The 88,420-nt window shown below is 55.6% G+C and carries 84 protein-coding genes, 2 tRNA genes, 4 other RNA genes and 1 other annotated feature (1 of these 91 running past the window's edge); of the genes, 31 read left to right on the top strand and 59 right to left on the bottom strand.

Translation table 11 applies throughout. The annotated features are described in order from the left end of the window. Window positions 1-91: 91 nt before the first annotated feature. The 9 genes from F8562_RS18890 to F8562_RS18850 all read right to left on the bottom strand — a co-directional run bounded on the left by F8562_RS18890 (window position 92) and on the right by F8562_RS18850 (window position 9,993). Window positions 92-1,495, bottom strand: a complete 1,404-nt coding sequence (locus tag F8562_RS18890; RefSeq protein WP_014229692.1) for a DUF1996 domain-containing protein — start codon at window positions 1,493-1,495, stop codon at window positions 92-94. Window positions 1,496-1,575: 80 nt separating this feature from the next. Continuing rightward, window positions 1,576-2,313 (bottom strand): polyphenol oxidase family protein, encoded by a 738-nt coding sequence (locus F8562_RS18885; protein ID WP_014229693.1) that lies wholly within the window; start codon window positions 2,311-2,313, stop codon window positions 1,576-1,578. A 142-nt stretch (window positions 2,314-2,455) separates the two neighbouring features. Further along, window positions 2,456-3,652: a 3-(3-hydroxy-phenyl)propionate transporter MhpT gene (gene mhpT / locus F8562_RS18880; RefSeq protein WP_014229694.1), complete on the bottom strand. Its 1,197-nt coding sequence runs from the start codon at window positions 3,650-3,652 to the stop codon at window positions 2,456-2,458. Between the two features lie 74 nt (window positions 3,653-3,726). Then, window positions 3,727-4,743, bottom strand: coding sequence for a 4-hydroxy-2-oxovalerate aldolase (mhpE, locus tag F8562_RS18875; protein ID WP_014229695.1), 1,017 nt, complete (start codon window positions 4,741-4,743; stop codon window positions 3,727-3,729). Beyond that, window positions 4,740-5,690 carry an acetaldehyde dehydrogenase gene (gene mhpF / locus F8562_RS18870; RefSeq protein ID WP_014229696.1) on the bottom strand — a complete coding sequence of 317 codons (951 nt, stop codon included), beginning with the start codon at window positions 5,688-5,690 and terminating at the stop codon, window positions 4,740-4,742. The genes mhpE and mhpF overlap by 4 nt, the downstream gene beginning before the upstream one ends. After that, window positions 5,683-6,489: a 2-keto-4-pentenoate hydratase gene (mhpD, locus tag F8562_RS18865; RefSeq protein ID WP_014229697.1), complete on the bottom strand. Its 807-nt coding sequence runs from the start codon at window positions 6,487-6,489 to the stop codon at window positions 5,683-5,685. The genes mhpF and mhpD overlap by 8 nt, the downstream gene beginning before the upstream one ends. 9 nt (window positions 6,490-6,498) lie before the next feature. Further along, window positions 6,499-7,365: a 2-hydroxy-6-oxonona-2,4-dienedioate hydrolase gene (mhpC, locus tag F8562_RS18860; RefSeq protein WP_014229698.1), complete on the bottom strand. Its 867-nt coding sequence runs from the start codon at window positions 7,363-7,365 to the stop codon at window positions 6,499-6,501. A gap of 17 nt (window positions 7,366-7,382) precedes the next feature. After that, entirely contained in the window at window positions 7,383-8,327 is a 945-nt protein-coding gene (gene mhpB, locus F8562_RS18855; RefSeq protein ID WP_004851708.1) for a 2,3-dihydroxyphenylpropionate/2,3-dihydroxicinnamic acid 1,2-dioxygenase, read from the bottom strand. 1 nt (window position 8,328) lies between these two features. Continuing rightward, on the bottom strand, window positions 8,329-9,993 hold the full coding sequence (locus F8562_RS18850; protein ID WP_014229699.1) for a bifunctional 3-(3-hydroxy-phenyl)propionate/3-hydroxycinnamic acid hydroxylase: 1,665 nt from the start codon (window positions 9,991-9,993) through the stop codon (window positions 8,329-8,331). A gap of 190 nt (window positions 9,994-10,183) precedes the next feature. Here F8562_RS18850 and F8562_RS18845 point away from each other — a divergent pair, with 190 nt between their 5' ends. From F8562_RS18845 to F8562_RS18830, 4 genes are all read left to right on the top strand, one after another. Then, on the top strand, window positions 10,184-10,990 hold the full coding sequence (locus tag F8562_RS18845; RefSeq protein ID WP_004851713.1) for a DNA-binding transcriptional regulator: 807 nt from the start codon (window positions 10,184-10,186) through the stop codon (window positions 10,988-10,990). A 97-nt stretch (window positions 10,991-11,087) separates the two neighbouring features. Next, the gene (locus F8562_RS18840; protein WP_014229701.1) at window positions 11,088-12,146 is read left to right on the top strand and encodes an ABC transporter substrate-binding protein; all 1,059 of its coding nucleotides are present in this window, start codon (window positions 11,088-11,090) and stop codon (window positions 12,144-12,146) included. Continuing rightward, window positions 12,139-13,143, top strand: coding sequence for a FecCD family ABC transporter permease (locus tag F8562_RS18835; RefSeq protein ID WP_014229702.1), 1,005 nt, complete (start codon window positions 12,139-12,141; stop codon window positions 13,141-13,143). Before F8562_RS18840 ends, F8562_RS18835 begins: the two co-directional genes overlap by 8 nt. Beyond that, complete coding sequence (locus F8562_RS18830; protein WP_014229703.1) at window positions 13,143-13,892, top strand: ABC transporter ATP-binding protein; 750 nt, start codon at window positions 13,143-13,145, stop codon at window positions 13,890-13,892. The genes F8562_RS18835 and F8562_RS18830 overlap by 1 nt, the downstream gene beginning before the upstream one ends. Here the strand turns inward: F8562_RS18830 and F8562_RS18825 are convergent. From F8562_RS18825 to F8562_RS18810, 4 genes are all read right to left on the bottom strand, one after another. After that, window positions 13,876-14,616, bottom strand: coding sequence for a substrate-binding domain-containing protein (locus F8562_RS18825; RefSeq protein ID WP_014229704.1), 741 nt, complete (start codon window positions 14,614-14,616; stop codon window positions 13,876-13,878). The genes F8562_RS18830 and F8562_RS18825 overlap by 17 nt on opposite strands. A 59-nt stretch (window positions 14,617-14,675) precedes the next feature. Next, entirely contained in the window at window positions 14,676-15,512 is an 837-nt protein-coding gene (locus F8562_RS18820; protein WP_014229705.1) for a shikimate dehydrogenase family protein, read from the bottom strand. 31 nt (window positions 15,513-15,543) lie between these two features. Continuing rightward, entirely contained in the window at window positions 15,544-16,863 is a 1,320-nt protein-coding gene (locus tag F8562_RS18815; protein ID WP_014229706.1) for an MFS transporter, read from the bottom strand. A 79-nt stretch (window positions 16,864-16,942) separates the two neighbouring features. Continuing rightward, window positions 16,943-18,796 carry a bifunctional sugar phosphate isomerase/epimerase/4-hydroxyphenylpyruvate dioxygenase family protein gene (locus F8562_RS18810; RefSeq protein ID WP_094909327.1) on the bottom strand — a complete coding sequence of 618 codons (1,854 nt, stop codon included), beginning with the start codon at window positions 18,794-18,796 and terminating at the stop codon, window positions 16,943-16,945. 126 nt (window positions 18,797-18,922) lie between these two features. Between F8562_RS18810 and F8562_RS18805 the strand changes: the two genes are divergently transcribed. Then, window positions 18,923-19,561: a TetR/AcrR family transcriptional regulator gene (locus tag F8562_RS18805; RefSeq protein ID WP_014229708.1), complete on the top strand. Its 639-nt coding sequence runs from the start codon at window positions 18,923-18,925 to the stop codon at window positions 19,559-19,561. Window positions 19,562-19,587: 26 nt separating this feature from the next. Here the strand turns inward: F8562_RS18805 and fumD are convergent, their stop codons facing one another. Further along, window positions 19,588-19,800: a fumarate hydratase FumD gene (gene fumD, locus F8562_RS18800; RefSeq protein ID WP_004851729.1), complete on the bottom strand. Its 213-nt coding sequence runs from the start codon at window positions 19,798-19,800 to the stop codon at window positions 19,588-19,590. A gap of 509 nt (window positions 19,801-20,309) precedes the next feature. On the opposite strand from fumD, the gene pykF reads away from it, so the two are divergent. After that, window positions 20,310-21,722, top strand: a complete 1,413-nt coding sequence (pykF, locus tag F8562_RS18790; RefSeq protein WP_004119183.1) for a pyruvate kinase PykF — start codon at window positions 20,310-20,312, stop codon at window positions 21,720-21,722. A gap of 312 nt (window positions 21,723-22,034) precedes the next feature. Then, window positions 22,035-22,271, top strand: coding sequence for a murein lipoprotein Lpp (gene lpp, locus F8562_RS18785; protein WP_003029373.1), 237 nt, complete (start codon window positions 22,035-22,037; stop codon window positions 22,269-22,271). 64 nt (window positions 22,272-22,335) lie between these two features. Here lpp and ldtE read toward each other — a convergent pair whose 3' ends face one another. The 12 genes from ldtE to F8562_RS18720 form a co-directional block, all read right to left on the bottom strand. After that, a complete protein-coding gene (ldtE, locus tag F8562_RS18780) occupies window positions 22,336-23,322 on the bottom strand; it encodes a L,D-transpeptidase LdtE (protein ID WP_004851735.1) in 987 nt (328 codons plus the stop codon). Between the two features lie 101 nt (window positions 23,323-23,423). Next, the gene (gene sufE / locus F8562_RS18775; RefSeq protein WP_004851737.1) at window positions 23,424-23,840 is read right to left on the bottom strand and encodes a cysteine desulfuration protein SufE; all 417 of its coding nucleotides are present in this window, start codon (window positions 23,838-23,840) and stop codon (window positions 23,424-23,426) included. 11 nt (window positions 23,841-23,851) lie between these two features. Further along, window positions 23,852-25,072: a cysteine desulfurase SufS gene (gene sufS / locus F8562_RS18770; RefSeq protein WP_014229709.1), complete on the bottom strand. Its 1,221-nt coding sequence runs from the start codon at window positions 25,070-25,072 to the stop codon at window positions 23,852-23,854. Beyond that, window positions 25,069-26,343: a Fe-S cluster assembly protein SufD gene (sufD, locus tag F8562_RS18765; protein ID WP_014229710.1), complete on the bottom strand. Its 1,275-nt coding sequence runs from the start codon at window positions 26,341-26,343 to the stop codon at window positions 25,069-25,071. The genes sufS and sufD overlap by 4 nt, the downstream gene beginning before the upstream one ends. Beyond that, window positions 26,318-27,064, bottom strand: a complete 747-nt coding sequence (sufC, locus tag F8562_RS18760; protein WP_004851743.1) for a Fe-S cluster assembly ATPase SufC — start codon at window positions 27,062-27,064, stop codon at window positions 26,318-26,320. Before sufC ends, sufD begins: the two co-directional genes overlap by 26 nt. A gap of 16 nt (window positions 27,065-27,080) precedes the next feature. Beyond that, window positions 27,081-28,568 (bottom strand): Fe-S cluster assembly protein SufB, encoded by a 1,488-nt coding sequence (gene sufB / locus F8562_RS18755; protein ID WP_014229711.1) that lies wholly within the window; start codon window positions 28,566-28,568, stop codon window positions 27,081-27,083. 2 nt (window positions 28,569-28,570) lie between these two features. Next, window positions 28,571-28,948: a Fe-S cluster assembly scaffold SufA gene (gene sufA, locus F8562_RS18750; RefSeq protein ID WP_004119171.1), complete on the bottom strand. Its 378-nt coding sequence runs from the start codon at window positions 28,946-28,948 to the stop codon at window positions 28,571-28,573. Window positions 28,949-29,392: 444 nt separating this feature from the next. Further along, on the bottom strand, window positions 29,393-29,905 hold the full coding sequence (locus F8562_RS18740; RefSeq protein ID WP_014229712.1) for a fimbrial protein: 513 nt from the start codon (window positions 29,903-29,905) through the stop codon (window positions 29,393-29,395). Between the two features lie 11 nt (window positions 29,906-29,916). Then, a complete protein-coding gene (locus F8562_RS18735) occupies window positions 29,917-30,864 on the bottom strand; it encodes a fimbrial protein (RefSeq protein ID WP_014229713.1) in 948 nt (315 codons plus the stop codon). A gap of 2 nt (window positions 30,865-30,866) precedes the next feature. Then, window positions 30,867-33,404, bottom strand: coding sequence for a fimbria/pilus outer membrane usher protein (locus F8562_RS18730; protein WP_014229714.1), 2,538 nt, complete (start codon window positions 33,402-33,404; stop codon window positions 30,867-30,869). A gap of 43 nt (window positions 33,405-33,447) precedes the next feature. Then, window positions 33,448-34,125, bottom strand: a complete 678-nt coding sequence (locus F8562_RS18725) for a molecular chaperone (RefSeq protein ID WP_014229715.1) — start codon at window positions 34,123-34,125, stop codon at window positions 33,448-33,450. A 57-nt stretch (window positions 34,126-34,182) separates the two neighbouring features. Further along, window positions 34,183-34,713 (bottom strand): fimbrial protein, encoded by a 531-nt coding sequence (locus tag F8562_RS18720; RefSeq protein ID WP_014229716.1) that lies wholly within the window; start codon window positions 34,711-34,713, stop codon window positions 34,183-34,185. A gap of 433 nt (window positions 34,714-35,146) precedes the next feature. On the opposite strand from F8562_RS18720, the gene F8562_RS18715 reads away from it, so the two are divergent. Next, on the top strand, window positions 35,147-35,806 hold the full coding sequence (locus F8562_RS18715; protein ID WP_014229717.1) for a winged helix-turn-helix transcriptional regulator: 660 nt from the start codon (window positions 35,147-35,149) through the stop codon (window positions 35,804-35,806). A 78-nt stretch (window positions 35,807-35,884) separates the two neighbouring features. After that, window positions 35,885-36,514, top strand: a complete 630-nt coding sequence (locus F8562_RS18710) for a helix-turn-helix domain-containing protein (RefSeq protein WP_032720589.1) — start codon at window positions 35,885-35,887, stop codon at window positions 36,512-36,514. Window positions 36,515-37,048: 534 nt separating this feature from the next. Here the strand turns inward: F8562_RS18710 and F8562_RS18705 are convergent. The 3 genes from F8562_RS18705 to F8562_RS18695 form a co-directional block, all read right to left on the bottom strand. Beyond that, on the bottom strand, window positions 37,049-37,297 hold the full coding sequence (locus tag F8562_RS18705) for a GlsB/YeaQ/YmgE family stress response membrane protein (protein WP_004102935.1): 249 nt from the start codon (window positions 37,295-37,297) through the stop codon (window positions 37,049-37,051). 289 nt (window positions 37,298-37,586) lie between these two features. Further along, on the bottom strand, window positions 37,587-37,997 hold the full coding sequence (gene menI / locus F8562_RS18700; RefSeq protein ID WP_014229719.1) for a 1,4-dihydroxy-2-naphthoyl-CoA hydrolase: 411 nt from the start codon (window positions 37,995-37,997) through the stop codon (window positions 37,587-37,589). Then, on the bottom strand, window positions 37,994-41,050 hold the full coding sequence (locus tag F8562_RS18695; protein WP_151891933.1) for an FAD-binding and (Fe-S)-binding domain-containing protein: 3,057 nt from the start codon (window positions 41,048-41,050) through the stop codon (window positions 37,994-37,996). Before F8562_RS18695 ends, menI begins: the two co-directional genes overlap by 4 nt. 203 nt (window positions 41,051-41,253) lie before the next feature. On the opposite strand from F8562_RS18695, the gene ydiK reads away from it, so the two are divergent. Beyond that, window positions 41,254-42,375 (top strand): AI-2E family transporter YdiK, encoded by a 1,122-nt coding sequence (gene ydiK / locus F8562_RS18690; RefSeq protein ID WP_014229721.1) that lies wholly within the window; start codon window positions 41,254-41,256, stop codon window positions 42,373-42,375. 212 nt (window positions 42,376-42,587) lie between these two features. Continuing rightward, window positions 42,588-42,695, top strand: an RNA gene (gene rprA / locus F8562_RS18685) — antisense sRNA RprA. Between the two features lie 83 nt (window positions 42,696-42,778). On the opposite strand, the gene ppsA is transcribed toward rprA, so the two are convergent. Continuing rightward, complete coding sequence (gene ppsA, locus F8562_RS18680; protein WP_014229722.1) at window positions 42,779-45,157, bottom strand: phosphoenolpyruvate synthase; 2,379 nt, start codon at window positions 45,155-45,157, stop codon at window positions 42,779-42,781. Window positions 45,158-45,499: 342 nt separating this feature from the next. Between ppsA and F8562_RS18675 the strand changes: the two genes are divergently transcribed. The 3 genes from F8562_RS18675 (at window position 45,500) to hemP (ending at window position 47,878) form a co-directional block, all read left to right on the top strand. Further along, on the top strand, window positions 45,500-46,333 hold the full coding sequence (locus F8562_RS18675) for a pyruvate, water dikinase regulatory protein (protein ID WP_004851771.1): 834 nt from the start codon (window positions 45,500-45,502) through the stop codon (window positions 46,331-46,333). 153 nt (window positions 46,334-46,486) lie between these two features. Beyond that, window positions 46,487-47,533, top strand: a complete 1,047-nt coding sequence (gene aroH, locus F8562_RS18670) for a 3-deoxy-7-phosphoheptulonate synthase AroH (protein ID WP_014229723.1) — start codon at window positions 46,487-46,489, stop codon at window positions 47,531-47,533. A 165-nt stretch (window positions 47,534-47,698) separates the two neighbouring features. Continuing rightward, a complete protein-coding gene (gene hemP, locus F8562_RS18665; RefSeq protein WP_160741222.1) occupies window positions 47,699-47,878 on the top strand; it encodes a hemin uptake protein HemP in 180 nt (59 codons plus the stop codon). Window positions 47,879-47,912: 34 nt separating this feature from the next. Here the strand turns inward: hemP and selO are convergent, their stop codons facing one another. The 4 genes from selO to F8562_RS18645 form a co-directional block, all read right to left on the bottom strand. Beyond that, a complete protein-coding gene (selO, locus tag F8562_RS18660; RefSeq protein WP_094909329.1) occupies window positions 47,913-49,355 on the bottom strand; it encodes a protein adenylyltransferase SelO in 1,443 nt (480 codons plus the stop codon). Between the two features lie 161 nt (window positions 49,356-49,516). Beyond that, window positions 49,517-49,981 (bottom strand): NlpC/P60 family protein, encoded by a 465-nt coding sequence (locus F8562_RS18655; RefSeq protein ID WP_014229726.1) that lies wholly within the window; start codon window positions 49,979-49,981, stop codon window positions 49,517-49,519. An 81-nt stretch (window positions 49,982-50,062) separates the two neighbouring features. Next, complete coding sequence (gene btuD / locus F8562_RS18650; protein ID WP_014229727.1) at window positions 50,063-50,812, bottom strand: vitamin B12 ABC transporter ATP-binding protein BtuD; 750 nt, start codon at window positions 50,810-50,812, stop codon at window positions 50,063-50,065. Further along, window positions 50,812-51,363 (bottom strand): glutathione peroxidase, encoded by a 552-nt coding sequence (locus tag F8562_RS18645; RefSeq protein ID WP_014229728.1) that lies wholly within the window; start codon window positions 51,361-51,363, stop codon window positions 50,812-50,814. The genes btuD and F8562_RS18645 overlap by 1 nt, the downstream gene beginning before the upstream one ends. Before the next feature lie 224 nt (window positions 51,364-51,587). Between F8562_RS18645 and F8562_RS18640 the strand changes: the two genes are divergently transcribed. Further along, a complete protein-coding gene (locus tag F8562_RS18640; RefSeq protein WP_014229729.1) occupies window positions 51,588-52,388 on the top strand; it encodes a MetQ/NlpA family ABC transporter substrate-binding protein in 801 nt (266 codons plus the stop codon). 26 nt (window positions 52,389-52,414) lie between these two features. On the opposite strand, the gene btuC is transcribed toward F8562_RS18640, so the two are convergent. From btuC to thrS, 9 genes are all read right to left on the bottom strand, one after another. Continuing rightward, the gene (gene btuC / locus F8562_RS18635; protein ID WP_009653750.1) at window positions 52,415-53,401 is read right to left on the bottom strand and encodes a vitamin B12 ABC transporter permease BtuC; all 987 of its coding nucleotides are present in this window, start codon (window positions 53,399-53,401) and stop codon (window positions 52,415-52,417) included. 100 nt (window positions 53,402-53,501) lie between these two features. Next, a complete protein-coding gene (gene ihfA, locus F8562_RS18630) occupies window positions 53,502-53,801 on the bottom strand; it encodes an integration host factor subunit alpha (RefSeq protein WP_004851790.1) in 300 nt (99 codons plus the stop codon). Window positions 53,802-53,805: 4 nt separating this feature from the next. Next, entirely contained in the window at window positions 53,806-56,193 is a 2,388-nt protein-coding gene (gene pheT / locus F8562_RS18625; RefSeq protein ID WP_014229730.1) for a phenylalanine--tRNA ligase subunit beta, read from the bottom strand. Between the two features lie 15 nt (window positions 56,194-56,208). Next, window positions 56,209-57,192 (bottom strand): phenylalanine--tRNA ligase subunit alpha, encoded by a 984-nt coding sequence (gene pheS, locus F8562_RS18620; protein WP_004851795.1) that lies wholly within the window; start codon window positions 57,190-57,192, stop codon window positions 56,209-56,211. Window positions 57,193-57,345: 153 nt separating this feature from the next. Continuing rightward, window positions 57,346-57,471 (bottom strand) — a sequence feature (Phe leader region). Further along, complete coding sequence (pheM, locus tag F8562_RS29315; protein ID WP_001386830.1) at window positions 57,422-57,466, bottom strand: pheST operon leader peptide PheM; 45 nt, start codon at window positions 57,464-57,466, stop codon at window positions 57,422-57,424. (Overlaps the previous feature by 45 nt.) 118 nt (window positions 57,472-57,589) lie before the next feature. Next, complete coding sequence (gene rplT / locus F8562_RS18610; RefSeq protein WP_004102963.1) at window positions 57,590-57,946, bottom strand: 50S ribosomal protein L20; 357 nt, start codon at window positions 57,944-57,946, stop codon at window positions 57,590-57,592. Between the two features lie 50 nt (window positions 57,947-57,996). After that, on the bottom strand, window positions 57,997-58,194 hold the full coding sequence (gene rpmI / locus F8562_RS18605; protein WP_001124225.1) for a 50S ribosomal protein L35: 198 nt from the start codon (window positions 58,192-58,194) through the stop codon (window positions 57,997-57,999). Between the two features lie 96 nt (window positions 58,195-58,290). Next, on the bottom strand, window positions 58,291-58,833 hold the full coding sequence (gene infC, locus F8562_RS18600; protein WP_052746887.1) for a translation initiation factor IF-3: 543 nt from the start codon (window positions 58,831-58,833) through the stop codon (window positions 58,291-58,293). A 3-nt stretch (window positions 58,834-58,836) separates the two neighbouring features. Beyond that, a complete protein-coding gene (thrS, locus tag F8562_RS18595; RefSeq protein ID WP_004102966.1) occupies window positions 58,837-60,765 on the bottom strand; it encodes a threonine--tRNA ligase in 1,929 nt (642 codons plus the stop codon). A 216-nt stretch (window positions 60,766-60,981) separates the two neighbouring features. Between thrS and F8562_RS18590 the strand changes: the two genes are divergently transcribed. Next, the gene (locus F8562_RS18590) at window positions 60,982-61,194 is read left to right on the top strand and encodes a hypothetical protein (protein ID WP_071881738.1); all 213 of its coding nucleotides are present in this window, start codon (window positions 60,982-60,984) and stop codon (window positions 61,192-61,194) included. Between the two features lie 20 nt (window positions 61,195-61,214). Here F8562_RS18590 and F8562_RS18585 read toward each other — a convergent pair whose 3' ends face one another. Further along, window positions 61,215-61,448: a hypothetical protein gene (locus F8562_RS18585; protein WP_004851800.1), complete on the bottom strand. Its 234-nt coding sequence runs from the start codon at window positions 61,446-61,448 to the stop codon at window positions 61,215-61,217. A gap of 270 nt (window positions 61,449-61,718) precedes the next feature. Beyond that, entirely contained in the window at window positions 61,719-62,477 is a 759-nt protein-coding gene (locus tag F8562_RS18580; protein ID WP_004851801.1) for a YdiY family protein, read from the bottom strand. A 289-nt stretch (window positions 62,478-62,766) separates the two neighbouring features. On the opposite strand from F8562_RS18580, the gene pfkB reads away from it, so the two are divergent. From pfkB to F8562_RS18565, 3 genes are all read left to right on the top strand, one after another. Next, window positions 62,767-63,696, top strand: a complete 930-nt coding sequence (gene pfkB, locus F8562_RS18575) for a 6-phosphofructokinase II (protein ID WP_014229733.1) — start codon at window positions 62,767-62,769, stop codon at window positions 63,694-63,696. A 94-nt stretch (window positions 63,697-63,790) separates the two neighbouring features. Continuing rightward, the gene (gene ghoS, locus F8562_RS18570; RefSeq protein ID WP_151891932.1) at window positions 63,791-64,075 is read left to right on the top strand and encodes a type V toxin-antitoxin system endoribonuclease antitoxin GhoS; all 285 of its coding nucleotides are present in this window, start codon (window positions 63,791-63,793) and stop codon (window positions 64,073-64,075) included. Window positions 64,076-64,181: 106 nt separating this feature from the next. After that, window positions 64,182-65,054 (top strand): fructosamine kinase family protein, encoded by an 873-nt coding sequence (locus F8562_RS18565; RefSeq protein ID WP_004851808.1) that lies wholly within the window; start codon window positions 64,182-64,184, stop codon window positions 65,052-65,054. Window positions 65,055-65,073: 19 nt separating this feature from the next. Here F8562_RS18565 and tonB read toward each other — a convergent pair whose 3' ends face one another. Continuing rightward, entirely contained in the window at window positions 65,074-65,811 is a 738-nt protein-coding gene (gene tonB, locus F8562_RS18560) for a TonB system transport protein TonB (protein ID WP_014229734.1), read from the bottom strand. Between the two features lie 211 nt (window positions 65,812-66,022). Between tonB and F8562_RS18555 the strand changes: the two genes are divergently transcribed. Continuing rightward, a complete protein-coding gene (locus F8562_RS18555) occupies window positions 66,023-66,319 on the top strand; it encodes a YciI family protein (RefSeq protein WP_004103089.1) in 297 nt (98 codons plus the stop codon). A 211-nt stretch (window positions 66,320-66,530) separates the two neighbouring features. Here F8562_RS18555 and F8562_RS18550 read toward each other — a convergent pair whose 3' ends face one another. Continuing rightward, window positions 66,531-67,631: an NADH:flavin oxidoreductase/NADH oxidase gene (locus F8562_RS18550; RefSeq protein WP_014838747.1), complete on the bottom strand. Its 1,101-nt coding sequence runs from the start codon at window positions 67,629-67,631 to the stop codon at window positions 66,531-66,533. Window positions 67,632-67,913: 282 nt separating this feature from the next. Further along, on the bottom strand, window positions 67,914-68,087 hold the full coding sequence (locus tag F8562_RS18545) for a YciY family protein (protein ID WP_004851815.1): 174 nt from the start codon (window positions 68,085-68,087) through the stop codon (window positions 67,914-67,916). A gap of 143 nt (window positions 68,088-68,230) precedes the next feature. Between F8562_RS18545 and cls the strand changes: the two genes are divergently transcribed. Continuing rightward, window positions 68,231-69,691, top strand: a complete 1,461-nt coding sequence (gene cls, locus F8562_RS18540) for a cardiolipin synthase (protein ID WP_009653730.1) — start codon at window positions 68,231-68,233, stop codon at window positions 69,689-69,691. A 34-nt stretch (window positions 69,692-69,725) separates the two neighbouring features. Continuing rightward, entirely contained in the window at window positions 69,726-70,055 is a 330-nt protein-coding gene (locus tag F8562_RS18535) for an HI1450 family dsDNA-mimic protein (protein WP_004103097.1), read from the top strand. 74 nt (window positions 70,056-70,129) lie between these two features. On the opposite strand, the gene F8562_RS18530 is transcribed toward F8562_RS18535, so the two are convergent. The 7 genes from F8562_RS18530 to F8562_RS18495 form a co-directional block, all read right to left on the bottom strand. Then, window positions 70,130-70,966 carry an ion transporter gene (locus F8562_RS18530; RefSeq protein WP_014838749.1) on the bottom strand — a complete coding sequence of 279 codons (837 nt, stop codon included), beginning with the start codon at window positions 70,964-70,966 and terminating at the stop codon, window positions 70,130-70,132. A 45-nt stretch (window positions 70,967-71,011) separates the two neighbouring features. After that, window positions 71,012-72,016: a murein tripeptide/oligopeptide ABC transporter ATP-binding protein OppF gene (gene oppF, locus F8562_RS18525; protein ID WP_004851821.1), complete on the bottom strand. Its 1,005-nt coding sequence runs from the start codon at window positions 72,014-72,016 to the stop codon at window positions 71,012-71,014. Then, window positions 72,013-73,026: an ABC transporter ATP-binding protein gene (locus tag F8562_RS18520; RefSeq protein WP_004851823.1), complete on the bottom strand. Its 1,014-nt coding sequence runs from the start codon at window positions 73,024-73,026 to the stop codon at window positions 72,013-72,015. The genes oppF and F8562_RS18520 overlap by 4 nt, the downstream gene beginning before the upstream one ends. An 11-nt stretch (window positions 73,027-73,037) precedes the next feature. Further along, entirely contained in the window at window positions 73,038-73,946 is a 909-nt protein-coding gene (gene oppC, locus F8562_RS18515) for an oligopeptide ABC transporter permease OppC (RefSeq protein WP_004121697.1), read from the bottom strand. A gap of 14 nt (window positions 73,947-73,960) precedes the next feature. Next, a complete protein-coding gene (gene oppB, locus F8562_RS18510; RefSeq protein WP_004851825.1) occupies window positions 73,961-74,881 on the bottom strand; it encodes an oligopeptide ABC transporter permease OppB in 921 nt (306 codons plus the stop codon). A gap of 88 nt (window positions 74,882-74,969) precedes the next feature. Continuing rightward, the gene (oppA, locus tag F8562_RS18505) at window positions 74,970-76,601 is read right to left on the bottom strand and encodes an oligopeptide ABC transporter substrate-binding protein OppA (RefSeq protein ID WP_004851828.1); all 1,632 of its coding nucleotides are present in this window, start codon (window positions 76,599-76,601) and stop codon (window positions 74,970-74,972) included. A gap of 745 nt (window positions 76,602-77,346) precedes the next feature. Then, on the bottom strand, window positions 77,347-77,994 hold the full coding sequence (locus F8562_RS18495; protein WP_004851832.1) for a YchE family NAAT transporter: 648 nt from the start codon (window positions 77,992-77,994) through the stop codon (window positions 77,347-77,349). Between the two features lie 480 nt (window positions 77,995-78,474). Here F8562_RS18495 and adhE point away from each other — a divergent pair, with 480 nt between their 5' ends. After that, the gene (gene adhE / locus F8562_RS18490) at window positions 78,475-81,150 is read left to right on the top strand and encodes a bifunctional acetaldehyde-CoA/alcohol dehydrogenase (protein ID WP_014229738.1); all 2,676 of its coding nucleotides are present in this window, start codon (window positions 78,475-78,477) and stop codon (window positions 81,148-81,150) included. A 178-nt stretch (window positions 81,151-81,328) separates the two neighbouring features. On the opposite strand, the gene tdk is transcribed toward adhE, so the two are convergent. Then, entirely contained in the window at window positions 81,329-81,946 is a 618-nt protein-coding gene (gene tdk, locus F8562_RS18485) for a thymidine kinase (RefSeq protein ID WP_032720584.1), read from the bottom strand. A 555-nt stretch (window positions 81,947-82,501) separates the two neighbouring features. On the opposite strand from tdk, the gene hns reads away from it, so the two are divergent. Continuing rightward, window positions 82,502-82,909, top strand: a complete 408-nt coding sequence (gene hns / locus F8562_RS18475) for a histone-like nucleoid-structuring protein H-NS (RefSeq protein WP_004121719.1) — start codon at window positions 82,502-82,504, stop codon at window positions 82,907-82,909. 134 nt (window positions 82,910-83,043) lie between these two features. Here hns and galU read toward each other — a convergent pair whose 3' ends face one another. The 3 genes from galU to rssA form a co-directional block, all read right to left on the bottom strand. Then, window positions 83,044-83,946 carry a UTP--glucose-1-phosphate uridylyltransferase GalU gene (gene galU, locus F8562_RS18470; protein ID WP_004851836.1) on the bottom strand — a complete coding sequence of 301 codons (903 nt, stop codon included), beginning with the start codon at window positions 83,944-83,946 and terminating at the stop codon, window positions 83,044-83,046. A 197-nt stretch (window positions 83,947-84,143) separates the two neighbouring features. After that, a complete protein-coding gene (rssB, locus tag F8562_RS18465; RefSeq protein ID WP_014838752.1) occupies window positions 84,144-85,157 on the bottom strand; it encodes a two-component system response regulator RssB in 1,014 nt (337 codons plus the stop codon). A gap of 80 nt (window positions 85,158-85,237) precedes the next feature. Next, window positions 85,238-86,146, bottom strand: a complete 909-nt coding sequence (gene rssA / locus F8562_RS18460) for a patatin-like phospholipase RssA (protein ID WP_014229740.1) — start codon at window positions 86,144-86,146, stop codon at window positions 85,238-85,240. Between the two features lie 112 nt (window positions 86,147-86,258). Here rssA and F8562_RS18455 point away from each other — a divergent pair, with 112 nt between their 5' ends. The 7 genes from F8562_RS18455 to F8562_RS18425 all read left to right on the top strand — a co-directional run. After that, window positions 86,259-86,717, top strand: a complete 459-nt coding sequence (locus F8562_RS18455; RefSeq protein WP_014229741.1) for a YchJ family protein — start codon at window positions 86,259-86,261, stop codon at window positions 86,715-86,717. 42 nt (window positions 86,718-86,759) lie between these two features. Then, window positions 86,760-87,602 carry a formyltetrahydrofolate deformylase gene (gene purU, locus F8562_RS18450; RefSeq protein ID WP_151891931.1) on the top strand — a complete coding sequence of 281 codons (843 nt, stop codon included), beginning with the start codon at window positions 86,760-86,762 and terminating at the stop codon, window positions 87,600-87,602. A 156-nt stretch (window positions 87,603-87,758) separates the two neighbouring features. Continuing rightward, window positions 87,759-87,843, top strand: a tRNA-Tyr gene (locus F8562_RS18445). 43 nt (window positions 87,844-87,886) lie between these two features. After that, a non-coding RNA gene (locus F8562_RS18440) (RtT sRNA) lies at window positions 87,887-88,018 on the top strand. 35 nt (window positions 88,019-88,053) lie between these two features. Beyond that, window positions 88,054-88,138: transfer RNA gene (locus F8562_RS18435), tRNA-Tyr, on the top strand. A 43-nt stretch (window positions 88,139-88,181) separates the two neighbouring features. Further along, window positions 88,182-88,312: non-coding RNA, RtT sRNA (locus F8562_RS18430), on the top strand. A 44-nt stretch (window positions 88,313-88,356) separates the two neighbouring features. Beyond that, a non-coding RNA gene (locus tag F8562_RS18425) (RtT sRNA) lies at window positions 88,357-88,420 on the top strand; it runs 106 nt beyond the window's last position.

The following is an 88,420-nucleotide window of genomic DNA, read 5'->3' as shown; positions in this document are numbered from 1 at the left end:
CTGCGCTCTGCTCCCGGGGGCGGCGCAAGCGCCTGCCCGGGCTACAGGTCCACCGCCGTCTGCGAACCCGTCGCCCGGGGAAGGGCCGCAATCAGATCTCCGGGGTATTTTTAAAGCCCATCAGCATCAGCATCGGCTCCTGCTGCGCCCCCGCCGGGTCGAAATGATAGCGATTGCCCTGACGGTCGCCGCCGATATACCACGAGATCTCGGTTTTGCCTTCCGCCAGCGCCTTGCGCACCGCTTTATCGACATCCACCATCCGGTATTCGCGTTTGGAATTGAGGTACAGCGACGCCTCCGAACTGTAGTTGCAGGGCGGGCGATGATTCCAGGTCACGCTGTTCGCGCTCCAGTCGTTGCTCGCCGGATAGAAAAAGATCTGATCCGCGCCGTTGGTTTCCACTTTTCCGCCGTAGATCCGCAGCTGATATTTAAACAGCGAGGCGTCCTGATCCTGAGGCAGCGGCGGGATAGGGAATTTCACCAGCGTCATGGTTTCCGGATTGTGCGTGCGCCCGCCGTTTTGCCAGTTATCGCTGACCACCAGGTTTTCCGGCGCGGGATGGGCGACCGTCGGCGCGGTGCTGTCCACCAGCGCATTCTCCTTCACCGTCGTGAAGCGATACGGCACCGCGCTGCCGCAGTCGATTCCCTTGTTCATGCAGCGCTCGGTCATATAGTGCGCCCCTTCCACCGTCCAGCCGTTCATAAAATCCGCGTGCGCCGTATAGATACTGCCCCAGCGCTCTTCGCGCTTCTCACCGTCCATGATCGGATCCAGGGAGAGCTGAATCTTCGCGGTATCCAGAGATGTAATCTGCGGCAGAACGTAGGCCACATTCATATTCACCGTCGGGATTTTCACCGGATAGTCGCTCGGACAGGCGCCGTTGACGTCGTATGCCGCGTTACTGTGTCCGTGAGCCGGTTTGAGGTTGACCCCATCCCAGCAGTTGGGGAACTGAATACCGATATTAAACTGTACCGCATCGCCACCTTTCCGCAGCCCACAGACTTCGCCGGCCTTGTTGCTGTAGCCTTTGCCGTTAGCGCACAAAAAGGTGATGCGCGAGCTGGGCGCCGAACCGTGGTGATCGCCCGCCAGCAGTTCGAGACCCGCCGGGAACGGGTGCAGCGGATACTGTTCCACTTTGGTGGTCTGATAGTAGGTTTTTTGATACGCCGGCGTCACCACCTGACCATCCGGCAGCTTCATCGATGGCACCCAGTAGGCGGAACCGTCGGCCTTGTTATCGCAGGTGGTTTCCGGCTGGTCGCGCAGCGTCTGATAGGTGGAAACCGCATCGGTATGGGTATTACCAAAAAAATCATGCCACATGGCCTGATTCGGTTTGCCGAACATCATGATGGCGTCATCGCCCAACGTATGGTGATAAGCGCAGACCACGTGGGCCTGCGGGCCGGCATGAGCGGAAAACGCGCCGGCAACCAGCAGCGGCGCGAGAGTTAAAGTGAACGCGTTCAATTTCATTTTGCAATCCTCCTTGTTTGAAGGAGTGCAGAGATAGCAAACGCCCGCCGATGTTACACATCATCAAACATCATTTCGTCTCATCGGCCCGCCCCATCAGGCTCGCGCATGATCCATGAGTACTGAAATGACTTCGGCGCCGGGAAATGCGTGCGCCGACGAAACGACCCCAGCCGCTGCGGCGTGCAGTAGGTGCAGCTCCCCAGCCACTCCATGTTTTCCTCCGGTACGCCCGCGCTGCGCAGCAGGAGGTGGGCAAAAGCCCGCAGATCGAACCACGCATTGTCGCCCGCGGTCGCTTTCGCCTGCTCCCCCTCCGACGCCGCCTGATGGGACAGGAAGAGCTGCTCCCGATGGCGTTTTGCCAGCTCGCCGGCGGGCATCGCCAGCAGCGCCTGGTAGAAGTCGCCGGTGACTTCATAGCAGCAGGGGTGAATATGCGGCCCGCTCACCACCACCAGATCTTGCGGGTCGACGTGATAACGCTGAAACAGCGCAAGGCTATTTTCGATAATCCCGCTGGCCGCGCCGCGCCAGCCTGCGTGCACGCTGCAGACATAGCGCCCATCGCGCGACGCCATCAGCAGCGGCAGACAGTCGGCGGTCACCACGCCCATCTTTTGCCCGCTGACGGCGGTAAACATCGCATCGGCGTGGGGGCGCTCCGCCTGCGGCGCCCGATACTCATGTACGATATTGCTGTGAACCAGTTTAACCGGCGCCATTTCGCTATAGGGAAAGGCGGCGGTTTCATGAACGTCGAGAAAGGCGTAGCGGATACCGGGGATATCGCTCAGTAAGCGGGATGTAAAAGACATGATGCTCGGAAGAATCAATGGATGATGATTTAACCTATGCCAAAGTAGAGAGATGCGCAAGGCGGATTCCCGGGCTACCAGTCCGGTAGCCCGGGCAAGGCGCGGCTTTACCGCGCCCCCCCCCGGGAATCAGCGAAAATGCTCAGGCCAGCGCCGTGCGCTTTTGTCGGCTCATCAGCCAGAACACCGCCGCGCCCGCCAGCAGAATGCCGGGAGCGGACGCAGCCATCACCCCGACGGTGCCGGTGCCCAGCGCCAGCATTTTGCCCGCCAGCAGCGGACCGCTCATCGCGCCGAGGCGGCCAATCGCCACCGCCGTCCCCACGCCGGTGGCGCGGATTTCGGTGCGATAGAACAGCGGAGCCAGCGCGTAAAGCACGCTCTGGCCGCCAGTGGCAAACAGTCCGGCGACAAAGCCGGAGAAGAGCATTGCGGTCAGCGAGGACGCGGTCCCCAGCGCCAGCAGCGACGCCAGCATGCCGGTATAGATCAGCAGCGACATCCACAGCGGGCTGAGCTTATCCATCAGCGCCCCCAGCAGCAGCGTGCCGCAGGCGGCGCCAAACTGCAGAACAAACATCACTCCCGCCGCCTCGCTGGGGCTGAACCCCTGGCCGACTAACAGCATCGGCAGCCAGTTGATCAGCATATAGACCACCAGCAGCGTGAAAAAATAGCACAGCCACAGCAGCAGCGTGGCGGTAGCGTTGCCCGGCGCGAGGAGCGTGCGCAGCGGCACGCCCCGCGCGCTGCGCTGAAACACCGGCGATTCCGGCAGCCAGCGCAGCAGCAGCGGCACCAGCAGCAGCGGAACGATACCGCCGATCCAGAACACCGTTTGCCAGGCCGCGGCAAGGCCGAAAAAGCCCAGCGCCGCCGCCAGCGCCGCGCCGATGGGGACGCCGCAGTACATCAGGCTGACCGCCCTGCCGCGAAAGCGGGGGCCGGCGGCCTCGGAGGTTAAGGCAATCAGATTCGGCAGCGCCGCGCCCAGGCCGACGCCGGTCAGCAGCCGGGCCAGCAGCAGCGTGGGATAATTCCACGCCAGCGCAGTAGCGATTGAGAACAGGCCAAAGAGCAGCACCGAGCCCAGCAGAATTCGCTTGCGGCCATAGCGATCCGCCAGCATGCCGCCCACCAGCGCGCCGGGCAGCAGGCCGAGGATCCCGACGCTGAAAATCCAGCCCATCTGCATTTTATCCAGCGCGAACGCCTGCGCCATGCCTACGGCGGCGATGCCTGCCGCCTGCAGATCCAGCCCTTCCATCAGGGCCACCATAAAACAGAGCCCGACGGTTAACATCAGGCGCGAATTGCTTGCAGTCGTTGTTTGGGTCATAGGGTACCTTTGCGATATCCGGACAAGCGGAGCAGGTGAATGGCGGCTGATACGTTGCCAGCCGCGCGTTGCTTTTATTTGCTGCGGTTAAGCAGATCCAGCGCGACGTCGACGATCATATCTTCCTGACCGCCCACCATCCGCCGCTTGCCGAGCTCGACGAGGATATCCACCGCGCTCAGGCCGTAGCGCCCGGCGGCCGCTTCGCTGTGGCGCAGAAAGCTGGAGTAAACCCCGGCATAGCCCAGCGCCAGCGTTTCGCGGTCAACCCGCACCGGGCGATCCTGCAGCGGGCGCACCAGCTCATCGGCGGCGTTCATCAGAGCATACAGATCGGTACCGTGATTCCAGCCGAGCTTATCGGCGGCGGCGATAAACACCTCCAGCGGCGCGTTGCCCGCCCCGGCCCCCATCCCCGCCAGGCTGGCATCGATACGGTCGCAGCCCTCTTCCACCGCGGCGATGGAGTTGGCCACGCCGAGACTGAGGTTATGATGCGCGTGCATCCCGGTGGCGGTTTCCGGCTTCAGCACCGCCTTGAGGGCGCGGAAGCGATCGCGAATATCGTTCATGTTCATCGCCCCGCCGGAATCCACCACGTAAATACAGGTGGCGCCGTAGGATTCCATCTTCAGCGCCTGCTGCGCCAGCTGTTCCGGGGAGGTCATATGGCTCATCATCAGGAAGCCGACGGTGTCCATGCCCAGCTCGCGGGCGAAGGCGATATGCTGCGCGGAAACATCCGCCTCGGTGCAGTGGGTCGCCACGCGCACCACCCGAGCCCCGGCCTGATACGCGTTTTTCAGGTCGTGCAGGGTGCCAATGCCGGGTAGCAATAAAGTGGCGATCTTCGTCTGGCTGACCGACTCCGCCGCCGCCTCAATCCACTGCAGGTCGCTGTACGCGCCGAAGCCGTAGTTAAAGCTGGAACCCTGCAGACCGTCGCCGTGGGCCACCTCTATCGAATCGACGCCCGCGCAATCCAGCGCCCGGGCAATCTGGCGCACATTGTCGAGCGAGTATTGATGACGAATCGCGTGCATCCCGTCGCGCAGGGTCACGTCTGAGATATAGAGTTTTTTGCCGTTCATGCTGCTTCTCCCGCCGCGTCGTTCATCGCCTGGGCCATTTTTTCCGCCGTCGCCAGCGCCGCCGACGTCATAATATCGAGGTTACCCGCGTAGGCTGGCAGATAGTGCGCCGCCCCTTCGACCTCGAGATAAACCGCCGTTTTCAGGCCGGAGAAGCGGCCGACGCCCGGCAGGTTTACCGGTTTATCTTCCGGGATGACCTCAAACTGCACCTGCTGCTTCAGGCGATATCCCGGCACGTAGGCCTGTACCGCCGCCGCCATCTCGGCGATCGACGCGGCAATCGCCTGCTGCGATGCCGCTTCGCTCAGGACATAAACGGTGTCGCGCATCATCAGCGGCGGCTCCGCCGGATTCAGCACGATAATCGCTTTGCCTTTCGCCGCGCCGCCCACTTTCTCAATGGCCTGCGAGGTGGTTTCGGTAAATTCATCAATGTTGGCGCGCGTCCCCGGCCCGGCGGATTTGCTGGCAATCGAGGCGATGATCTCCGCATAGTGCACTTTTGCCACCCGGGAGACCGCCGCCACCATCGGGATGGTGGCCTGGCCGCCGCAGGTCACCATATTGACGTTGCCTTCGGCCAGATTGGCCTCGAGATTGACCACCGGCACGCAGTACGGGCCGATGGCCGCCGGGGTCAGGTCGATCACCCGGATCCCCGGCCTGGCTTCCCGCAGCGCGGCGTCGTTTTTCACGTGCGCTCCGGCGCTGGTGGCGTCAAAAACCACATCGATATCGGCGAATTCCGCCATCTGCATCAGGCCGCCAACGCCCTCGTGCGTGGTGGCGACGCCCATGCGCCGGGCGCGGGCCAGGCCGTCGGACTCAGGGTCGATGCCGACCATTACCGCCATCTCCAGGTGCTGCCCGTGGCGCAGAATTTTGATCATTAAATCGGTGCCGATATTGCCGGAGCCGATAATGGCGACTTTACGTTTACTCATCACTCTCTTCCTCTTTGGCGACAAAGGTCGCCGCCACTGAACCTAAACCGTCGATATGGGCGGCAAAACGATCGCCGGCGGTAATCGCCACCATCGGGCCTAACGCCCCGGTCAGCACGATATCCCCCGCCCGCAGCGGCTCGCCGAGGCTGGCCATTTTGCGCGCCAGCCACACCGCCGCGTTCAGCGGATGGCCAAGACATTCGCTGCCGCGCCCGCTGGAGACCTCTTCCTCGTTACGGGTCATGCACATCGCGCAGTTTTTCAGATCCAGCCCATCCGGGCGCCGCGCCGGGCTACCCAGCACGTAAACGCCGCAGGAGGCGTTATCGGCGACCGTATCGACAAAGCCAATCGACCAGTCGCGAATACGGCTGCCGACCACCTCCAGCGCGGGAAGCACCCAGTCGATGGCGGCGTACAGTTCATCAAAGGTGGTATCGGCATGCGGCAGATCGCGTTTCAGCACCAGGGCGATTTCGGCCTCCACTTTCGGCTGCAGCACCCGGGAGAACGGCACATCGGCGTTATCGCCGTAGCACATGTCGGCAAAAAGGGTGCCGAAGTCCGGCTGGTCAACGCCCAGCTGCTGCTGCACTTTAGGATGGGTCAGCCCCACCTTGCGTCCCGCCACCCGGCGGCCGTTCGCCACGTGGTGCTGCACGTTCATCCGCTGGATGGCGTAGGCCGCTTCCGCGTTGTCAACGCCGAGCGCATCGCGCAGCGGTTCAATCGCCTGGCCGCGGCTTTCCGCCTCACGCAGACGCTGCGCCAGTTGTTCAAGAGATAAGGTTGTCATCAGCACTCCTCAGGTACGCGCCAGAAAATCGAGCACCAGCTGGTTAAAGCTCTCCGCGTGCTCCCACTGCGCCCAGTGGCCGCAGTCGCGATAGATATGCAGTTCGGAACCGTTAATGCCCGCCAGCAGGCGCAGCCCGGCGTCCATCGGTACAAAGCGATCGTTACGCCCCCAGACGATCAGGGTCTGCGCGCGGATTTCGCCGAGACGCGGGCTAAAATCCGGGAACTGCTTCGGGTTGGCTTCCAGGCTTTGGACGAAATTATCCAGATGCTCCCGGCGCGACAGCATATTATTGAGGCGCGCTTCAAACAGCGCGTCGGTCAAATCGCGGGTATCGAAGACAAAGATGTTCATCATCTTTTTCAGGTTTTCGATGGTCGGCTCACGGTACAGGCCGTTCAGCAGCTTGATGCCTTCCGTCGGCATCGGCGTAAACAGGCTCATGCCGCCGGTTCCGCCGCCCATCAGCACCAGTTTGCCGACGCGCTCCGGCCAGCTGAGGGTAAAGGCCACCGCGCTGTGTCCGCCCATCGAATTGCCCAGCAGATGCACTTTGCTGATATCCAGCTGGTCAATCACGCTTTTCAGCACCCTGGCGTTCAGGTCGGAACGGGAGCCGCGGTTGACGATAGAATCGCTTTTTCCCCAGCCGGGGCAGTCCAGCAGAATGACCCGGTAGCCCGCCTCGACCAGCGGGTCGATATTGCGGCTAAAGTTGGCCCAGCCGGTAGCCCCGGGGCCAGAGCCGTGCAGCAGGACCACGGTTTCGTCGCCCTCGCCGCAGTCATTAAAATGGATGCGTAATGTTTCTCCGCCCTCTTCCACGCTGAGGAAACGGCTGGTGGCGGCTTCAGTTTGCGGTTGGTAGCTCATCATATACTCCCGTTAATTCAGTTCTGCGCGGCGGCGCTCAGCGAGCCAAATCCGGCAATCCACTCGGGGATTGGTCGGTAATAGCGGCCTTCGCAGCGCCAGCGGCCAAATGCGGATAGCGCGGCAAAGGCGGCCACCCAGGTTTTAATTTCGTGCGTCGATTTCCCGGCCATTGCCGACAGCTCTTCGTTACTGACGGCATCCAGCTCCGCCAGCCGCCCCTGCTCCAGCAGGCTCATAAAGCGGGTATCCCAGACGGGGTTGAGCGGATAGAGCGAGTTCTGGTCCTCGATAAACTGCTTCGCCGCGCTGATGACCCGCTGCTGGCGCAGTTCACGCTCGTCCGGCGGCAGCTGCCTGCCGCTGCCCAGCAGCCGGTCGCGCATATGGGCATCGGCCTTCGCCAGCTCCGGTACCGGCGGCTGATGCGACAGGCCGCCGGAGCCGAGGATTAATACCCGTTTATTGAGGGTGGTCAGGAAGCGGCCAATGGCTTCGCCCAGCATGCGGGTGCGCTGAAAGCCCGGCAGCGGCGACGCCACGCCGTTGATAAACACCGGCAGAACCGGCAGGGTATCCAGCCCGCCGAGCAGGAACTCCAGCGGTTGCGCAAAGCCGTGATCCACCTGCATGCAGTAGGAGACCGCCAGATCGATGCCCTCTTTCATCACCGCGTGGGCGCAGGCCTCCGCCAGCGCCGTCGGCACCGGCAGAACGCCGCTGGCGCTGCTGAAGTCGCCGATAGCGGTCGCCCCGATGCCTAAACAGAACGGCGGCATCACATCGTAGAAAAAGCCGTTGTAGTGATCGGGAGCAAACAGCACCACCAGCTCCGGGTCGAAGGCGGCAATGCGCGCCCGCGCGTCGGCGATGGTGCCGTTCACTTCGTCCAGCACCGCCTGTTCCGGGTCAACGTAGCCCACCAGCGGGGTATGGGAGAGGCAATGAAGATATGCGTTCATATCAGGCCACCTGTTCAATCGTGGTAGCCGCCTGCGCGGAAGCCAGCTGCATCTTGCTCGCCAGCGCGTCGAGCTTTTTGCTCAGGGTTTGCGGGATGGCCACGGTGGCGACGAAGCGGTCCGGACGCACCACGGCAATGGCGGTATCGTGCTGCGCGAACCAGCTTTTCAGGCGGTTTTGCGTATCGCCGACGCGGATAACGCCGGGCACGTTGTCCTGATCGCAATGAATCTGCACCTCCGGCACCACCTGGATAAAGCGCACCCCGACCGCGCGCCAGCGGGCAATTTGCTCATCGTTGAGCCCCCACTGCGGATTACAGCCCCAGGCGATAATGGCGAATCTGGCGCCAATCACCTCATCGAGCAGCGTCACCTGCCCGTTTTCCAGCGTCACCTTCGGCTGGATAAACATTTTGCCGACCGGGGACGTTTTGCTTTCGCCTTCCGCCAGCAGCGCGCCGTCGCGATACTGCGGCATCGGCTTGAAACGCATTTCAAGGAAGTAGCGTTTAACCGGCGGCAGATAGTTGAGCAGCCACGAAACGCCGTCGCGCACCGCGCCGTGCCAGCGTTTCGGCGGCGCCAGGACGTTGCCGGCGGTGACCGACAGGTCGATCATCGCTTTGGCGTGATCGCGCCGCTCCTGCTGGTAGCTGTCCAGCAGCGCCTCTCCGGCTTTGCCGTTCACCACCAGCGCCAGCTTCCAGGCCAGGTTAAAGGCGTCGCGCATACCGCTGTTGTAGCCCTGCCCCTGCCACACCGGCATGATGTGCGCCGCGTCGCCCGCCAGCAGTACGCGATCGACGCGAAAGCGTTCGGCGATGCGCGCGTTGTGGGTGTAGACGCGCTGGCGAATCAGCTCGACGTTATCCGGGTCCGGCAGCACCTTGCTCAATAGCTGGCGCATCTTGCGCGGCTCGCTGAGCTGGGCTTCGGTTTCTCCGGGCATGACCATAAATTCGAAACGCCGTACCCCGTGCGGCAGCGCGGCGGAGACGTACGGGCGCACCGGGTCGCAGCACAGGTAGACGTGCGGCGTCGCCAGCGGATCGTTGGCGATATCAATAACAATCCATTGATTCGGCGCGGTTTTGCCTTCGAAGGGAATATTCAGCGCACGACGAATGAAGCTGGCTCCGCCGTCGCAGGCCACCAGCCAGTCGGCGCGCACGGTTTCCCGCTCGCCGTCGCTGCCTTTGAGGTTCAGGGTGACACCGTCACTATTCTGGCTAAAGGCCTCTACTTCGCGGGAAAACAGGCAGCGCACGTGGGGGAAACGGCTGAGGCCGTCATACAGCACCGCGTCCACCTGCGGCTGAATAAACGCATTGCGGCGCGACCAGCCAAACTCGTCGGTCATCGGCTGAATATCGGCAAAGCAGCGCCCTTTCGGGGTGAGAAAGCGCATCGCGTGCCACGGCGTAGTATGCGGCAGCACGTTGTCGACCAGCCCCACCGCCTGCATCGCCCGCAGCGCCTCATCGTCGATACCGATGGCGCGGGGATAATCGATCAGCGACTCGAGCTTCTCAATCAGCACGACGCTGACGCCCATCTGCCCGAGGTAGTTGGCGATGGTCAGGCCAACCGGACCGGCGCCGGCAATAGCGACCTGCGCGCTGTGCTGTACCGCGGGTTGAATATCAGGATTGGATGTTGTCATTTTCAAAACCTCACGCTTCGGACAAATTGCCGTCACCGCACAACCTTCAGCAGGGCGACTTGTTAAATAAATGTGAATTTATTTTTATTGTGAGGTCAGTATAGGGTCAGTGATTTGCGCTACAATCAAAACATTACCGGATGTGCACCAGGTGCACATGATTGTTTATAATGATTTTTATAGAGGACGCATGAACGAAAACGCTTCGGCAGATTACAAAACGGTGCGCGGATTGAGCCGCGGATTATTGTTATTAAATTTGTTAAATAAATTCGACGGAGGCGCGACGGTCGGCACCCTGGCCGAGTTTAGCGGCCTGCATCGCACGACCGTCAGGCGGCTGCTGGAAACGCTACAGGACGAGGGTTACGTGCGCCGCAGCCGCTCCGATGACAGCTTTCGCCTGACGATTAAAGTGCGTCAGTTAAGTGAAGGATTTCGTGACGAACATTGGATTTCTGCCCTCGCCACGCCGCTGCTTGGCGAACTGCTGCGCGAGGTTTTATGGCCGACCGACATCACCACCCTGGACGTCGATGCGATGGTGGTGCGCGAAACCACCCACCGCTTCAGCCGCCTCTCCTTCCACCGGGCGATGGTCGGCCGCCGCCTGCCGCTGCTGCTGACCGCTTCGGGATTAACCTGGCTGGCCTTCGCGCCGGAACACGAACGAAGCCCGATTGTTGAGATGCTGGCCGCCCGGCCGGAAGCGGAGTATCAGCTGGCGCGCGAGCCGGAAAAGCTGGCCGCCATCCTCGAACGCACCCGGCAAAACGGCTACGGCGAAAACTTTCGCGGCTGGCAGCAGGAGGAGAAAATCGCTTCCATTGCCGTCCCCATTCGCCGCCAGCAGCGGGTTATCGGCTGCCTGAACCTGGTCTATATGGCTAAAGCCATGACCATTGACCAGGCGGCGCAAAAGTATCTCGCCTCGCTGCAGAAGGTCGCTACCCGCATAGAAGAACGGATGTCCGATGAAGAGGTGTTTTACCAATAACCTTGTCCATAGGGGGTAAATCGCCCGCCAGCCATTGCGCCCGGCTTCGTTATATATTTTAATATACAGCGATTCTTCCTTTGCCGCTGAGCCCATCATGTCCAGACATCCGCGCGTTTTCTTTGCTATGGCGCTGTTAAGCGCCAGCCTGTTTGCCGGTCAGGCCTTTGCCGACCGCACCCTCACCGACCAGCTGGGTCGTGAAGTCACCCTCCCCGACCACGTCACCCGCGCCGTGGTGCTCCAGCATCAGACCTTAAACCTGCTGGTGCAGCTTAACGCCGCTGACGACGTCGTCGGCGTCATGAGCAGCTGGAAAAAGCAGCTTGGCCCGCAGTTTGCGCGCTTTATGCCGGCTATTGAGACACTACCGATGCCGGGCGATCTGACGCAGGTCAATATCGAGAGCCTGCTGGCGCTGCATCCCCAGGTGGTGTTCGTTGCCAACTACGCGCCGCAGGCGATGATCCAGCAGATCCAGGGCGCCGGGATCCCGGTGGTGGCGGTCTCTCTGCGCCAGGATGCCGCGGGTGAGAAAAACAAAATGAACCCGACGATGGCCGATGAAGAGCAGGCCTATAACGAGGGGCTGAAACAGGGGATCCGCCTGATTGGCGAAGTGGTCGGCCGTCAGGCTCAGGCCGAAGCGCTGATTCAATACACCTTCAGCGCGCGCAGGCTGGCTAACGCGCCGGTTGCCGATATCCCGGAAAACGAGCGGGTGCGGGTATATATGGCCAATCCGGACCTCAACACCTACGGCTCGGGCAAATATACCGGCCTGATGATGAAGCACGCCGGGGCGCTGAACGTTGCCGCCGCCAGCGTAAAGGGCGCGCGCCAGGTCTCGCTGGAGCAGGTGCTGCAGTGGGATCCGCAGGTGATTTTCGTACAGGACCGCTACCCGGAGGTGGTCAAACAGATACAAAACGACCCGCAGTGGCAGAGCATTGACGCGGTCAAAAATCACCGCGTGTGGCTGATGCCGGAATACGCCAAGGCCTGGGGCTACCCGATGCCGGAGGCGCTGGCGATCGGCGAGCTGTGGATGGCGAAAAAACTCTACCCCTCACGCTATAACAGCGTCGATGTCGAGGCGAAGGCGCGGGAGTACTATCAGCGTTTCTACCGCGTGAAGTGGACGCCGGATGCGTAGTCATCGTCATCCGGCCCTGCTGCAATGTACCCTCGCGCTGGTGACGATCGTGATTGCAATCGCTTCACTCTGCCTCGGGCAGTATCCGTTAAGCCTGGCGGAAGTTTTTCGCCAGCTAGCGCATCTTTCTCCCCTCGACGGCGTCGCCGGCCAGGTGGTGTGGTCGGTGCGGCTGCCGAGGATCGTGATGGCGCTGCTGGCCGGCGGCGCGCTGGGGCTATGCGGGGCCACCTTACAGGGCGTATTCCAGAATCCGCTGGTGGACCCGCATATCATCGGCGTCACCTCCGGTTCCGCCTTCGGCGGGACGCTGGCGATTCTGCTGGGGCTGAACGCCGCGCTGATGATGGCCTCGACCTTTCTCTTCGGCCTTGCCGCGCTGATGCTGGTCTATCTGATAGCCGCGCTGCAGGGGCGCGAAAGCACCCTGGTGCTGATCCTCTCAGGCATTATCCTCAGCGGCTTTTTTGCCGCCCTGGTGAGCCTGATGCAGTACCTGGCCGATAGCGAAGAGACGCTGCCGAATATTGTTTTCTGGCTACTCGGCAGCTTCGCCACCGCCAGCTGGCACAAAGTCCTGCTGATGGCGCTACCGGTAGCCTGCGCCGCGATGGTGCTGTTTAAGCTCCGCTGGCGCATTAACCTGCTGGCGCTGGAGGAGAAAGATGCCCGCGGTCTGGGGGTTGCGGTGACCGGGCTGCGTCGCGGGGTGCTGGTGTGCTGCGCGGTGCTGGTCGCCGCTCAGGTGGCGGTCAGCGGCAGCATCGCGTGGGTCGGGCTGGTGATCCCGCATCTGGCGCGGCTGCTGGCCGGCGCCGATCACCGGCGTCTTCTCCCTACCGCCTTCTGGCTCGGCGGCGGTTTTATGATCGTCGTCGATGACCTCGCCCGCACGCTGATCCAGGCCGAAATCCCCATTGGAATCATCACCGCGCTGCTTGGCGCGCCGCTGTTCACCTGGCTGCTGGTGCAGTCGCGACGCACAGGCGCGCGCTGATGACCCTTTCCCTACAGTTAAGCGACCTGCTCTACGGCCACAGCCGACCGCTGTTCGCACCGCTGAACCTGCAGTGCCGTTCCGGCGATATCTGGGCGGTACTCGGCGCTAACGGCCGCGGCAAAAGCACTCTGCTCGATACCCTGACCGGGGTACTGACGCCGATCGGCGGTGGGTTTACCTGCGCGGGCGGTCTCGCCATCGTGCCGCAGCATTTTCGCCCGGCTTTTGGCTGGCAGGTGCGCGACGTGGTGCTGATGGGACGGGCGCGCCACGTTAATCTGTTCGCTCAGCCAACAGCGGAAGACGAACGTGAGGTGCAGAAGGCGCTGGCGCAGCTGGGGATCGCGGCGCTGGCCGACAAGGTGTTTTGCGCGCTGTCCGGCGGCCAGCAGCAGCTGGTGCTTATCGCCAGGGCGCTGGTGGGCGCCAGCCAGAATATCCTGCTGGATGAACCCTGCTCGGCGCTGGATCTGGCCAACCAGCAGCTGGTGCTGCAGCTCATCAGCGACCTGGCCCATCGCCAGAAGCGCACGGTGCTGTTTACCACGCACGATCCGACCCACGCCCTGCAGGTGGCGAACCAGACCTTGCTGCTGCTGCCCGACGGTGAATGGCTGGCGGGAGAATCAGCCGCCGTGCTGACGGAAGCGAATCTTCAGCGCGCGTATGGTTTAGCGGTACGCAAAGTCCATCCCCCCGGGTCGGCGCTGCCGCTGCTGGCTCCCCAGTTTACGATTCGTCGCTGATAGGCAAAAAACCGGCGTCTTTCAGTAAGCGCTGCCCCTCCGCGCCGAGGATAAAGCGGCACAGCCGCTGCGCCCCGGCGCTCTGTTCAATCTGCGCCAGCAGGTAGTCGCAGCGAACATTCCACGCCGGCGGAATAAGCAGCGTGCGCAGATCGCTGCACGCCGCCATCTGCGCGGCGTAGTGCGCATAGCCGATAAACAGATCGGTTAAGTTTTCACGGATCAGCCACGCCCCGGCGATTTCTCCCGCCGGCACCGGCAGCGAGTCTCGGCCGCCTACCAGCGGCCGCGCGCGCGCCATGATGGCGGCGCCGACGCCGGGACAGCGCTCTTCAATGTGGGAGAAAAGCTGCCAGGTGTAGTCGCCTGAAGGGTCGCAGCCCGGCGTTGAGGTTGCCAGGCGTAGGTCCGGGTCGCTGAGCAGCGCCAGCCACTCCCGCGTCTCGGTTGTTGCGCCGTGGCGGGCGGTCAGCATCAGCTGATTCCGGGCGAACAGATAGCACGCCCCGGCCAGCCCGGCCTGACGCAGCGCCTGCGGATGTTGGCTATTGGCCGAGGCGAACACCGAGCACGGCTCTCCGCCCTCAATGCGCTCGCGCAGCAGCCCTGCCGGACCAAAATGGACCTCGACCGGGATGCCGGTCTGTTGCTGAAAGCGCGCCAGCAGCGGAATGAAAGCGCTTTTCAGGCTTCCCGCCGCCAGCAGCGTTAGGGAGGGAGTCATAAGAACCATCGCTATATAGTCATAAATACAGCGCTATAATAACGCAGGTTCAGGTCATTTCAGTAGCGAATTTCCGCCAGTTCGCGCAGCTGTTCCGGCGTCGCCACCGGCAGGTTAAAGAAGCGCAGATAGGCCGGGATCATTTCAAACAGCATGTCGGTGCCGCGCTGAATGGGGCAGCCCGCCGCCTGCGCCGCCTGCAGTAGCGGAGTGAACTCCTGGGCCATAACCACTTCGCCGACAAAGGTGCCCGGCGTCAGGCGCTGCGGGTCCAGCGGCAGCGGATCGCCCTCTTTCATCCCCAGCGGCGTGGCGTTGACCACCAGATCGTGCCCCTGCGGATCGCGCTGCATCAGCGTAATGTCCAGCCGAGGATAGTGCTCAAGCAGACGCCCGGCCAGCGCTTCCGCCGTCTGCGAACAGATATCGTACAGCGTCAGGGCGCTGACGCCCGCCGCCGCCAGCGATGCGGCAATGGCCGAGCCGACGCCGCCGCTGCCCACCACCAGCGCCCGCGCCCCTCGCGTCTCGAAACCTTTACGCGTGATACCGAGGACAAAGCCTTCGCCGTCAAACATATCGCCGCTCAGCGTGCCGTCGGCTTCGGGACGAATCGCGTTACAGGCGCCCGCTATCGCCGCCGTTGGGCTAAGATGCTGCACCAGCCCGCAGGTGGCGATTTTGTGCGGCATGGTGACCAGCGCGCCAATAATATTGGTCATCTTAAACAGCATCGGCACAAAGGCGGCGTAATCCTCAGGCTTGACGCCCATCGGCACCACTTTGGCGTCAACCTGCTGATGAGCCAACCACGGGTTGTAAATCATCGGCGCTTTAAATTTCGCGGTCGGATAGCCAAGATGCGCTATCAGCCGCGTATTTCCACTAATCACCATTCCCTGCTCCTTTAACAACGACTGCATCACGTTACTGCGAAAGTTCGATACGCTTGACATCGCCCAGGATAAAGACATAAGCCGCCACGCCCAGCAGCGCTGCGCCGCCGATATAAATCAGCGCGTAAAAGAAGTTGCCGGAGGCGGCAACAATGAAACCGATAATCAGCGGCGTCAGGATCCCGGCGAGGTTAGCGCAGAAGTTAAACAGGCCGCCGGTCAGACCGCCAAGGCCTTTCGGCGCGATGTCGGAGATCAACGTCCAGCCCAGCCCGACCATCCCCTGACCAAAAAAGGCGAACGACATCACCAGAATCACTGCCAGATCGCTGGTCAGCCAGTTGGCGGAGATAATGGTGCTCGCCATTAGCAGACCGGCAATGATCGGCAGCTTACGCCCGAGGTTCGCCGAGCCGGTGGCCTTCAGCAGCTTATCGGAGACCCAGCCGCCGAACATCACGCCGCCCGCCGCCGCCAGAAACGGCATGATGGCGAAGAAGCCGACCTTAATCCACGGCATATGGCGCTCGGTGGCCAGATAGGTTGGAAACCAGGTCAGGAAGAAGACCAGCACCGTATTACCGGCAAACTGCCCGATGCTGGCGCCGAGAATCTGCCGTTTCGCCAGCAGCTGGCGGATCAGCGGCCAGCTAAAGGCGGTATGCTGCTCTGCGCCGGTGGACATTCCGCCGCCGTTGACGATGTGCTCGCGCTCCAGCTGATTGAGGTGTTTATCCTCATGCGGCTCGCGATAGCAGCGCCACCACACCAGCGCGAACATCACGCCGGCGGCGCCGACGCTAATAAACAGCGCGCGCCAGCCAAAGCTGCCCATTATCCAGAACAGCAGCGGCGCAAAACAGGCCAGCCCGAGATATTCGCCGACGGTATAGATCGCCGTCGCCTTGGCGCGCTCCTGCTGCGGGAACCAGGCGCTCACCACCCGGCTGTTCACCGGGAAACAGGGGGCTTCGCTGACGCCGAGGCCAAAACGGCACAGCAGCAGGGTTTTCAGGCCGACCGCCAGGCCGTGGAACAGGGTGAATAGCGACCACAGGGTCAGCGCCAGAAAATAGGTGACTTTATTACCGAAGCGGTCAAGAAAGATGCCGCCGGGGATCTGCGCCAGCGCGTAGGTCCAGGCAAAGGCGGAGAATACGATGCCCATCATCGCGGCATCAATACCCAGCTCTGCGGTCAGCTGCGGCGCGGCAATCCCCAGCACCGTGCGGTCGAGATAGTTGATCATGGTGCCGACCGCCAGCAGCGCAAGGATACCGATACGCCGCCGGGAAGGCCGCGCGCCGGACGCGGCGGCCGCCGTCGTGTGATTATGGCTATAAGAGTTCATAGTCGTTTCCTGTCATAGGGTACAGCCGGATGTTGTTATTGTGTTTGCGACGTTGGGTTGTGAACCATTTGCTACATTACTAGGTGTACTGCATTGCTGACAAGCGTACAGCTGCATTTACAGCACCATAAAGTGCGTAACCGTTGCGCCGCTCGGTCAGTTCAAAGAAAAAGCGTCCGGCAGAAAACGGGCGGGTATAAAGGTGCAGGAATTCACCGCCGCTTCCGTCACGATCGTAAAGAATTTCATTATTCTTCAACAGGTTGACCTGAACATCCTCGCCAAAACGGGCCAACAGATCTTCATAGTAGTTCGCCGGGATCGGCAGCGCGTTGACCGCAACCGGTGCCAGGCTGGCGAGCGTGGAGGGTAAATCGTGGCAGGCAAACGCCGCGTGCTGTAAACCTGCTCCCTGATAACAGGCTACCGAACGGGCAATTTGCGTGGCGCGGCTTTGCGAAATATTGAGCGCGAGACGAATGTCGCCCTGCGGACTGCGCACCGCCAGGCTACGCACCAGCCCGTAAGGATCGGGCAGGGTCTGCTCATGTTCGAGCGTAAAGCCGAATACGGTGCGGAAAAAGATGATCCAGTTATCGCGGCTGTCCGCTTCCATGCCGAGGGCCAGATGATCGATACCCCGATAATCGTTGCGCGGCGTGACGTTCGCGCGCAGATGAAAATCGCGGGTGTAGATATCGTCCCCCATCTCAATCAGATAAATAAGGCTGCCGTCCGGGGCGCAAACCGCCGGGATGGGGCTTTCGTTCGGCCCGGCATCGCCCTGCCAGGTGGCGTAGCCTAAGGCGCGGGCGCGTTCCACGATCGCCGCGCTCTGGCTGACGCGCAGCGCCATGGCGCAGAGGGAAACCCCGTGACGCTGGTGAAAATGATCGGCCCAGCTATGCGGCTGGGCGTTAACCACCACCCTCGCCCCGCCGTTGCGCCAGAGGGCGACGCGTTTTGAGCGATGCGTCCCCTCTTCGGCAAAGCCGAGCTGCGTCAGCCTGTGTCCGAGTTCGCCCGCCTGCGCCGGCGTGGCGGCAAACTCGATAAACTCCAGCCCGGCGTAGAGGGGCAGTTCAGCGGAGGAAAACAGCGGCGCCCGGCTTTCCGGCAGCCGCTGAAGGACCTGCTCTTCCAGCCACAGCAGCGCGCGATAGCCATCTTTCGCCGTCGCGCCGTTGGGCGATGCGCGGAAGCTGTCGTTAAAGATCTCCAGCGACCAGGGGCCGCAGTAGCCGCGGCGGGTAAGATCGCAGGCAAACTCCACCAGGGGCAGCTGCCCCTGGCCGGGAAAACAGCGGAAGTGACGGCTCCATTCGAGGATATCCATTTTCATCAGCGGCGCGTCGGCCATCTGTACAAAGGTGATTTTTTCCAGCGGCACGTCCGCCAGCTGCGCCAGCGTATCGCCGCGCGCCAGCACGTGGAAACTGTCGAGCACGATGCCCAGCGCCGGGCTATCGACGCTTTTGACCCGCGCCCACGCCTGATGCCAGCGGTTGACGTGGGTGCCCCAGGCCAGCGCCTCGTAGCCAATCGTGATGTGTTCCTGCTCCGCCAGCGCAGCAAGGGCGCGTAAGTCGGCGACCTGCAGCTCGACGTCGGCGGAACAGTCCGGCTGAACGTTGCTGCACAGCAGCAGGGTGTCGCAGCCCAGCTCGTGCATAAGCGCAAATTTGCGCCTGGCGCGTTCCATGTTGGCGGCAAACTGGGCTCGGCTGGCGCCTTCAAAATCACGAAATGGTTGAAAAAGCGTGATTTTTAGCCCTAAATCTGCCGCCAGGTGGCGGATATCGGCCGGCGTACCGGTATAATAGAGCAGATCGTTTTCGAAGATTTCGACGCCCTGATAGCCCGCCGCTGCGATGGCATGGAGCTTTTCGGGTAAGGTACCGGAGATCGAGACGGTGGCGATGGAACGCAACATAGAGTCCTCGGGTCATTAGCTGACTTAGTGACCTGAATATGTATCATTTGGTTCAAATGCGCCATGATTGGTTGCAAAATTGTGATCAATATGTGTATTTTTTGCATCTCAAGAAAAGGAGCCGTTATGTCCGTCGTTGCTCATGATGAAGCGCAGTCTCTGAAAGAGCGGATCTTCGCCGCCGCCATTACCGTTTTCGCCGAGCATGGACTGTCAGGCGCGCGGATGGAGCAAATCGCCACCGAAGCGCAGACCACCAAACGCATGGTGGTCTACTACTTCAAGACCAAAGAGCTGCTTTATCAGGCCGTGCTGCAGCACGTCTACGCGAGGATCCGCGAAACCGAGCAGCAGCTCGGGCTGGAAAACGTACCGCCGGTAGAGGCGCTGGTGCAGCTGGTGAAGTGGAGCGTGCGCTATCACGCCACGCACGCTGACTATATGCGGGTGATCTGTATGGAAAACATGCAGCGCGGGAAATGGCTGAAAAGTTCAGGTCAGCTGAAACCGCTGAACCGCACCGCCCTGTCGATCCTGGAAGATATTCTTCAGCGCGGGCAGCAGCAAGGGGTGTTTCAGGCAGGGCTGGAAGCGCGCGATGTGCATCGATTAATCAGCAGCTTTAGCTTCTACCAGGTATCAAACTTTTATACGTTCAGCAGCCTCTACCTGGACGATCCGATGCCGGCTATTGATGATGAAGCGATGGTCGCCCATCACTGCGATATTGCCGTCAAGGCGGTTATTCGCTTTGTGATTTCCTGAAGCGCGCGGGAAGCGCCCGGCGGCGGCTAGTTTCCGGAAAGCGCATGGACCACCTTCTCCATCGCTTCCTGCGTCAGCGCGGAACGTTTGATTTTCGGGTTCGCCAGGGCGGTACGCACCACGCCGGCGATAACGATATGCTTTGGCTCCTGACCCAGGTCGCGCATCTCCAGCACGACTTTGCCCACTACGCGGCACATTTCCTGATACAGCGCCTCATCTTTGGCTGTGTTTCCCATTCTATTTCACTCTCAATTTTTCATTATCAATCAAATCATTATTGATATATTTCCTGAGTAAATCAAACCAGCTCCGCGTTTGTGCCTCAGAGACCGCTTTTCCCTGGCAAACTTGTGAATAAACCCGCGTTTCCGCCCTCTTTATCTTGTCAGGTGATGAAAAAATGTGTTGCGCATAAGCGTAGGATTAGTTTGCATTTTGTTAAGTATATAACTATAGAAATGAAACATGGTTTTCATTTTCTTTTTTGGATTTGGCAACGTATAATGCCCAACAAATTCTTATTGAATGGTTTCAGCGCATTGGATTGCATGACTAAACGCATAACACGTTGCCTCTTTTCATGGGCTGAACCGCCAGCACACATTCTTCTGCACGCTCTTTTGTTGTCACCTATCCTTAGAGCGTGGCATAGCAACTTTCGTAATACAGGTTTAACTCTGCGGCAGTGCGCCCACGGAGTCAGATTCCCCATCCCTATCCTTCACAACTTAAAGATTAAACTGTCATGAAAAAGACCAAAATTGTTTGCACCATCGGTCCGAAAACCGAATCCGAAGAGATGTTGACCAAAATGCTGGACGCTGGCATGAACGTTATGCGTCTGAACTTCTCTCACGGTGACTACGCGGAACACGGTCAGCGCATCCAGAACCTGCGCAATGTGATGAGTAAAACCGGTAAGAAAGCGGCAATCCTTCTGGATACCAAAGGTCCGGAAATCCGTACCATTAAGCTGGAAGGCGGCAACGACGTTTCTCTGAAAGCGGGCCAGACCTTTACCTTCACCACCGACAAATCCGTTGTCGGTAATAACGAAATCGTTGCGGTGACCTATGAAGGTTTCACCAGCGACCTGAGCGTCGGCAACACCGTACTGGTTGACGATGGTCTGATCGGTATGGAAGTCACCGCTATCGAAGGCAACAAAGTTGTTTGTAAAGTGCTGAACAACGGCGACCTTGGCGAGAACAAAGGCGTTAACCTGCCGGGCGTGTCTATCGCTCTGCCGGCGCTGGCCGAAAAAGACAAGCAGGACCTGATCTTTGGTTGCGAACAGGGCGTTGACTTTGTTGCGGCCTCCTTTATCCGTAAGCGTTCTGACGTCGTTGAAATCCGCGAGCACCTGAAAGCCCACGGCGGCGAGAAGATCCAGATCATCTCCAAAATTGAAAACCAGGAAGGCCTGAACAACTTCGACGAGATCCTCGAAGCCTCTGACGGCATCATGGTTGCGCGTGGCGACCTGGGCGTTGAAATCCCGGTTGAAGAAGTGATCTTCGCGCAGAAGATGATGATCGAAAAATGTATCCGCGCGCGTAAAGTCGTTATCACCGCGACTCAGATGCTGGATTCTATGATCAAAAACCCGCGTCCGACCCGTGCGGAAGCAGGCGACGTGGCTAACGCCATCCTCGACGGCACCGACGCAGTTATGCTGTCCGGCGAATCCGCAAAAGGTAAATACCCGCTGGAAGCGGTCACCATCATGGCGACCATCTGCGAACGTACCGACCGCGTGATGACCAGCCGTCTTGAATACAACAACGACAACCGTAAGCTGCGCATCACCGAAGCGGTTTGCCGCGGTGCGGTTGAAACGGCTGAAAAACTGGAAGCGCCGCTGATCGTTGTGGCAACCCAGGGCGGTAAATCCGCGCGCGCCGTACGTAAATACTTCCCGGATGCCACCATCCTGGCGCTGACCACCAATGAAACGACCGCGCGTCAGCTGGTGCTGAGCAAAGGCGTTGTGGCGCAGCTGGTTGAAGATATCTCTTCTACCGATGCCTTCTATATCCAGGGTAAAGAGCTGGCGCTGCAGAGCGGCCTGGCGCGTAAAGGCGACGTGGTTGTTATGGTCTCCGGCGCGTTAGTCCCGAGCGGAACCACCAATACCGCTTCCGTGCACGTGCTGTAATAATTTACAGGTTAATTAGTATTTCCTTTAAAAGCGCCTCTTCGGGGCGCTTTTTTTTATTCTGGCACTAGCCGCTATTAATAAAAATGCAAATCGGAATTTACTATTTAATGCGAGATTATCTAAGATGAATCCGATGGAAGCGCGCTGTTTTCACTCGCCTTTTTAAAGTTACGTGATGATTTCGATGCTTCTTTGAGCGAACGATCAAAAATAAGTGCATTCAGGTAAAAAAATATTCTCATCACAAAAAAGTTTGTGTAATACTTGTAACGCTACATGGAGATTAACTCAATCTAGAGGGTATTAATAATGAATCGTACTAAACTGGTACTGGGCGCGGTAATCCTGGGTTCTACTCTGCTGGCTGGTTGCTCCAGCAATGCTAAAATCGATCAGCTGTCTTCTGACGTTCAGACTCTGAACGCTAAAGTTGACCAGCTGAGCAACGACGTGAACGCAATGCGTTCCGACGTTCAGGCTGCTAAAGATGACGCAGCTCGCGCTAACCAGCGTCTGGACAACGCAGCTACTAAATACCGCAAGTAATAGTATCTGTGTAATAAAAATGGCGCACATTGTGCGCCATTTTTTTTGCCTTACCTTTTCCCGCCTACTGCACCCTTTTCGCTTCATCTACCGGCGTATTATTCTGTACCGACAGGCTCGACGCGGTGCTTCCGCTAGCCGATACCACCACCGGATATCCTGCCCGCCGGGTCAGCGCGCGTTTAAGCTGCGCCTCATCAACCGCTTTATCCCCCGAGAATTGATGAAACTCCGCCGGAAGCGTATAGGCCATGGTCTGCGCATTGCTGGCCTCATCCGGCGTCAACGGGCGATGAACTTCAACATAGCGCTTACCGTCCGGCTCCACGGCGAACTTGACCGGCTGGTTGATAATCCGTACCGGCGTCCCGCTTTTCACCTGATTGAATAAAGACTGGATATCCGCCGCGTTCATGCGCATACAGCCGGAGCTGACGCGCAGACCCACGCTGTCCGGCGCGCTGGTGCCATGAATCAGATATTCACCGTTACCGTACGCCAGACGGAGCGCATAGCGGCCTAGCGGGTTATTCGGCCCTGCGGGCACGACCGGCGGCAGTTTAATCCCCTTCTCCAGCGAACGGGCGCGGATGCCCGCCGTCGGCGTCCAGGTAGGGTTCGGGATTTTCTGCCCTATGCGGGTCGTCATCTCCGGCGTCTCCAGCCCCTGCTGACCAATCCCCAGGGGATAGACCTGCACCTGATTGACGCCCGGCGGGAAGTAGTACAGGCGCAGCTCGGCCAGGTTGACGACGATGCCCTCGCGCGGCACGTCCGGCAGCAGCATCTGCGAAGGTATCAGCACCTGAGTACCCGGTTTAGGCTGCACCGGCGCAATGGTATCGTTCGCTTCAAGGATCAGCATCGCCGCCGTATCAAAACGACGGGCAATCGCCTGCAGGTTGCGGTCACCCTCCTGTACCGTCCAGAACTGGTTCTCACCAATCAGACGACTGTTGGCAGGAGGAAGGGGGTAATCAACGGCCCAGGCGGCGTGGGACGCGCTGAGGGCGCTCAGAAGGGCAATGGTGATAAGAGAAGCGCGTTTCATACTGAGATTCCTTCTTTCGCTGATAAAACGCCAGGCCTGTTATGCACGACGGGAGGCGAGCCTCCCGTCGTGCATAACAGAATGAAATCTACTGTTTTATTCTAGCTAAGATTTGCTGCTTTCGCGCGAATTGCGCGGATCATGGCTTCCAGTCCTTGCGACCGCGAGGGGGTAAGGTGCTGCGTCAGGGCCATTTTTTCAAACCACGGACGCACGTCAAACGCGGTGATATCTTTGGCCGTCATCTGGTCATAGAGGATAAACACCACCGCGATAAGGCCTTTGACGATGGCCGCATCGCTGTCGCCGCGAAGCGCAATCGCGCCGCTCTGCTCCTGCGTCATCACGATCCACACCTGGCTCTGGCAGCCCTGAATGATGTTCTGCGCGGTGTGTTCCTCCGGGCTCAGCGGCGCCAGGCGCTGACCCAGTTCAATAATATAGAGATACTTCTCTTCCCAGTTCGCACAACGGCTAAAGTTGCGCAGCAGTTTGTCTCTGTCCGGTAACGCCGCCATAGTTGCTTCCTTTAGCTTAATAATTTGTGGATCCGCTGTAGCCCCGCCACCAGTCGGTCCACCTCCTCCGTCGTATTGTACATCGCCAGCGATGCCCGGCACATGGCCGGCACGCCGTAGAACGCCATCAGCGGCATGGCGCAGTGGTGCCCGGTCCGCACCGCAATACCGTAGTTATCGAGGAAGCTGCCGACATCATAAGCATGATGTTTGCCGAGATTAAAGGCGATCGCCCCCAGGCGATCTGGCGGGCCGTAAAGGGTTAAATCCGCCACGCTCTCCAGCGCCTGCAGCGCGTAGCGCATCAGGGTCTGTTCATATTCCGCGATGTGCGTCAGCCCCAGCGCGCTGACGTAATCCAGCGCCGCGCCCAGCCCGATGATGCCGCCGGTATTCGGCGTTCCCGCCTCGAAGCGCCACGGCGCTTTTGCCCAGGTCGTGCCTTCCGTCAGGCTGACCGTGGCGATCATCGACCCGCCCCCTTCCCACGGCGCCATCTCCTGCAAAATGTCCTGCTTGACGTAGAGCACGCCGATGCCGGTGGGACCGTACAGCTTGTGGGCGGAGAAGGCGTAAAAGTCGCACTCCAGCGCCTGCACGTCCACCGGATGGTGCATCACCGCCTGCGCGCCGTCCACCAGCACTTTGGCGCCGTGCTGATGGGCCAACGCCGTCAGAGCGGCGATGGGATTTTCGGTTCCCAGCACGTTCGATACCTGGGTAATGGCCAGCAGGCGGGTACGCTCGTCAAACAGGCCGGGGATCGCATCCAGCTGCAGCGTACCGTCCTGGTTCAGCGGGATCACCCGCAGCTGCGCCCCCACTCTGGCGCACAGCATCTGCCACGGCACGATATTGGCGTGATGCTCCATCGCGCTGACGATGATGTTGTCGCCCGCGCCGACGTTGGCGTTTCCCCAGCTGTTCGCCACGAGGTTAATGCCTTCCGTGGTGCCGCGAACAAACACCAGTTCCTCCGCCGAGCGGGCGTTGAGGAATGTCGCCGCCCGCTGGCGCACCTGCTCCATGCTCGCCGTGGCTTCCGCGCTGAGGGTATGAATGCCGCGATGCACCGCCGCATAGCCGTGGCGGTAAAATTCCGCCTCAGCGTTAATCACCGCTTCCGGCTTCTGCGCGCTGGCGGCGCTGTCGAGGTAGGCCAGCGGCTGGCCATTAACCTCGCGATTGAGAAGCGGGAAATCCGCGCGCACGCGTTCCACAGAAAATGTCATGCCTTACCTCCCGGCAAACGCTGGCCTATACGCGCCAGTATCTGCTGCCTGAGCGCCTCATCGTCGATCGCTTCCGTGAGCTCGGCGGCAAAGGCGTAAAGAATCATCTGCTGAGCCGCCTGCTGCGTAATGCCGCGCGAGCGCAGATAAAACAGCTGTTCGTCATCAATACGCCCGATGGTCGCGCCGTGGCTGCACTTCACGTCGTCAGCGTAAATCTCCAGCTGCGGTTTGGTATCCACTTCGGATAAGCGGCCCAGCAGCAGGTTGTTGTTGGTCATCTGGCCGTCGGTTTTGATCGCATGCTGCGCGACGTTAATCAGGCCATTAAACACCGCCCGCCCTTTATCGTTGACGATGGTTTTATGCAGCTGGCGGCTGTTACAGTACCCGACCTGATGATCGAGCCAGGTGCGACTGTCGCAGACTTCGCCGTTGACCGGCATCGCCAGCGAGTTAATCCGCAGGGTGCTGTTTTCCCCCTTCAGCTGCGTGCTGGTGTGGTGGCGCAGCACCGAACTACCGAGCAGAAAACTGCTGCTGAAAGCGGAGGCGTCGCGCCCGAGCGCCAGGTCGTTATGGGCAAAATGGTAGCTTTGCGCGTTCTCAAACGCCAGCTTGATATGCTGCAGGTGGGCGTTATCCGCCACGGTCATCGTCAGCCTTGCGCCGGTAAAGTGGCGCTCATCGTTAAGGCTCAGATAGTGTTCGATGATGGTCGCCTGAGCGCCGCTCTCCAGCGCCAGATGGTGGCGATAGTGGGCGGTGTTCATTTCATCGCTCGCCAGCCCGCGCGTCAGGTGCATAATCAGCAGCGGTTTATCCGGGCGCTGGTTGCGCCTGACCCGAATATGGGTAACGGTGGTCGCCAGGCTTTCGGTCAAATGCAGAAACACTTCAGGCTGAACGGCGTCAGGCAGCTGCTGACGCTCGTTATCCACCTGCACTTCATAGCCGCTGGCGGCCAGATCGTCGCTCAGGCTCGCGCTAAACTGACCGTCGACAAACACCAGCCGCCATGCCTCTACCGGTAGCGCCAGTTCGTCGCGCCGGGCCGCCGTCAGCGTCTGCGGCTGAGCGGCGACAAAGGTCTGATTCAGTAGCGCGTCCAGCGGGGTATATTTCCAGTTTTCGTGTTTACGCGTTGGCAACCCCAGGCGCAGCAGCTGTTGCAGGTGCTGATGCGCCTGCGGGCTGCGCTGCCCGCTTTGGGACTCAAACAGATGGTGCCACTGCTGCAGCGCGTTACTGCTGTTCGGTAAGCCAGCCATAGCCCTGCTCCTCCAGTTGTTTGACCAGAGTAAAATCGCCGGATTTGACGATTCGCCCCTGGTACAGCACGTGGACGTAATCCGGCTTGATATAATCGAGAATGCGCTGATAGTGGGTGACGATAATAAACGAGCGCTTGCCATCGCGCAGGGAGTTGACGCCGTCAGAGACAATCTTCAGCGCGTCGATATCCAGCCCGGAATCGGACTCGTCCAGGATGCACAGCTCCGGTTCCAGCACCGCCATCTGCAGGATATCGTTGCGCTTTTTCTCGCCGCCGGAGAAGCCTACGTTAACCGAGCGGGTCAGCAGATCTTCCGGCATCTTCAGCAGCTTTATTTTGTCTTCCATCAGGTCCTGGAAGTCAAAACGGTCAAGCTGTTCCTGGCCACGATAGCTGCGCACGGCGTTGAGCGCGGTTTGCAGGAAAAACTGATTGCTGACGCCGGGAATTTCCACCGGATACTGGAAGGCCATGAAGATGCCTTCACCGGCGCGATCTTCAGGGGAGAGTTCCAGTAAATCTTTGCCTTTAAACGCCACGCTGCCGCCGGTCACTTCATAGTCTTCACGCCCGGCCAGCGTAGCGGAGAGCGTACTTTTCCCGGAGCCGTTCGGGCCCATAATGGCGTGCACTTCGCCGGGGCGAACCTCCAGATCCAGCCCGCGCAGGATCGCTTTGTCTTCAACGGCGACCTGCAAATTTTTTATACTTAACATCTTATTTCCTTTGTTATCAGCCGACGCTGTGTTCAAGGCTAATTGCCAGTAATTTTTGCGCTTCTACGGCAAACTCCAGCGGCAGCTCTGAGAAGACGTCTTTACAGAAACCGTTGACGATCATCGAAATCGCATCGTCTTCGCTGATTCCGCGCTGCAGGCAGTAGAACAGCTGATCTTCGCCGATACGGGAGGTGGTCGCTTCGTGCTCCAGCTGCGCGCTGTTGTTGCGGCATTCCACGTACGGGAAGGTATGCGCCCCGCTGTCCGGGCCAATCAGCATGGAGTCACACTGGGTGAAGTTGCGCGCGTTGGTCGCCGTCGGCATGATTTTGACCAGACCGCGATAGCTGTTCTGGCTGTGGCCGGCGGAAATGCCCTTCGAGATAATCGTCGAACGGGTGTTTTTGCCGATATGGATCATCTTGGTGCCGGTGTCCGCCTGCTGATGGCCGCTGGTCAGCGCCACCGAGAAGAACTCGCCGATGGAGTTATCCCCGCGCAGAATGCAGCTCGGATACTTCCAGGTGATCGCCGAGCCGGTTTCCGACTGGGTCCACGACATTTTGCTGTTCTCGCCTTCGCACAGGGCGCGCTTGGTGACGAAGTTGAGGATCCCGCCGGTATTGTTGTCGCCGGGGAACCAGTTTTGCACCGTGGAGTACTTCACCTCGGCGTCTTTATGAATAATCACCTCGACCACCGCCGCGTGCAGCTGGTAGCTATCGCGTACCGGCGCCGAACAGCCTTCGATATAGCTCACGTAGCTGCCTTCGTCGGCGACCAGAATGGTGCGTTCGAACTGGCCGGTTTTTTCCGCGTTGATGCGGAAATAGGTCGACAGCTCCATCGGGCAGCGTACGCCTTTGGGCACATAGATAAAGGTGCCGTCGGACGCCACCGCCGCGTTGAGGGCGGCAAAGAAGTTGTCGTTGCCCGGCACCACGGTGCCGAGGTATTTCTTCACCAGTTCCGGGTGATCGTGGATCGCTTCGCCGAAGGAACAGAAAATAATCCCCTGTTCCGCCAGCTTTTCGCGATAGGTGGTCGCCACCGAAACCGAGTCAAAAATGGCGTCGACGGCCACTTCCCGTCCTTCCCGCACCGGCACGCCGAGAAGGTTAAACGCCTCTTCGACTTCGCTGGTCAGAAACGCGCTGGACCCCGTTTGCTGCAGCGCGCCGGGCTCAGAGGCGCAGGCGTCATCGCAGTTGCCGCAGGAGGGCGCTGAATAATAGCTGTAATCCTGATAGTTCAGCTTGTCGTAGTGCGCCTTCAGCCAGTGCGGCTCTTCCATCGCCTGCCAGGCCTTAAACGCGTTCAGACGAAACTCCAGCATCCATTCTGGCTCATTGCGGCGCGCAGAAATCGCCCTGACCACCTCTTCATTTATGCCTTTCGCCAGCTCATCGGTCCGTAGCTGAGTGAAAAAGCCCTCTTTATAGTTGAGTGGCCCGCCGCTCCAGGTTTTGACATCGTCAGTTGCTTCAGTATTACGAGACATAGTTACTCCGCCTGAACGCCAAAACTTTCGCCGCAGCCGCATTCGTGCTGGGCTTTAGGGTTATGAAATTTGAAGATTTGATTTAAGCCTTCGCGAACGTAATCGAGCTCGGTGCCATCGATAAACGGCATCGCCTGCAGCGGCGCCCACAGCTTCGCGCCATCGCGCTCAAATAACAGATCGTCTTTCGCCGGTTCAGCAATTAGCTCGAGAACGTAGCCAAAACCGGCGCAGCCGCTGGTTTTAACGCCAAGCCGCAGCCCCTGCATATCCGGCTGTTTGCGGACTAGATCGCGAATATGGGCGGCGGCGGCTGGGGTCATGACCAGCCCACGCCAGCTAAAATCTTCGGGATTGAAAGTTCCTGCATGTGAATTCATCGCTCTACCTCATAGGTTGACGCCATCGGGCCATATCGCTATGTTAGTGATAATGATTATCACTTCAACCCATGCAGAGAAGGGGTATTTCCCCATTCAGTGCTTTTTATAAGCATAGACCCTGACAGAAGAGATATCGGAGATGGAATAAATTGTTCAATGCATTGATTAATAATGCATTTCAGTGCCAGAAAGGTAGAAATTGCAGGAAAGTTAAAATATGCATCGGAAATACCTATTTTTGAGATAGCGAATTTGCGTTGCGTAGACCCCACCGTGAAGGGCAAAAGAGTCACAACCGCGTCCTGCGGGTAAAAAGGAGAAATGGCGGACGTTATCTTTCCCGGTCATGAGGCAAAAAGACCGCGCTAACCACGGAAATTAAAAGGGCAGCGCCATGGCGGCGATGGAGGCGCTACCGCGTATCGCTAAACGGATGCCCGTTTAATTGTACTGCAGCGTCATGACCACAACAGCACTAATAGTTCCGGGCGTCGCACCGCCTGACACCGATTTTACCGAGGCCTGCATAGCCAGGGTTGCGGTTCTGTCAGCCGCGATATTGTGGGTGATGCTGGAACCCGTTCCCTTAAGCGCGCCGCTGCCCGCTTCACTCATCGCTACCGCCACGTTGGTGGCCGTACCGCTATTCAGATAATAGTCAGGACCGGCAAGCGGATCGGGAGCGCCGGTGAAGGAGGCCGTTACGCTGCGCGTTCCCGCCGGACAGTTGGTAAACAGCAAATTAAAGGCCACAGGGTCGGAGGATGACCCGGGCGTGGCCATGTTGGTTGCCTGAATATCGCCCAGATTGACATCGAGGTTGCTGTTTCCCCCATTGAATATACAGGGCGAGGCGACAATATTTCCCGTCACCCCCATCGTCACGCTATCGGCAGAAAAAACGTTCCAGCACAGCAACGTCAGAATAAGCAATTTTTTATGGCGTATTTTCATTTTTTCACCCGTTACTGGTACGTCAAATTAAGCGTGGCGGTCGCATTTGCCGAGCCGGATTCAACGGAAGTTAAGGTCTGATAATAACGGGCCGTCAACGGCAGCGTTTCTTGCCCGCCCGATGACCGTTTTAATAACAACGGGCTATTGATGGCCAACGGCGCGCCATTATATAAAAGCTGCACGCCAACGCCCTTTGCCGTACCGGCGCTGCCCTGCCCCGTTAATGCCATTACGCTGGTATTGGCGCTGTCGGGATTTTGTACGCCGCTCAGCGAAACGGTGATATTGGTGCCGGCGTTGCAGCTTAACCCCAGATTTTGCGTATTCTGCGCGCCAGCGGGCGTGGTGCCTACCGTCGAGCCGAACGTTGAAGCGGGAATATCGCCAATGATGAAGTTCAACTGAGGCGTAGTGATACTGCAGGCCAGCGCGTTGATTGTCCCATCGGTGAGTGTTGTGGTCAGGCCATCGCGGTAGACGCCGTCGCTGCCCTGGAGCGTCACCACCCCGATCGTTCCCGGCGTTAATGCGCCTGATGACACCTGGCCGGTAACCACGAGCTCAATTCTGCCGCCCCACCACTCCACGTATGAGGCCTGCGCCTCATAGGAAAATGTATTGCTTGGGTTTTCAAAGTAATTCCCGGAAGAGAAGCGAATACCGATACCATCGACATTAGTGGTGTAAACATGATTACCGTAGCTGCTCGGATTCCCACCAAGATACCGCATGCTGAATCCAAGCATTAACGGATTAGTACAACCGGTTAAATAGGAGGTGGTTTTCGTCGCATTCTGAGAAAAAATAACGGTCCCGACCGGCGCATCACGCGGTACGGTAATCGTTCCCACGGACAGAGTGGAGATCTGCGGGGTAATGGTGGTGCAGGTTCCGGCACGCGCGTTATTCCATCCGGCTATCAAGCCGAGCAAAATAACAGAGTAAATCAATCTCATGTTTAACGTTCCTGGTGACAACTGGCGCTAACTTCTGTTATTCCAGCGTAGGTTGATTGTTTCGGCAGGCTGAAATCAGCACGGCACTGTTGGCTGGACTCGCGACCCCACGTGACGATGATTGCCCCCTGCTCGCGCATTCCGCTTAAAAAAACCTGGCCGCGATCGCCAACGATAAAGCTGCTCTTATTATCATCCGCAAGCGTCACCACCGCCCCGAACGGCACGAAGCGGTTATTGTCGGTTAAGGTCATCAGGACCCTGCGCCCCACTTTGGAAAGATAATCGGCGCGCACCACCGCACCTCGCGTCGGGGTAACCGTGTCGGTGTTTATCTCCAGCTCTACGTCCTCAGGCATATTTTGCGGATCGAGCGTCAGGTCGTTTTTTCGATAGACGGAAATATTGCTGACGACCGTATATCCCCGGTAGTCCGTGCGCGCGCCGGGTTGGTTGCGAATATTCACGCCGTGTGCGCCGGGGGCTTTTATCAGGGCATTGGTTTCACCGAGCGGTTGGGAAAGCGTGATGCCATCGGCGTGGGCGATAACGCCCCCCTGCAGACCATAATTAAGACGCTCGCTGTTTTTGTCGTAGCTATACCCCGCCGTCACTTCGCCGTACGTCCCTTTATAGTCACCGTTCATATTGCCGGTGTAACCCACGCCATCCGTACCGTAACCCTGCTGGACGTTCCAGTTCAGCGAGTTGTTCTCCAGCGCGACGCCGTTCATGCCGATATTATGCGTCGTTCCACCATTCTTGCTGGCGTTCATGCCATAGCTGGCCCACGTTTGCGGGAGGAATTTATCCAACGGTACGCTGACGTTAAACGCCAGCAGCTGGTCGTGGGCGCTGTTACTCGCGCTGTCGTTTGACGTCGCGCTACCATTTTTGCTGTATGTCCAGGTCAGGCCGTAGCTGATATTGCGCCAGTAGTTGTTGTATCCGACGCTCCAGGAAGCCATCGACCTGGCGGAGTTCCAGTAATCTTCCCTCGCCGCGCTGAGGGTTAGCGATCCCAGTTCGCGGCTCAGCGTCTGGCTCATCGTCAGCTCCGCGCGGTTACGCCTGCGGTCCTGCAGCGCGCTGCTGTCTCCATATGAATCCAGAACTTCCTGCATCCCGTAATAGCCGCTGGTGGAATAGCGGTATCCCGCAATGGAAAAGTTGGTCCCGGTATCGATGAAGTTTTTGCTGTATCGCGCTCGCCAGGATTGGCCGCGCGATTTATCCGTTTTATCCGGCGTTGACCAGGCCTGCGTGACATCCGTGGAGATAGCGCCTAACGCCCCCATATTTTTACCCACGCCGAATGCCAGCGACTGATATTTGCTTGACTCCTGCAGGCCGCCATAGAGGGTAAAGCCATGCTGCAGGCCATAAATTGCCGTTGTCTGCCCGAAAGGGGTTTTATCCACGCTGCTGTTATATGAACGATACTGCCCGCCGGTGATGGCGTATTTGAACCGGGCTTCCCGCTGCAGTACAGGCAGCGAGGCGTAGGGCAGCGTGAAGTGCTGTTCGCTGCCATCGGCTTCTTTAATCGTCACGTCGAGATCGCCTGCCCCACCGGTAGGATACATATCCGTGATTTCAAAGGCGCCCGGCGCAACGTAGCTTTGGTAGATCTGGTAGCCGTTCTGGCGCACCACGACCTGCGCATTGGTTCGGGCAATGCCGCGTACTACGGGCGCATAGCCCTTAAGAGAATCCGGCAGCATGTCGTCATCGGATGCCAACTGGCCGCCGCGAAACGGCATACTGTCGAACACGTCGGCAGGCGCAGAGCTGTCGCCAACGGTAAGCTGGGCTTTCAGAGGAATAATGGCCCGCTGCGCATAGGTATAAACGGTATCCCATTTATCCTGGCCGGAGGACTCCCGTGACCAGGTGGTATAGTTGCGAAAACGCCAGGGTCCGATATTGATCCCCGGACGCAGGTTCGCATACTGGCTGTCGCTTCTGCCGCCCTGGCCCGTTTTCGCCCGAGTGTTCGCTCCGCTCAGGCTGTAATTGAGCAATGCCGCAGTAATCCCCTCATCCCACATTTCCGGCGGTACATAGCCCCTGGCCGGCAGGTCGATCGCCGCCTGGGGAATACTGATAACCAGCCGCTGGGCGCCAAACTGAAAATCAGCGCTGGCTTGCGGAATAGCCTGGAGATTGGCGCAATCACTATTTTCTACCGACAGCTGGGGAAAAAGTTCGGTTTTCACTCCCCACTGTTTTAATTGTTCCACGCTCAGACAGGGCTGTAATACCTCATTACCACCCCCGTTTTTTGCCATCGAAAAAGGAATATCCCGGGTGTCCATTAACTGGTCATCAAGAATAATATCCACATGGTATGTTCCCGGCGCCTGAGAGCCCGATTCAAAAGCCGATAAATCCGCTTTGCCCACGCCGGGATTATCTAACTCTACCAGGGCCGTATTAAACGAATCACTGGCATACAGTTCCGGAGAGAAACCGGTTAACGCTATGGCGATAAGCGTAGCCAGACGAGCAGGTCGCAACTTATTATTTTTTATTGTCATCGCTATTACCTATTTAACGCTGGGCTTGCCATTTACTCTGGGATTACAAACTGGCTTGATGTGACGGACCGGGGCTGCCGTAGTCATTAATAACTTTAAATGTCAGGGCATTGCCGGAGGCCCCGTCCGGCATGCGGAATCGGGTGGTCGAACCCGGCATGACGTAGGTCACCTGGGCAAGCATTTTTCCGCCCACGGTAATTTCATTGAAATTAATGACGTAAGGCGTTGGGTTATTAACCTGAAGTTCATTGCCGCTTCTTTGCCAGGTGAGTTTATTCGCCTGTTCCTCCGGCGTTGAGGCGCGAAGCGTAACGGGACGGTAAATCAGCTTGATGCGCGTTTTTACGGCAATTTGCAGGGAGTTCATCTGCTTTGATGCCGAGGGAATCGCTTTAATATTTATCCAGAATAAACTTTCTTTGGTCTGAGGCAGTGAACCTGTCGCGACAATTCGCTCAATATTTTTTTGTCCGCTGTCGAGGCGATACATCGGCGGCGTAATAATAAAAGGCGCTTTACCAGAACCAACGTCTTGATCATCTATCCATGACTGAATTAAATAAGGTGTCGCATCAGGATTATTAACGCTGATTGACGCTTCTTTTTTTGCACCATCGAAAATGATGCGCGTGCCGCCGATAATCACCCCGGCAGTAGCGCTTGCCTGCACCAGCGTTAACATTGTTATCGCCAGGCTAATTGTTCTGATAAAACGCATTTTATACCTCTTAAAACAAAGGGGCCGGGCCGGCCCCCTACTGATTACTGCAGAAACTTAGTTGTAAACCACTGAGAAGTTCGCGACCGAGTTAGCTGGACCGGCGACTACCGTCGCAGCGGTCGACATATACTGCGCATAGAAATTCAGCGTATTATCGGCGGTGCTGCTGAGTATGTAGCTATAACCGTTGCTGCCGTGCAGAGGCAGGTCGGCTTTATCCGCCGTCATCAGATTAATGGCAACACCGGTTGCGGCTCCGACAACCGACGAGTCAATGGCCAGCAGGTTGGAATTGTCTGGATCGGGCGTGCCATCAAAGCGGACTTTGGCATTGGTAACCGTCACCGGACAGTTCTTCAAAATAATATCGAATTTCGTCGCGGCGGTTCTCGAACCGGCTACCGGAAATTCAGTTTTATAATAATCGCCTAAAACAACCACCTGATTCTGAGAGGCGACATCGATGTCGCAGGCGGCATCCAAAATATTGCCATTAAAGTTAACGGTACCCGCTGCTGCGAAAGCCTGAGTCATAGATAATGCAGAACCTGCTGCAAGAATCGCAATAACAATTTTCTTTTTCATAACGACACATCCTGTTTTACTTTATGTACATTCTGGCAAAATATTTAATAAACGCATTTTGCCATTACTTTAATATATTGCCGGGAATCAATGGTATATATCACACCACTGCTTCATTTTATTAAAACCGGATTACCCCTGCCGACGAGACAAAATTTATACAACATTTTTTCAGCGCACAATCTATTTCGCGGTCTAAATGTAGACTCAGAATTAACAAAAATAAAACATTTAAATTAAGATATTACTTAATCACTCGGACCCCGGTCTACTTTTGGACCCGGGAAGCAAAACTAACAAAATCAATAAATTATAACCATAACCCCCCCGGGTCTATTATTAGACCAGACGCCAATATTCCCTGACATGCTGTTTTTTAAGATAATTCCCAACATCGATCAAAAAACGATCGCATAAGTTAGTGAGGTATCTTATGAACACGCGAATTATTCCTGAACTCGGCAGCGAGCCAGCAGAAGTACTTGAGATAAAACCCTTTAAGCACATTGAGAAATTAATTGATAATATCCTGCCGTACGCCGAGAGACGTATAGTATCGAAAGGGGAGATCGTTCATTATTACGATAATGACATTCGTCAGTGTTTTTTACTTATCCAGGGCAGCGTTGCTCTGCATCGTCGCGGAGACGGGATTGTTTTAAACTCAGAGTCATCGCCTTTTCTTCTCGGCGTATGTAGCCAGTTTTCCTCTGAACGTCTTTACGTCAGGGTACTGGAAACGTCAGAAATTGCGGCCGTTTCGCTGGAAACGTTTAATCGCGTGGTGGCCCAACAGAATTTATGGGAGCATTTTTCAAAGCTTCTGATCTATACCGCATCGCGGGTTTATGAGCACTGCGCCCAGATATCGCAAATGTCAGCCTATGATATCATCCGTTTTCAACTTGTTGAATTAATGCAAGAGCCCGAAGCTATCCGGCAAAATATCACCGCGGCGGCCTATATCAAAAGTCGCACCTATCTTTCCCGCAGCGGCGTTATGCGCATCCTGGCGGAGCTAAGAACGGGTAAATACATTACCATGGAGCGCGGAGTGCTGATTGACATCCACCACCTGCCGCGAAAGTATTGATTGTTCATGTATCTTCGGAGTGGCAAGAGATACGCGCGAGGTTATAATAAATCCGATCTCCTTCAGGATTTTCTGACTATGTCATCTGCAAATCAACCCTTCCGCGGCTCCCCTTACGCACAGGAATTTATTTCTCATTTGCAGCCCTACTGCACGACGTACCGAACGGGCCGCGGCGAGCAGTTTGATCTTCAGGTTAACGGTCAAGGGATGTGTTACCTCCTTCTGGAGGGGACGATAGCGATATACCGAAGAAGTGACAACATGATGCTTTCCACGGCGCTCAGTCCCGCCCTTTTCGGCCTCGCTAACCTGACGGACATTTACTTTGATGACTATTTTAAAACCGTCACGCCGTGCCAGATTGGCGTACTCACGACCCGTCGCGTCGAGGAAATCATTAAAGAGAAGGCGCTATGGGGACTGCTCTCTAAACAGCTGATGTTTGTCTATAACCGCCTCTATCATAACGTTATGCCCCAGGGCACGCCAACGGCGTACGAGATGATTCGCCAGCAGCTGATCAAGCTCATGGAGGAAGAGGAGGGTTATCGCTACAGCGTGACGGCTGAAAGATATATCAGAGAGAAAACCCGGCTTTCCCGCAGCGGCGTAATGCGCATTCTGGCGGCTCTGAAGACCGGTGGTTTCATCGAAATGGAAGAGGGGAAACTCATAAAAATCAACAAACTTCCTGCTAAGTACTGATTATGCGGATAGGGCTTTCGGCCCTCTCGCGATCCGGCCTGCGCGCCGAAATGCATTCATGCAACAAATTCTATTCGTTTTCATTATAAGTATTGTCATTTCACAGAAATAAAGATTTATTCACTGCTGACTGGCTCATGTAGAATGCGCTGCTAAATTTCCTTCATCTTTTACGCAATGTCGCCCTGGCGACCGTTCGGGAACCTGTGTAGTACTGAATTATGGATATAGAAACAGATGTCATGTCGATGTGTATGGTCGTGTTGTTAATTATTAGCGTGTTGCTCGATTAACCTCTTCCCCCCGTAAAATCAGTACGCCTCGCCGTCGCCGGACAGGCCAGTCTATTCGCTACGAACCCGATCCAAATCGAAATCGTACCGTTCCCCCGCGCGGCCTGACCTGCCAGCGTATTCCGGGATAAGCGTTGAGAGAGGCAATATTGCCCTGTCGGGCATGGCGCGAATATTAAAAAGGCTGCCAACGATGGTGGCAGCCTCTTCACTTTATGGCATTGCTGGTGCGAAGAGCGAATTAGCTCCTGATCTTCCTGTAGATAAACAGGACAACCAGCGCACCGATCACCGCCACGACAAAGCTGCCGAAATTAAAACCGTCTACACGGCCAAAGCCGAAGAAAGTACTAATCCAACCCCCGACAACTGCACCGATGACACCCAGAATTACGGTAACGATAAATCCGCCGCCGTCTTTCCCCGGCATAATCCACTTGGCTAAAATACCGGCAATAAGCCCAAAAATGATCCATGAAATGATACCCATAGCTAGCTCCGTCCTCTTGTTACCTTGTAAATATCTGGTATAGAAAGATTAGCATAAATATTAATGATGTTTCATAAAATTATATTTAGCATATATAACTTGTCAGCGCGGGGATAATGGTCTACGCCCTGAACGCGTACCGGACAAATAATCAGCAAGCGGAAGTATCGCGTCGCGGATAATTAAAACCTCGGGAGAGGCAGCGATAAGCCAGGATTTTTCTTATTAAAAGTGAAACTGAAAGCGGAATACAAAAGCAGCAAGGAGGGACATTTCCCTCCTTGCTAACTTAGATGACTGCGGTCGTCAGCCGCGACGAACAGCAAAGGCGCCCCTGTTCATCAAAGATGTCGATTTGCCACACCTGGTGACGGGAGCCGACGTGCAGCGCGCGGCACACGCCGCGAACCCTACCGCTGCGCACCGAACGGATATGGTTAGCATTGACCTCCAGCCCCACCACCTTCTGCTCGCCTTCGCTACACAGATAGCCGGCCACCGAGCCTAAGGTTTCCGCTAATACCACCGACGCGCCGCCGTGCAGCAGCCCAAACGGCTGATGGGTGCGGCTATCTACCGGCATGGTGGCCTCGATGGCGTCATCGGTAAGGGCCTCGAAGCGAATATCCAGCAGGCCGACCATATTCCCGTCGCCCATGGCGTTCAGCTGTTCCAGGGTGCTCTGACGTTTCCAAATCATCCCATAATCTCCAGTAGCGCCTGCAGCGGATGGCGTACGCCGCTGCCTTCAATACGCTTCACCTGGCTACGACAGGAGTAGCCGGTGACCAGGCAGCGATTACGCGGCAGGCGCTGCATCGCCTGCTGCCAGGAGAGCGCGTAGATAGCCAGCGAGTTGGCGTGATTCTTCACTTCATGGCCGTAGGTACCGGCCATGCCGCAGCAGCCCACGTTAACGTTTTCCAGCTTCGCGCCAAAACGCGCGAAGATATCCGCCCACTGTTTGGTGGAAGCGGGAAGCGCCGTGACCTCGGTACAGTGGCCAAACAGATACCACGACTCGCCGCCCTGCTCCTGCGCAGCGGTTGCCGACAGCGCCTGCGGCAGCCACTCATGCACCAGCATCACGCGGAAATCGCCGCGCTTGTCGCCGAGCACCTGGTTGTATTCATCGCGATAGCAGAGCACCAGCGCCGGATCGACCCCCACCATCGGCATGCCGAGCTGGGCCACCCGGTTCAGGAAATCGGCGGTTTTCTGCGCGGTGCGCGCGAATCGCGTCAGGAAGCCCTTAATATGCTGGGCTTTACCGTTTGGCGAAAACGGCAGCAGCACCGGCTGGTAGCCTAGCTTTTCGACCAGTTGAACAAAATCGGCAACCACCTGCGCATCGTAATAGCTGGTAAACGGATCCTGAACCACCAGCACCCTTTTAGCTTTCTGCTCTGCGCTCAGCGCTTCCAGCTGCTCCAGCGTGGTATTCGCCGAACGATGGCCGACCATCTGCTGCTTCAGCGACGGGACGGAGAGCAGCGGGAGATCGACCATACCGATATGCTTTTCCGACAGCTTGCGCATCCACGGCTGATTAATAAAGAAGTTGAACGTCTTCGGCGCATGCGCCATCAGCGGCGCGTAGGATTCAACCGCCGCCACCAGATGATCGCGGACCGGCCGCAGGTAGCGGCTGTGGTAAAGCTGGAGGAAACGCGACCGGAACTCCGGAACGTCGATCTTAATCGGACACTGGGTCGAGCAGGCTTTACAGGCCAGACAGCCGGACATCGCCTCCTTGACCTCATGCGAGAAATCGTACTCTCCCTTACGCGCGTGCCAGCTATTGCGGGTGCGCTCCACCAGGGTACGCAGGCTGGCGCGTTTTTCCGGCAGATCTTTTTCCAGCTGATTGGGGTCGATGCCGCGATCCGCCAGCAGGCGCAGCCATTCTCGCACCAGCGTGGCCCGCCCCTTCGGCGAGTGAATACGGTGGTTGCTGACCTTCATCGACGGACACATCGGGCTTTTGGCATCAAAGTTGAAGCACAGACCGTTGCCATTACACTCCATCGCGCCGCGCCACGAGCTGCGCACGGCAATGGGGATCTGCCGATCGAAGGTCCCGCGCTTAACCGCATCCACCTTCATCATCGGCGCATCCACGCCTTCCGGCGGGCATATTTTACCGGGGTTCAGACGGTTATCCAGGTCAAACGCGGCTTTAATCTTGCGCAGCTCGCCAAACAGTTCTGCCCCAAAGAACGCCGGGCTATATTCGGCGCGGAAGCCTTTCCCGTGTTCCCCCCACAGAAGGCCGCCATACTTAGCGGTTAAGGCTACGACGTCATCGGAGATGCGCTTCATCAGCATCTCTTGCTGCGGATCGCACATATCCAGCGCCGGACGCACGTGCAGCACGCCGGCATCCACATGGCCAAACATGCCGTAGCTCAGGCCATGACCGTCAAGCAGCGCGCGAAATTCCACAATATAGTCGGCCAGATGCTCCGGCGGCACGCAGGTATCTTCGGCGAAGGGTATCGGTTTAGCGGCTCCTTTGGCATTCCCCAGCAGGCCGACGGCTTTTTTCCGCATCGCGTAGATGCGCTCAACGCCGTCCAGATCGTGGCAAACCTGCCAGCCGATAACGCCCGCTTCGCCGCGCGCCATCAGCTCATCCAGGCGCTGGCACAGGGTTGTCACCTGGCCGTCGATCAGTTCGGCGTCATCACCGGCGAACTCAACGATATTCAGCCCCAGCATCTCTTTATCCGCAACGTCGGTAATGAGCTCGCTTACCGAATGCCAGACAATATCTTCCCGCGCCAGATTAAGCACTTTTGAGTCAACGGTTTCGACCGAAAGCGCCCTGGCCTCCACCATAAACGGCGCGTTACGCAGCGCGGAGTTAAAGGAATCGTATTTAACGTTAACCAGGCGGCGTACTTTCGGTAAGCGGGTAATATCCAGCCGCGCTTCGGTAATAAACGCCAGCGTCCCTTCTGAACCGGTCAGGATGCGGGTCAGATCGAATTCGCTCATCTCGTCATTAAAGACGTGGCGTAAATCGTAGCCCGTCAGGAAGCGGTTAAGTTTGGGGAATTTATCGATAACCAGCTGCCGCTGCGCTTTGCAGCGCTGATAGACCGTGCGGTAAATACGCCCGATCGCCGACTGTTCTGCGCCCAGCGTTTCCGCCAGCGCCGCCGGAATCGGCTGCGTATCCAGAATGTCGCCGCCGATCAGCACCGAGCGCACGCCGAGCACGTGATCGGAGGTTTTCCCATAGACCAGCGAGCCCTGCCCGGAAGCATCGGTGTTGATCATCCCGCCAAGCGTGGCGCGGTTGCTGGTCGACAGTTCCGGCGCAAAAAAGTAGCCGTACGGTTTAAGGAACTGATTGAGCTGATCTTTAATGACCCCGGCTTCCACCCGCACCCACCCTTCTTCGGGGTTGATTTCAATAATGCGGTTCATATAGCGGGACATATCGACGATGATCCCGGCGTTGAGCGCCTGCCCGTTGGTGCCGGTACCGCCCCCGCGCGGGGTAAAGATCAGTGATTTAAAACGTTCTTCCGCCGCCAGTCTTGCCAGCAGAGCGACGTCTGCCGTGGAGCGGGGGAATAAAATCGCATCCGGCAACAGTTGATATACACTGTTATCAGTCGCCATCGTTAGCCTGTCGGCGTAGCTGGTGGCGGTATCGCCGGTAAAACCTTGTTGCTCCAGTACCTGCAAAAAATTCAGCACCAGCTGAACGACACCTGGCGCTTGAGAAATCTGTGGGATCATGACGCTCGACCCTGCCTGACTATGTTGTGTTGTAAGTGATTAAACGTTTGCGTAGTGCACACAACTTTTTATCACATTTTTTTCATATGCGCCCGCCAGAATTAAGGGCAAAATCAGGCGCGCGAAGATATTGATATTATTATCAGTACATGGAATTACGCTGCGTCAGCCTTGTGACGCGACTGCAAAGGTAAAACTTTATCATGATTAACCCCAATCAGCCCCGGGACATACCGCAAGTTCTGCTGTCGGTGCTGTTTTTGTCCCTGATTATTATTTCCTGCCTGTGGGTCGTTCAGCCATTTATCCTGTCATTTGCCTGGGCCGGTACCGTGGTTATCGCCACCTGGCCGGTGCTTTTGCGCCTGCAGCGCCTGCTGTTCGGCAAGCGCGCGCTGGCGGTGCTGGTGATGACGCTGCTGCTCTTTTTACTGTTCGTTATCCCTATTGCGCTGCTGGTCAACAGCCTGGTGGATAACAGCACGCCATTAATAAAAGTGATTACCAGCGGTAACTTTACGCCGCCGGATCTGGCGTGGCTAAATAGCGTTCCGCTGATTGGCGATAAGCTGTATACCGGCTGGCACAATTTACTGGAGATGGGGGGAACGGCGATTATGGTCAAAATTCGCCCCTATCTCGGCACCACCACCACATGGTTTGTTGGCCAGGCGGCGCACATCGGCAAGCTGCTGGTCTACTGCGGACTCATGCTGCTGTTTAGCGCCCTGCTGTACTGGCGTGGCGAAAAGGTTGCGTATGGGTTCCGCCACTTTGCCACCCGTCTGGCGGCCAAACGCGGCGATGCGGCGGTGATCCTCGCCGGCCAGGCGATTCGCGCCGTGGCGCTGGGGGTGGTCGTCACCGCCCTGGCCCAGGCGGTGCTTGGCGGTATTGGCCTTGCGGTCAGCGGCGTGCCTTACGCCGCGCTGCTCACCGTGGTGATGATCTTTACCTGCCTTGTGCAGCTGGGGCCTTTGCTGGTTCTGGTACCGTCAATTATCTGGCTGTACTGGAGCGGTGATACCACATGGGGCACCGTACTGCTGGTCTGGAGCTGCGTTGTCGGCACCATGGATAACTTTATCCGTCCGCTGTTGATTCGTATGGGCGCCGACCTGCCGATGATTCTGATCCTTTCCGGCGTTATCGGCGGCCTGGTGGCGTTCGGCATGATTGGGCTGTTTATCGGTCCGGTGCTGCTGGCGGTCTCCTGGCGACTGTACGATGCGTGGGTTAACGAAGCGCCGCCTCCGCCGAAGGACCCCGACCTGGTGCTTGAGGAGCTGAGCGAACTCAATACCCGAGCCACCCAGGATAAGTAAGTGAAAAGGCGGGGAAACCCGCCTTTTGCCCCTCTGCCCCTATCGCTGTCGGGCTCGGCAGCCTTAAAGCTTAAGAAATCCTAATCTATCTTTCACGCCATTCCACGACCCGCGGCCTGCTAACCGCATTTGCTTCGCAGATTCTTTACCTTAATTTAACTATTGAGAGGAATCCGATCGACGCAAAAAGCCTCAGTGCCTAGTATTAGCTCACGGTTATAAATCAACGCATTGATTTATAAGCATGGAAATCCCCTGAGTGAAACAACGAATTGCTGTGTGTAGTCTTTGCCCATCTCCCACGATGGGCTTTTTTTTGTCCGTTTTCTGTTCCCCAAAAACAAAAAATCCCCGCCACTGCTGAGCTGACGGGGAGTATCCAGTTGCCTGTTTTAGCAAGAACTTACTTATTCAGCTCCGCCAGGCCGAGCCAGGTTTGCACGACCGTGTCCGGGTTCAGGGAAAGGCTATCGATCCCCTCTTCCATCAGCCAGGCGGCAAAATCTTCGTGGTCAGACGGACCCTGTCCGCAGATACCGACGTACTTGCCCTGCTTCTTCGCCGCGCGGATGGCCATCGACAGCAGCGCTTTCACCGCGTCGTTACGCTCATCGAACAGCTCGGAGACCACGCCGGAGTCGCGATCCAGCCCCAGCGCCAGCTGCGTCATGTCGTTAGAACCAATAGAGAAGCCGTCGAAGTATTCGAGGAACTGTTCAGCCAGCAGCGCATTCGATGGGATTTCACACATCATAATCAGCTTCAGGCCGTTTTCGCCGCGCTTGAGGCCCTGGCGTTCCAGCTCTTCAACCACCGCTTTTGCCTGCGCGACGGTCCGGACAAACGGCACCATGATTTCGACGTTGGTCAGGCCCATGTCGTTACGCACCCGCTTAACCGCTTCACACTCCAGCGCGAAGCAGTCGCGGAAGCTTTCTGACACATAGCGGCCGGCCCCGCGGAAGCCCAGCATCGGGTTCTCTTCTTCCGGCTCATAACGTTCGCCGCCGACCAGGTTGGCGTATTCGTTAGACTTAAAGTCAGAAAGACGCACAATCACCCGTTTCGGGAAAAATGCCGCGCCAAGGGTGGAGATCCCTTCGGTCAGGCGACCGACGTAGAACTCTTTCGGCGAGTCGTAGCCTTTCATCAGCTCGCGGATTTCATTCTGCAGCCCCGGCTCCTGATCGTCGAACTCCAGCAGCGCGCGCGGGTGGACGCCAATCATACGGTTGATAATGAACTCCAGACGCGCCAGGCCCACGCCTTCGTTCGGCAGGCAGGCAAAGTCGAAGGCGCGGTCCGGGTTACCGACGTTCATCATGATCTTCAGCGGCAGATCCGGCATATCGCCAACGGTGGAGCTCTTGACGCTGAAGTCGAGGATTTCGGCATACACGTAGCCGGTATCGCCCTCGGCACAGGAGACGGTCACATTCTGGTTTTCCTGGATGCGATCGGTGGCGTTACCGCAGCCCACTACCGCCGGGATCCCCAGCTCACGCGCGATAATCGCCGCATGACAGGTACGCCCGCCGCGGTTGGTGACGATCGCCGCCGCCTTTTTCATGATCGGCTCCCAGTCCGGGTCGGTCATGTCGGTCACCAGCACGTCGCCGGGCTCGATGCGGTTCATTTCGCTGATATCGTGAATGACTTTCACCGGACCCGCGCCGATACGATGGCCGATCGCACGCCCTTCCGAAATAATCTGTCCTTGCGCATGGAGGGTATAGCGCTCCATCACCTGGCCGCGGGAACGGACGGTCTCCGGACGCGCCTGCACGATAAACAGCTTACCGGTATGGCCGTCTTTCGCCCATTCGATATCCATCGGACGGTTGTAGTGCTTCTCGATTTGAACCGCTTGCTGCGCCAGCTCCTGCACTTCCGCGTCGGTTAACGAGAAGACGTCGCGCTGCGCCTGCGGCACGTCTTCGATACGCACCTGCTTGCCGTGCTCCTGGGTAGGGGCGTAAACCATGCGGATCTTTTTCGACCCCATGGTGCGGCGTACGATTGCCGGCCGGCCCGCTTCCAGCGTGGGTTTATGGACGTAGAACTCATCGGGGTTCACCGCCCCCTGCACCACCATCTCGCCGAGCCCCCAGGCGGAGGTGATAAACACCACCTGATCAAAACCGGATTCGGTATCGATGGAGAACATCACGCCGGACGAGGCCAGATCGGAGCGCACCATCCTCTGCACCCCGGCGGAGAGCGCCACCCCGCGGTGATCGTACCCTTGATGCACGCGGTAGGAAATGGCGCGATCGTTAAACAGCGAAGCAAACACGTGCTTCACCGCGACGAGCACGGCGTCAAAGCCCTGCACGTTAAGGAATGTCTCCTGCTGACCGGCGAAGGAGGCGTCCGGCATATCTTCCGCCGTCGCGGAGGAGCGCACGGCAAAGGAGGCCTCAGCGTCATCGGCGGACAGCTGGGTATAGGCATCGCGAATCGCATTTTCCAGTTCGCTCTGGAACGGCGTATCAATGATCCACTGACGGATCTGTGCGCCCGCTTTCGCTAATGCGGAAACGTCGTCAATGTCGGTTTCATCCAGCAGTTCATAAATGCGCTGGTTAACACCGCTTTGGTCCAAAAACTGATTAAAGGCATCAGCGGTGGTGGCAAACCCGTTCGGTACGGACACGCCCATACCCGACAGATTTGTAATCATTTCACCAAGGGAGGCATTTTTGCCCCCAACCCTGTCTACATCATTCATGCCGAGTTGGTTATACCAAAGCACCAGCGGTGACGAGCCATTGTTGGACATCGAGACAATCCTTTTGTGATTTAATACCAGTGATAAATAATTCACGATCGACTACGAGATTTATCCTGACATATTTATCCAGCTGAAAGAAACGGTGAATCGTTCAAGCAAATTATTTTTTCGTTTTTAGGATTCTTTGCCAGATATAGCTAAGCTAATGATTCTTCAGAAATCTGATGAAATTTGATACAAAAGATACGCAGTTGCGAAAAATGAACTCACCTTTTCATTAAAAATAAAAATAGCGTTTCATTTTTTAAATATGAGACAAAGCCTGGAGCGTTATGCTTAAATTTAATATCAGCTTTCAGACAATTAAACTCATTATACCGGATGGTCAAAATGGAAAGTGCTGTAGATCGCCACGTATTTTATATTTCCGACGGTACCGCTATTACAGCGGAAGTTCTGGGTCATGCGGTCATGTCGCAATTCCCGGTCGCCACCAGCAGCGTAACCCTGCCGTTTGTCGAAAATATTAGCCGCGCGCGCGCCGTGAAGGAGCAAATTGACGCGATTTTCCAGCAGACCGGCATTCGACCGCTGGTGTTCTACTCCATCGTGCTGCCGGAAATTCGCGACATCATCCTACAAAGCGAAGGCTTTTGTCAGGATATCGTCCAGGCGCTGGTGGCCCCCCTGCAGCAGGAGCTGCGCCTCGATCCGACGCCAATCGCTCACCGCACCCACGGCCTGACGCCCGGTAACCTGAACAAATACGACGCGCGTATCGCCGCTATCGACTACACCCTTGCCCACGATGACGGAATTTCTCTGCGTAATCTCGATCAGGCCCAGGTGATCCTCCTCGGCGTTTCGCGCTGCGGGAAAACCCCCACCAGCCTGTATCTGGCGATGCAGTACGGTATCCGCGCCGCCAACTACCCGTTTATCGCCGATGATATGGATAATCTGATTCTTCCGGCTTCGCTTAAGCCGCTACAGCACAAACTCTTCGGCTTAACGATCAATCCGGAGCGCCTGGCGGCCATCCGCGAAGAGCGGCGGGAAAACAGCCGCTATGCTTCCATGCGCCAGTGCCGGATGGAAGTGACCGAAGTCGAGGCGCTTTACCGCAAAAACAAGATACCTTGCCTGAACAGCACCAACTATTCCGTGGAAGAGATCGCCACCAAAATCATGGATATTATGGGGTTAAGCCGCAGAATGTACTAACACACTAGTACATTATTAAAAATTTGTTTATGCTATCACCTGAGCCCTATACAGGATCATGCCCTGCTCTTGCAATAAGCGGGGATTGGTTTATCGTGATGCGCATCACTTCCCGGCATTTTCGCCGCGGAAGAAACAGATTTTGAGACCCCAATGAATAAAACAGACGAATTGCGTACCGCGCGCATTGAAAGCCTGGTAACGCCTGCGGAACTGGCTCAGCGGCATCCAGTGTCTGCCGACGTTGCCGCACACGTTTCCGCCTCACGCCGCCGAATCGAGAAAATCCTCAACGGTGAAGATCGCCGCCTGCTGGTGGTGATCGGTCCCTGTTCCATTCACGATATTGATGCGGCGATGGAGTATGCGCGCCGCCTGCAGGGTATGCGCGAACGTTACCAGCCGCAGTTGGAAATCGTGATGCGTACCTATTTTGAGAAGCCGCGCACGGTGGTTGGCTGGAAGGGGCTGATCTCCGACCCCGACCTGAACGGCAGCTATCGGGTGAATCACGGCCTTGAGCTGGCGCGTAGCCTGCTGCTGCAGGTCAATGAACTGGGCGTACCGACCGCCACCGAGTTTCTCGATATGGTGACCGGGCAGTTTATTGCCGACCTGATAAGCTGGGGCGCTATCGGCGCGCGTACGACCGAGAGCCAGATCCACCGCGAAATGGCCTCGGCACTCTCGTGCCCGGTAGGCTTTAAGAACGGTACCGATGGCAATACCCGTATCGCCGTTGATGCGATCCGCGCTTCCCGCGCCAGCCATATGTTCCTGTCGCCGGATAAGCAGGGACAGATGACCATCTACCAGACCAGCGGCAATCCGTACGGCCATATCATTATGCGCGGCGGTAAAAAGCCGAATTACCACGCCGCCGATATCGCCGCCGCCGGGGAAGCGCTGGCGGAGTTCGACCTGCCGGAACAGCTGGTGGTGGATTTTAGCCACGGCAATTGCCAGAAACAGCACCGCCGTCAGCTGGACGTTTGCGCCGACATCTGCCAGCAGATCCGCGCCGGCTCGACCGCCATCGCCGGGATCATGGCCGAGAGTTTCCTTCAGGAAGGCACGCAGAAGGTCGTCGCGGGCCAGCCGCTGGCCTGGGGACAATCGATTACCGATCCCTGCCTGAGCTGGGACGATAGCGAACGGCTGCTGGATGAATTAGCCGCCGCCACCGCCACCCGCCTGTAGTTCCCCTCCCCACCGTACGCGCGGTGGGGAGCGATTTTCCGCCATCGACCGGCCCGACACCTGCTAAATCTGGTATTCCGCTAAATAAAGCTTGCGTGAAAAACAACATTATTGATAATGATTATCATTGTTGCCTTGATTTTTATTTTTAGTGCTATGACGCGTATGGATAACACTGCCACAGCAGAAAAAACAACAGACAATGCCCCGTATCCGGTTCCGACGGACAAAGAGATAAGCAGCCGGACATTATTAGGCAGCGAGGGACGGGTGGTGATTGAACATCGCGGTCAGCGCTACCTGCTGCGTCAGACCCATTCGGGTAAGCTGATCCTGACCAAATAATTATCCCCGCCGATAAAGGCAGGGATAACGAACGTTAGCTGGAACAGCTTACTTCAAGACGCCTTCCCCAGTCCGGTGGACGCTGAATATACTCATCCGTCCGATCGGCAAAGGGGTGAGAGAGTGCGCTATGCAGGCGCTCCAGTTCGCTCATATCCCCCTGCTCCGCCTGTTCAATGGCCCGCTGAGCCAGCCAGTTACGCAGCACGATCGCCGGGTTGACGCTGCGCATCCGCGCCTGCCTTTGCGCATCGTCAACCTGTTCATCGCGCAGGCGCGCGCGGTAAGCGGTAAACCAGCTATCGAACGTCTCGCGGTCGATAAACTCATCGCGTAGCGGCGAGGCGGCGCTCTCCTGCTCGCTGGCGCTGAGCATCCGGAAGGTCCGCGTATAGTCGCTGCCCTCGCGTTCCATCAGCGCAAACAGGCCGTCCAGCAGCTCGTTATCCCCTTTTTGCTGGGTAAACAATCCGAGCTTGTCGCGCATGCGGCGGCCATACGCCGTCAGCAGGGCATGCTGGTAACTATCCAGCGCGTCGTTCAGCGCCTCAGCGCTGATAAACGGCGAGAGCGTCTGCGCCAGCCGTTGCAGGTTCCATAGCCCTACCGCCGGCTGATTATCAAAGCTGTAGCGCCCCTGATAATCGGAGTGGTTACAGATAAAGCCAGGCTGGAAATCATCAAGGAAACCGTACGGACCGTAGTCCATCGTCAGGCCGAGAATCGACATATTGTCGGTATTCATCACCCCGTGGGCAAAGCCCACCGTTTGCCAGCAGGCAATCATCTCCGCGGTTCGGGTGACAACGTCACTGAACCACAGAAGGTACTTATCCGCTTCATTTTGCAGATGCGGCCAGTGGTGACGAATCACGTAATCCGCCAGCTGCTGCACTTTCAGAGGCTCGCGACGGTAGTAAAAATGCTCAAAATGGCCGAAACGAACGTGGCTTTCCGCCAGCCGCATCAGCATTGCCCCGCGCTCGACGGTTTCGCGGTATACCGGCGTATCGCTGGCCACTATCGCCAGCGCGCGGGTGGTGGGAATGCCCAACGCATGCATCGCTTCCGAGGCCAGCGCCTCGCGGATCGTCGAGCGCAGCACCGCCCGCCCGTCGCCCATTCGCGAATAGGGAGTGAGCCCGGCGCCTTTAAGGTGCCAGTCAAAGCGACGACCATCAGCGAGCTGCTGTTCGCCGAGCAGAATACCGCGCCCGTCGCCGAGCTGCCCGGCCCAGGCGCCGAACTGGTGGCCGCTGTAAACCTGCGCCAGCGACGACATTCCCGGCAGCAGCGTTTCGCCGCCCCATACGCCAGCGCCCTTCTGCGGGCTGAATAACGACGCGTCAACGCCCAGCGTTCGCGCCAGCGGAGCGTTGTGCCAGACAAGCCGCGCATTCTCCAGCGGCGTAGGGGTTAAAGCGGTGTAAAAATCCGGCAGTTCATCACGCCAGTGGGTAGTAAAAGACAGGGTCATGGTTCCTCCTGCCTTCAGTGTAGTGCTTTCAACAAATTATTAACACGGAGGAATGGATGGGTTATTGCGATAAAAGACAAGACGGGCGTTGTGGCGCTGCCCGGTAAGGCGTTACCGCCGCCGGGCAAGAAAACGCCACGCTACGCTTTGACGTATCGAGGCTAGATCCTTCGCGCCTGCCAGAATTTTTTATGCCAGTAGACATTATCCAGCGACGATCGCGTCACGCCCTGGCTGGTGGAGGCGTGGATAAACTGGTTATCCGTGTCGTAAATACCGACGTGCAGACCGCTCTCTCCGGAACCGGTCTTGAAGAAGACCAGATCGCCGGGCAGCAGTTCGCTCTTATCGATTTTCGTGCCGATCTCCGCCTGCTCACGCGTTTCGCGCGGCAGCTGCAGCGCGAACTTATCGCGGAAGGTCATCAGCACAAACCCGGAGCAATCAACGCCGCGCGGCGACATGCCGCCGTAGCGATACGGCGCTCCCCGCCAGCTCCTTAGCTGCTCATTCAGGTTAGCAACAACGGTAATCGAATCAGCAAGCCGTGGATTGGGCGGCGGCGCCCGGTGGCTGCTACAACCCGCCAGAAATAACGCAACACACAAAACGAGCCAAAAACGCATCTCAGACGAATCCTCTGTTCCCTATCCTGATAGCAGGATAATTTACCTTGTTTATTAATTCGCTGGCAAGCTGACTGCGTGCTACTGTGACGCAACGAGCATAAGATGACCCGCCACCTCGACCCGCTGGAAGTCCATGGCATAGGCGGCGGTTAAATTCTCTTCGCTTAATACCTCGGCGGTGCTGCCGCAGGCGATCGTCTCCCCCCGGCAGATAAGCCAGGAGCGATGGGCGTGTCGGAGGGTATGATTCAGGTCGTGGCTGCTCATCACGACGGCAATCCCCGAGGCGCAGAGTTCGCTTAACAATCGGTCCAGTGCGGCCTGCTGCGCCACGTCCAGGCTGTTCATCGGTTCATCCAGCAATAGCAACTGTCCGGACGCGTTAGCCTGACGATGAATCTGCAGTATTACCGCCGCCAGGCGCACGCGCTGCCACTCCCCGCCGGAGATGTGATTCACCTGGCGCCCCAGCTTGTCGCCTAAGCCCAGCTTCTCCGCGATGGTCGTCAGTAGCCCGTTGTGCGCGTCGTCCTGGAGATGCAGCGACAGATAATGCCAGACCGGCATGGCGAAAGGCGGCATCTGGTGCTGGCTTAAATAGGCCCGATGACGCGCCAGCTCCTGCGCCAGCCAGTCATTCAGCGGGCGTCCATTCAGTTTTACCTGGCCCGGGCCGGTAGAGAGCCCCGCCATACGCGCCAGCAACGTGCTTTTCCCCGCCCCGTTTGGCCCCACCAGATGAACGATCTCTCCCGGCCGGATATCGGCTGAAAACGGCGCCAGCCGCCCCGCCTCTTCTACATCCTGTAGCTGCATCAAAAACGGCATTATTTGGCTAAAGCTCCTTTAATAGCGGCCACCAGCTGCGGATCATCCGGCGTCATATCCGGTGAGAAACGGCCGATGACCTGACCATCGCGGCCGATGAGGAATTTTTCAAAATTCCACAGAATATCATCCACGTACAGCGGCGCTCTGCCTTTGCTGGCCATGCGCTCATAAAAACCGCTGCCTTCCGGGGCGATAGCCTGCGGGGCGGCCTCAACCAGCTTCTGGTACAGAGGCGCGCGATGTTCGCCGTTGACGTCAATTTTGCTGAACATCGGGAATGTCACGCCGTAAGTCGTGCTACAGAACGTTTTAATCTCTTCTTCGCTACCCGGCTCCTGACCCAGAAACTGGTTGCACGGAAAGCCCAGTACGCTAAAACCTTCGCTTTCTAAATCTTTTTGCAGCGCCTCCAGCTGCTCATACTGCGGCGTCAGGCCGCACTTTGACGCGACGTTGACAATCAACAGGACGTTGCCTGCCCACGGGGTGAGCGTTGTTTTCTCACCATCGATGGTGGTGACTTCAGTATTGAGAATATCGTGTTGCATAGCCTTCCCTCTGTGAATATACCGGTTACTGCTTCAGGTGATCCCTATCTACTGTAGCGGATTCAGACTGGGTCATTCTACTTTGAATCCCCCGGGAGTGTCTCTTGATGTAACAGGCAGCACAACATGAATTCATCTCAACACCGGGAGCGCGCAATTCAGTGTACAGTGGTGGATTGATGTAATAGCATTTCGTTAATTGTTAATTTAAGAGAGTTTTATTGATGAAGAAGATGTTTAGCGCGGTGTTAATCGCGGCCTCCGTTACGCTGCTTTCGGCCTGCTCGCCGGATGAAGATAATAAGATTAAAGTCGCCATTAATACCGGGCCGGATGAGGCTATCTGGAAAGTCGTAGAACAGGTGGCCAAAGAGAAATACAACCTCGACGTCGAGGTAATCTCATTTAATGATTACGTTCTGCCGAACGAAGCCCTGAACAATAAAGACGTCGATGCTAACGCCTTCCAGACGCTGCCTTACCTTGAGGCACAATCAAAAGAGCGCGGCTATAAGTTTGCCATTGTCGGTAAAACCTTCGTCTTCCCGATCGCCGCCTACTCGAAGAAAATCAAAAATATCAGCGAACTGCCTGACGGCGCGACGATTTCCATCTCTAACGAAACCACAACCCTGGGCCGCAGCCTGCTGCTGCTGCAGGCGCAAGGTTTAATCAAGCTGAAAGAGGGTACAGGCTACCTGCCGACGACGCTGGACATTATCGACAATCCTAAGCAGTTGAAAATCGTGGAAGTCGACACGCCGCAGCTGACCCGTACGCTTGATGACCCGAACGTCGCCCTGTCGATCATCAACACCAACTTCTCCGCTCAGGCCGGTCTCTCGGCTGCCCGCGATGGGCTATTTATGGAAGGCCCGGACTCGCCGTACGTCAACGCCATTGTTGCGCGCGAAGATAATAAAGACAGCAAAAAAGTCCAGGAGCTGAAAGAGGCCTTCCAGACTCAGCAGGTTGCCGACAAGGCAGCGGAAGTCTACAAAGGCGATGCGATTAAGGGCTGGTAATACTATCAACCACTTACGGCCGCCCCTCACTGCGGGCGGCCTGATTTCAGCAATAACCAGATAAACACCGGCGCTCCCAGGGTGGCGGTGACCACGCCAATCGGCAATTCCGCCGCCGAAAGCGCCAGACGCGCGATAATATCCGCGCCCAGCAGCGCGCTGGCCCCCGCTAACAAACAGGCCGGAAGCAGCGCGCGGTGATCGCTTAAGCCACATAAGCGCAGAATATGCGGGATAACCAGACCAATAAAGCCGATCGCGCCGGCCAGCGCCACGCTGACGCCCACCAGCCAGCCGGTCGCCACCACCAGCACTTTACGCCATAGCCACAGCGGTAGCCCCAGCTGGCGTGCGGAAACCTCCCCCAGCGCTAACAGATTAAGAGGCTGCGATTGCAGGCACACCCAGGCCAGCACAGGCAGCAGGGCCAGCATCAGCCACAGCTGCTGCCAGTCCACGCCGCCAAAGCCGCCCATCATCCAGTACATCAGCTGGCGGAGATCGAAAGAGGTTGAGAAGTAGACCGCCCAGGTCATCAGCGCGCTGCATATGATACCGAGCGCCACGCCCGCCAGCAGCAGGCGGCTGGTCGAGAGATGCCGCCTGGCAAAACGCAGTAAAATAAAGGTAATGACCAGCGCGCCAGCGATGGCGCACAGCCCCAGCGCCCAGCCCGGAAGCAGCCCTTTTCCCAGCAACACGGCGGCTATCAGGCCAACCCCAGCGCCGTTTGATACCCCCAGCAGCCCGGGCTCCGCCAGCGGGTTTTCAAACAGCGCCTGCATAATCGCGCCGGACAGCGCCAGCGCCGCGCCCACCAGCAGGACGGCCAGGGTGCGCGGCAAACGAATCTGCCAGATAAACAGCTCGCCTTTGGCGCTAAACCATTCACCGGGGCCAATCCACTGGTCGCCCGCGCACAGGCTGATGGTCGATGTGACCAGCAGCAGCAACGTTAATACCGCAAGCCAGCGCCGGTTGCGGCGCCGTTGAGTTTGAGCAAAGGTCAGCATAGATTTCTGAGTTGAGAAAAAGGATGTGATTGATTTTACGGTATTCGGCCAGGAAAAGAAAAAAGGCCGCATAGCGGCCTTTTTGATTAGTCAGTCCAGATCATTTCTCTCTGGGTGAAGCGTTTTCGACACGGCTTTTTAACTTCTGTCCGGGTCTGAAGGTCACCACACGCCGGGCTGTAATAGGAATATCCTCTCCCGTTTTCGGGTTACGGCCCGGGCGTTGGTTTTTATCTCGCAAATCGAAGTTGCCGAACCCGGAGAGTTTTACCTGCTCTCCGTTTTCCAGAGCGCGACGGACTTCTTCGAAAAACAACTCTACCAGCTCTTTGGCATCCCGCTTGCTAAGCCCAAGCTTATCAAACAGATATTCTGACATTTCAGCTTTTGTAAGCGCCATAGGTTCAATCCCTCAATGATGCCTGGAATCGCTCTTTCAATGCCTCTACACATTTGGCGACGGTAGCGGCAATCTCCTCTTCTTCGAGTGTACGGCTGGTATCCTGGAGGATAAGGCTGATAGCGAGGCTTTTGAAACCTTCCGCTACGCCCTTGCCGCGGTACACGTCAAATAAGTTTACGCCAACTACCTGATTTACGCCAACTTTCTTACACTCGGCTAAAACATCGGCTGCGGGAACGTTTTCTGCCACAACGACAGCGATGTCGCGACGGTTCGCCGGGAAGCGAGAAACTTCACGCGCCTGAGGCACCACGCGGTCTGCAAGCTTGTTCCACTCCAGCTCGAACACCAACGTGCGGCCGTTCAGATCCAGTTTACGTTCCAGCTCGGGATGAACAACCCCAATAAAACCAATACGTTCACCTTTCAGATAAATCGCCGCCGACTGGCCCGGATGAAGCGCATTATTGGCTTCGATGCGGAATTCGATGTCGGACAGTTTACCCGTGAGGTCGAGAACGGACTCCAGATCGCCTTTTAAATCATAGAAATCGACGGTTTCTTTTGCCAGGTTCCAGTGTTCTTCATAGCGGTTACCGCAGATTACGCCAGCCAGCATCACGTCCTGGCGAATACCCAGCGGGGCCTGCGTATCGGGAACAAATCGTAGGCCGCTCTCAAAGATGCGGACGCGACTCTGCTGGCGATTCTGGTTGTAGACCACCGTCCCGAGCAGACCGGTCCACAATGACAGACGCATCGCCGACATTTCGCTGGAGATCGGGCTCGGCAGAATCAGCGCTTCCTCGCCGGCGTGGATCCACTGCTGTACTTTCGGATCAACAAAGCTGTAGGTAATCACTTCCTGATAGCCTTTGTCGTTGAGCAGCGTTTTCACGCGCTTAAGCGACAGATCCGCTTCGCGGTGAGTGCCCATAATCAGGCCCGCTTGTACCGGTTCATCAGGAATATTGTTATAGCCATAGACGCGGGCAACCTCTTCGACCAGGTCTTCTTCGATCTCCATGTCGAAACGCCAGCTCGGCGCCACGGCATGCCACTCATCCTGGCCTTCGGTAACTTCACAGCCCAGACGACGCAGAATGTCGCTAACCTGCGCATCTTCAATGTGATGGCCAATCAAACGATCCAGTTTGCTGCGGCGAAGGCGGATGGTCGCAGGCTTCGGCAGAGTCGCTTCATTGGTCACGTCAATAATCGGGCCCGCTTCACCGCCGCAAATATCCATCAGCAGGCGGGTTGCGCGCTCCATTGCCTGATACTGCAGCGCGGAGTCCACGCCGCGCTCGTAGCGGTGGGAAGCATCGGTATGCAGACCATGGCGACGGGCGCGACCGGTAATGGACAGCGGGCTGAAGAACGCGCATTCCAGCAGAACGTTTTGCGTTTCATCGTTTACGCCGGAGTGCTCGCCGCCGAAAATTCCGCCCATAGCCAGGGCTTTCTGGTGGTCAGCAATAACCAGAGTATCGGTATCCAGCTTAGCCTCGGAGCCGTCGAGCAGGACCAGGGTTTCGCCTTCATGCGCCATACGCACGATAATTCCGCCTTCAATGCGGTCTTTATCGAAGGCGTGCATCGGCTGGCCGAGCTCGAGCAGAACGTAGTTGGTCACGTCAACCACGGCATCGATGGAGCGAATGCCGCAGCGGCGCAGCTTCTCTTTCATCCATAACGGCGTCGGCGCTTTGACATTAATGCCTTTTACCACACGGCCCAGGTAGCGCGGGCATGCTTCCGGCGCATCGACCTGAATTGGCAGAACGTCGTCGATGGTCGCGGCAACCGGGGCCATTTCCGGGACATTCAATGGCGCCTTGTTGAGCACGGCGACATCGCGGGCAATGCCGATAATACCCAGGCAGTCGGCACGGTTCGGCGTGACGCTGATTTCGATAGTGTTATCGTCGAGCTTCAGGTATTCGCGGATATCGGTACCCAGCGGCGCGTCGGCGGGCAGTTCAATAATACCGCTGTGATCGTCGGAGATCCCCAGCTCGGAGAAGGAGCACAGCATGCCTTCCGACGGCTCGCCGCGCAGCTTTGCCGCTTTAATTTTAAAATCGCCCGGCAGTACGGCACCGATGGTTGCAACGGCAACCTTCAGGCCCTGACGGCAGTTTGGCGCGCCGCAGACGATGTCCAGCAGGCGTTCGCCGCCGACGTTAATTTTTGTGACGCGCAGTTTGTCAGCATTAGGGTGTTGAGCGCACTCAACCACTTCCCCAACGACAACGCCGTTGAAGCTGCCCGCAACCGGCTCAACGCCGTCAACCTCAAGGCCGGCCATCGTTATCTGGTCCGACAGCGCTTCGCTATCGATAGCTGGGTTAACCCACTCGCGTAACCACAGTTCACTGAATTTCATTGTTCTGTCCTGCCCTTATTTAAACTGTTTGAGGAAACGCAGATCGTTTTCGAAGAACGCGCGTAAGTCGGTCACGCCGTAGCGCAGCATGGTCAGACGCTCCATACCCATGCCGAAGGCAAAGCCGGAATAGATTTCCGGATCGATACCCACGTTGCGCAGTACGTTTGGATGCACCATCCCGCAGCCGAGCACTTCCAGCCATTTCCCGTTTTTCCCCATAACGTCGACTTCGGCCGATGGCTCGGTGAACGGGAAATAGGACGGACGAAAACGAATCTGCAGATCTTCTTCAAAGAAGTTACGCAGGAAATCGTGCAGCGTTCCCTTCAGGTTGGTAAAGCTGATGTTGGTATCAACGATCAGGCCTTCCATCTGATGGAACATTGGGGTATGGGTCTGATCGTAGTCGTTACGATAGACGCGGCCTGGCGCAATAATGCGGATCGGCGGCTGCTGGTTAGCCATGGTGCGGATCTGCACGCCTGAGGTTTGCGTACGCAGCAGGCGCGTGGCATCAAACCAGAAAGTGTCGTGGTCAGCGCGTGCCGGATGGTGGCCAGGAATATTCAGCGCATCGAAGTTGTGGTAGTCATCTTCGATTTCCGGGCCAGTCGCGACGGTAAAGCCGAGCTCACCGAAGAAACTTTCAATACGATCGATGGTACGGGTCACCGGATGCAGGCCACCGTTCTCAATACGACGCCCCGGCAGAGAGACATCGATGGTCTCCGAGGCCAGGCGCGCGTTAAGAGCGGCGCTTTCAAGATCTGACTTACGCGCGTTAAGCGCCTGCTGGACCTGCTCTTTCGCTTCGTTGATAACCGCGCCGGCTGCCGGGCGCTCTTCAGCAGGCAGCTCACGCAGGGTCGTCATCTGAAGGGTCAGGAGCCCTTTTTTACCCAGGTATTCCACGCGGACGTTGTCCAGCGCAGCAACATCTGATGCCTCGTTAATGGCTGCCTTCGCACTGGCAACCAGCTCTGCGAGATGTGACATGGTTTTCCTCATTATGTCGGTGCAGACACCGGTTATGGTTATTATTTTGCTTTCACTATTTCGAGCCGCAGACGGCGGGTCATTCGCCATTTGACCGAATGACCCGGTCAATCCACACGTCTGGAGCTTGAAATAGAACAAGCCAGTTCAGATACAAAAAAAGCCTCCACAGTGGGAGGCTTTTTGGCGCTGTTTTCCGTTTCTTCTTTCACGCGCTAGCCTCCTGAGTTCAGGTGCTAAAGTAAAAAAAGAAGCGGAAAATAGCAGCATTCATGCTTGCATTACCTTGTCTGCTAAAAAACGTAAGATCGATATTGAAAAGCTTACGCGGATAAAAGTCAATGTATTGATAGTCTTGAAACGAAAAGAGGGAGACAAGCTCCCTCTTTCAACTGGCTTATGCCAGAGCTGCTTTCGCTTTTTCGACCAGCGCGGTGAACGCTAATTTGTCGAATACGGCGATGTCAGCCAGGATCTTACGGTCGATTTCAACAGAGGCTTTTTTCAGGCCGTTGATGAATTTGCTGTAAGAAATACCGTTCTGACGTGCTGCTGCGTTGATACGCGCAATCCACAGTTGACGGAACTGACGCTTTTTCTGACGACGGTCACGATAAGCGTACTGACCAGCTTTGATAACAGCCTGGAAGGCAACGCGGTATACGCGAGAACGCGCACCGTAGTAGCCTTTAGCTTGTTTCAAAATTTTCTTGTGACGTGCACGGGCAACTACACCACGTTTTACGCGAGCCATATGTGCTCTCCTGTATCTATTCTAATTAAAAAGTTAAAAGGGTTAACGACTTATGCGTACGGCAGGCACGCGATGACCAGGCCCAGATCGCCTTTAGAAACCATGGCTTTCGGACGCAGGTGACGTTTACGCTTGGTAGCTTTTTTGGTCAGAATGTGACGCAGGTTAGCGTGCTTGTGCTTAAAACCACCTTTACCGGTTTTTTTGAAGCGCTTAGCAGCACCGCGTACGGTCTTAATTTTTGGCATTTTAATAACTTCCACTTCGCATTGTTAATAAACGAAACATAGGCGAACAACGGCTGCGGAACCCGCAGGCTCCACAGACATTGCTACTTGAAGGCCTTACTGTTTCTTCTTAGGAGCGAGCACCATGATCATCTGGCGGCCTTCGATCTTCGTTGGGAAGGATTCGACTACTGCCAGTTCACTCAGATCGTCACGGACGCGGGTAAGCACTTCCATACCGATCTGTTGGTGGGCCATCTCACGGCCGCGAAAACGCAGCGTGATCTTGGCCTTATCGCCATCTTCCAGAAAGCGAATCAGGCTGCGGAGTTTTACCTGATAATCGCCATCGTCGGTGCCAGGACGGAACTTAATTTCCTTAACCTGGATAACTTTTTGCTTTTTCTTCTGTTCCTTAGAAGACTTGCTCTTTTCATAAAGGAACTTGCCGTAGTCCATGATACGACAAACTGGCGGTTCGGCGTTAGGGCTGATTTCAACTAAATCTACTCCAGCTTCTTCAGCTTTTTCGATCGCTTCTCTCAGACTCACAATACCCAAAGCTTCGCCTTCCAGACCAGTTAAGCGAACTTCCAGGGCGCGAATCTCGCCATTAATACGATTCGGACGTGCCGTTTGAACTCGTTTTCCGCCTTTAATACCTTATTCCTCCAGTTGTTTTAGACTGCGGCTGCGAATCTCTTGTTGCAGCTTCTCGATAACTTCATTTACGTCCAGGCTGCCCAAGTCTTTGCCACGACGGGTACGCACGGCAACTTTGCCGGCTTCTACCTCTTTGTCGCCACAGACCAACATGTAAGGGACACGACGTAAAGTGTGCTCGCGGATTTTAAAGCCTATCTTCTCATTTCTCAAGTCTGCTTTTACGCGAATGCCCGCATTTTGTAGTTTACGCGTCAATTCGTTAACGTATTCAGCCTGAGAATCGGTAATATTCATGACCACAACCTGCACCGGCGCCAGCCAGCTGGGGAAGAAGCCCGCAAACTCTTCGGTCAGGATGCCAATAAAGCGCTCCAGCGAACCAAGAATCGCGCGGTGAATCATTACCGGTACCTGTCGTTCGTTATTTTCACCCACATAAGAGGCGCTTAAACGCTGCGGCAGGGAGAAGTCCAGCTGTACAGTACCGCACTGCCATGCACGATCGAGGCAGTCATACAGGGTAAATTCAATTTTCGGACCGTAGAACGCGCCTTCACCCAGCTGATACTCAAACGGGATGTTGTTCTCTTCCAGCGCCACGGCCAGATCCGCTTCAGCACGATCCCATGTCTCATCGCTACCGATGCGTTTTTCCGGGCGAGTCGACAGCTTGACGACGATTTTCTCGAAGCCAAAGGTGCTGTACATATCGTAGACCATGCGAATACAGGCGTTCACTTCATCGCGAACCTGATCTTCAGTACAGAAGATATGGGCGTCATCCTGAGTAAAGCCACGTACGCGCATCAGGCCATGCAGCGCGCCTGACGGCTCATTACGATGGCAGCTACCGAATTCAGCCATACGCAGCGGCAGATCGCGATAGGATTTCAGCCCCTGGTTGAAGATCTGCACGTGGCCCGGGCAGTTCATCGGCTTGATGCAGTATTCACGGTTCTCGGAAGAAGTGGTGAACATCGCATCTTTATAGTTGTCCCAGTGGCCGGTTTTTTCCCACAGCACGCGGTCCATCATAAACGGGCCTTTAACTTCCTGATACTGGTACTCTTTCAGCTTAGAACGCACAAAAGTTTCCAGTTCGCGGAAGATAGTCCAGCCGTCGTTATGCCAGAACACCATGCCCGGCGCCTCTTCCTGCATATGATACAGGTCGAGCTGCTTACCGATTTTACGGTGATCGCGCTTAGCGGCTTCTTCCAGACGCTGCAGATAGGCATTTAAGGCTTTTTTATCTGCCCATGCGGTTCCGTAGATGCGCTGCAGCATTTTATTGTTGCTATCGCCGCGCCAGTAGGCGCCAGCGGTCTTCATCAGTTTGAAATGATGACAGAAACGCATATTCGGCACGTGCGGCCCACGGCACATGTCGACATACTCTTCATGATGATACAAACCGGGTTTGTCATCATGCGCAATGTTTTCATCAAGAATGGAGACTTTATAGCTCTCGCCGCGCTTCACGAAGGTTTCACGCGCTTCGTGCCAGCTGACTTTTTTCTTAATGACGTCGTAGTTTTTCTCGGCGAGCTCGTGCATACGTTTTTCGAGCGCGTCGATATCTTCCTGGGTCAGGGTATGGTCCAGATCGACATCATAGTAGAAACCGTTGTCGACAACCGGGCCGATCGCCATCTTGGTATTTGGCCACAGCTGTTTAATCGCGTGCCCCAAAAGGTGCGCACAGGAGTGACGAATAATCTCAAGTCCATCTTCATCTTTCGCGGTGATGATAGAGAGCGTCGCGTCGTTTTCAATTAAGTCGCAGGCGTCAACCAGTTCGCCGTTGACGCGGCCGGCGATGGTGGCTTTCGCCAGACCGGGGCCAATATCCAGAGCGACGTCCATCGGGCTCACAGCGTGATCAAAATGGCGTTGGCTGCCATCAGGAAGCGTAATTACAGGCATTTCATGTCCTTATTTGCAGTGGTGCCCCGCACGAAAGAGCACATACAAAACAATATAATCATAATTATCAACACGTTCAGGCCCAGTTCCCGCTTCACTCTGCGAAAATATGTGCACGCTCGTTCACCGACGCGTACCCACCTGCAGCCGCCTGTTGATAACACCGACGGTTAGTTTACACATCATTAGTGCGTGATAAAAGTCACATGAGACTAAATGGTTATTGCTGATGGAAAAAAAAGGTCGCGGCGCAACAAACCCAGCGTAATTGCTGCGGAACCGTGCGGCAAAAGAGCGCGGCAGGACGATATGACGCATAAAGAATATTTATGCTTTCACATCAATTATGCATGTTTAACACAAAGTGCGGAAAGCAAAACCGGTACGGCATTACCCGGTTTGCTGCTTCACGAAATAATTAAAGGATGATGTTCAAGAACAATGAAATATCAGGACCATTCGCCGGCGACAAGTTTATGAACATCAAAAGCATCATTCATTGACTGCCCGGTAGACTGTGAGCCCGGCGCTATGTTGGAGCCTGCTTCGACATCGGTAGCTTTGGCGATACCAACTTGGGTATGCTCGTTATTACCCGGCTGCGGTGCGGGAGCGGCGGCAAATGCGCCAAAAGACAGCGTGCACAGCATCACGGCCGCGAGTGCGATTTTGCTATTTCTCATGATAGTCATTCTCTTATTTGTTTCAGATAAATAGAACGGCGTCGTTATCGCCGCCTGTGTGCAACAGTATAGATCCAGATCACATTTTTGTCCGACCCAATATTTATCTTTTCGTGTCAAATTAACTGCATATTTGTCAGCAAAATAGCAATTGTGGGGAAATTATGAAGACGATTTCTTTTTATAAAAAACAAAACGAGAGACCAAAAATAATAATGTCACTTATTGCCAAATTTAAAACAATCAGGCCAGAATATCTGGCCTGAAATATTACATTTTATAACCGAGCGATAGCGTGGTACGGCGATCGGTGTGTTCCGGCGCCGATGACGGCGGCTCAGAGTTCCACGTCAGGTTATAGGCGACCTTGAGGGCAAAGTGAGCATTAATGGCAACGTTCAGCGCGCTTTCGGAGTTCAGCGTCGTATCTTCAGCGCCGAATACCGAAACACCTTGCGTAAATTTGGCGTTATCGGTCATCTGCCAGGCGTAAGTGCCGGAAGCATAGCCCAACGGCTGAGTATCAGTATCACCGTCGGTATACTCGTCGTAGCGTACGCCAGGACCAAATTCAAAACGCAGACTGTGCACCGGTCCGTTCATAATCTGTCGACCATAACCTGCGGTAAACACATCCCGCTGCTGATAACCATTGTAACGATCCGTCAGCCAGCTGGCCTGGCCAAATATATAGTTCTGGTCAGTCAGGTTGTAACGACTACGTCCCCCCACCGCGTACCTTTCCGAAGAGCGCTGATCGTTTGACGACGTATTGCTGGCATTCCCCCACAGCGACCATGCGGTGGTATTGCCATACCAGGTCAACGTGGAGTCGGCGGTCATTGAGGAACTTTTCGTATTGCCGGACTGCGCCAGATAACCGGCGTTAACAGTACCTTCGAAAGGTTTTTTAGCAGAAGATGGGTCATCCATGACAGTAAAAACGGAATCATCGGCCATTGCGCACGCAGACGCAAAAAGCCCTCCCGCGAGCAACGCCGCTGCGGGTACTGTCTTCAAAAGCTTCATTTAATTTTAAGTCCGTACAACCTATAAGGAGACCTGGAGGGTCCCGGGAGCTTTCGCGAGGATCGCGGATAGCCGGTCCTAAGAAAGGGAGTAAATTATAAAAAAGCACGATTAACTTAGCAATCAATTACTCTTTCATTTTTTGTATAAGACGCTTCTCAAAACAATTTTTATTTCATAAAGATAAAAAGAGGTTGCGTTGTATAAGTGGCCCGTCGCTTCCCCTTCCCTCCTTTAAGTGCCATGCTTAAAACCAGAGCAGCTAAATTCGTATTATGGAGGAAACTGGATGACCAAAATCTATACGCTCACGTTAGCCCCCTCGCTCGATAGCGCAACCCAGACCCCGCAAATTTACCCGGAAGGCAAACTGCGCTGTAGCGCTCCCGTGTTTGAACCCGGCGGCGGCGGAATTAACGTTGCGCGAGCCATCACTTTTCTTGGCGGCAGCGCCACAGCCATCTTTCCCGTCGGCGGGGCGACAGGCGAACACCTGACGGCGCTGCTGACGGATGAACATGTTCCCGTCGATACGGTAGAGACCCATGACTGGACGCGGCAGAATCTTCACGTGCATGTGAACGCCAGCGGCGAGCAATATCGTTTCGTGATGCCGGGCGCAGCGTTAACTAAGGAGGAGCTCCGGCTCCTTGAGGAAAAGGTCCTCGCCATCGCCCCGGGTTCCCTGCTGGTGATTAGCGGAAGTCTCCCGCCCGGCATCAGCGTCGATAACCTGACGCAGCTGGTCAAAAACGCTCAGCAGCATGGATTGCGCTGTATTGTTGATAGTTCCGGTGACGCGCTCGCCGCAGCGCTTGATGTCGGCAATATCGAGCTGGTTAAGCCGAACCAGAAAGAGCTTAGCGCGCTGGTACAGCGCGATCTGAGCCAGCCGGATGATGTGCGTCTTGCGGCGCAGGAGCTCATTCGGTCGGGCAAAGTCCAGCGCGTCGTCGTCTCCCTCGGTGCCCAGGGTGCGCTCGGCGTTGATGCCCAGGGTAGCGTTCAGGTGGTACCGCCGCCGATGAAAAGCCAGAGCACCGTCGGCGCCGGTGACAGTATGGTCGGCGCAATGACCTTAAGGCTGGCGGAAAACGCCTCGCTTGAAGATATGGTTCGCTTTGGCGTTGCGGCGGGTAGTGCGGCAACCATCAATCAGGGCACCCGCCTTTGCTCGCTGGATAATACGCAAAAAATCTACAACTATCTGCGCGGTTGATAACGCCTTCGCTCCCTCTGGGAAGACAGAGGGAGTCGCCAAATCAGCATGATGGTCTATGCTAAAAATGCCATGGATAACAACGGGGTGAAAAATGAGTAGCGAAATTATTGCCTGGATCGTCACGGTTCGTTTTCACGAAGAGACGTTAACGGAAATTAACGAACTCAGTAATCACCTCACCCGCGCCGGATTTACCCTCGTCTTAAACGATGATGAAGGGAACGTCCACGAGCTCGGCACCAACACCTTCGGCCTGCTTTCTATGCAGAATGCCGAGGAAGTCAACGCCTTAAGCGCAGGTTTAGCCGAAACCGCGCTGGGAAGACCCGTCGACGTCACCGTGGTCACATTCAGCGAGTGGTTAAAAGCTCAATAAGTGCGATTGACGCAACGGAAAACGTCCAGTTGTGCGTCAGTTCGAGTTTTACGCCGGGTTTATGCGCTAACCTTATGAAATGTTGGAAAACATGGGGAGAGACGGCATGTGGCAAGCTATCAGCAATTTGTTACGCGATTTGCATACCGAAGCAGCTGAAATCGAACTGCGAAACGAACTACCCGGTGGAGAGATACACGCGGCCTGGCATTTACGCTATGGCGGGCGAGATTACTTCGTAAAATGCGACGAACGCGAGCTTTTACCCATCTTCACGGCCGAGGCAGACCAGCTTGAACTACTGTCGCGCAGTAAAACGGTGAACGTACCGCAGGTTTTTGCCGTGGGCAGCGATCGAGATTACAGCTTTCTGGTGATGGAATACCTCCCTCCTCGCCCGCTGGATGCGCACAACGCTTTCCTGTTAGGCCAGCAAATTGCCCATTTACATCAGTGGAGCGACCAACCTCAGTTTGGTCTGGATTTTGACAACGACCTCTCCACCACCCCCCAGCCGAACGCCTGGCAGCGTCGCTGGTCCACGTTCTTTGCCGAACAGCGCATCGGCTGGCAGCTGGAACTCGCCGCCGAGAAAGGCCTGCATTTTGGTGATATCGATCATCTTGTTGATATTGTTCAGCAACGGCTGAGCAGTCATCAGCCGCAGCCGTCGCTGCTTCACGGTGACTTATGGTCCGGTAACTGCGCGCTCGGGCCAAACGGGCCCTATATTTTCGACCCTGCCTGCTACTGGGGCGATCGCGAATGCGATTTGGCGATGCTCCCGCTGCATCCGGAACAGCCGCCGCAAATCTATGACGGCTATCAGTCCGTATCGCCGCTGCCGTCCGGCTTTCTCGAGCGGCAGCCCATCTACCAGCTCTATACGCTGCTGAATCGGGCAATTCTGTTTGGCGGACAGCATCTGGTGACGGCGCAGAAAGCGCTTGATGAGGTGTTCATGGATAAGGCCCCGTAAGGGGCCTTGTTTTTGAGGGTTAGCTAATTTGTACGCCTTTCAGACGGAACTGAATGGTCATGGTAATGCCGGTTCCCGGTTTGCCCGGTTCATAGCGCCATTTACGTAAAGCGTTTTTCACTTCACGCTCAAACATATTGGCAGGCTGGGCGGAGAGGATCTGTACGTTGTCCACGCGCCCGTCCGGCGTGACGTCAAACTTAACCCGCACGGTTCCTTCAAGGCGCAGCGCCTGGGCACGATTCGGATAGATCGGCTCTCCGCGGCTTAGCGCCCGCGGCCCGGAAGGCACCGTCACGGTGGGTTTAGCGGTCGCGGCTGAGGTGCTCGGCGCGGTGCGCGCCGGCGCCGTATTTGTATTTTCAAACGGCGAGGCCGGGCGCGTTTCCGCCGGTTTTACATCACGCTTCGGTTGTTCGACCTTTTTTTCCGGCTTCGGTTTAGGCTTTGGCTTCGGTTTTGGCTTTGGTTTATGGATAACAACCGGCGCCTCTTTTGGCGGTTCAGGCATCACTTCCGGTTCCGGTTCTGGCTCCGGTTCAACAACGGGCTCAACGACCGGCTGAGCCGCCTGAGGCGGTTCCAGATCTGCCGGGGTCACCATAGTGATTTCAATGGGCTGTGAGGGTGCCGGCCGTTCAATAACCTGATGTACCGAAGTATAGAGCAACCCCGCGATAACACTGCCGTGGATAACCACAGACAGTAGCGTAGGCCACGGAAAGCGGCGAGGTAAATCAAAGGTCATTGCGCTCATAGTCGTTTCTGTTGAAAAATGATGCCCCGATTTTAAATGCAAATAGCAATCATATTCAACTAGGGTTGTTGGCTTGTATCAAAATTTGCCCTGTTTTCTGACAAAAAGCCCCCGGGACGTGGCATTCTGGGGATCGTGATCATCTTTGCATTGCAGTCAACGACGGTTTCACTTAACGTGATTCGCCAATTTATTGATAAGGAGCCATGCCGTGCTTTACGTTATCTACGCTGAAGATATCGCCGACTCTCTGGAAAAACGGACATCGGTACGTCCCGCCCATCTGGCGCGTTTGCAATTATTACATGATGAAGGTCGTTTACTGACCGCCGGCCCAATGCCTGCCGTAGACAGTAATGAACCCGGCGCGGCGGGCTTCACCGGCTCAACGGTCATTGCGGAATTTGAATCGCTGGAAGCGGCGCAATCATGGGCCAATGACGATCCCTATATCGCCGCAGGGGTTTATCAGAAAGTCTCGGTGAAACCGTATAAAAAAGTGTTTTAGCCTATAAAATGCTTAAGCAATAAGAACGCGATTAAAATTTAATCTATGGCGATCGTTCATTAGAGGACGTTTCTAAGTACGCGAGTACGGAATGGTCGCCATCCTTATGTCTCTCCACTTCCCCGGTTCTGCATTCCGATCTCTTTAGGTCGCGCCCTGATGATAGCCATTTGCCGGCAGTGCATCAGCACCGCCGACTTTCTATGGTTAATTACCTGTTGGACTTCAGCGTTCCCTTAAGACCATGCGGTTCTGAGCGAAGATACTGCGGCGGAACGCTCACCTGAGCGCCCAGGGCTGCCGCGGCATGCCATGGCCAGTGCGGATTGTAGAGCACGGCGCGGGCAATGGCGATGAGGTCGGCGTCGCCATTTTGTAGCGCCTCTTCCGCCTGCTGCGCTTCCGTCACCAGACCCACACCGATCACCGGGATATTCACCTTCTCGCGGATTTCACGCGCGAACGGCAGCTGATAGCCGGGCCCCACCTGAATTGCCTGATGAGGCGACAGCCCGCCGCTGGAAACATGAATATAGTCGCAGCCAAGCGCCTCAAGCTGCTGGCTGAAGATAATCGATTGTGCGTTATCCCAGCCGCCATCCACCCAGTCTGTTGCTGAAAGTCGGACGCCCACCGCGATGTCCTGACTGACGGCCTCACGGATGGCCCGGAATATCTCGAGCGGAAAACGCAAACGGTTCTCCAGCGAGCCGCCGTATTCGTCGGTACGCTGGTTACTGAGCGGTGAAAGGAACTGGTGCAACAGGTAACCATGCGCGGCATGCAGTTCAATCAATTCAATACCCATCCGCTCAGCGCGTCTGGCGCTGTCTACGAATGACTGCTTGATGCGTTTCATGTGGTCCTGAGTAAGTTCAACCGGAGGTCGTTCACCTTCACCATAGGCCAGCGCTGATGGCGCAACCGTGTCCCATCCGCCGGAATCATGCGCCAGCTGGTGTCCCCCCAGCCAGGGGGCTGCGGAAGAGGCTTTTCGTCCGGCATGGCCCAGCTGGATACCGATGGGGATTGAAGTGTACTGGCGGATATCGTTCAGCACGGTGCGTAATGCGGCTTCCGTTTCGTCATTCCATAAGCCTAAATCAGCCGGGGTAATGCGTCCGGCGGGCTCTACAGCGCTGGCTTCGATAATCAGTAAGCCCGCGCCGGAAAAAGCCAGCTGTCCAAGGTGGATACGATGCCATGCCGTCGCCTTGCCATTGTCGGCGGAGTACTGGCACATTGGCGCAATGACAATACGGTTCTCAAGTTCCAGCTTACCGATTCGCACCGGACTAAAAAGTTGACTCATAGATACCTCTCAATAATAGACGCCTTACGGACATTATAAGTAGCATGTGCTGATGCATGGCACTTCCCGTTTTTTGCGTTTATACGCGTTGGGCCTGTCTTATGAGGTATGGCGCGATGCGACTTCCTGCCCGCCGCTGCTGATGCAAACAATAACGCAGGAGCCCGCGAGAAACCGGGTTTCGCCGGCAGAAGAAAGAGAGATGACAGTATAAGAATGTATGCTAAGAACGAAACGCTGATAAAACAGAGGCACCGCGAGCGGTGCCTTTTGTTTCGACTCTCAACATTCAGAGAAGGTGAACAGCAGAGAGTGACGTTGCCGTTTAACCAGCTCCTTTCTGATGGAGAGGATGCGCATATTACGACGCGACTGGCCTTCCAGCCAGCGTGCTTTACGGCGACTCACCTGCCGAAGCATGCGCCAGCGCCCTACTTCCGTTCTACTACGCTTCATTGCAACTACTCTACAAGTAAAAACAGCCTGCATTATAGACCGATGAATCTGGCTAACCAACGCTTTCGCTGCGTTTTTATTTGCCAGATGGATGATGATGCGTAAACTCATGTCATCAAGTCATTCAAAAGGATTTTTCATCTATGACAACCTTTTACACGGTGGTGAACTGGCTGGTTATACTCGGTTACTGGCTACTTATCGCCGGTGTAACATTACGGATATTAATGAAAAGGCGCGCGGTCCCGTCAGCGATGGCATGGCTGCTTGTCATTTATATTCTTCCCCTGGTGGGCATTATCGCCTATCTTTCTTTTGGCGAACTGCATCTGGGTAAACGCCGCGCCGAACGCGCGCGGGCCATGTGGCCCTCAACGGCCAAGTGGTTAAAGGATCTCAAAGCCTGCAAGCATATCTTTGCCGAGGAGAATAGTCCGGTCGCGGAATCCTTGTTCAAGCTCTGCGAACGTCGGCAGGGCATTGGCGGCGTCAAAGGCAATCAGCTCCAGCTGCTCACCGAATCCGATGACGTCATGCAGGCGCTCATCCGCGATATCCAGCTCGCTCGTCACAATATTGAGATGGTGTTCTATATCTGGCAGCCCGGCGGCATGGCCGATCAGGTCGCCGAGTCATTGATGGCGGCGGCAAGGCGCGGCGTACACTGCCGGCTGATGCTCGACTCCGCCGGGAGCGTGGCGTTTTTCCGTAGTCCCTGGGCCGCCATGATGCGTAATGCCGGCATTGAAGTCGTCGAAGCCCTGAAGGTCAACCTGATGCGCGTCTTTCTGCGCCGTATGGACCTGCGTCAGCATCGTAAAATGGTCATGATCGATAACTATATTGCCTATACCGGCAGTATGAATCTGGTCGACCCGCGTTTCTTTAAGCAGGACTCCGGCGTTGGCCAGTGGATCGATCTGATGGCGCGAATGGAAGGTCCGGTAGCGACAGCGATGGGCATTGTCTACTCCTGCGACTGGGAGATTGAAACCGGCAAACGTATTTTACCGCCGCCGCCGGACGCGAACATTATGCCGTTCGAAGAGGCCAGCGGGCACACAATTCACACTATCGCCTCGGGTCCGGGTTTTCCGGAAGATTTGATCCATCAGGCTCTGTTGACTGCCGCCTACGCGGCCAAAGAGCATTTGATCATGACGACCCCCTACTTTGTGCCCAGCGACGACCTTTTGCATGCCATCTGTACTGCCGCCCAGCGCGGCGTCGATGTCAGCATTATCCTGCCGCGCAAGAACGATTCGCTGCTGGTGGGCTGGGCCAGTCGCGCCTTCTTTACCGAGCTGCTGGCTGCCGGGGTAAAGATTTACCAGTTTGAAGGCGGTCTGCTGCATACTAAGAGCGTGCTGGTTGACGGCGAACTTAGCCTTGTGGGCACCGTTAACCTCGATATGCGCAGCCTGTGGCTCAACTTCGAGATTACGCTGGTGATTGACGATGCCGGATTTGGCAGCGATCTGGCCGCGGTGCAGGACGATTACATCTCCCGCTCGCGCCTGCTGGACGCCAGGCTGTGGTTAAAACGTCCGCTGTGGCAGCGGATCGCCGAGCGACTGTTTTACTTCTTCAGTCCGTTGCTGTAAAACGTGCCAATCAGATGTTTAATGGGTAGCAATCATGGATATGGATTTAAACAATCGCCTGACCGAAGACGAAACGCTTGAACAGGCTTACGACATTTTCCTCGAACTGGCCGTCGACAACCTCGATCCGGCGGATGTCATTCTGTTCAACCTGCAGTTTGAAGAACGCGGCGGCGCCGAGCTCTTCGATCCGGCGCCTGACTGGGAAGAACACGTCGATTTTGACCTCAACCCTGACTTCTTCGCTGAAGTGGTCATTGGTCTGGCCGATGAAGATGGCGGCGAAATTAACGATATTTTCGCGCGCGTGCTGCTGTGTCGTGAAAAAGACCACAAGCTCTGTCATATCCTGTGGCGCGAATAAGCTCTTTCTTAAGCATAATAGCTTATATATAAAAGAAGAAGCCTGCCTGAGTTAACCAGGGCAGGCTTTTTTAGTTATTCAGGCAGTTCGCTGCCGCAGGCGTTGCAGTAGCGAGCGTCTTTTTCATGAACGTTATGCTGGCAATGCGGGCACTGGCGCTGAGTCCGGCGACTCTGAAATGCGGTGGTCATATGGCTGGTAATTAAGCCGGTGGGGATCGCAATAATCGAGTAGCCAATTAAGATAAGAATGGAGGCTAAAATTCGCCCCAGCGGCGTATGCGGCGTAATATCGCCATACCCTACCGTGGTTATCGTCACTATCGCCCAGTAAACCGACGCGTTCAGCGTAGTAAAACCGTATCTCGGCCCCTCAACCAGATACATCAGGGAGCCAAAGATCACCATGACGATGGCAACAAAAGAATAGAACAGGATCAGCTGGTGGCGAGCGCTGACGATAGCAGCCCAGAAAATATTCAACGACGGCATAAAGCGCAGCAGCTTAAGGATACGCAACGCGCGAATAGCGCGCATGGCTCGCCAGGCAAACACGTACTCAATACTGATCTCGGGCCACAGCCACATAACGTAAAGCGGTAAAATGGTGGCCAGGTCAATAATGCCCCAGAAGCTGAAAATATACTTTAGCGGATTCGGCCAACTGATAATGCGCAGAAAATACTCAAAGGTAAAAACCGCCGTCACGACAAGTTCGAGCCAGACGAAAATATGCCATTCGTCTAAGGTCAGATGATATTGCGTTCCGAGCCCGGACTCGATAAATATCACCAGCACGCTAAGCAGGGCAAATACGCCGCAAAGTCCCTCGAAATGCCGACCGGATCGTCGGTTTTGATCGAAGAGTATATGATACAGCCGCAGACGAGCGGCGTGAATATGAAAAGCCACGTTAACCTCGCTAAAAAAAGGGCTGACTAACGTCAGCCCCTGAGATTATAACGGGTCCACCTTCAGGCAGGAAACCGCATGGCGGAAACTGCCCTCCAGCACCGGTCGCGTCTTAGCGCACTCCGGCCCGGCAATCGGGCATCTGGTGCGGAATACGCATCCCGACGGCGGGTTAATCGGCGATGGCAATTCCCCCTCCAGAAGCTGGATCGTTTTATTCTTTTCCTTATCAGGGTCCGGAACCGGCACCGCCGACATCAGCGCTTTGGTATAGGGATGCAGCGGATTATGATACACCTCATCATAGGTGCCGAGCTCCACGGCATGGCCAAGATACATTACCAGCACGCGATCGGAGATATGCTTCACGACCGCCAGATCGTGGGCGATAAAAATCAGCGACAGTCCCATTTCCCGCTGCAGCTGCTGCAGCAGATTCACTACCTGCGCCTGAATCGACACGTCCAGCGCTGACACCGGCTCATCGCAAATAATGAGCTTCGGTTCAAGAATTAGCGCGCGGGCGATACCGATACGCTGGCACTGGCCGCCGGAGAATTCATGCGGATAGCGGTTAATCAGGTTCGGCAGCAGCCCCACTTTCATCATCATCGCCTTAACGCGATCGCGAACTTCCTGACGCGGCATTTTGGGATGATAGGTGCGCAGCGGCTCGGCGATGATTTCCCCGATAGTCATGCGCGGATTTAGCGACGCCAGCGGATCCTGAAAGATCATCTGAATATCGCTGCGCACGTCGCGCCACTCGTCGGCCTTCATCCCCAGCAAATCTCTGCCTAACCAGGCGACTTTACCGTCGGTAGCCTTCACCAGACCGATGATGGCGCGCGCGAAGGTCGATTTTCCGCATCCGGACTCCCCGACCACGCCCAGCGTTTCCCCTTCATACAGACGCAGCGTTACGCCATCTACCGCTTTCAGCGTTTTCGACGGCTGCCAGAACCACTGTTTGCCGTCTTTAATATCAAAGTGCACTTTCAGATCGGCGATTTCGAGCAGGACTTTTCTTTGTTCCGTTACGGCGTTCATAGCAAATCCCCCACCGGTTGAAAGCAGGCGCGCAGGCGGCCCGGCGCAAACTCCTCCAGAGGCGGAGCGCTATTGCAAATCTCCATCGCGTGCGGGCAACGCGGCTGGAATGGACAGCCTTTCGGCAGACGCAGCAGGTTCGGCGGGTTGCCCGGAATCGTTAACAGGGCATCGCCTTCTGCGTCCAGGCGCGGGACCGCATTGAGCAGGCCAATAGAATAAGGATGAGAGGGATGGTAGAAGACGTCGCGCGCCTGACCATATTCCATCGTGCGTCCGGCGTACATCACCAGCACCTTATCGCAGATCCCGGCGACGACGCCGAGATCGTGGGTAATCATAATGATCGCCGTATTGAACTCGCGCTTGAGCTCATTAAGCAATGTCATTATTTGCGCCTGCACGGTCACGTCCAGCGCCGTTGTCGGCTCATCGGCAATCAGCAGCTTAGGCCGGCACAGCAGCGCCATCGCAATCATGACGCGCTGGCGCATCCCGCCGGAAAACTCGTGCGGATACATTTTCATCCGTTTGCGCGCCTCGGGCATTTTGACCGCATCCAGCATTTTCACCGACTCTTCAAAGGCTTCGGCTTTGCTCAGCGCTTTATGCAGCATCAGGACTTCCATCAGCTGTTCGCCTACCCGCATATACGGATTAAGCGACGTCATCGGGTCCTGAAAAATCATTGAGATCTGCTCGGCGCGCAGCTTATTCAGCTCGCGCTCCGGGAGGTTAAGGATCTGCTTCCCGTTAAAGGTCGCTGACCCCCCGATACGGCCGTTGGCGGCCAGCAGGCCCATCAGCGCAAAAGCGGTTTGCGACTTACCGGAACCGGACTCGCCTACGATGCCTAAGGTTTCCCCCGCCCGTAGATTAAAATTGAGATCGTTGACCGCAGTCACATCACCATCGGGAGTCGCAAAGGTGACGCGGAGATCTTTCACATCCAGAAGCAATCCGGATTGTTGTGCTGCCTGCGGCGCTTTCGCCGTTTCCATCGTACTCATGTCGGCGCTCCTTAGCGGTCTTTCGGGTCGAGGGCATCACGCAGGCCATCGCCGATAAAGTTAAAACAAAACAGCGTTACCACCAGAAAACCGGCAGGAAACAGCAGCAGCCACGGCGATACTTCCATTGAGTTCGCGCCATCGCTGAGCAGCGCGCCCCAGCTACTTAACGGCTCCTGGGTACCCAGGCCGAGGAAGCTTAAGAAGGATTCAAACAGAATCATGCTCGGGACCAGCAGGGAGGCGTACACCACGACCACGCCAAGCACGTTAGGCACGATATGGCGGATAACGATATTGCCGGTTGAAACGCCGCCGACCTGCGCGGCTTCAATAAACTCTTTTCGCTTCAGGCTTAGGGTCTGACCGCGAACGATACGCGCCATATCCAGCCAGGAGACCATCCCAATGGCAACAAAAATCAGCAGGATATTCTGGCCAAAGAAGGTCACCAGCAGGATGACGAAGAACATAAACGGAAAGGAGTTGAGGATTTCCAGCAGGCGCATCATCACTGAATCCACCTTGCCGCCCAGATAGCCGGAAAGCGACCCGTAAAGCGTCCCCAGAATCACCGCCACCAGCGCTGCAGCCACGCCGACCATCAGCGAGATACGTCCGCCGATCGCCACCCGCACCAGCAGGTCGCGGCCCGAAGAGTCGGTCCCAAAGTAGTGTCCGGACTCCATATCGGGGGCGCTGGACATCATGCCCCAGTCAGTATCGTAATAGGAAAACTGCGATACCATCGGCGCGATGGTGACAAAGAGCGCAATGATCACCAGCACAATCAGGCTGGCAACCGCAGCACGGTTATGCATAAAGCGGCGGCGGGCGTCCTGCCAGAGGCTGCGCCCCTCGACTTCCAGCTTTTCACTGAAGTTTTCCAGCGCCTCGTTGTTTTTCTTACTTAACATCATGGCGAACCCCAGCGTTAGTAACGGATCTTCGGATCGATAACGGCATACAGCACGTCAACAATCGCATTAAACAGAATAGTCAATGCGCCAACCAGAATGGTCAGACTGAGTACCAGCGAGTAGTCGCGGTTCAGCGCGCCGTTGACGAACAGTTGACCAATTCCCGGCAGGCCATAAATGGTTTCAATGACCATCGAGCCGGTAATAATGCCGACAAACGCGGGCCCCATATAGGAGAGCACCGGCAGCAGCGCGGGCTTTAACGCGTGACGCAGAATAATGCGGCGCATCGGTAAGCCTTTTGCCCGGGCGGTGCGAATGAAGTTAGAGTGCAGCACTTCGATCATCGAACCGCGGGTAATACGCGCGATACTGGCGATATAGGCCAGGGATAGAGCCACCATGGGCAAAATCATATATTGCAGCGCCCCGCCGTTCCATCCGCCGCCCGGCAGCCAGTGCAGCGTAATGGCAAATATCATGACCAGTAAGGGCGCGACCACGAAACTCGGTATCACAACCCCGGTCATTGCCACCCCCATTACGGCAAAGTCCCATTTCGTATTTTGCTTCAATGCCGCAATCACTCCGGCACTCACGCCAAGCACCACCGCGAGAAAAAACGCGGCGAAGCCTAATTTGGCGGACACCGGGAAGCTGGACGCCACCAGATCGTTGACCGAGTAATCTTTATATTTAAAGGAAGGACCGAAATCACCGTGCGCCAGCTGCTTCAGATAATTGAAGTACTGGGTCATGATGGGGTCATTTAAATGGTATTTTGCTTCAATATTCGCCATGACTTCTGGCGGCAGCGTGCGTTCACCGGTAAAGGGGCTTCCCGGCGCAAGACGCATCATGAAGAAAGAGATAGTAATAAGAATAAATAGCGTCGGAATCGCTTCCAGACAGCGACGTAAGATAAATTTTAACATTGCCCGTACCTTCTGGCGTGTGCCTTCAATAGTGCGATGAAATAAGACACCGTGAGGCAAGCGGTAACGCCTGCCCCACGTATTGCCATTAGTGCTTCACAATGTACATATTTCTTGTATACGTATTATCCAGCGGATCTTTGCCGGTATAGCCACCGACCCACGGTTTAACCAAACGGGCGTTGACATAATAGAAGACCGGTACGATGACGGAGTCTTTATCCAGCTGCTGCTCAGATTGCGCGTAAAGGTCCGCGCGTTTCGCGTCATCGCTGGTTTTCAGCGTTTCGGCGATAATCTTGTCGAAAGCCGGGCTCTTATAATGCGAGGTATTGTTTGAGCTGTCGCTCAGCATCGTATTAAGGAAAGAGGTCGGTTCGTTGTAGTCCGCACACCAGCCGGCGCGCGCAACATCAAATGTGCCCTGATGGCGATTATCGAGGAAGGTTTTCCATTCCTGATTTTCCAGCTTCACGTTTACGCCGAGGTTTTTCTTCCAGATAGACGCCACCGCGATAGCCAGTTTTTTGTGCAGATCGGACGTGTTATAGAGCAGATTGAAAGTCAGCGGCTTATCAGCGCTATAGCCAGCTTCGGCCAGCAATTTTTTCGCTTCTTCATTACGTTTTTCCTGCGACCACTTGAACCATTCAGGCTCAATCAGCTTCATGCCATCGGTGTACGGCGGCGTATAGCTGTAGGCTGGCAGGTCGCCCTGATTCTTCACCTTATTGACAATAATGTCGCGATCCAGCGCCATCTTCAGCGCAGTACGCACGCGAACGTCGGTAAACGGCGCTTTCTGGTTATTGATTTCGTAATAATAAGTGCACAGATACGGATCGACGTGAACTTCTTTCGGGATCTCTTTTTTCAGTTTCTGGAACAGTTCGATCGGCATGTTGTTATAGGTCATATCGATTTCGCCGCTGCGGTAGCGGTTGACGTCGGTGACTTCAGAAGAAATCGGCAGGAAGGTGACCTGATTAATCACGGTTTTGGCGTTATCCCAGTAGTTGGTATTACGCTCCAGAACAATGCGTTCGTTAACAACCCAATCTTTTAATTTATACGCACCATTGCTGACGATATTGGCCGGCTGGGTCCATTTGTCACCAAATTTCTCAATAGCGGATTTAGGTACGGGTGAAACGGATGGGTGAACGAGCAGTTTGTAGAAATACGGCACCGGCTCGCTGAGGGTCACTTCAAAGGTATGATCGTCCAGCGCTTTTACGCCCAGATCGGTCGCGGGTTTTTTCCCGGCGATAATGTCATCAACGTTGGCTAAATGGCCATACTGCAGATAGCTTGCATAAGGAGACGCGGTTTTCGGATCCGCCAGACGCTGCCAGCTATAAACGAAATCTTGTGCCGTGACCGGCGTGCCGTCGGACCACTTTGCATCTTTACGCAGATGGAAGGTCCAGACTTTAAAATCCTTGTTGTCCCATTTTTCCGCAACGCCCGCGACCGGATGGCCGTCGAGGTCGCTCACCAGCAGCCCTTCAAACAAATCGCGGTTAATATTGGACTCCGGCACGCCTTCAATTTTGTGCGGATCGAGAGACTGCACTTCGGAGCCATTGTTACGTACCAGCGTTTGTTTGTCCGCCAGCTGTACCCCTGCCGGTACATCTGCCGCAACGGCGGCGTTGATGGTCATTAACGCAGAGAGGACTCCTGCGGCAACCAGGCTTTTTTTCGTGATGATGGTCATGTGTTTGTTACTCCAATCATTATAATTACTGGCTATTTAACCAGCCTGTTTTCTCTTTTCTGGATTCTGAACAGTGCAGGAGTTTATGCTGCTGTCAGAGAGTACTGCTTGCTATCACCGACTTATTTATTACGACCGCTCAAACGGCAGCCTTGACGTCGATTCTTGCCCCCCTGTCCGGGGGCGATGTAGTCCCGATGGGCTATATAATAAAAATTCTCATTTGCGTACATATTCCGCTAAAGATCACGCCGGAAAGTACCAAAACGCTTTATTGTCCGCCAATGCAATTTGCAAATATGTTACCGGATTCTCTTTTGTGGCCTTCTGGCGGCGAAGATTTATCACCCCTCGCGCATGCCAGAAATGATTAATATTCTATTTATCAATCAATTAGTATAAATATCTCGCACTATGTGCCCTGCATCGCCGAATAGATGCTTTTTTGTACGAAAAATTAACAATCGCTTATTATTTAGCACATTCATCTGCTTCATGAGTGAAATTACTAATATCATTTCAATTATCGGACGGCAAGCACCAGAGAATGGTGTGAGGAAAATAACAGTGATTAATGTGGGTAAAAGGTCGCGCTCGTGGCAAATGAAATGGATAACTTATTGATAATAAATAACAATATCAAAACATTAGAAAATAGTATCGCAGGTCGATAAATCACTTTTTTTGATATGTTTTGCTGATAATGAGCAAACGCGGAACACGTTGTTCCGCGCGGCAACACAGGTTAATTCACAAGGCCAGGAAAGAGCGCCTTTATTCCGGTAACGATGAACTCGATGCCGAGAGCCATCAGCAACAGCCCCATAATACGGGTAATCACGTTAATGCCGGTTTGCCCAAGCAGGCGAACCAGCCAGGGGGCCATACGGAAAATGCCCCAGCAGCACAGCGCGAAAAGCGCAATCGCAACTGAAAATCCCACAAAGTGGGCGATGCTATGGTAACGCGTGCCCCAGACAATGGTTGAACTGATGGCCCCGGGTCCCGCCATCAGGGGCAGCGCCAGCGGCACGACGCCGATACTTTCACGAATGGCCGTTTCTGATTTTTCTTGCTTGTTCTGTTTATCCTCGCCGAGCTTGCCGCTGATCATCGACATGGCGATGGTGACCACCAGAATCCCACCCGCAATACGGAAGGAGTCAATGGAAATACCGAAGATCTGGAGGATCGCATCGCCTAAAAACAGCGACGTGAGCAAGATAATGGCGACCGACAGGTTGGCTGTCAGGTTGGTTTTATTACGCACCGCCGCCGTCTGGTAGCTGGTCATACTGATAAAAACCGGGATAATGCCAACCGGGTTTACCAGCGCAAATAGCCCAATGAAAAATTTAAAGTAGGCTGAAAAATCAAACAATGATTGAATCACAGGGTGCTCCGCAGCATCATTAAAAATGGCTGTTGACAGTTACCGGCATAAAATATCCGCGAGAAGATACGCTGTTTGAAAGCATAATTCATCCCTGTTGACGCATAAGTGCATAATTTAAGCTCGGATGTTAGTTATTTGTTTCTGCAATGCTATTTAAGTCTTTAATTAGCATACCGTATCATTACACTTGATCAAACAGGTCAAAAAATGAACTGCTGAAAGGTATCAGCTTGGCTGATTATTGATTTAGATCACATAAATTGTACTCAGAAGTGAGTAACCTTGTTTACACACAGAAGAGGAGGCAAAGCAGCGGTACCTGAAAGAAAAAACAAAAGCTTTTTTAGTCAATCGGTGAAGTCAGAAGCACAAAATTCTTTACGTTAACATTTAAATGCAAGCCGTTAACACACTGTCTATACTGTCGAATCGAGCTACTGATTCACTAAAAAAGTTTAACATTATCAGGAGAGCATTATGGCTGTTACTAATGTCGCTGAACTTAACGCACTCGTCGAGCGCGTAAAAAAAGCCCAGCGTGAATATGCCAGTTTCACTCAAGAACAAGTAGACAAAATCTTCCGCGCCGCCGCTCTGGCCGCTGCAGATGCTCGAATCCCTCTCGCCAAGATGGCCGTTGCCGAATCCGGCATGGGCATCGTCGAAGATAAAGTGATCAAAAACCACTTTGCTTCCGAATACATTTATAACGCCTATAAAGATGAAAAGACCTGCGGCGTCCTGTCTGAAGATGACACCTTCGGTACCATCACCATCGCTGAGCCGATTGGTATTATCTGCGGTATCGTCCCGACCACTAACCCAACTTCAACCGCTATCTTTAAATCTCTGATTAGCCTGAAGACCCGTAACGCCATCATCTTCTCTCCGCATCCGCGAGCTAAAGATGCGACCAACAAAGCGGCTGATATCGTACTGCAGGCAGCTATCGCAGCCGGTGCGCCGAAAGATCTGATTGGTTGGATTGACCAGCCTTCCGTTGAACTGTCAAATGCGCTGATGCACCATCCGGATATCAACCTGATCCTTGCGACCGGCGGTCCGGGCATGGTTAAGGCGGCGTATAGCTCCGGTAAACCTGCCATCGGCGTAGGCGCAGGTAACACGCCTGTTGTTATCGATGAAACGGCTGATATCAAGCGTGCCGTTGCTTCCGTCCTGATGTCTAAAACCTTCGATAACGGCGTTATCTGTGCTTCTGAGCAATCCGTTGTGGTTGTAGATTCCGTATACGATGCCGTTCGCGAACGTTTCTCCAGCCACGGCGGCTATCTGCTGCAGGGCCAGGAGCTGAAGGCTGTTCAGAATATCATCCTGAAAAACGGCGCCCTGAACGCTGCAATCGTAGGTCAACCGGCGTATAAAATCGCTGAACTGGCCGGCTTCACCGTCCCTGTTTCCACCAAAATTCTGATTGGTGAAGTCACCGACGTTGATGAAAGCGAACCGTTTGCCCACGAAAAACTGTCTCCGACGCTGGCAATGTACCGTGCGAAGAACTTCGAAGACGCGGTTGATAAAGCTGAAAAACTGGTGGCAATGGGCGGTATCGGTCATACCTCTTGCCTGTATACCGACCAGGACAACCAGCCAGAACGCGTTGCTTACTTCGGTCAGCTGATGAAAACCGCACGTATCCTGATCAACACCCCTGCTTCTCAGGGTGGTATCGGTGACCTGTATAACTTCAAACTCGCACCTTCCCTGACTCTGGGTTGTGGTTCATGGGGTGGTAACTCCATCTCTGAAAACGTTGGTCCTAAGCACCTGATCAACAAGAAAACCGTTGCTAAGCGAGCTGAAAACATGTTGTGGCACAAACTTCCGAAATCTATCTACTTCCGTCGTGGCTCACTGCCAATCGCGCTGGATGAAGTGATTACTGATGGTCACAAACGCGCGCTGATCGTGACCGACCGCTTCCTGTTCAACAACGGCTATGCTGACCAGATCACCTCTGTGCTGAAAGCGGCTGGCGTTGAAACCGAAGTTTTCTTTGAAGTGGAAGCTGACCCGACGCTGACCATCGTTCGTAAAGGCGCTGAGCTGGCGAACTCCTTCAAACCAGACGTGATTATCGCGCTGGGCGGCGGTTCCCCGATGGATGCGGCGAAAATCATGTGGGTTATGTACGAGCACCCGGAAACCCACTTCGAAGAACTGGCGCTGCGCTTTATGGATATCCGTAAACGTATCTACAAGTTCCCGAAAATGGGCGTGAAAGCCAAAATGGTCGCCATCACCACGACTTCCGGTACCGGTTCTGAAGTTACGCCGTTCGCCGTTGTTACCGATGATGCAACCGGTCAGAAATACCCGCTGGCAGACTATGCCCTGACTCCGGATATGGCGATTGTTGATGCCAACCTGGTCATGGAAATGCCGAAGTCACTGTGTGCTTTCGGTGGTCTGGATGCGGTGACTCATGCCCTGGAAGCTTACGTTTCCGTACTGGCTTCCGAGTTCTCTGACGGCCAGGCGCTGCAGGCTCTGAAACTGCTGAAAGAAAACCTGCCAGCGTCCTACCACGAAGGTTCTAAGAACCCGGTAGCGCGTGAGCGTGTGCACAGTGCTGCGACCATCGCCGGTATCGCGTTTGCGAACGCCTTCCTCGGGGTATGTCACTCAATGGCGCACAAGCTGGGCTCTCAGTTCCACATTCCTCACGGTCTGGCGAACGCCCTGCTGATCAGCAACGTTATTCGCTATAACGCTAACGACAACCCGACTAAACAGACAGCATTCAGCCAGTACGACCGCCCGCAGGCACGTCGTCGCTACGCTGAAATCGCGGACCATCTGGGTCTGACTGCACCGGGTGACCGTACCGCAGCGAAAATCGAAAAACTGCTTGGCTGGTTGGACGAAATCAAAGCTGAGCTGGGTATTCCTAAGTCTATCCGCGAAGCTGGCGTGCAGGAAGCTGATTTCCTGGCCCACGTTGACAAGCTGTCTGAAGACGCATTTGACGACCAGTGCACCGGCGCTAACCCGCGCTACCCGCTGATCGCTGAGCTGAAACAGATTCTGCTGGATACGTTCTACGGACGTAATTACGTTGAAGGCAGCGTGGAAGAGAAAAAAGAAGTCGCGCCGGCTAAAGCTGAGAAGAAAGCGAAAAAATCCGCTTAATCCGACGGCCGTAAAGTCAGTGACGCCGAGCCCCATCTTTTGATGGGGCTTTTTTGTCTCTGTCGTTCAGCAGCCGACAAAACGCCTCAGACAGCCGAAACGTATAATCATGTGCCAAAGGCTTAGTAAATGAAAAAAGGCGCTGTAAAAGCGCCTGAGAGGATTTTGCGGGTAGGTATTAGCCCCTGCGCTGTTTGTTCTGCACCGCGGTCAGTGAGCCTTCGCTCAGCGCCTCTTTATAATGTTTACGGCATACGGATACATAGCGCTCATTACCGCCAATCACCACCTGTTCCCCCTCATTGTAGGGCCGGCCTTCCTGATCGAGGCGCAAAACCATACTCGCCTTACGGCCGCAGAAACAGATAGTTTTTAATTCAACCAGCTTATCGGACCACGCGAGCAAATATTGACTGCCCGTAAAAAGTTCGCCGCGAAAATCTGTCCGCAATCCATAGCACAATACGGGAATATCGAGCTGGTCCACCACCTCGGACAGCTCGCGCACCTGCTCCCGGGTTAAGAACTGGCTCTCATCAACTAATACGCAGTGGATGGGTTGACGCTTATGTTCGTCTGCAATGTCGGCAAATAACGCAGTTTGGGTATTATACAACCGCGCCGGCGATGAGAGACCGATCCTTGAACTCACTTTCCCTGAACCAAAGCGGTCATCAATCTCTGCCGTATAAACCACCGTGCGCATCCCTCGCTCCTGGTAATTGTATGATGACTGCAACAGAGCAGTGGACTTGCCTGCATTCATTGCTGAATAGTAGAAATAAAGTTGTGCCATCGGCCGCGTAACCCCAATCAATGTGTTTTTTAGCAGTAAAATTGTATCATATATTCACACGCTATCAGCCCTCGCCGTGCGGGTATTGCCGGGAACGTTCACTCGGCGGAGACCTGAAAGATTAAGCCTGTTAATTGAATGGTAATGCCTGCTATTCGTACGACCAGGCGGTCACGCAGACGTCACTATTGCCCTTTTGTGCTTATCAGCCATTTTCGGATAGCTATAACCGCGCTGGACAAGTGTTTTATATTAAACATCATCGTCGCTGCTGCGCTAATACCCACAATCATATTTATCCATGCAAAGTATAATTTTTCCCACCGCGCATCGGAAAAAGCATACTATCTCAGGGTTTTAGCTTATCCCTTCAGCCATCCTATAAGCGAAAAAGATGTGAACCCGCACATAAAATTTAAGTTAAATGAATTAATTCCCGAGACAAATAACAAGTTATTTTGACTTCCTTACATTCTCCCCTATTGCACATCTGAATTTATCGCTCTATTATTAGTCCAACAAACCACCCCACAATATAAGTTTGAGATTACTACAATGAGCGAAGCACTTAAAATTTTGAACAACATCCGTACTCTTCGTGCGCAGGCAAGAGAATGCACCCTTGAAACGCTCGAAGAAATGCTGGAAAAATTAGAAGTTGTCGTTAACGAACGTCGTGAAGAAGAAAGCGCTGCGGCTGCGGAAATTGAAGAACGCACTCGTAAACTGCAGCAATACCGTGAAATGCTGATCGCTGACGGTATTGATCCTAATGAACTGCTGAGCACCATGGCGGCAGTTAAAGCGGGAACTAAAACCAAGCGCGCTGCACGTCCGGCTAAATACAGCTACGTTGACGAAAATGGCGAAACTAAAACCTGGACTGGTCAGGGTCGTACTCCGGCAGTGATCAAGAAAGCGATGGATGAGCAAGGTAAATCTCTGGACGATTTCCTGCTGTAATAAGCTATCGTGTCCGTTTAAAAATCCCGCTGCGGCGGGATTTTTTTTATCCGTTATTCGGGACCGGTTCCGGGCGGGCATAAAAAAACCGGGAAACGAATCTCGCTCCCGGTTTCGCATTCTACCGCGTACGATTACTTCGCTACGGCTTTATCCAGCCAGGCTTTAAATTCAGCGCCCAGGGACTTGTGGCGTACGCCATATTCAACAAAAGCCTGCATATAACCCAGCTTATTACCGCAGTCGTGGCTCTTGCCTTTCATATGATAGGCTTCTACCGTTTCTTTTTCGATCAGCATATCGATGGCGTCGGTCAGCTGAATCTCATCGCCGGCTCCCGGAGGGGTTTTCGCCAGCAGTGGCCAAATATCCGCGCTCAGCACGTAACGACCGACAACCGCCAGATTAGAAGGCGCTACGTCCGCTTTCGGTTTCTCGACGACACCAACCATCGGTACGCTCTCACCCGGCTGCAGGGCCAGGCCCTTGCAATCGACAACGCCGTATGCGGTAACGTCAGCAACCGGTTCAACCATGATCTGGCTTGCGCCGGTCTCATCGAAACGAGCGATCATTTCGGCCAGGTTGTCGCGAGACAGATCGGATTCATATTCATCAAGGATAACGTCCGGTAAAATAACCGCAACCGGCTCATCACCCACTACCGGGTGCGCGCACAGCACAGCGTGGCCCAGACCTTTAGCCAGCCCCTGACGGACCTGCATAATAGTCACGTGCGGCGGACAAATAGATTGGACTTCTTCCAGCAGCTGGCGTTTTACGCGTTTTTCCAGCATCGCTTCCAGTTCAAAACTGGTATCGAAATGGTTTTCAATCGAGTTTTTCGAAGAGTGCGTAACCAGAACAATTTCGGTAATCCCGGCGGCAATACATTCGTTAACAACATATTGAATTAATGGCTTATCTACCAGCGGCAGCATTTCTTTCGGAATAGCCTTAGTAGCGGGCAGCATCCTGGTGCCTAATCCCGCAACCGGGATGACAGCTTTTCTTACTTTTGAATTAAGCGCAGCCATTGAAATCTCCTGGACTGTTCGTTTTTTAAACTTCTCGTTAATAATATGGTATCGAGTATATCAGCCTGCTCAGTCAAAGCTGTTCCGAAAAGGATTAGATATCTTCGAATTAGGAATTTTACGCATTAAACCCGGCGATAGTACCACCACAAAAGATCGCGTGGTAATCCCACGAGCCTAAAAATAAGCACGATTGTTCACTCCGTGGTCAACATCAGGCGTAAACGTCCGCCAGCCCCCCAAATTTGGCACTGCCATGATGCGCAGCGTTGACTAATTTGGTTGAGGTATGCATTACCTAAAGTACCTAACGGAACGCCATTACTAATCTGAATTTGATGTTCTCCCGTATTCAAGGTGCCATTCAAACCCGCGGAGACTAAAATTAAATTTTTCAAACCGCTGTGGTAATACCCTACCAATAATGGGAATTGCCCGGGTAAGTTTGCCTGCCGCAGCAATTGGTTAACCTGTTTTAGCAGGCTGCCCATCTCCGGCAAACGCTGCCCCTGATGAGCGAGCTGCTCCTGCAGTAACCCATTAAACAGCGCGCGCAGCAATAGGGCCGCCAGAACGCCATTATCACCTGCTCGTGTGACATCCAGACAATAAAACGCCAGATCGTTTTCTGATAGCGGCGCAATATCGAGCACGAGTCCTGGCTTATCGACAGAGACAAGCTGGCGATAGTGAATACGGCAACGCGACATCTCCTGCTGCACCGGTGGCTGGAGCTCCTGAAGCAGCCTCGACGCCGCGCTAGGATCGCTTACCAGCGCATCCCAGTCCTCAAACAGGCGCTCTTCTTCTTCGACACGCGAATTAAACATATTGGGATAGAGGCAGGCATACACGGTTTCTCGCAGGCGATCGAAATCCTTAACCGGTTTGAGCAGGATATCCTGAACGCCCAGGCGCAACGCTTTGGCGATGTCCGCCATATTTTCCGTCGCTGAAATCATCAGAATCGGCAACTGCTCGCCCTGGTTACGCACATGTTCTACCAGCTGCAGGCCGTTCATTCGCGGCATGGAGATATCGCAAATCATCAAATCGGGTTTTGACTCCGCCATTTTTTGCAGTGCATCCATACCATCTTCCGCCTGTACGATGGCCGCACCAAGCGAAGCTAACCAGGTGTGCATAAGAGAGCGGAAAACGGGTTCGTCTTCAACTATCAGAATCTGTTTTCCCGCCAATGGCTGCGTCATGATCTCTCCCCTGACTGACGATAATTTAATAGTGGCATGATATTCACGCTACCGCCTGTCAGAATTTACTTAAGTATGCATCAAATGCGCTCCACGGGGGTACGCACTAAAGGTAATAGTTCATCCATTTTCTTTTCCACTGCCAGATGTCCGGCGGCGATAGCTTCGCTGGCCCGGTGGAAATCAAGCGTGGAGATTTGTGGACAAAAGGGCTGAATCAGGATATCAGGCGGGTCGCCCGCCATACGGTTTCGCTTAAGGCGATTCTCCAGAACCTGAATTGACGTCGACATGATTTCCATCGCCGTTGGCGCCCTCGTCGCCCGACGTGACGTCATACGCGCCAGGCGAGTGCGCAGCCGCGAATGCCACGAAAAATCTTCCTCGCTCTCCGGACGAGGCACCTCCATTGACAGCAAATCCTGCTGCATCAGATGCGCATCGTGCTGCAAATCAACGGCAATGACGATATCCGCGCCCATGGCGCGAGCCAGAGACACCGGCACGGGGTTAACCACCGCGCCATCCACCAGCCAGTAGCCATTATGCATCACCGGCGCCATCAAACCCGGCATACTGCAGGACGCACGGATCGCCAGATGCAGATCCCCTTCCGTAAACCACAGTTCACGACCGGTGCTTAAATTCGTTGTGACCGCCGCGAACGGACGTTCGCAGCGCTCGATCTCGCTGACGGGCATGAGTTTGCGGTATTGACTAAACACGCGCTCGCCCCGCAGCAGGCCACCCCGTTGCCAGGAGAGATCCATTAACTTCAGTACATCCCAGTTACTAAAGGAGCATACCCATTTCTCCAGGGCCGGAAGCCGATTGCAGGCGTACGCCGCTCCGACCAGCGAGCCAATGGAGCACCCTGCGATAACATCGACGTCGATACCCGTCCGCCGTAAGGCATTAATCACGCCGATATGCGACCACCCGCGAGCGGCGCCAGCCCCTAACGCCAGGCCAATTTTAAGCTTTCTCATGAGTACCGAAACATATCCTTCCACTCCGGGCATGGCATCATCGCCATACCTCAGTTAACATAATGCGCTTTGGCGGCGTAGCGCCGTCTTTCTTTTTCCTGTGGAGGCCGTTTTGTCGCCATTATGCCCCTGTGGCAGCGCTCTGGAGTATAGCTCATGTTGCCAGCCTTATCTGGCTGGCGCGCAGCTGGCGCCAGATCCGTCACAGCTGATGCGCTCCCGCTATAGCGCGTTTGTTATGAAAGACGCCGACTATCTGATTAAAACCTGGCACCCCTCCTGTCAAGCGCAGCAGTTTCGCGCAGACCTGGAAAACGGTTTTACCCGCACACAGTGGCAGGGTCTCACCGTCTTTGCCGCCGAGACGGGCAAGAACCCGGATGAAGGCTTTGTCAGCTTTATCGCTCGTTACGCTGACGATAACCGCTCCGGAGCCATTATTGAACGATCCCGATTCTTAAAAGAAAACGGACAGTGGTATTATATTGACGGCACGCGACCGCTAATCGGTCGTAACGATCCCTGCCCTTGCGGTTCAGGTAAAAAATTTAAAAAATGCTGCGGTCAGTAAGCCAGCAGCAGAAATAGCAAACACTACAGGATTTTCCCCGCGATGCATTCACAACAACGTAAAGTACTGCGCACTATTTGCCCTGATCAGAAAGGCCTCATCGCGCGTATCATTAATATCTGCTACAAGCACGAACTGAATATCGTGCAGAACAATGAGTTTGTTGACCACCGAACCGGCCGCTTCTTTATGCGCACCGAGCTCGAGGGTATTTTCAATGATTCAATCCTGCTGGCGGACCTCGACAGCGCGCTGCCGGAAGGTTCAATTCGTGAACTCAATCCAGCAGGGCGCCGCAGGGTCGTCATTCTGGTCACCAAAGAGGCGCACTGCCTCGGCGATCTGCTGATGAAAGCTAACTACGGCGGCCTGGACGTAGAAATCGCCGCCGTCATCGGCAATCACGAAACGCTGCGCTCGCTGGTTGAACGGTTTGATATCCCCTTCCAGCTGGTGAGCCATGAGGGTTTAACTCGCGAAGAGCATGATAAACAGATGGGCGACGCGATCGCCGCCCTTGAGCCGGATTACGTTGTGCTGGCGAAATACATGCGGGTCTTGACCCCAGAGTTTGTCTCTCGTTTCCCGAATAAAATTATTAATATTCATCACTCATTCCTGCCGGCTTTTATCGGCGCGCGTCCGTATCACCAGGCCTATGACCGCGGGGTGAAGATTATTGGCGCCACCGCACACTACGTGAACGATAATCTGGATGAAGGCCCAATCATTATGCAGGACGTCATTCATGTCGATCATACCTACACCGCGGAAGATATGATGCGCGCTGGCCGCGACGTCGAGAAAAACGTTCTGAGCCGCGCGCTGTATCAGGTTCTTGCTCAGCGGGTATTTGTTTACGGTAACCGGACGATTATTCTTTAATCTCAGGGAAATGAATTGATTAGCTTTGCACCTTTACGGATAAAAAGCAGGCAAACAGCTTCATTTCCCTAAAGGAATGCTTTACAGGGGCGTCTCATTTGATATGATGCGCCCCGCTTCCAGCAGGAAGCAGGCCAGTAAATAGCATTACCCCGTGGTGGGGTTCCCGAGCGGCCAAAGGGAGCAGACTGTAAATCTGCCGTCATCGACTTCGAAGGTTCGAATCCTTCCCCCACCACCATTCTTTACCACGTTGTTGTGGTAATACCGATGAACGTAAACGATGTTTGCACTTATCGGGAAGGGTGAGAATCTTCGACCAAGGTTCGAGTCGAGCGAAAGCGAGACAACGTTGCCGCAGGCAACGGCCCGAAGGGTGAGGAGCGAAGCGACGAATAATCCTTCCCCCACCACCATCTCTCAGCTTGACCTCAAAATTTGAATTACCCCTGGTGGGGTTCCCGAGCGGCCAAAGGGAGCAGACTGTAAATCTGCCGTCATCGACTTCGAAGGTTCGAATCCTTCCCCCACCACCATCACTTCTAGTCGTATTGAATTCACACTTCGCTCAGTGCCCCATACCCATCCCATGCGGGAAGGATGAGAAGCTTCGACTAAGGTTCGATTCGAGCGGAGCGAGAAAGCGTTGCCGCAGGCAACGACCCGAAGGGCGAGGCGCAACGCGCCGAGTAATCCTTCCCCCACCACCATCACTTCTATGTCGTATTGAATTCACACTTCGCTCAGTGCCCCATATCCATCCCATGCGGGAAGGATGAGAAGCTTCGACTAAGGTTCGATTCGAGCGGAGCGAGAAA

It is taken from the genome of Klebsiella sp. RCJ4, from assembly GCF_009025755.1.
Lineage (GTDB): Bacteria > Pseudomonadota > Gammaproteobacteria > Enterobacterales > Enterobacteriaceae > Klebsiella > Klebsiella michiganensis.
This window is presented reverse-complemented; position numbering and strand designations above follow the sequence as displayed.

Bases quoted from the DNA above. Each gene is read 5' to 3' on its own strand.
- F8562_RS18890 (WP_014229692.1), bottom strand. From the start codon at position 1,495: ATGAAATTGAACGCGTTCACTTTAACTCTCGCGCCGCTGCTGGTTGCC.
- F8562_RS18885 (WP_014229693.1), bottom strand. From the start codon at position 2,313: ATGTCTTTTACATCCCGCTTACTGAGCGATATCCCCGGTATCCGCTAC.
- mhpT (WP_014229694.1), bottom strand. From the start codon at position 3,652: ATGACCCAAACAACGACTGCAAGCAATTCGCGCCTGATGTTAACCGTC.
- mhpE (WP_014229695.1), bottom strand. From the start codon at position 4,743: ATGAACGGCAAAAAACTCTATATCTCAGACGTGACCCTGCGCGACGGG.
- mhpF (WP_014229696.1), bottom strand. From the start codon at position 5,690: ATGAGTAAACGTAAAGTCGCCATTATCGGCTCCGGCAATATCGGCACC.
- mhpD (WP_014229697.1), bottom strand. From the start codon at position 6,489: ATGACAACCTTATCTCTTGAACAACTGGCGCAGCGTCTGCGTGAGGCG.
- mhpC (WP_014229698.1), bottom strand. From the start codon at position 7,365: ATGAGCTACCAACCGCAAACTGAAGCCGCCACCAGCCGTTTCCTCAGC.
- mhpB (WP_004851708.1), bottom strand. From the start codon at position 8,327: ATGAACGCATATCTTCATTGCCTCTCCCATACCCCGCTGGTGGGCTAC.
- F8562_RS18850 (WP_014229699.1), bottom strand. From the start codon at position 9,993: ATGACAACATCCAATCCTGATATTCAACCCGCGGTACAGCACAGCGCG.
- F8562_RS18845 (WP_004851713.1), top strand. From the start codon at position 10,184: ATGAACGAAAACGCTTCGGCAGATTACAAAACGGTGCGCGGATTGAGC.
- F8562_RS18840 (WP_014229701.1), top strand. From the start codon at position 11,088: ATGTCCAGACATCCGCGCGTTTTCTTTGCTATGGCGCTGTTAAGCGCC.
- F8562_RS18835 (WP_014229702.1), top strand. From the start codon at position 12,139: ATGCGTAGTCATCGTCATCCGGCCCTGCTGCAATGTACCCTCGCGCTG.
- F8562_RS18830 (WP_014229703.1), top strand. From the start codon at position 13,143: ATGACCCTTTCCCTACAGTTAAGCGACCTGCTCTACGGCCACAGCCGA.
- F8562_RS18825 (WP_014229704.1), bottom strand. From the start codon at position 14,616: ATGACTCCCTCCCTAACGCTGCTGGCGGCGGGAAGCCTGAAAAGCGCT.
- F8562_RS18820 (WP_014229705.1), bottom strand. From the start codon at position 15,512: ATGGTGATTAGTGGAAATACGCGGCTGATAGCGCATCTTGGCTATCCG.
- F8562_RS18815 (WP_014229706.1), bottom strand. From the start codon at position 16,863: ATGAACTCTTATAGCCATAATCACACGACGGCGGCCGCCGCGTCCGGC.
- F8562_RS18810 (WP_094909327.1), bottom strand. From the start codon at position 18,796: ATGTTGCGTTCCATCGCCACCGTCTCGATCTCCGGTACCTTACCCGAA.
- F8562_RS18805 (WP_014229708.1), top strand. From the start codon at position 18,923: ATGTCCGTCGTTGCTCATGATGAAGCGCAGTCTCTGAAAGAGCGGATC.
- fumD (WP_004851729.1), bottom strand. From the start codon at position 19,800: ATGGGAAACACAGCCAAAGATGAGGCGCTGTATCAGGAAATGTGCCGC.
- pykF (WP_004119183.1), top strand. From the start codon at position 20,310: ATGAAAAAGACCAAAATTGTTTGCACCATCGGTCCGAAAACCGAATCC.
- lpp (WP_003029373.1), top strand. From the start codon at position 22,035: ATGAATCGTACTAAACTGGTACTGGGCGCGGTAATCCTGGGTTCTACT.
- ldtE (WP_004851735.1), bottom strand. From the start codon at position 23,322: ATGAAACGCGCTTCTCTTATCACCATTGCCCTTCTGAGCGCCCTCAGC.
- sufE (WP_004851737.1), bottom strand. From the start codon at position 23,840: ATGGCGGCGTTACCGGACAGAGACAAACTGCTGCGCAACTTTAGCCGT.
- sufS (WP_014229709.1), bottom strand. From the start codon at position 25,072: ATGACATTTTCTGTGGAACGCGTGCGCGCGGATTTCCCGCTTCTCAAT.
- sufD (WP_014229710.1), bottom strand. From the start codon at position 26,343: ATGGCTGGCTTACCGAACAGCAGTAACGCGCTGCAGCAGTGGCACCAT.
- sufC (WP_004851743.1), bottom strand. From the start codon at position 27,064: ATGTTAAGTATAAAAAATTTGCAGGTCGCCGTTGAAGACAAAGCGATC.
- sufB (WP_014229711.1), bottom strand. From the start codon at position 28,568: ATGTCTCGTAATACTGAAGCAACTGACGATGTCAAAACCTGGAGCGGC.
- sufA (WP_004119171.1), bottom strand. From the start codon at position 28,948: ATGAATTCACATGCAGGAACTTTCAATCCCGAAGATTTTAGCTGGCGT.
- F8562_RS18740 (WP_014229712.1), bottom strand. From the start codon at position 29,905: ATGAAAATACGCCATAAAAAATTGCTTATTCTGACGTTGCTGTGCTGG.
- F8562_RS18735 (WP_014229713.1), bottom strand. From the start codon at position 30,864: ATGAGATTGATTTACTCTGTTATTTTGCTCGGCTTGATAGCCGGATGG.
- F8562_RS18730 (WP_014229714.1), bottom strand. From the start codon at position 33,404: ATGACAATAAAAAATAATAAGTTGCGACCTGCTCGTCTGGCTACGCTT.
- F8562_RS18725 (WP_014229715.1), bottom strand. From the start codon at position 34,125: ATGCGTTTTATCAGAACAATTAGCCTGGCGATAACAATGTTAACGCTG.
- F8562_RS18720 (WP_014229716.1), bottom strand. From the start codon at position 34,713: ATGAAAAAGAAAATTGTTATTGCGATTCTTGCAGCAGGTTCTGCATTA.
- F8562_RS18715 (WP_014229717.1), top strand. From the start codon at position 35,147: ATGAACACGCGAATTATTCCTGAACTCGGCAGCGAGCCAGCAGAAGTA.
- F8562_RS18710 (WP_032720589.1), top strand. From the start codon at position 35,885: ATGTCATCTGCAAATCAACCCTTCCGCGGCTCCCCTTACGCACAGGAA.
- F8562_RS18705 (WP_004102935.1), bottom strand. From the start codon at position 37,297: ATGGGTATCATTTCATGGATCATTTTTGGGCTTATTGCCGGTATTTTA.
- menI (WP_014229719.1), bottom strand. From the start codon at position 37,997: ATGATTTGGAAACGTCAGAGCACCCTGGAACAGCTGAACGCCATGGGC.
- F8562_RS18695 (WP_151891933.1), bottom strand. From the start codon at position 41,050: ATGATCCCACAGATTTCTCAAGCGCCAGGTGTCGTTCAGCTGGTGCTG.
- ydiK (WP_014229721.1), top strand. From the start codon at position 41,254: ATGATTAACCCCAATCAGCCCCGGGACATACCGCAAGTTCTGCTGTCG.
- ppsA (WP_014229722.1), bottom strand. From the start codon at position 45,157: ATGTCCAACAATGGCTCGTCACCGCTGGTGCTTTGGTATAACCAACTC.
- F8562_RS18675 (WP_004851771.1), top strand. From the start codon at position 45,500: ATGGAAAGTGCTGTAGATCGCCACGTATTTTATATTTCCGACGGTACC.
- aroH (WP_014229723.1), top strand. From the start codon at position 46,487: ATGAATAAAACAGACGAATTGCGTACCGCGCGCATTGAAAGCCTGGTA.
- hemP (WP_160741222.1), top strand. From the start codon at position 47,699: ATGGATAACACTGCCACAGCAGAAAAAACAACAGACAATGCCCCGTAT.
- selO (WP_094909329.1), bottom strand. From the start codon at position 49,355: ATGACCCTGTCTTTTACTACCCACTGGCGTGATGAACTGCCGGATTTT.
- F8562_RS18655 (WP_014229726.1), bottom strand. From the start codon at position 49,981: ATGCGTTTTTGGCTCGTTTTGTGTGTTGCGTTATTTCTGGCGGGTTGT.
- btuD (WP_014229727.1), bottom strand. From the start codon at position 50,812: ATGCCGTTTTTGATGCAGCTACAGGATGTAGAAGAGGCGGGGCGGCTG.
- F8562_RS18645 (WP_014229728.1), bottom strand. From the start codon at position 51,363: ATGCAACACGATATTCTCAATACTGAAGTCACCACCATCGATGGTGAG.
- F8562_RS18640 (WP_014229729.1), top strand. From the start codon at position 51,588: ATGAAGAAGATGTTTAGCGCGGTGTTAATCGCGGCCTCCGTTACGCTG.
- btuC (WP_009653750.1), bottom strand. From the start codon at position 53,401: ATGCTGACCTTTGCTCAAACTCAACGGCGCCGCAACCGGCGCTGGCTT.
- ihfA (WP_004851790.1), bottom strand. From the start codon at position 53,801: ATGGCGCTTACAAAAGCTGAAATGTCAGAATATCTGTTTGATAAGCTT.
- pheT (WP_014229730.1), bottom strand. From the start codon at position 56,193: ATGAAATTCAGTGAACTGTGGTTACGCGAGTGGGTTAACCCAGCTATC.
- pheS (WP_004851795.1), bottom strand. From the start codon at position 57,192: ATGTCACATCTCGCAGAGCTGGTTGCCAGTGCGAAGGCAGCCATTAAC.
- rplT (WP_004102963.1), bottom strand. From the start codon at position 57,946: ATGGCTCGCGTAAAACGTGGTGTAGTTGCCCGTGCACGTCACAAGAAA.
- rpmI (WP_001124225.1), bottom strand. From the start codon at position 58,194: ATGCCAAAAATTAAGACCGTACGCGGTGCTGCTAAGCGCTTCAAAAAA.
- thrS (WP_004102966.1), bottom strand. From the start codon at position 60,765: ATGCCTGTAATTACGCTTCCTGATGGCAGCCAACGCCATTTTGATCAC.
- F8562_RS18590 (WP_071881738.1), top strand. From the start codon at position 60,982: ATGGTTATTGCTGATGGAAAAAAAAGGTCGCGGCGCAACAAACCCAGC.
- F8562_RS18585 (WP_004851800.1), bottom strand. From the start codon at position 61,448: ATGAGAAATAGCAAAATCGCACTCGCGGCCGTGATGCTGTGCACGCTG.
- F8562_RS18580 (WP_004851801.1), bottom strand. From the start codon at position 62,477: ATGAAGCTTTTGAAGACAGTACCCGCAGCGGCGTTGCTCGCGGGAGGG.
- pfkB (WP_014229733.1), top strand. From the start codon at position 62,767: ATGACCAAAATCTATACGCTCACGTTAGCCCCCTCGCTCGATAGCGCA.
- ghoS (WP_151891932.1), top strand. From the start codon at position 63,791: ATGAGTAGCGAAATTATTGCCTGGATCGTCACGGTTCGTTTTCACGAA.
- F8562_RS18565 (WP_004851808.1), top strand. From the start codon at position 64,182: ATGTGGCAAGCTATCAGCAATTTGTTACGCGATTTGCATACCGAAGCA.
- tonB (WP_014229734.1), bottom strand. From the start codon at position 65,811: ATGAGCGCAATGACCTTTGATTTACCTCGCCGCTTTCCGTGGCCTACG.
- F8562_RS18550 (WP_014838747.1), bottom strand. From the start codon at position 67,631: ATGAGTCAACTTTTTAGTCCGGTGCGAATCGGTAAGCTGGAACTTGAG.
- F8562_RS18545 (WP_004851815.1), bottom strand. From the start codon at position 68,087: ATGAAGCGTAGTAGAACGGAAGTAGGGCGCTGGCGCATGCTTCGGCAG.
- cls (WP_009653730.1), top strand. From the start codon at position 68,231: ATGACAACCTTTTACACGGTGGTGAACTGGCTGGTTATACTCGGTTAC.
- F8562_RS18535 (WP_004103097.1), top strand. From the start codon at position 69,726: ATGGATATGGATTTAAACAATCGCCTGACCGAAGACGAAACGCTTGAA.
- oppF (WP_004851821.1), bottom strand. From the start codon at position 72,016: ATGAACGCCGTAACGGAACAAAGAAAAGTCCTGCTCGAAATCGCCGAT.
- F8562_RS18520 (WP_004851823.1), bottom strand. From the start codon at position 73,026: ATGAGTACGATGGAAACGGCGAAAGCGCCGCAGGCAGCACAACAATCC.
- oppC (WP_004121697.1), bottom strand. From the start codon at position 73,946: ATGATGTTAAGTAAGAAAAACAACGAGGCGCTGGAAAACTTCAGTGAA.
- oppB (WP_004851825.1), bottom strand. From the start codon at position 74,881: ATGTTAAAATTTATCTTACGTCGCTGTCTGGAAGCGATTCCGACGCTA.
- oppA (WP_004851828.1), bottom strand. From the start codon at position 76,601: ATGACCATCATCACGAAAAAAAGCCTGGTTGCCGCAGGAGTCCTCTCT.
- adhE (WP_014229738.1), top strand. From the start codon at position 78,475: ATGGCTGTTACTAATGTCGCTGAACTTAACGCACTCGTCGAGCGCGTA.
- tdk (WP_032720584.1), bottom strand. From the start codon at position 81,946: ATGGCACAACTTTATTTCTACTATTCAGCAATGAATGCAGGCAAGTCC.
- hns (WP_004121719.1), top strand. From the start codon at position 82,502: ATGAGCGAAGCACTTAAAATTTTGAACAACATCCGTACTCTTCGTGCG.
- galU (WP_004851836.1), bottom strand. From the start codon at position 83,946: ATGGCTGCGCTTAATTCAAAAGTAAGAAAAGCTGTCATCCCGGTTGCG.
- rssB (WP_014838752.1), bottom strand. From the start codon at position 85,157: ATGACGCAGCCATTGGCGGGAAAACAGATTCTGATAGTTGAAGACGAA.
- rssA (WP_014229740.1), bottom strand. From the start codon at position 86,146: ATGAGAAAGCTTAAAATTGGCCTGGCGTTAGGGGCTGGCGCCGCTCGC.
- purU (WP_151891931.1), top strand. From the start codon at position 86,760: ATGCATTCACAACAACGTAAAGTACTGCGCACTATTTGCCCTGATCAG.